The 115,343-nt window shown below is 48.8% G+C and carries 112 protein-coding genes and 1 tRNA gene (1 of these 113 only partly in view); 69 read left to right on the forward strand and 44 right to left on the reverse strand.

Going from position 1 to position 115,343, the window contains the following annotated elements; all coding sequences use genetic code 11:
• Positions 1-837 carry the 3' portion of an alpha/beta fold hydrolase gene (locus Q1A04_RS08380; protein ID WP_299703918.1) on the forward strand. The gene continues 117 nt to the left of window position 1, outside the view, so the window shows 837 of its 954 coding nt (coding positions 118-954); its start codon lies beyond the left edge, outside the window; the stop codon is at positions 835-837.
• 2 nt (positions 838-839) lie between these two features.
• Here Q1A04_RS08380 and rsmG read toward each other — a convergent pair whose 3' ends face one another.
• The 4 genes from rsmG to Q1A04_RS08400 all read right to left on the reverse strand — a co-directional run bounded on the left by rsmG (position 840) and on the right by Q1A04_RS08400 (position 3,685).
• Positions 840-1,472: a 16S rRNA (guanine(527)-N(7))-methyltransferase RsmG gene (gene rsmG / locus Q1A04_RS08385; RefSeq protein ID WP_299703921.1), complete on the reverse strand. Its 633-nt coding sequence runs from the start codon at positions 1,470-1,472 to the stop codon at positions 840-842.
• Between the two features lie 71 nt (positions 1,473-1,543).
• Positions 1,544-1,777 (reverse strand): hypothetical protein, encoded by a 234-nt coding sequence (locus Q1A04_RS08390; RefSeq protein ID WP_299703922.1) that lies wholly within the window; start codon positions 1,775-1,777, stop codon positions 1,544-1,546.
• 205 nt (positions 1,778-1,982) lie between these two features.
• Positions 1,983-2,591 (reverse strand): sigma-70 family RNA polymerase sigma factor, encoded by a 609-nt coding sequence (locus Q1A04_RS08395; RefSeq protein WP_007659731.1) that lies wholly within the window; start codon positions 2,589-2,591, stop codon positions 1,983-1,985.
• The gene (locus tag Q1A04_RS08400; protein WP_299703935.1) at positions 2,582-3,685 is read right to left on the reverse strand and encodes a glycosyltransferase; all 1,104 of its coding nucleotides are present in this window, start codon (positions 3,683-3,685) and stop codon (positions 2,582-2,584) included. Before Q1A04_RS08400 ends, Q1A04_RS08395 begins: the two co-directional genes overlap by 10 nt.
• Before the next feature lie 275 nt (positions 3,686-3,960).
• Between Q1A04_RS08400 and tgt the strand changes: the two genes are divergently transcribed.
• From tgt to Q1A04_RS08415, 3 genes are read left to right on the forward strand one after another with little or no spacing between them, the layout of a single operon-like run.
• Positions 3,961-5,091 (forward strand): tRNA guanosine(34) transglycosylase Tgt, encoded by a 1,131-nt coding sequence (gene tgt, locus Q1A04_RS08405; RefSeq protein ID WP_299703938.1) that lies wholly within the window; start codon positions 3,961-3,963, stop codon positions 5,089-5,091.
• Between the two features lie 13 nt (positions 5,092-5,104).
• Positions 5,105-6,181: an LptF/LptG family permease gene (locus Q1A04_RS08410; protein WP_299703941.1), complete on the forward strand. Its 1,077-nt coding sequence runs from the start codon at positions 5,105-5,107 to the stop codon at positions 6,179-6,181.
• Positions 6,181-7,122: a DMT family transporter gene (locus Q1A04_RS08415; RefSeq protein WP_299703944.1), complete on the forward strand. Its 942-nt coding sequence runs from the start codon at positions 6,181-6,183 to the stop codon at positions 7,120-7,122. The genes Q1A04_RS08410 and Q1A04_RS08415 overlap by 1 nt, the downstream gene beginning before the upstream one ends.
• Here Q1A04_RS08415 and ispE read toward each other — a convergent pair.
• The gene (gene ispE / locus Q1A04_RS08420) at positions 7,078-7,884 is read right to left on the reverse strand and encodes a 4-(cytidine 5'-diphospho)-2-C-methyl-D-erythritol kinase (protein WP_299703947.1); all 807 of its coding nucleotides are present in this window, start codon (positions 7,882-7,884) and stop codon (positions 7,078-7,080) included. The two genes, Q1A04_RS08415 and ispE, sit on opposite strands and share 45 nt — an antisense overlap.
• Positions 7,885-8,024: 140 nt before the next feature.
• On the reverse strand, positions 8,025-9,164 hold the full coding sequence (locus tag Q1A04_RS08425) for a PLP-dependent aspartate aminotransferase family protein (protein WP_299703949.1): 1,140 nt from the start codon (positions 9,162-9,164) through the stop codon (positions 8,025-8,027).
• A gap of 148 nt (positions 9,165-9,312) precedes the next feature.
• On the opposite strand from Q1A04_RS08425, the gene Q1A04_RS08430 reads away from it, so the two are divergent.
• The 6 genes from Q1A04_RS08430 to Q1A04_RS08455 all read left to right on the forward strand — a co-directional run bounded on the left by Q1A04_RS08430 (position 9,313) and on the right by Q1A04_RS08455 (position 14,520).
• Positions 9,313-10,371, forward strand: a complete 1,059-nt coding sequence (locus Q1A04_RS08430; RefSeq protein WP_299703952.1) for a ferredoxin--NADP reductase — start codon at positions 9,313-9,315, stop codon at positions 10,369-10,371.
• A gap of 143 nt (positions 10,372-10,514) precedes the next feature.
• Positions 10,515-11,531 carry an MAC/perforin domain-containing protein gene (locus tag Q1A04_RS08435; RefSeq protein WP_299703955.1) on the forward strand — a complete coding sequence of 339 codons (1,017 nt, stop codon included), beginning with the start codon at positions 10,515-10,517 and terminating at the stop codon, positions 11,529-11,531.
• Positions 11,532-11,635: 104 nt separating this feature from the next.
• Positions 11,636-12,283 carry a porin family protein gene (locus tag Q1A04_RS08440; protein ID WP_299703958.1) on the forward strand — a complete coding sequence of 216 codons (648 nt, stop codon included), beginning with the start codon at positions 11,636-11,638 and terminating at the stop codon, positions 12,281-12,283.
• A gap of 121 nt (positions 12,284-12,404) precedes the next feature.
• Positions 12,405-13,130, forward strand: a complete 726-nt coding sequence (locus Q1A04_RS08445) for a DUF2071 domain-containing protein (protein ID WP_299703961.1) — start codon at positions 12,405-12,407, stop codon at positions 13,128-13,130.
• Positions 13,131-13,135: 5 nt separating this feature from the next.
• Positions 13,136-13,786, forward strand: a complete 651-nt coding sequence (locus Q1A04_RS08450) for a hypothetical protein (RefSeq protein ID WP_299703963.1) — start codon at positions 13,136-13,138, stop codon at positions 13,784-13,786.
• Positions 13,787-13,998: 212 nt separating this feature from the next.
• A complete protein-coding gene (locus Q1A04_RS08455) occupies positions 13,999-14,520 on the forward strand; it encodes a hypothetical protein (RefSeq protein WP_299703966.1) in 522 nt (173 codons plus the stop codon).
• Positions 14,521-14,725: 205 nt separating this feature from the next.
• On the opposite strand, the gene Q1A04_RS08460 is transcribed toward Q1A04_RS08455, so the two are convergent.
• The 4 genes from Q1A04_RS08460 to atpD all read right to left on the reverse strand — a co-directional run bounded on the left by Q1A04_RS08460 (position 14,726) and on the right by atpD (position 17,820).
• Positions 14,726-15,274: a hypothetical protein gene (locus tag Q1A04_RS08460; RefSeq protein WP_299703968.1), complete on the reverse strand. Its 549-nt coding sequence runs from the start codon at positions 15,272-15,274 to the stop codon at positions 14,726-14,728.
• A complete protein-coding gene (locus Q1A04_RS08465) occupies positions 15,264-15,746 on the reverse strand; it encodes a sigma-70 family RNA polymerase sigma factor (protein ID WP_299703971.1) in 483 nt (160 codons plus the stop codon). Before Q1A04_RS08465 ends, Q1A04_RS08460 begins: the two co-directional genes overlap by 11 nt.
• Before the next feature lie 248 nt (positions 15,747-15,994).
• The gene (atpC, locus tag Q1A04_RS08470; RefSeq protein WP_299703973.1) at positions 15,995-16,240 is read right to left on the reverse strand and encodes an ATP synthase F1 subunit epsilon; all 246 of its coding nucleotides are present in this window, start codon (positions 16,238-16,240) and stop codon (positions 15,995-15,997) included.
• 74 nt (positions 16,241-16,314) lie between these two features.
• Complete coding sequence (gene atpD, locus Q1A04_RS08475; RefSeq protein WP_299703976.1) at positions 16,315-17,820, reverse strand: F0F1 ATP synthase subunit beta; 1,506 nt, start codon at positions 17,818-17,820, stop codon at positions 16,315-16,317.
• Positions 17,821-18,111: 291 nt separating this feature from the next.
• On the opposite strand from atpD, the gene Q1A04_RS08480 reads away from it, so the two are divergent.
• On the forward strand, positions 18,112-20,619 hold the full coding sequence (locus tag Q1A04_RS08480; protein ID WP_299703979.1) for a DPP IV N-terminal domain-containing protein: 2,508 nt from the start codon (positions 18,112-18,114) through the stop codon (positions 20,617-20,619).
• A 226-nt stretch (positions 20,620-20,845) separates the two neighbouring features.
• Here the strand turns inward: Q1A04_RS08480 and Q1A04_RS08485 are convergent, their stop codons facing one another.
• Positions 20,846-21,082 carry a hypothetical protein gene (locus tag Q1A04_RS08485; protein ID WP_299703982.1) on the reverse strand — a complete coding sequence of 79 codons (237 nt, stop codon included), beginning with the start codon at positions 21,080-21,082 and terminating at the stop codon, positions 20,846-20,848.
• A 165-nt stretch (positions 21,083-21,247) separates the two neighbouring features.
• On the opposite strand from Q1A04_RS08485, the gene Q1A04_RS08490 reads away from it, so the two are divergent.
• From Q1A04_RS08490 to Q1A04_RS08525, 8 genes are all read left to right on the forward strand, one after another.
• Entirely contained in the window at positions 21,248-21,547 is a 300-nt protein-coding gene (locus tag Q1A04_RS08490; RefSeq protein ID WP_299703985.1) for a hypothetical protein, read from the forward strand.
• Positions 21,548-21,682: 135 nt separating this feature from the next.
• Positions 21,683-21,755, forward strand: a tRNA-Gln gene (locus Q1A04_RS08495).
• 162 nt (positions 21,756-21,917) lie between these two features.
• Positions 21,918-22,847: a ribose-phosphate pyrophosphokinase gene (locus Q1A04_RS08500; RefSeq protein WP_299703988.1), complete on the forward strand. Its 930-nt coding sequence runs from the start codon at positions 21,918-21,920 to the stop codon at positions 22,845-22,847.
• A 90-nt stretch (positions 22,848-22,937) separates the two neighbouring features.
• Positions 22,938-23,300, forward strand: coding sequence for an energy transducer TonB (locus Q1A04_RS08505; RefSeq protein ID WP_299703991.1), 363 nt, complete (start codon positions 22,938-22,940; stop codon positions 23,298-23,300).
• Between the two features lie 107 nt (positions 23,301-23,407).
• Positions 23,408-23,995: a 50S ribosomal protein L25/general stress protein Ctc gene (locus Q1A04_RS08510; RefSeq protein ID WP_299703994.1), complete on the forward strand. Its 588-nt coding sequence runs from the start codon at positions 23,408-23,410 to the stop codon at positions 23,993-23,995.
• A 255-nt stretch (positions 23,996-24,250) separates the two neighbouring features.
• Positions 24,251-24,814 carry an aminoacyl-tRNA hydrolase gene (gene pth / locus Q1A04_RS08515; RefSeq protein ID WP_299706964.1) on the forward strand — a complete coding sequence of 188 codons (564 nt, stop codon included), beginning with the start codon at positions 24,251-24,253 and terminating at the stop codon, positions 24,812-24,814.
• A 127-nt stretch (positions 24,815-24,941) separates the two neighbouring features.
• Positions 24,942-25,814, forward strand: coding sequence for a hypothetical protein (locus Q1A04_RS08520; RefSeq protein ID WP_299703997.1), 873 nt, complete (start codon positions 24,942-24,944; stop codon positions 25,812-25,814).
• Between the two features lie 79 nt (positions 25,815-25,893).
• A complete protein-coding gene (locus Q1A04_RS08525) occupies positions 25,894-27,168 on the forward strand; it encodes an MFS transporter (protein ID WP_299704000.1) in 1,275 nt (424 codons plus the stop codon).
• Between the two features lie 78 nt (positions 27,169-27,246).
• Here Q1A04_RS08525 and metG read toward each other — a convergent pair whose 3' ends face one another.
• Complete coding sequence (gene metG / locus Q1A04_RS08530) at positions 27,247-29,286, reverse strand: methionine--tRNA ligase (protein ID WP_299704002.1); 2,040 nt, start codon at positions 29,284-29,286, stop codon at positions 27,247-27,249.
• Positions 29,287-29,541: 255 nt separating this feature from the next.
• On the opposite strand from metG, the gene Q1A04_RS08535 reads away from it, so the two are divergent.
• Positions 29,542-29,799, forward strand: a complete 258-nt coding sequence (locus tag Q1A04_RS08535; RefSeq protein WP_299704004.1) for a hypothetical protein — start codon at positions 29,542-29,544, stop codon at positions 29,797-29,799.
• 43 nt (positions 29,800-29,842) lie between these two features.
• Here Q1A04_RS08535 and Q1A04_RS08540 read toward each other — a convergent pair whose 3' ends face one another.
• From Q1A04_RS08540 to msrB, 3 genes are all read right to left on the reverse strand, one after another.
• Positions 29,843-30,175, reverse strand: a complete 333-nt coding sequence (locus Q1A04_RS08540; protein ID WP_299704006.1) for a hypothetical protein — start codon at positions 30,173-30,175, stop codon at positions 29,843-29,845.
• 91 nt (positions 30,176-30,266) lie between these two features.
• Entirely contained in the window at positions 30,267-30,530 is a 264-nt protein-coding gene (locus tag Q1A04_RS08545; protein WP_299704007.1) for a hypothetical protein, read from the reverse strand.
• Between the two features lie 198 nt (positions 30,531-30,728).
• Positions 30,729-31,277 carry a peptide-methionine (R)-S-oxide reductase MsrB gene (msrB, locus tag Q1A04_RS08550; RefSeq protein ID WP_299704009.1) on the reverse strand — a complete coding sequence of 183 codons (549 nt, stop codon included), beginning with the start codon at positions 31,275-31,277 and terminating at the stop codon, positions 30,729-30,731.
• A gap of 213 nt (positions 31,278-31,490) precedes the next feature.
• Between msrB and typA the strand changes: the two genes are divergently transcribed.
• The 8 genes from typA to Q1A04_RS08590 all read left to right on the forward strand — a co-directional run bounded on the left by typA (position 31,491) and on the right by Q1A04_RS08590 (position 41,518).
• A complete protein-coding gene (typA, locus tag Q1A04_RS08555) occupies positions 31,491-33,302 on the forward strand; it encodes a translational GTPase TypA (protein ID WP_299704012.1) in 1,812 nt (603 codons plus the stop codon).
• Between the two features lie 203 nt (positions 33,303-33,505).
• Positions 33,506-34,453 (forward strand): hypothetical protein, encoded by a 948-nt coding sequence (locus Q1A04_RS08560; protein WP_299704017.1) that lies wholly within the window; start codon positions 33,506-33,508, stop codon positions 34,451-34,453.
• 546 nt (positions 34,454-34,999) lie between these two features.
• Positions 35,000-35,341: a hypothetical protein gene (locus Q1A04_RS08565; protein WP_299704019.1), complete on the forward strand. Its 342-nt coding sequence runs from the start codon at positions 35,000-35,002 to the stop codon at positions 35,339-35,341.
• Positions 35,342-35,520: 179 nt separating this feature from the next.
• Entirely contained in the window at positions 35,521-37,206 is a 1,686-nt protein-coding gene (locus Q1A04_RS08570; protein ID WP_299704021.1) for a S41 family peptidase, read from the forward strand.
• 32 nt (positions 37,207-37,238) lie between these two features.
• A complete protein-coding gene (locus Q1A04_RS08575; protein WP_299704023.1) occupies positions 37,239-37,997 on the forward strand; it encodes a DUF4349 domain-containing protein in 759 nt (252 codons plus the stop codon).
• Positions 37,998-38,230: 233 nt separating this feature from the next.
• On the forward strand, positions 38,231-39,829 hold the full coding sequence (locus Q1A04_RS08580) for a hypothetical protein (protein WP_299704025.1): 1,599 nt from the start codon (positions 38,231-38,233) through the stop codon (positions 39,827-39,829).
• 61 nt (positions 39,830-39,890) lie between these two features.
• The gene (locus Q1A04_RS08585; RefSeq protein WP_299704027.1) at positions 39,891-40,481 is read left to right on the forward strand and encodes a hypothetical protein; all 591 of its coding nucleotides are present in this window, start codon (positions 39,891-39,893) and stop codon (positions 40,479-40,481) included.
• On the forward strand, positions 40,478-41,518 hold the full coding sequence (locus tag Q1A04_RS08590) for a hypothetical protein (RefSeq protein WP_299704029.1): 1,041 nt from the start codon (positions 40,478-40,480) through the stop codon (positions 41,516-41,518). Before Q1A04_RS08585 ends, Q1A04_RS08590 begins: the two co-directional genes overlap by 4 nt.
• Before the next feature lie 85 nt (positions 41,519-41,603).
• Here Q1A04_RS08590 and Q1A04_RS08595 read toward each other — a convergent pair whose 3' ends face one another.
• From Q1A04_RS08595 to Q1A04_RS08615, 5 genes are all read right to left on the reverse strand, one after another.
• Positions 41,604-41,828, reverse strand: coding sequence for a hypothetical protein (locus tag Q1A04_RS08595; protein WP_299704032.1), 225 nt, complete (start codon positions 41,826-41,828; stop codon positions 41,604-41,606).
• Positions 41,829-41,923: 95 nt separating this feature from the next.
• Positions 41,924-42,676 carry an SDR family NAD(P)-dependent oxidoreductase gene (locus Q1A04_RS08600; protein ID WP_299704035.1) on the reverse strand — a complete coding sequence of 251 codons (753 nt, stop codon included), beginning with the start codon at positions 42,674-42,676 and terminating at the stop codon, positions 41,924-41,926.
• A 4-nt stretch (positions 42,677-42,680) separates the two neighbouring features.
• Positions 42,681-43,433, reverse strand: a complete 753-nt coding sequence (locus tag Q1A04_RS08605; RefSeq protein WP_299704038.1) for a porin family protein — start codon at positions 43,431-43,433, stop codon at positions 42,681-42,683.
• The gene (gene ubiE, locus Q1A04_RS08610) at positions 43,382-44,104 is read right to left on the reverse strand and encodes a bifunctional demethylmenaquinone methyltransferase/2-methoxy-6-polyprenyl-1,4-benzoquinol methylase UbiE (RefSeq protein WP_299704040.1); all 723 of its coding nucleotides are present in this window, start codon (positions 44,102-44,104) and stop codon (positions 43,382-43,384) included. The genes Q1A04_RS08605 and ubiE overlap by 52 nt, the downstream gene beginning before the upstream one ends.
• A 136-nt stretch (positions 44,105-44,240) precedes the next feature.
• Positions 44,241-46,220, reverse strand: a complete 1,980-nt coding sequence (locus Q1A04_RS08615; protein ID WP_299704042.1) for an OmpA family protein — start codon at positions 46,218-46,220, stop codon at positions 44,241-44,243.
• A gap of 535 nt (positions 46,221-46,755) precedes the next feature.
• Between Q1A04_RS08615 and yihA the strand changes: the two genes are divergently transcribed.
• The 4 genes from yihA (at position 46,756) to Q1A04_RS08635 (ending at position 48,724) form a co-directional block, all read left to right on the forward strand.
• A complete protein-coding gene (gene yihA / locus Q1A04_RS08620; RefSeq protein ID WP_299704044.1) occupies positions 46,756-47,358 on the forward strand; it encodes a ribosome biogenesis GTP-binding protein YihA/YsxC in 603 nt (200 codons plus the stop codon).
• 72 nt (positions 47,359-47,430) lie between these two features.
• Positions 47,431-47,829, forward strand: a complete 399-nt coding sequence (locus Q1A04_RS08625; RefSeq protein ID WP_299704046.1) for an energy transducer TonB — start codon at positions 47,431-47,433, stop codon at positions 47,827-47,829.
• Between the two features lie 22 nt (positions 47,830-47,851).
• Positions 47,852-48,331 (forward strand): DUF5606 domain-containing protein, encoded by a 480-nt coding sequence (locus tag Q1A04_RS08630; protein WP_299704049.1) that lies wholly within the window; start codon positions 47,852-47,854, stop codon positions 48,329-48,331.
• Positions 48,332-48,415: 84 nt separating this feature from the next.
• A complete protein-coding gene (locus Q1A04_RS08635; protein ID WP_299704052.1) occupies positions 48,416-48,724 on the forward strand; it encodes a hypothetical protein in 309 nt (102 codons plus the stop codon).
• Here the strand turns inward: Q1A04_RS08635 and fbp are convergent.
• Positions 48,721-49,746, reverse strand: a complete 1,026-nt coding sequence (gene fbp / locus Q1A04_RS08640) for a class 1 fructose-bisphosphatase (protein ID WP_299704055.1) — start codon at positions 49,744-49,746, stop codon at positions 48,721-48,723. The two genes, Q1A04_RS08635 and fbp, sit on opposite strands and share 4 nt — an antisense overlap.
• Positions 49,747-49,838: 92 nt before the next feature.
• On the opposite strand from fbp, the gene Q1A04_RS08645 reads away from it, so the two are divergent.
• From Q1A04_RS08645 to Q1A04_RS08660, 4 genes are all read left to right on the forward strand, one after another.
• On the forward strand, positions 49,839-51,104 hold the full coding sequence (locus Q1A04_RS08645; RefSeq protein WP_299704058.1) for an aspartate kinase: 1,266 nt from the start codon (positions 49,839-49,841) through the stop codon (positions 51,102-51,104).
• 281 nt (positions 51,105-51,385) lie between these two features.
• Positions 51,386-52,159, forward strand: coding sequence for an enoyl-CoA hydratase-related protein (locus Q1A04_RS08650; protein ID WP_299704061.1), 774 nt, complete (start codon positions 51,386-51,388; stop codon positions 52,157-52,159).
• A 372-nt stretch (positions 52,160-52,531) separates the two neighbouring features.
• Positions 52,532-52,996: a Fur family transcriptional regulator gene (locus Q1A04_RS08655; RefSeq protein ID WP_299704063.1), complete on the forward strand. Its 465-nt coding sequence runs from the start codon at positions 52,532-52,534 to the stop codon at positions 52,994-52,996.
• A gap of 32 nt (positions 52,997-53,028) precedes the next feature.
• Positions 53,029-53,658, forward strand: a complete 630-nt coding sequence (locus Q1A04_RS08660) for a peroxiredoxin (RefSeq protein WP_299704066.1) — start codon at positions 53,029-53,031, stop codon at positions 53,656-53,658.
• A 66-nt stretch (positions 53,659-53,724) separates the two neighbouring features.
• Here Q1A04_RS08660 and Q1A04_RS08665 read toward each other — a convergent pair whose 3' ends face one another.
• Complete coding sequence (locus Q1A04_RS08665; RefSeq protein ID WP_299704069.1) at positions 53,725-54,345, reverse strand: HAD family hydrolase; 621 nt, start codon at positions 54,343-54,345, stop codon at positions 53,725-53,727.
• A gap of 175 nt (positions 54,346-54,520) precedes the next feature.
• Entirely contained in the window at positions 54,521-55,414 is an 894-nt protein-coding gene (locus tag Q1A04_RS08670; RefSeq protein WP_366943837.1) for a ClpXP adapter SpxH family protein, read from the reverse strand.
• A gap of 137 nt (positions 55,415-55,551) precedes the next feature.
• Between Q1A04_RS08670 and Q1A04_RS08675 the strand changes: the two genes are divergently transcribed.
• Positions 55,552-55,866: a helix-turn-helix domain-containing protein gene (locus Q1A04_RS08675; protein WP_299704073.1), complete on the forward strand. Its 315-nt coding sequence runs from the start codon at positions 55,552-55,554 to the stop codon at positions 55,864-55,866.
• A gap of 4 nt (positions 55,867-55,870) precedes the next feature.
• On the opposite strand, the gene crcB is transcribed toward Q1A04_RS08675, so the two are convergent.
• The 6 genes from crcB to Q1A04_RS08705 all read right to left on the reverse strand — a co-directional run bounded on the left by crcB (position 55,871) and on the right by Q1A04_RS08705 (position 60,061).
• Complete coding sequence (gene crcB / locus Q1A04_RS08680) at positions 55,871-56,242, reverse strand: fluoride efflux transporter CrcB (protein ID WP_299704075.1); 372 nt, start codon at positions 56,240-56,242, stop codon at positions 55,871-55,873.
• Positions 56,243-56,282: 40 nt separating this feature from the next.
• Positions 56,283-56,909 (reverse strand): class I SAM-dependent methyltransferase, encoded by a 627-nt coding sequence (locus Q1A04_RS08685; RefSeq protein ID WP_299704078.1) that lies wholly within the window; start codon positions 56,907-56,909, stop codon positions 56,283-56,285.
• Positions 56,906-57,388, reverse strand: a complete 483-nt coding sequence (locus tag Q1A04_RS08690; protein ID WP_299704081.1) for a GNAT family N-acetyltransferase — start codon at positions 57,386-57,388, stop codon at positions 56,906-56,908. Before Q1A04_RS08690 ends, Q1A04_RS08685 begins: the two co-directional genes overlap by 4 nt.
• Before the next feature lie 8 nt (positions 57,389-57,396).
• Complete coding sequence (locus Q1A04_RS08695; RefSeq protein WP_299704084.1) at positions 57,397-58,041, reverse strand: trimeric intracellular cation channel family protein; 645 nt, start codon at positions 58,039-58,041, stop codon at positions 57,397-57,399.
• A gap of 329 nt (positions 58,042-58,370) precedes the next feature.
• Positions 58,371-58,610: a hypothetical protein gene (locus Q1A04_RS08700; RefSeq protein ID WP_299704087.1), complete on the reverse strand. Its 240-nt coding sequence runs from the start codon at positions 58,608-58,610 to the stop codon at positions 58,371-58,373.
• 47 nt (positions 58,611-58,657) lie between these two features.
• On the reverse strand, positions 58,658-60,061 hold the full coding sequence (locus tag Q1A04_RS08705) for a leucine-rich repeat domain-containing protein (protein WP_299704090.1): 1,404 nt from the start codon (positions 60,059-60,061) through the stop codon (positions 58,658-58,660).
• A 329-nt stretch (positions 60,062-60,390) separates the two neighbouring features.
• Here Q1A04_RS08705 and Q1A04_RS08710 point away from each other — a divergent pair, with 329 nt between their 5' ends.
• From Q1A04_RS08710 to Q1A04_RS08720, 3 genes are all read left to right on the forward strand, one after another.
• Positions 60,391-61,629, forward strand: a complete 1,239-nt coding sequence (locus tag Q1A04_RS08710) for a glycosyltransferase N-terminal domain-containing protein (protein WP_299704093.1) — start codon at positions 60,391-60,393, stop codon at positions 61,627-61,629.
• Between the two features lie 5 nt (positions 61,630-61,634).
• Positions 61,635-62,558, forward strand: coding sequence for a ribosome small subunit-dependent GTPase A (gene rsgA / locus Q1A04_RS08715; protein ID WP_299704096.1), 924 nt, complete (start codon positions 61,635-61,637; stop codon positions 62,556-62,558).
• Between the two features lie 490 nt (positions 62,559-63,048).
• On the forward strand, positions 63,049-63,750 hold the full coding sequence (locus Q1A04_RS08720) for an SDR family oxidoreductase (protein WP_299704099.1): 702 nt from the start codon (positions 63,049-63,051) through the stop codon (positions 63,748-63,750).
• Here the strand turns inward: Q1A04_RS08720 and Q1A04_RS08725 are convergent, their stop codons facing one another.
• Positions 63,751-64,383, reverse strand: a complete 633-nt coding sequence (locus Q1A04_RS08725; RefSeq protein ID WP_299704102.1) for a fasciclin domain-containing protein — start codon at positions 64,381-64,383, stop codon at positions 63,751-63,753.
• A gap of 189 nt (positions 64,384-64,572) precedes the next feature.
• Between Q1A04_RS08725 and Q1A04_RS08730 the strand changes: the two genes are divergently transcribed.
• The 17 genes from Q1A04_RS08730 (at position 64,573) to Q1A04_RS08810 (ending at position 82,029) form a co-directional block, all read left to right on the forward strand.
• On the forward strand, positions 64,573-65,031 hold the full coding sequence (locus Q1A04_RS08730; RefSeq protein ID WP_299704105.1) for a peptidylprolyl isomerase: 459 nt from the start codon (positions 64,573-64,575) through the stop codon (positions 65,029-65,031).
• A 274-nt stretch (positions 65,032-65,305) separates the two neighbouring features.
• Positions 65,306-66,616 (forward strand): dicarboxylate/amino acid:cation symporter, encoded by a 1,311-nt coding sequence (locus tag Q1A04_RS08735; RefSeq protein ID WP_299704108.1) that lies wholly within the window; start codon positions 65,306-65,308, stop codon positions 66,614-66,616.
• Between the two features lie 209 nt (positions 66,617-66,825).
• Complete coding sequence (gene pxpB / locus Q1A04_RS08740) at positions 66,826-67,545, forward strand: 5-oxoprolinase subunit PxpB (protein ID WP_299704111.1); 720 nt, start codon at positions 66,826-66,828, stop codon at positions 67,543-67,545.
• A complete protein-coding gene (locus Q1A04_RS08745; protein ID WP_299704113.1) occupies positions 67,535-68,509 on the forward strand; it encodes a biotin-dependent carboxyltransferase family protein in 975 nt (324 codons plus the stop codon). The genes pxpB and Q1A04_RS08745 overlap by 11 nt, the downstream gene beginning before the upstream one ends.
• Positions 68,506-69,285, forward strand: coding sequence for a 5-oxoprolinase subunit PxpA (locus Q1A04_RS08750; protein ID WP_299704116.1), 780 nt, complete (start codon positions 68,506-68,508; stop codon positions 69,283-69,285). Before Q1A04_RS08745 ends, Q1A04_RS08750 begins: the two co-directional genes overlap by 4 nt.
• A complete protein-coding gene (locus Q1A04_RS08755) occupies positions 69,282-70,472 on the forward strand; it encodes an NRAMP family divalent metal transporter (protein ID WP_299704119.1) in 1,191 nt (396 codons plus the stop codon). Before Q1A04_RS08750 ends, Q1A04_RS08755 begins: the two co-directional genes overlap by 4 nt.
• 94 nt (positions 70,473-70,566) lie before the next feature.
• Positions 70,567-71,397 carry a type II CAAX endopeptidase family protein gene (locus Q1A04_RS08760; RefSeq protein ID WP_299704122.1) on the forward strand — a complete coding sequence of 277 codons (831 nt, stop codon included), beginning with the start codon at positions 70,567-70,569 and terminating at the stop codon, positions 71,395-71,397.
• A 100-nt stretch (positions 71,398-71,497) separates the two neighbouring features.
• A complete protein-coding gene (locus Q1A04_RS08765; protein ID WP_299704125.1) occupies positions 71,498-72,049 on the forward strand; it encodes a hypothetical protein in 552 nt (183 codons plus the stop codon).
• A gap of 71 nt (positions 72,050-72,120) precedes the next feature.
• The gene (locus tag Q1A04_RS08770) at positions 72,121-73,038 is read left to right on the forward strand and encodes an energy transducer TonB (protein WP_299704128.1); all 918 of its coding nucleotides are present in this window, start codon (positions 72,121-72,123) and stop codon (positions 73,036-73,038) included.
• 100 nt (positions 73,039-73,138) lie between these two features.
• Complete coding sequence (locus tag Q1A04_RS08775) at positions 73,139-73,357, forward strand: DUF4870 domain-containing protein (protein ID WP_299706967.1); 219 nt, start codon at positions 73,139-73,141, stop codon at positions 73,355-73,357.
• 83 nt (positions 73,358-73,440) lie between these two features.
• Positions 73,441-74,658: a serine hydrolase gene (locus Q1A04_RS08780; RefSeq protein ID WP_299704131.1), complete on the forward strand. Its 1,218-nt coding sequence runs from the start codon at positions 73,441-73,443 to the stop codon at positions 74,656-74,658.
• 40 nt (positions 74,659-74,698) lie between these two features.
• Complete coding sequence (locus tag Q1A04_RS08785) at positions 74,699-75,439, forward strand: class I SAM-dependent methyltransferase (protein WP_299704134.1); 741 nt, start codon at positions 74,699-74,701, stop codon at positions 75,437-75,439.
• On the forward strand, positions 75,436-75,729 hold the full coding sequence (locus Q1A04_RS08790) for a hypothetical protein (protein WP_299704137.1): 294 nt from the start codon (positions 75,436-75,438) through the stop codon (positions 75,727-75,729). The genes Q1A04_RS08785 and Q1A04_RS08790 overlap by 4 nt, the downstream gene beginning before the upstream one ends.
• 131 nt (positions 75,730-75,860) lie before the next feature.
• The gene (locus Q1A04_RS08795) at positions 75,861-76,448 is read left to right on the forward strand and encodes a TetR/AcrR family transcriptional regulator (RefSeq protein ID WP_299704139.1); all 588 of its coding nucleotides are present in this window, start codon (positions 75,861-75,863) and stop codon (positions 76,446-76,448) included.
• Positions 76,449-76,513: 65 nt separating this feature from the next.
• Entirely contained in the window at positions 76,514-77,842 is a 1,329-nt protein-coding gene (locus Q1A04_RS08800; protein ID WP_299704141.1) for a TolC family protein, read from the forward strand.
• On the forward strand, positions 77,839-78,888 hold the full coding sequence (locus tag Q1A04_RS08805; protein WP_299704144.1) for an efflux RND transporter periplasmic adaptor subunit: 1,050 nt from the start codon (positions 77,839-77,841) through the stop codon (positions 78,886-78,888). Before Q1A04_RS08800 ends, Q1A04_RS08805 begins: the two co-directional genes overlap by 4 nt.
• A gap of 12 nt (positions 78,889-78,900) precedes the next feature.
• Positions 78,901-82,029, forward strand: coding sequence for an efflux RND transporter permease subunit (locus Q1A04_RS08810; protein WP_299704147.1), 3,129 nt, complete (start codon positions 78,901-78,903; stop codon positions 82,027-82,029).
• 92 nt (positions 82,030-82,121) lie between these two features.
• Here the strand turns inward: Q1A04_RS08810 and Q1A04_RS08815 are convergent, their stop codons facing one another.
• Both Q1A04_RS08815 and Q1A04_RS08820 read right to left on the reverse strand, forming a co-directional pair.
• The gene (locus Q1A04_RS08815) at positions 82,122-83,648 is read right to left on the reverse strand and encodes a sigma 54-interacting transcriptional regulator (protein WP_299704149.1); all 1,527 of its coding nucleotides are present in this window, start codon (positions 83,646-83,648) and stop codon (positions 82,122-82,124) included.
• A gap of 136 nt (positions 83,649-83,784) precedes the next feature.
• Positions 83,785-84,885: a VWA domain-containing protein gene (locus Q1A04_RS08820; protein WP_299704152.1), complete on the reverse strand. Its 1,101-nt coding sequence runs from the start codon at positions 84,883-84,885 to the stop codon at positions 83,785-83,787.
• Between the two features lie 155 nt (positions 84,886-85,040).
• On the opposite strand from Q1A04_RS08820, the gene Q1A04_RS08825 reads away from it, so the two are divergent.
• Positions 85,041-85,322: a DUF427 domain-containing protein gene (locus Q1A04_RS08825; protein WP_299704155.1), complete on the forward strand. Its 282-nt coding sequence runs from the start codon at positions 85,041-85,043 to the stop codon at positions 85,320-85,322.
• Between the two features lie 75 nt (positions 85,323-85,397).
• Here Q1A04_RS08825 and Q1A04_RS08830 read toward each other — a convergent pair whose 3' ends face one another.
• The 4 genes from Q1A04_RS08830 to Q1A04_RS08845 all read right to left on the reverse strand — a co-directional run bounded on the left by Q1A04_RS08830 (position 85,398) and on the right by Q1A04_RS08845 (position 89,135).
• Complete coding sequence (locus tag Q1A04_RS08830; protein ID WP_299704158.1) at positions 85,398-86,375, reverse strand: acyl-ACP desaturase; 978 nt, start codon at positions 86,373-86,375, stop codon at positions 85,398-85,400.
• A gap of 249 nt (positions 86,376-86,624) precedes the next feature.
• A complete protein-coding gene (locus Q1A04_RS08835) occupies positions 86,625-87,593 on the reverse strand; it encodes a glycosyltransferase (RefSeq protein WP_299704161.1) in 969 nt (322 codons plus the stop codon).
• Positions 87,586-88,707 (reverse strand): DegT/DnrJ/EryC1/StrS aminotransferase family protein, encoded by a 1,122-nt coding sequence (locus tag Q1A04_RS08840; RefSeq protein ID WP_299704164.1) that lies wholly within the window; start codon positions 88,705-88,707, stop codon positions 87,586-87,588. Before Q1A04_RS08840 ends, Q1A04_RS08835 begins: the two co-directional genes overlap by 8 nt.
• A 14-nt stretch (positions 88,708-88,721) precedes the next feature.
• Positions 88,722-89,135 carry an FdtA/QdtA family cupin domain-containing protein gene (locus Q1A04_RS08845; protein WP_299704167.1) on the reverse strand — a complete coding sequence of 138 codons (414 nt, stop codon included), beginning with the start codon at positions 89,133-89,135 and terminating at the stop codon, positions 88,722-88,724.
• Positions 89,136-89,273: 138 nt separating this feature from the next.
• Here Q1A04_RS08845 and Q1A04_RS08850 point away from each other — a divergent pair, with 138 nt between their 5' ends.
• From Q1A04_RS08850 to corA, 3 genes are all read left to right on the forward strand, one after another.
• Positions 89,274-90,182: a hypothetical protein gene (locus tag Q1A04_RS08850; protein WP_299704171.1), complete on the forward strand. Its 909-nt coding sequence runs from the start codon at positions 89,274-89,276 to the stop codon at positions 90,180-90,182.
• 4 nt (positions 90,183-90,186) lie between these two features.
• Positions 90,187-90,798 (forward strand): YigZ family protein, encoded by a 612-nt coding sequence (locus Q1A04_RS08855; protein WP_299704174.1) that lies wholly within the window; start codon positions 90,187-90,189, stop codon positions 90,796-90,798.
• Positions 90,799-91,306: 508 nt separating this feature from the next.
• The gene (gene corA / locus Q1A04_RS08860; RefSeq protein WP_299704177.1) at positions 91,307-92,434 is read left to right on the forward strand and encodes a magnesium/cobalt transporter CorA; all 1,128 of its coding nucleotides are present in this window, start codon (positions 91,307-91,309) and stop codon (positions 92,432-92,434) included.
• 5 nt (positions 92,435-92,439) lie between these two features.
• On the opposite strand, the gene Q1A04_RS08865 is transcribed toward corA, so the two are convergent.
• On the reverse strand, positions 92,440-95,154 hold the full coding sequence (locus Q1A04_RS08865) for a hypothetical protein (RefSeq protein WP_299704180.1): 2,715 nt from the start codon (positions 95,152-95,154) through the stop codon (positions 92,440-92,442).
• A 174-nt stretch (positions 95,155-95,328) separates the two neighbouring features.
• Between Q1A04_RS08865 and Q1A04_RS08870 the strand changes: the two genes are divergently transcribed.
• Positions 95,329-96,204: a universal stress protein gene (locus Q1A04_RS08870; RefSeq protein ID WP_299704183.1), complete on the forward strand. Its 876-nt coding sequence runs from the start codon at positions 95,329-95,331 to the stop codon at positions 96,202-96,204.
• Between the two features lie 16 nt (positions 96,205-96,220).
• On the opposite strand, the gene Q1A04_RS08875 is transcribed toward Q1A04_RS08870, so the two are convergent.
• Positions 96,221-97,123: a hypothetical protein gene (locus Q1A04_RS08875; RefSeq protein WP_299704186.1), complete on the reverse strand. Its 903-nt coding sequence runs from the start codon at positions 97,121-97,123 to the stop codon at positions 96,221-96,223.
• 137 nt (positions 97,124-97,260) lie between these two features.
• Here Q1A04_RS08875 and Q1A04_RS08880 point away from each other — a divergent pair, with 137 nt between their 5' ends.
• The 3 genes from Q1A04_RS08880 (at position 97,261) to Q1A04_RS08890 (ending at position 98,917) form a co-directional block, all read left to right on the forward strand.
• Positions 97,261-97,908, forward strand: coding sequence for a hypothetical protein (locus Q1A04_RS08880; protein WP_299704189.1), 648 nt, complete (start codon positions 97,261-97,263; stop codon positions 97,906-97,908).
• A gap of 140 nt (positions 97,909-98,048) precedes the next feature.
• Positions 98,049-98,501, forward strand: a complete 453-nt coding sequence (dtd, locus tag Q1A04_RS08885; protein ID WP_299704192.1) for a D-aminoacyl-tRNA deacylase — start codon at positions 98,049-98,051, stop codon at positions 98,499-98,501.
• A gap of 89 nt (positions 98,502-98,590) precedes the next feature.
• Positions 98,591-98,917 (forward strand): nucleotide pyrophosphohydrolase, encoded by a 327-nt coding sequence (locus tag Q1A04_RS08890; protein WP_299704195.1) that lies wholly within the window; start codon positions 98,591-98,593, stop codon positions 98,915-98,917.
• 187 nt (positions 98,918-99,104) lie between these two features.
• On the opposite strand, the gene Q1A04_RS08895 is transcribed toward Q1A04_RS08890, so the two are convergent.
• Complete coding sequence (locus Q1A04_RS08895; RefSeq protein WP_299704197.1) at positions 99,105-99,833, reverse strand: 2-phosphosulfolactate phosphatase; 729 nt, start codon at positions 99,831-99,833, stop codon at positions 99,105-99,107.
• 102 nt (positions 99,834-99,935) lie between these two features.
• Positions 99,936-101,024 (reverse strand): glycine cleavage system aminomethyltransferase GcvT, encoded by a 1,089-nt coding sequence (gene gcvT, locus Q1A04_RS08900; RefSeq protein ID WP_299704199.1) that lies wholly within the window; start codon positions 101,022-101,024, stop codon positions 99,936-99,938.
• Between the two features lie 426 nt (positions 101,025-101,450).
• Between gcvT and Q1A04_RS08905 the strand changes: the two genes are divergently transcribed.
• Positions 101,451-102,923: an ATP-binding protein gene (locus Q1A04_RS08905; protein ID WP_299704202.1), complete on the forward strand. Its 1,473-nt coding sequence runs from the start codon at positions 101,451-101,453 to the stop codon at positions 102,921-102,923.
• Between the two features lie 46 nt (positions 102,924-102,969).
• Positions 102,970-103,404, forward strand: a complete 435-nt coding sequence (locus Q1A04_RS08910) for a response regulator (RefSeq protein ID WP_299704205.1) — start codon at positions 102,970-102,972, stop codon at positions 103,402-103,404.
• Between the two features lie 25 nt (positions 103,405-103,429).
• On the opposite strand, the gene Q1A04_RS08915 is transcribed toward Q1A04_RS08910, so the two are convergent.
• The 4 genes from Q1A04_RS08915 to Q1A04_RS08930 all read right to left on the reverse strand — a co-directional run bounded on the left by Q1A04_RS08915 (position 103,430) and on the right by Q1A04_RS08930 (position 109,855).
• Positions 103,430-104,029, reverse strand: coding sequence for a ribonuclease HII (locus tag Q1A04_RS08915; RefSeq protein WP_299704208.1), 600 nt, complete (start codon positions 104,027-104,029; stop codon positions 103,430-103,432).
• A gap of 25 nt (positions 104,030-104,054) precedes the next feature.
• Complete coding sequence (locus Q1A04_RS08920) at positions 104,055-105,107, reverse strand: porin family protein (protein WP_299704211.1); 1,053 nt, start codon at positions 105,105-105,107, stop codon at positions 104,055-104,057.
• 134 nt (positions 105,108-105,241) lie between these two features.
• Complete coding sequence (locus Q1A04_RS08925; protein WP_299704214.1) at positions 105,242-106,672, reverse strand: SusD/RagB family nutrient-binding outer membrane lipoprotein; 1,431 nt, start codon at positions 106,670-106,672, stop codon at positions 105,242-105,244.
• An 18-nt stretch (positions 106,673-106,690) separates the two neighbouring features.
• Positions 106,691-109,855 (reverse strand): SusC/RagA family TonB-linked outer membrane protein, encoded by a 3,165-nt coding sequence (locus tag Q1A04_RS08930; RefSeq protein ID WP_299704217.1) that lies wholly within the window; start codon positions 109,853-109,855, stop codon positions 106,691-106,693.
• A gap of 807 nt (positions 109,856-110,662) precedes the next feature.
• Between Q1A04_RS08930 and Q1A04_RS08935 the strand changes: the two genes are divergently transcribed.
• Positions 110,663-113,848 (forward strand): SusC/RagA family TonB-linked outer membrane protein, encoded by a 3,186-nt coding sequence (locus tag Q1A04_RS08935; RefSeq protein WP_299704220.1) that lies wholly within the window; start codon positions 110,663-110,665, stop codon positions 113,846-113,848.
• A 54-nt stretch (positions 113,849-113,902) separates the two neighbouring features.
• On the forward strand, positions 113,903-115,300 hold the full coding sequence (locus Q1A04_RS08940; protein ID WP_299704223.1) for a SusD/RagB family nutrient-binding outer membrane lipoprotein: 1,398 nt from the start codon (positions 113,903-113,905) through the stop codon (positions 115,298-115,300).
• Positions 115,301-115,343 lie beyond the last annotated feature (43 nt).

A 115,343-nucleotide genomic window follows, 5' to 3' on the forward strand; every position in this document is an offset into this window, starting at 1 on the left:
CTCATTACGCCCGACGACGATTTCATAGACGTGGACTGGTCACGCGTCAAATCAAAATCTCTGGCCATACTCTCGCATGGGCTGGAGGGCGACTCGCACCGGCCCTACATCATGGGTATGGTGAAAGCACTCAACGAGCGGGGTGTCGATGCGCTGGCATGGAACTACCGCAGCTGCAGCGGCGAGCCCAATAAACTCCTTCGCTCCTACCACCTAGGCGCTTCCGACGACCTTGACTTCGTCATCAGGCATGCCCTCGATGCAGGCAGTTATGAATCGGTATACCTCATCGGCTTCAGTGCCGGAGGCAACATCAGTTTAAAATACTTAGGAGAAGAGCCTGCGCAGGTGCCCTCAGAGGTGAAGCGGGCTTCTGTCTTTTCGGTACCTATTGACCTGAAGAGCTCGGCAAAGCGCATTTCGAAGATCTATACCCAGCGCTTCTTGAAAACGCTCGGTCAGAAACTGGAACAAAAAAAGGAGATGTACCCGGATTCGCTCGACCTGACCGATTATAGTTTGTTCTGGTCTTTTCCGGAGTTTGATGATAAGTATACGGCGCCTCTTCATGGTTTCGAAAATGCGGAGGACTATTACAAGCGTTCTAGTAGCAAGCAATTTTTGAAAAGCATTCAGATACCGACCTTGCTAGTCAACGCCAAGAACGACCCCTTCCTGACCAAGTCTTGTTTTCCGGTGGAGGAAGCACAACAGAACCCCTACTTCTACTTAGAAACGCCCGAAGATGGTGGCCATGTGGGCTTCACAGAAGATTTTAGAAACAACATCTACTACTCTGAGGCCAGAGCCGTTCGGTTTCTGTTACAGGGGGAGTAGGCCTACGGCATCGGCACGACTAAGACCTTCTTTGTTTCAAAAAACTCTTCTGTAAAATAATCTTTCAGGTCGTAGGTCTTCGTGATCAGGCCTGATTCGGCGATTTCTTCCTGCAGGTCGCCGCCTTTGAGATAGTAGATGCCTTTGTTGGGTATAGCTTCCTTCTTAAAGCTGTTCATCACCCACGGGTAGAAGTTGGCCAGTCGTGTGACGGCGCGACTCACCACGAAGTCAAATTTCTCGCGCACCTGTTCGGCACGGGTATGGGTAGCCGTTACATTCTGCAGGTGCAGCTCGCGGGCAATTTCCTGCACCACGTGTATCTTCTTGCCGATAGAGTCCACCAAGTGGAATTTCACCTCTGGGAACATCACCGCCAAGGGCAGACCCGGCAGTCCGCCGCCTGTACCCACATCGAGCACATGGGCATGTGCCGGAAACTGGATCACCTTGGCTATACCCAGCGAGTGCAGGATGTGGTGCACGCCCAAGTGCTCCATGTCTTTGCGTGACACCACGTTGATCTTCTCATTCCACTCCCGGTACAGCTCGGCCATACGCTCATACTTGTCCAGTTGGTCTTCGGAAAGCTCAGGGAAATAACCTGACAAAAGGATGCGGATAGAGATGGACATGGTTTCAGTTTGGGAGTTTAGGAGTTTAAGATTTAAAAAGTTGAGAAGAGATAGTACGGCTCATTCACTTTCTAACTTGTTACGAAGTATAGCAAACCTGCCAGAACAGCTACTACTACCACTACGGCGAGGGCCATGAAGAGGTCGAACAAGAGCACGAGGCCGGCGTTTCGGTACTGGCCCTCGTATTTGCGGTGAAGCTCCTGTTCGGCTTCTTTGCCCCCTTTATGACGCAGGTATAAATGCAGTCTGCCCATTCGCACCAGTATGGCTTCGCTCAGGTTTCGCATGATCTCTGTTCGCAAGGTATAGCTTCTGTTCTTCTATTGCCCAGCATAAGCCTAAGGCACCGCAAAAGTATGAAATATGTATGGAATCACCCCAAAAATAAAGCCCCTGCCGCACAAAGCGACAAGGGCTCTAAAAACGTAATCATTATCTTATGTTTGATTGATAATTGTTAATTGTTGTTTAAAATCGATTATTCTATAAACAATCAGCTACCAACTATTAAATCAAGTGCTTCTTATTCTTCACCATGTCATAGAGCAACTCGCGGGCGCGGTGCAGCTGGGCTTTTACGGTGCCGAGCGGGGCGTTCAGTTCGGTTGCGATCTCTTCGTATGACAGTTCGTTGAAGTAGCGAAGTGTTACGAGGCGCTGGTACTTCTCAGGCAGCTTGGCTACCACGTACTGCATAATTTCGATCTTCTGGTTCTTAATCGCCTCTTCCTGCGGATTCAGGTTCTTGTCTTTAAAGTCGATCGTGATCTCGTCGCCATTGTCAATCTTAATGGCCGAATCGATGCTCATCGTCTTGATGCGGTTCTTACGGATAAAGTCGATACAGTTGTTGGTCGCGATGCGGAACAGCCAAGTACTGAAAGCGTACTCCGGGTTGAACTTGTGCAGGTTGCGAAAAGCTTTGGCAAAGGCCTCTATGGTTAAGTCCTCGGCATCGTCGGCGTTGCGGACCATTTTGAGCACCACGTGGTATACCGGCTTCTTATAGATACTCATCAGCTCAGCATAAGCCTTTTCGTCGTTCTCTTCGACAGCCGCTTGTATCAGCTTGAAATCGTGCTTTGCTTTTGCGGAGAATTGTTTGTTTACTTCCATCTGATTCGTTTGTTCAATACAACAGATACTCCAAGGAGCAGGTAACTAAAAAAATAGGCAATATCGAGTAGCGGCAAAAGCGGCAAAGAAAGATCTTCGTCTAGCCTGCGCGCCACACTTAGGTACACCGGAAACACCACTAGGTAGCGTAATCCGATAAGCGCAGCCAAGATAATCAAATGGCTATTGAGAACAAGAAGAATAATAAACAGCGTGTAAAAAAGAATATTGGATGAAATAAAAGCCCCTATCCTCCCCTTGTCTGACGCATTGTATTGCCTTCCGGCGGCCATGTGCCTTCTTTTCTGCACCAGCCATTCCCCAAATTTCTTTTTAGGAATGCTGACCGTTTGCCCTTCCTTGCTGATAACAATGCTTGTCTTACTATTGTTGACGGCATCGCGAACAAAAAGGTCATCGTCGCCGCCAGTAGTCTTGATATGAGATGCAAACCCTTTGTTTCTAAAGAAACACGACTTAGTATACGATAAGTTTCGGCCTACGCCCATGTAAGCGTGTCCTTTGTTTGCATGAGACAGATACTGAATTGCGGTCAGTAAGGTTTCATATCGGATGAGATGATTGAGAAACCCGCCCAGTTTCTTGTAGGGGGAATAACCGATAACTAGCTCAGTGCCAAGCGCATAGCCACTTTGCATTTTTTCGATCCAGCGCTCGCTGCACGGGCGGCAGTCAGCGTCGGTAAACAACATGTGTTCGTACTTGGCGGCACGTATACCCAGCGCCAGCGCGTATTTCTTCGGATTTAAATACTCCGGTGTTTTTTTGATCGTTACAACCCTGAAATTCTCGAATTGCCGCTCCAGCTCATACACATAAAATTCCGTGTCGTCGTCCGACCTGTCATTGACCAAAACGACTTCAAACTCGGGATATTGCTGGTCGAGCAAAGCGGGCAGCAACTCGATCAGGTTTTCGAGCTCATTGTGAGCCGCCACGATCACCGACACCGGCCGGTGGGTGTCCGGCTCCGGGTCTTGATACCTGCTCAGAGGCAGGAAATAGAAAAAAGCGTAATAAAGCTGCACCAGCACGCAGAAAGCCAGCACTGCCAAGAGTATAAGTGTAATCAAATTTCTTTAATTGTTGATTGTTGGATTGTTAAATTGCTGTGTGGTTCAACACCTTAGATCGCACATTGTCCAACACCGCCTTTGACTATCAAAAATAGGTATAATTAAGCCATTTACGAACATCTTCATCATTTAATAATTGTTTATGTTTTGTGGGTCCGCACTTCGTATCTTTGCAGATTATTCAGACAACCATTTAGCAAAAAACAGGGGCCTTCGTGCCACAGAAGCTTTGGCGTGCTTCTTGTAGCATACCGCGCTGACAATCACAGACTATGCAGTTTTCATTAGTAGCAAAAGATATACAGTCAAAGGCCCGTGCCGGGGTGGTGCAAACAGCACACGGTGCTATCGAAACCCCGATCTTCATGCCCGTAGGTACGGCAGGAACCGTGAAAGCGGTTCACCAGCGTGAACTAAAAGACGATATTAAGGCGGAAATCATACTCGGCAACACCTACCACCTCTACCTACGTCCGGGCCTCAACATACTCGAGCAGGCCGGTGGCTTGCACAAATTCAATGGCTGGGACCGCCCGATCCTCACCGACAGTGGCGGCTATCAGGTGTTCTCGCTGGCCGGCACCCGCAAGATCAAGGAAGAGGGTGTGAAGTTTAAGTCACACATCGACGGCTCTGCGCTCGATTTTACGCCGGAGAACGTGATGGACACTCAGCGTACCATTGGTGCCGACATCATCATGGCTTTTGACGAATGCACACCTTATCCTTGCGACTATACCTACGCCAAAAACTCGATGGAGCGCACGCACCGCTGGCTGCAACGTTGCGTCGACCGCTTCGACAGCACCGAGCCCAAGTACGGCTATGACCAGACGCTCTTCCCGATTGTGCAAGGCAGCACCTACAAGGACCTGCGCGTGCAGTCCGCTGAGACCATCGCCAGCTTTGGCCGCGAAGGCAACGCCATAGGCGGCCTGTCAGTAGGAGAGCCGGCCGAGATGATGTATGAGATGACCGAGATCGTGTGCGATATACTGCCAGCCGACAAGCCCCGTTACCTGATGGGTGTGGGCACGCCGGCCAACATCCTCGAAAATATCGCCTTGGGCGTGGATATGTTCGACTGCGTGCTGCCGACCCGCAATGCCCGAAACGGCATGCTGTTTACGACGCAGGGCATCATCAATATACGCAACCAGAAGTGGGCCACCGACCACAGTCCGATCGATGCGGAACTAGGCGGCTATGTCAGCACGTTCTACAGCAAGGCTTATTTGCGCCACTTGGTCCACAGCAACGAATACTTGGGGCCACAGATCGCCAGTGTGCACAACCTGACCTTCTACCTGTGGCTGGTAAAACAAGCCAGACAGCACATCATCGCCGGCACTTTCCGCGACTGGAAAGACGTGATGGTGAAGAAACTAATGACGAGACTGTAATTAAAGCAACCCATTGAAGCTACTCGATAAATACATACTGAAGAAGTTCCTGACCGCGTATGTGTTCACGGTACTGATCATGGTGGCCGTTATTCTGGTGATTGACTTCACTGAGAAGAACGACGACTTCATCAAGCACAATGTGGCCATTTCGGAGATCATCTTCGACTACTACATCCACCTGATCCCGTTCTATGCCAACATGCTGAGCCCGATCACGGTGTTCATCGCGACGGTGTTCGTAACGGCCAAGATGGCCTCGCATACCGAGATCGTAGCTATTTTGAGTAGTGGTGTTAGCTTCAAGCGTCTTTTGGTGCCTTATCTCATTGGCTCTACGCTCATTGGGGCCTTGATCTTTGGCCTGATCGGCTGGGTAATTCCGAATGCGAACAAGAAAAGTGTTGCTTTTCAGGTGAAGTACGTGAAGAGTCCTTTTACTTATGACAGCCGCAACATTCACCTGAAAATAGCCCCTGACACCTATGTGTACATGGAGAGTTACAACATCAACTCGCACGTAGGGTATAACTTCGCTATTGAGAACATCAAAGGGACAAACATGACCCAGAAGCTCACGGCCAGCAGCGTACAGTGGAACGAAGAGAAAGAGAAGTGGCACGTAGACCGCTATACCCTGCGTACCTTCGACGGCGAAAAAGAAACCATCTACCATGGCGGGGCGCTGGATACAACCCTCAACATACTCCCCAAGGACTTTGAAAGTACCTACAAGCTGGAGCAGACCATGACCCTGCCGGAACTCAACCGCTTTATACAGGAGAAAAGAGATCGCGGCGCCGATGACATTGAAATTTACCTTGTCGAAAAATATGAGCGTTATAGCTATCCGTTTGCCATTGTCATCCTGACGGTGATCGGGGTGATTGTGAGTGCCCGCAAATCACGGGGCGGCGTAGGCATGCAAATCGCGTTGGGCTTCTTTTTAGCTTTCGTGTTCATCATTTTTGTAATTACGAGCCGCAGTCTGGCACAGGTAGGCGACCTCGAACCTCATATTGCGGCATGGGTGCCGAGCATTATTTTTACAGGTATAGGCTTTCTACTTTATCGTTATATTCCACGCTAATGCCGCGTTTAAAGGATTTTATTGAGCTCCATTTCATTGTGTTGTTATGGGGTTTCACAGCCATACTTGGCAAACTGATCACAATACCGGCAGTGGAGTTAGTTTTTCTCCGCACGCTCATCGCGGCCTTAGCGTTGGGCGCTATTATCTACCGCCGCAAAACTCCGTTCTGGCTGGGGCGCAGTAATATGTTCATCATCATGGGCGTGGGTCTGATGATCTCGGCACACTGGATTCTGTTTTTCGCCTCGGCCCGCATTTCGTCGGTTTCGCTGTGTCTGGTAGGCATGGCCACCTGCAGTCTGTGGACAGCGCTGTTGGAGCCTGCCTTCACGAGCAAGAAGTTGAAAGTCCACGAAATTCTGTTGGGGCTTATCATTCTGATGGGTCTGTACATTATTTTCCAAGCCGAAACGGAGTTTGACAATATGCTGGGCATCGGTATGGCGGTGGGTTCTGCACTGTTAGGCGCGATTTTCACAATTATCAACGCCAGACTAGCCAAAAAGCATCCTTCTACCACCATTACAGCCTATGAAATGGCAGGTGCCTGCATCGGCACGGCGCTGTTCTTCCCCATCTATGCCGATTTGTTTACGGAGACAGGTACGCTGAACTTTGCCATGAACGGCATGGATTGGGTATACCTGTTGCTATTGGCAGTAGTGTGTACGGTGTATGCCTATACCGCCTCGGTAAGGCTTATGCAGAAAATATCGGCCTATACCGTCAATTTGACGGTTAACATGGAGCCCATTTACGGCATCCTATTGGCATGGGTGATCTTCAATGAGAATGAGCAGATGACCTCCAACTTTTACATTGGGGCGGTCATCATTCTAATTAGCGTATTTATTCACCCTGTGCTGGACACTTATACCGAGCGACGCAGAAAACTAAAGCAGGCCTTTCCAGAGAAGGTAATGGCTGGAGAAGAGTAAATCGGCAGGAGCCTCCTTGAACAAACCGTATACCGCAGAGCCGGAGCCCGTCATGGAAGCATAGTCGGCGCCGGCGCTGTAGAGTTGCTCTTTGATGGCTGCCAGCTCTGGATACTTCGGTAACAGCGCCTCTTCAAAGTCATTCTTCAGCACGTCTTTCCATACCTGCACTTCCTGCTTCAGGTACATTTCTATACCACAGCTTGGCTTTTTAGGCACGATATTACCGTAGGCCTCTGCCGTTGTGATGTGGATGCCCGGGTATACTACTACACAGGTATAGCCACTCAAATCGAGCTCCACTGGCTTGAACACATCGCCTTTTTCTACCGCTATCACGGATTTGTTACGCACGAAAAAGGCGCAGTCGCTTCCCAGTTGCCGGGCGTAATCTTCTAATTGGTCCGCACTTACATTTAGCTCAAACAAAGAGTTGAGCTGCTTCAAGGCAAAGGCCGCATCTGCAGAACCGCCTCCCAGCCCCGCTCCCATCGGTATAACTTTGTGTAGGTGCATGTGCACCGGAGGCAGCTGAAAGTCCTGCTGCAGCAGCTTGTAGGCCTTCAGGCAAAGGTTGCTGTCTGGGTTGCCGGGCACGGGCAGTCCGCTCATGGTAAATGCCAATTCATCGGCTGGCAAAATCTCCAGTGCATCGCACCACTGCACCGGATAGAAACACGATTCGAGATTATGAAATCCGTCGGGCCGCTTCTCTGTAACCAGCAGGCCAATGTTTATTTTAGCGTTCGGAAAATCCAGCATAGGTATGGTAATGTAATAGCAAGGTATTTAAAACTGCGTAGCTATACTTGGTTTTTCAGCTACAGGTATAGCATTAACTTTACTTTTAACTCCTAAACACCTTAATTCTGAGACTCAAAAATCCCCCAACTTTCTAACTCCTAAACTCTTAAACTCTCCAAGGCTTGCTCCAAATCTACTAGCAGTTCCTCTGTTTCCTCTATACCTACTGACAAACGAATAAGCCCCAATGTTATGCCGAGCTTCTGCTGCTGCTCCGGGCTCAGGCTGCGGTGGGAAGTGCGTAGCGGGTGCGAGATGGAAGTGCTCACCCCTGCCAGCGAGGGAGCAAAAGGAATATTCTGCAAGGCCTGCATAAAGGCGTTCACCGTCTCCGTCTGATCATCCTTCAGTTTGAAAGAGAGCATACCGCCATACATGCCACTCCCCTGCTCTTTTGCCAACTCGTGCTGCGGATGCTGCGTCAGACCCGGATACCATACCTGTTTCACATTCGGGTGCTGTTCCAGAAACTCCGCTACCGCCATGGCATTTGTGCAGTGCTGCCGCATTCGCAGCTTTAGGGTTTTCAGGCCACGGGCCGCCAGCCAGCTTTCAAAAGGGCTCAGGTTGAGGCCGTAGGTACGCATGATCTGCTTGCTGCGCTCACTGTCTTCTGCAGTTCCCGCCACCACAACCCCGGCTGTTACGTCGCTGTGGCCGGAAAGATACTTGGTTACGCTGTGGATGACCATATCAGCGCCCAAAGCAAGTGGTTTGGTGATGACCGGTGTGGCAAAGGTATTGTCTACCACCAGCTTTATACCTACCCGCTTCGTCTCTTCTACCAGTCGCTTTAGGTCCACCACTTGCAGTAGCGGATTGCTCATGGTTTCGGCTAGCAGTAGCTTTGAGTTAGGCTGCACAAGATCCCCCAAGGTATAGAGACTGTCGCTTGGTACGTAGGTTACAGCTATACCCATACGGGTCAATTCTTGCGACAGCAAGGCCGCTGAGCCGCCGTAGATCTCCTCTGCGCACAGCAGGTGGTCGCCTGACTGGCAATAGGTCAGCACAGCAGTCAGTATAGCCGACATGCCCGAAGAGGTGGCCACAGCCCCTGCACCACCCTCCAGTTTATTTACTTCCTCGGCCAGCTCATCGGAGTTGGGGTTGCCGTAGCGGGTATACATGTACTGCTGTCCCGGTTGCTCGAAGTATAGCTCAAGGTCGTTCAGGTCTTCGAAAGTAAAAACCGAGGTCTGGTAGATCGGGGTCGTTTTGGGTGAAATCTTGGGCATGATCAGGTATAGCTCAATCGTTTTTTAAAGATAAACAGGATTTGGGAATGGACTGGCAGGTCAATTTTTATTTTTGCCTCTACTACTATCAAATCTTTAGACGGACTGCACCCCGTATACAGGGCATAAACCCAGCAGTTCTAAGAATATGACCCCAGCTGAAAAACCAAACTACCATACCCTTACCATCACACATATCAAAGAGGAAGTCCCGGGAGTTAAGATTTTCACTTTGCAACCTGAGGACAATAAACCCCTGCCCTACAAAGCGGGACAATACCTGACCTTGGTGCATCATAGTCCGCATGGCGAAGTGCGGCGGTCCTATTCCATCACCTCCTCCCCTGTGCTAATCGAGCCGCTCATGATCGGTGTGAAGCGGATTGAGAATGGCCTGTTCTCCCGCATGCTGGTAGACAACGCACGAGTAGGCGACAAACTGACAAGCGCTGGCGTTGCTGGTCTGTTTACGATACCTGAGGAGACAACATCGGTTAAACAGATTTTCTTTCTGGCGGCTGGCAGTGGCATTACTCCGATTTACTCCTTACTAAAAACTCTGCTACACGCCCATCCGGAGCTATCGGCCGTGCTGCTCTACAGCAACAGTTCCCCAAAGCGGGCCATGTTTCTCGAGCCGCTGCAGCAGCTTGCAATTGACTTCCCCGATAGGCTGCACGTTGAGTTTATCTTTAGCAACTCCGCTGACCTGAGCCGGGCGCGGCTGCACAAAGACCTGCTGCATACCTTCCTACAGACCTTATCTCGCGTGCCTTATGAACAGCAACTCTACTACTTGTGCGGCCCTGACAACTACATGCGACTCATGTCGTTCGCGCTGCGGCAGGCAGGTATACCTGAGTCTAACATCCGAAAAGAGATTTTCAACACCGATATTCGTAAGCCGGTCAAGCTGATACCGCCTGATACAGCCGCCCATCATGTCACGCTGCACTTGCAAGGAAAAACACATACCCTACTCTCCCGCTATCCGCATAATATCCTGCAAAGCGCCCGGCAGGCAGGTATAGACCTGCCCTATAGCTGCGAAACCGGCAAGTGCGGCAGTTGTATCGCCCGTGTGCTACACGGGAAAGTGTGGATGTCTTACAATGAGGTGCTTACGGAACGTGATATCGAAAGGGGCCTGACACTGACCTGTGTTGGCTTTCCTATTGGCGGAGATGTGGAGTTGGAGGTGCTGTAGTTAATTTTCTTTCTGCCATCCTACAACATATTACCAATACAACGCTTTATCAAGTCCTAAAAGACTTAACTCTTAAATTCAATTCTAATAATATATTGTAATTTTACTGTAGACCTATTCAGTAATAAAGTACCACCATTTCTATGAAACAACTACTACCATTTATTTTCTTATTCAGCATATTAGTTTCTTGTAGTAAACAGTATATAGAACCAGAAGCCACATCACGTACGGACGATACGATTACGGTTACAAACCTCAATCCCGAGTATTCTTTACCATCCTCAGCAGGAGGGGAATACAACTTGCTCGGACACGGCTATGATGTAACCGGTCCGTTTGCTGAGGCAAGTGCTGCAGGTCATCAAATAATTGATGTCTTAAAATTCAAGGAAGATAGCCCGAGTCTTGTTGACCTTGGCAGGTCCAATGTTGGTAGCGCAAGAACTTTCGCATCAGAAAATGCACAGGCTTATTCCCAGATGTTATCATCAGAAACTAAGGGGCAGAGATTGTTTAAAGGCGCTATCACGTCTTACTTCCCCAATCAGGATGCCCTTTCTGATAAATATATCTACTCAAGTTACACCTTGCTTGTGGAACGGAAGAGAGTTAAAATGATGCCTGATTTAAGATTACTACAGAAATATGTAACAGATACTTTCAAGGCGGATATTCAAAGCAAATCTCCTCAAGAGATAGTGGAAAAATATGGCACGCATATTTTAACCGATATTACTTTAGGAGCAAAACTGGTGGTATTATATCAGGCAGAGACTGAAAACAGAGACAGAGAAAAGGCAGCTAAGTTAGGCTTAACTGTAGCTATGGGTAATGTATTCAAATTTTCCACAGGCGATTTGGATAACGCCAATACCACATCTGCCACAGGCAATTTTTCACAAAAGCTCAGCTACAGGGCTTTTAACGGAGATCCGGACAAAATATCCCAAACTACATCTCCCGAATCTAAACATCCCACTGTTGATATATCCGGATGGCAGCAGAGTTTGTCAACAACTGATGATGTGCTCATAGATTTCAACTTTTCTGGAGATTCTTTATTGCCGTTGTATGATGTGATTGAGGATCCGGTAAAAAGAGAGGAAGTGAGAGCGTATGTTGAAGCTTACTTAGCAGAAAATCAGGTTGAACTATAGCGGTTCTACAAAATTACACTTTATCTATAGGAGGTGGAAGTTTAGTTATAGTACCAATAAGCGTATGTTTACGATTTTCTGTAAGTTGGACTTAATAATATAAAATGAAGATAAAGAGACCTCTAATCATTTTTCTTTTTGCTCTCATAGGTCATAGTGGATATAGCCAAGTTTCAATTGGTGCAAGGGCAGGGTTAAATTTTGCTAGAATAGTATCTGCATTAGAGGAAGCTGAGACGCGTGGGTTCAAGAGGGGATATTACGCAGGAGCCACCGCTCAAGTAGAACTTTCGGAAAGGCGGTTTGTACGTGCGGAACTTCTTTATACTCAAAAGGGGAATAGGTACGGAGCTAGCTTTCTTTCTCCTGATGGAGGAGAGTCAACTTTCCACTATGCGGCTGTTGCGTGGCATCATGGCTACCGCCCCACAGAAAAGCTCTCCTTACTTTTGGGTCCCCAAGTTGGCAAACTTATGAGCGCGAACACAAGGTTTGCTGACAAGAGTTTTGACATCACTGACTCTTACAGTAAATGGGATTTGGGACTTGACCTAGGGCTAGAGTACAGAATTACAGCTAAGTTGGGAATTGAAACAAGATACACCTATGGGTTTAGGCTCATGTCAGAAACTCAGGATAGGCGATTTGGCGGGACCTCTAGTAGTTCAGGAAGAAGGTATGATGGAGCAAACCGAGTTTTACAGATCGGACTAATATACTTTTTGAAGGAGGGAGAAGACAGAGCTAAATAGGCCTATGCTTTGAAGCAATTTTAATAAAAGCATTAGTCTAACAAGAAATACTTAGTCCAACAAAACCTAAACCACACCAAGGCGTGCTTTAGCAAAGCCGTTAATCCTCTAAATCATAATCATGAGTTTTCTGAAAGCAGAGTGGCGGAAACTAGCCATCGCGAACTACGAGGTAGACAGCTCCTTGCTAAAAGACTACCTCCCCTATGGCACTGAGCTTGACTTATGGAACGGCAAGTGTTATGTGAGCTTGGTCGGCTTTATGTTCCTGAACACCAAACTGCTGAATCTAAAAATACCGTTTCATGTGAACTTCGAAGAAGTGAATCTCCGGTTCTATGTGAAAAGGCTGGAGCATGATATCTGGAAGCGGGGTGTGGTATTTATCAAGGAGATTGTTCCTAAGCCAGCTTTGACTTTCGTTGCCAACACGGTCTATAAAGAGCACTACGAAACGTTACCTATGAAACACAGTTGGAGCGAGACCGAAAGCGAAAGGCTGGTAGAATATAGCTGGAAGAAAAAAACCAAATGGCAGACTTTCCGTGTGCGGGCGAGCAAAGAGGCAAGCTTGATACAGTCCGCTAGTGAAACTGAGTTTATAACGGAGCACTACTGGGGCTATGCGAAAGTCAGTGATGCCAAAACGAATGAATATGAAGTGACCCACCCCAGATGGGATGCCTATGACGTGGTGAGTTATGAAATTGATGTGGATTTCGGAGAGGTGTACGGACCTCAGTTTGGCTTCTTGAGTATGGAACGCCCTGTTTCTGTCATGCTGGCGGAAGGCTCTGAAATAAAGGTTGAAAACAAGAAAACGATAGTGGACGCTGTATCCGCTTAACCAAAATGGCAATTATCATTCCCGTCCTTTTCTTCATGCTCCTGCCCCTGATTTTCATCGGCGTCGGCTACTACTTTGACTATAAGCATGACAAGCGAGATTTTGTGGCTACCTTAAAAAAAATGGCTCGCGAGCTTTTAAAGCTGGCCGCTGTAACTGCCATAATTACCATAGGCGGGAAATTCATTTACCAGCTATTCCCTTTAGATCATGATTATGGCAAAAGCTACAATGCGACAAGGGCCGAAGCGAGCATACCTTTAATTGAAGCCGAATGGAAGTTAGCCGAGCACGCCGGCAACAGGTATACGCAATGGTGGATGGACTCAACCGACTCAGACAGGCGCACGCACACCCTCAAGATCATTAACTACAACTTGCTGGGACCAACGCAGGAGTTTGACTATTTTAGTAACCCAGCTGCATCATTTAGGCTAGAGTCCCAATACGATTATCAAAGCAATTCAATGAGCTATCGTATAATCAAGCCTAAAACGGGTGCCTACTTTAATTTTGCTGCAACTCAACCACATCCTGATGAAATTGTCACTTCTATCATGAAGGAAGAATTTGATAAAATCCTGAGAGACTGGCAGCTGCATCGCCAAGGTGCTGCAAAGCAAGAGATGGGTGTCGTACAACGAGGTGCTCAATGAAAAATATATTAAGTGGCCCCCCTTTACGTGTATTGACTTTCAGGTTGGTGCAAATGCGGAACTGGAGGATCTTTAAAAAATTGCAAGCAAAACGGCTCTTGTAAGTAGCAGTTCCCCTATATTGTTACATGTATTTAGGCATTAAAAGAACGCACCAATACTCAACAATACTGTACTGAAGCAAAAGTAAACGCAACCTTAAAGCTTTCCATATGAAATCACTTCTTAATTTCTTCTTCTTTATTTGTTTTAGCACGGCAACCTGCTATGCTCAAGACGGAATGCTAGATTCTTCTATGCTGCGCCTCAAAGAGTTAAAATTTTTTTCCGAAAAAGCTGCTATAGAAAAGGTCTTTGGCGCACCAAAAAAAATTACAGAGCCGAAGTACGAGTGTGGTTTTCACTCAGAGGCCGAACAAGGCCAGAAGTACTACCAATTAGTGTATGACAACATTGTATTTATCGGAAATGACAAGGAGAAATATATCATTGACTCGCTTGATTTTAGATTAGATAAAACACTTACCGTAAGGTATGGCAAATGGAATCTCAATTCCAAAACCTCAGTAGATGACTTTGTAAAAATATTCGGAGAAGCTATTCGAGAGGATTTTATAGATCAAGAGGACGGCACTACTTCTATGGCGCTGTTCTTTAAAAAGGGAGATGACGCTATGGCATTCAGCTTTGAGGGGGGTTATTTAGTTGCCATGCATTACTGGTCGCCCTGCTAGTTAATGCATCAGATTCGCTACAAAGTATAATACTTTGTAGCGAATCTGATGCTAATTTTTTTTCACGGCTACATTGTTCCTTAAAAACAAAAATCCCCTTCTGCTCTTATCAAGCGAAGGGGATTTTTTATGCTTACGTTGGCGCTGTACTACTTAGCGGTAGATGCTACAAAGATTAGCTTGTCATCATTTCCATTAAACTTACCTACTCCTCCACTATATTGATAGCCTGCTTGATACGACTAATCCAGTGCGACCAAGTTCGGGAAGAAAGGTACAGAAAGATCAGCGTTATCAATCCCATTCCTGCCAAGAAAAACACATGTTTAGCATCTAGTGAAATTGAAGAGGTGAAAAATACCCACAATGCTGTACTGAACAGTACCACCGATGTAAGTGAAAAGGCTCGCGCACGTTGCAATTGGATGAGAAAATACTGTAGAGAACTCAGCACATTTCCGGAACTCACTGGGTGCTTTAATGTGAAGTAACTATAAAGATTGCTGCTTAAATAAAAGAGTGCTCCAAGGACCAACACAATCGTAGCATATACAGGCTTCAGGTGGCCATCGAAGATATCATAGAAAACGAGAAGCATAACAGTTATAGCTACTGCTTCTATCACCAGTTTTGCTTTAATTCTTCGTAATACCGGGTGCTTATTCACATCCGTCATTTCCGTCAATTTCTCCTTAGTTACTATTTGGTCAGGAGTCTCCTGTTGCCATGCTGTTTTTAACTTATCAAGATCCATAACTGTGCTCTTTAACTAGTTGCTTAAGTTTATTTTTTATCCTGTTCAAACGGACTCCTACATTACTCTCACTTATTCCTACTATTTCACTGATCTCTTTATAAGAAAGATCTTCCAAGTAAAGCGATATCACTGCCCTTTCACCCTCGTTCAGTTGCTTTAGGGCAATAAGCAGTTGTTCGTATCCGTCATTTGAAGAGCTTTGCTCCTCAACCAAATCAGGAACAGAATCAGTGTATTTAATTGGAGTAGTCTGTTTCCGAAAAGATGCCAAGGCCGTGTTAAGCGAGATTCTATACATCCATGTAGTCACGCCAGATTCCTGCCTGAATTTTGGATAAGACTTCCATAGTTGGTAAACAATCTCCTGAAAAAGATCCTGCCTGTTTTCCAGAGAATCCCTGTACAGCTTACATATCTTGTGAATGATGCCTTGGTGCTGCTTTATCAAGTCCAGAAATTCTTCTTTCATACCGACAGTGCTTCTTTAGTCATTTGAGTTATTAGTTGCTGGCGGGATTAAAAACTTACAAATCAAGCTAAATTTATTTTTGCAAATAGTAAGACTACAAGCACAGTATATGCGCCATTTACCTGCAGATTAGGATTAAACTGTCAAATATGATTCTTACAAGTATACAGAAAGGGTATAAAAACAAAAATCCCCTTCTGCTCTTATCAAGCAGAAGGGGATTTTTTTATGCTTTAGCTAATGCTGTACTACTCGGTGGCTGATTCAGCCAGTACGATGATTTTGTTGTTCAGCACTTCTACCACACCACCATCCACAGTGTAGAACGTTTGTCCTTGCGCGGTAGTGATACGGATTCTGCCACTTTCGAGGGTGCTGATAAGGGGAGCGTGCGAGTTCAGAACCTCAAACGAACCGTTTGTGCCCGGAAACTGAGCAGCCTCTACCTCACCGGCAAAAACCTTCTTATCTGGTGTGATTATCTCTAAATACATCTGTTTCAGTTAACAGTTAACAATTATCAGTGACCAGAATTTGATAACTGATCACTGATAACTGTTTAATGAATTTATTTTGCTTCAGCCATCATCTTCTCACCTTTCGCTACGGCGTCTTCAATGGTACCAACCAAGTTGAAGGCTGCCTCAGGCAGGTGATCGTACTTACCGTCCATGATCTCGTTGAAGCCACGGATAGTGTCTTTGATGTCTACAAGCACACCAGCAAGGCCAGTGAACTGCTCGGCTACGTGGAACGGCTGAGACAGGAAACGCTGCACGCGGCGCGCTCTGTGTACAACCTGCTTATCTTCTTCAGAAAGTTCGTCCATACCAAGGATGGCGATGATGTCCTGAAGTTCTTTGTAACGCTGCAGGATCTCTTTCACACGCTGTGCTGTACCGTAGTGGTCTTCACCAAGAACGTCAGCAGAAAGAATGCGTGAAGTAGAGTCCAGTGGATCCACCGCAGGGTAGATACCAAGCTCGGCGATCTTACGGGAAAGTACTGTCGTAGCGTCCAGGTGAGCAAACGTTGTCGCCGGAGCCGGGTCAGTCAAGTCATCCGCAGGTACGTAAACGGCCTGTACAGAAGTAATGGAACCACGCTTAGTAGACGTGATACGCTCTTGCATGGCACCCATCTCCGTTGCCAGCGTTGGCTGGTAACCTACCGCTGATGGCATACGACCAAGAAGGGCCGACACCTCAGAGCCCGCCTGCGTGAAGCGGAAGATGTTGTCGATAAAGAACAGGATGTCACGACCAGCGCCAGTACCGTCACCGTCACGGAAGTTTTCCGCAATAGTAAGACCAGACAGGGCCACACGTGCACGGGCCCCAGGAGGCTCGTTCATCTGACCGAACACAAGCGTCGCCTGAGATTTCTCCAGCTCAGCCATGTCCACTTTCGTCAGATCCCATCCGCCAGCTTCCATTGAGTGCTTAAACTCTGCACCGTAACGGATAATGTCAGATTCCAAGAATTCGCGAAGCAAGTCATTTCCTTCGCGGGTACGCTCACCAACACCGGCAAACACGGAAAGACCAGAGTAGGCCTTGGCAATGTTGTTTACCAGTTCCATGATCAATACCGTTTTACCCACACCGGCACCACCGAACAGACCAATTTTACCACCTTTTACATAAGGGGCCAACAGGTCGATTACCTTGATACCAGTATAAAGGATTTCGGAAGACGTTGCCAGTTCTTCGAAACGCGGCGCAGCACGGTGAATTGGCAGACGCGTCGTAGCAACAGGCTGTGGAATACCATCAATCGCTTCGCCGATCACGTTGAACAGACGACCGTTAATGGAATCGCCAGTAGGCATCGTAATTGGGCCGCCCAAGTCGTTTACCTGTGCACCACGGGTAAGGCCTTCGGTAGAGTCCATCGCAATGGTACGTACACGGTCTTCACCCAAGTGCTGCTGTACTTCCAGCACGATGCGTTGGCCGTTTTCTTTAATTACCTCAAGTGCATCGAGGATGTTTGGTAATTTTGCGTTTTCACCCGCAAAGCTAACGTCCACAACCGGACCGATAACTTGGGTAATTCTGCCAATATTCGCCATTTGACTTTATATATTGATTAACTGTTATAACGGAGTTATTTCAAGGCGCAAAACTAAGGTATAAAAGGGACATTTCCACACAAGACCTCAAAAAGTTTTAACCTTCTCAAAATCAAAGGGTAGCGCATCTGTGTCAAAAACATGGGTTGCACGATGCAAGAGCATAATAATTTCGATGGCGCTGCTATAATATTATCCTCATGCTTTAAACTTTGGCGCCAGTTAGTAGTCTATACCTACCGAGCGGCTTATACCTGTTCACCTTAAAAATCACCCAAACCAACCTTTTTCATGAAGAAAATTTACCTTCTCGCTGTGCTGCTGCTAGCGGGCATTGGTGTGCAGGCACAACAGGCTGCACCCACCAAGGGAAATTACCAGCTGGCTTCCCGCTTCTCCCCCAAAAAGCTGGAAAAACTTATTTTCACGACCAACCTCGATCCGCACTGGCTCAAGAACTCCGACCGCTTCTGGTATGAGTACGAAACCAGCAACGGCAAGAACTGGTACATCGTGGACCCGGCTACCAAGTCTAAAAAACTGCTTTTCGACAATGCCAAAGTAGCCTCGGCTGTGACCATGATCGTGCAGGACCCCTTCGATGCGCAGCACTTGCCTATCCAAAACCTGAAGTTCGCTGAGGACGAGAAAAGCGTGCAGTTCGAGATCAAGAGCTCGATCGATCAGGTGAAGAAAGACCGGCTGGACAAGAAAGCGGCTGACTCGCTTGAGAAAAAGACGTTCTACTTCCGCTACAACCTCGCCACCGGTCAGGTGCAGGAGCTGAAGGATTTCGAAAAGCCTAAGTCCAAGCCGCGCTGGGCATCCATTTCACCGGACAAGTCTGTGGTAATATTCGCCAAGCAACACAACCTGTACTGGATGGACAAGGCCAACTACGAGAAGGCTCTGAAGAATGAGAAGGACTCCACCATTGTAGAGCACCAGCTCACCACCGACGGCGTGGAGTACTATACCTATGGCGATACTCGCGGCGAGACCAACGTGGAGCGTGAGAAGAACAAGAAGAACCGCAAGCCCGCCTTTATCATGTGGTCACCAGATTCCAAGCAATTTGCCATGATCCGCACGGACGAACGCAAAGTGAAGGACCTGTGGGTACTGCACCACACAGCGCAGGGCAGACCGGCACTGGAAACTTACAAATACCAGATGCCGGGTGAGAAAGAGGCTCCAAGAAGAGAGTTGACCATTTTCGACTTCGCCAACAAAACGCACAAAAGAATCAACACAGCAGCTTTCAAAGACCAAGAGCTATCGCTGTGGTCCGCCCCCGCCTTGCAAAAGCAGCGTGACGACGAGCACCGCCCTACCCTATGGCACGGCACCAAAGACAAGCTCTACTTTACCCGCACCAGCCGCGACCTCAAGAAGATCGATGTATGCGAGCTAGACATTGCATCAGGTAAAGTGACACCAGTAATCGAGGAGCGCTTCAACACGTATGTGGAAGTAAACCGCATCGGCCTGATTGGCGGCGGCAAGGAGATCATCCACTGGTCTGAGCGCGACGGCTGGGGCCACTTCTACCTTTATGACGGAGCCGGCAAACTGAAGAACAGAATTACATCTGGCGCCTTCCATGCCGAAGACATAGTAGGTATAGACGAGAAAAACCGCACGCTTTACTTCACAGCCAATGGCCGTGAGAATGGCGAAGACCCGTACCTGATGCACCTCTACCGCATCAATTTCGACGGCAGCGGCATGACGCTGCTCAACAAAGGCAACTTCGACAACAGCATCAGCCTGAACGACAACAACACCTTCTTCGTGAACACGGCTTCTCGCGTGAATACGGTACCGGTTTCGGCGCTGTACGACACCAAAGGCCGCAAAGTGATGGATCTAGAGAAAGCTGACCTGAATCGCCTCATGAGCACAGGTTATAAATTCCCTGAGCCCTTTATGGTAAAAGCGGACGATGGCATCACCGATATTTATGGTGTGATGTACAAGCCTTTCGATTTTGACTCTACCAAGACTTACCCGATTATCGCCTACGTATACCCGGGTCCGCAGACCGAGGCTGTAAACAAGTCTTTCGGCCGCAGCATGGACCGCATAGACCGTTTGGCGCAATTGGGCTTTGTGGTGATTACGGTGGGTAACCGCGGCGGCCACCCGGCCCGCTCTAAGTGGTACCATACCTACGGCTACGGCAACCTGCGCGACTACGGCCTCGCCGATAAGAAGGCAGCCATTGAGCAGTTGGCAGACCGCCACCGTTTCATCGACATCGACAGAGTAGGTATAACCGGGCACTCGGGTGGTGGCTTTATGTCAACGGCGGCCATGCTGGTATACCCTGATTTCTTCAAGGTAGCCGTATCGGGTGCCGGTAACCACGAGAACAACATCTATAACCGCTGGTGGAGCGAAAAGCACCACGGCGTGAAAGAAGTGGTATCTCCAAAAGGTGACACTACGTTTGTGTATGCCATTGAGAAAAACCCGGATCTGGCACGCAACCTGAAGGGGCACCTGATGTTAGCAACTGGCGACGTGGACAACAACGTGCACCCGGCCGGCACTATACGGATGGCCAATGCACTGATCAAAGCCAACAAGCGTTTCGATTTCGTGCTGCTGCCCGGCCAGCGCCACGGCTTCGGCGACATGACGGAGTATTTCTTCTGGATGATGGGCGACTATTTCACCAAGCACCTGCTCGGCGACTTCTCCCAGCCGGTTGACATCAAGGAAATCAACAGAGAGATCGAAAACGTGGGCGAGAAAAAACGGAAAGGCTTCGTAGCCGCCCCTGACGAGGAGTAACTCCTAGGCAAATCCGCTAAAACGAAAATCTCCGCTATGCAGCGTCTTTATAGACCGATGCGTAGCGGAGATTTTATTTATACCTGTTAAAAAATGTTTCTTAAATACTACAGAATCTGAGCCCAGATGGCCCGGAATAAGCGAAAGGCTAAAAATTTAAACATAATTGTAAGCGTAATCTTTTAAGGTATTCTAAATAAGACTCCCCACGTATTCGCAGAAAGCACTACAAATGTTTCAGCATCTCGATTTGCTCGTCGTCGAGCAGGATGTAACGGTTGTTAAAAGGGTTGGCGAAAAACTTCTCGGCTATGACGTATTCTCCCGTGTCCAGCTTGTGAATGTTGTAGCTGAAAAGACTGTTAGAGCGCTCGATCACCAGTTCGGTGCGACTGAGATCAAGCTGACGGCCGCAAGTGGTTGTAATCATGTCAGTGTTGACGGTCATTTTGGAAAGAATCATAGTTGGAAGATTTAGCAAAGTTCTTTACGCAGGACTTTACCATATGTGACAGCTATTGCCTAGAAAATCAGGGAAATTTATCCACATCATTTCCCACATTCCCAACATTATACCCTGCCATAGCCCCTCTGCACAGCTTACTGGCACATAAACAGAAAGATTTTTTTGCTCTCCGCGCCCGGTATGGCAGACGGTGGTCTATACATCACTTCGCTGGAGTCGGCTATACCGGAAGAACTGGACCTCGGCATCAGGACAGATAGGAATTTCAGAAAAGACGCTTTTTTATTCGCAGAGAGCCAGAGCCGCGTGACGGCTTCTGTTTCACTGGAACAGCAGGCCGCATTTGAACAAGCCATGCAAAATAAGGGCGTGAATTTCACTCAATTAGGCATGAAAACGTCCCATGATCACCACATCGACGGGTTGCTTTATTATGCCGCAACGGTAGTCAAAAAGTACTAAGACACGGCGCTGGAGCTGATTTTGCACTAAATTATTTCAAAAATTTTGCATCAAATGTTTGCAGTTTAAAATCGCCTGCCTATCTTTGCATCATCAAACGACAACGGTGCTTCGGCACGGAAGTTTAGTAGAGATTGTCCGATGGTGTAACTGGCAACACGTCTGATTTTGGTTCAGAAGAGTCCAGGTTCGAAACCTGGTCGGACAACATAAAAAAGGCAACCCACAGCAGTGCGGGTTGCCTTTTTTGCTTTTACCCCTCCCTCCTAACTAATTAAAAATCAGAAATATCAAGTAGCATATCTGCGGAATTTCGTAGCTTTGCAGGCATAATAACCTAAACCAAACCCTTCAAACACTTAGCATTATTATGCCACAGGTAAAAATTTTCGCTGGTTCCGCCTCCAAGTACTTAGCCGAAAAGATCGCAGCAGCTTACGGCACCACGCTCGGCGACTTAACCATTTCGCGCTTCAGCGATGGTGAGATAGGTGTACATTTCAACGAGTCAGTTCGTGGAGCAGAAGTGTTCATCGTGCAGTCAACGTTTCCGCCGGCAGACAACCTGATGGAGCTAATGCTGCTCGTAGACGCTGCAAAGCGCGCTTCAGCCCACAAAGTGATTGTGGTGATGCCTTACTACGGCTACGCCCGCCAAGACAGAAAAGACAAGCCACGCGTTTCTATCGGTTCTAAAGTATTGGCCAATGCCATACAGTCTGTAGGTGCCGACCGTCTGATGACCTGCGACCTGCACGCTGGCCAGATCCAAGGCTTCTTCGATATCCCGGTAGACCACCTTGATGGTTCGGCCATCTTCGTGCCCTACCTGCGCAGCCTAAACCTAGGCAACGACCTGATCTTCGCTTCTCCTGACGTTGGGGGTGTGGTAAGAACAAGAGCCTTTGCCAAGAACTTCGGAGCTGAAATGGTTGTCTGCGACAAACACCGCAAACGTGCCAATGAGATCGCCTCGATGCAGGTGATCGGTGACGTGGAAGGTATGGACGTGGTGCTGGTTGACGACATGGTAGACACAGCAGGTACCATTACCAAAGCGGCTGAGCTTTTAAAAGAAAAAGGCGCGAAGTCTGTGAGAGCCATCGCCACCCACCCTGTGCTTTCCGGTCCTGCCTACGAGCGCATCGAGAACTCTGTACTGGAAGAACTGGTTGTTTCGGACACCATTCCGCTGAAGCAGCAATGCTCTAAAATTAAGGTGCTCACTTTCTCTGAGATGTTTGCAAGAGCCATTAACAACGTGGTAACGCACGAGTCTATCAGCTCGCTGTTTATATAATTTCCCTTAAACGTACTTCAGGTGAGACGGATCTTCTTGCTTACTGTATTCCTTCTGAACTGTTTTTGGGGCTATAGCCAATCAATACAAGTGGAAGATTCGGCCAAAATTCATATTCCTAACGATTTTGATGTTGCGCCCACTTTCAAAAAAGGTGACAAGCAATTTCTTAAATTCATTAAGGAGAACGTAGCTTATCCTGAGCATGAAGGATTAGAAAATCTTACCGGACTAGTTGTCGTTCGCATGACAATTGATCTCGATGGTAGCACTTCTAATTTTGAAGTAGCAAAGTCTTTAGGAGAAAGATATGATCTTGAGGCAATTCGAGTTGCCACCCTCACTCACAAGATGTGGGTGCCAGCAAAACTGAATGGTGAAGATATAGCTTTTAGTTATCTGCTTCCTATCAGGTTCTATGCTCCAAAGGCAGGCAAAAGAAAGGCATTATAGAAGTTGATTCAGTTAGAAGCTATCTTTCACTTACTTAAAGAATAAAGTATAATAATTAAAAAAAAGGCATACCTTTGTGGCCTGAAAATTTTAACAAATTCATTTTTATGAAAACTTTAGAGATTATAGGGTTTAAAAGAGCAAATCTCGGCAAAGCGCAGATTAAAGAACTGCGTAATGAGTCTTATGTACCAGGTGTATTATATGGCGGCGCTGAGCAAGTACATTTCTATGCACCGGCTATCCTGTTCAGAGACTTGGTTTATTCTCCAGAAGTATACGAAGTAGACCTGAATATCGAAGGTACTCACTACAGAGCTATCCTTCAGGATGTACAGTTTCACCCAGTGAATGAGATGCTGCTGCACGTTGACTTCCTGCAGCTAGACGAAAATAAAGAAGTGAAGATTGAGGTTCCAGTTAAGTTTGTTGGTGTTTCTCCAGGCGTATTGGCCGGTGGTAAGCTTGTAACTAAACTGCGTAAGCTGAAAATCAAAGCACTTCCTGCTAACCTGCCAGATTACGTAGAGGTGAACATCTCTGATCTGGAGCTTGGTAAGTCTATCAAAGTAAGCAAGATTAAGAAAGGTAACTACGAGATCCTAACGAACTCACTTGCTCCAGTAGCAACTGTTACTATTCCACGTGCTCTTAAGAGCGCACAGGCTGAAGAAGCTCGCGGCGGTAAGAAATAATTACTGTTGCTTCAAAAGCATTCAAGATCCTGTCCCGCTCCGAGCGGGGCAGGATTTTTTGTTTCTGAAGGAAAATAAATTGTAGAATTACTAAATGGTTAAATTGTTGGTCGAACAGGAAAGTTCGTTTTGTGAATCAACCATTTAACAATCCAGCAATTTAACCGTCCAACCTTGAGCAATTCTACCATCCTAAAGCTAAAACAATGGCTGGGCCTTGAGCGCAAGGCAGCAGCCAGTACGGAAGACACAAGTATGAAATACCTGATCGTGGGCCTTGGCAACATTGGCTCAGAGTACGCAGAGACGCGTCACAACATTGGTTTTATGGTGCTGGACTACCTGGCACAGAAATTTGATGCGAAGTTCGATACTGGTCGCCACTCTTTCGTGACCGAGATCAAGAGTAAAGGCCGCACCTATGTGCTGGTGAAGCCTACTACTTACATGAACCTGAGCGGCAAGGCGGTGAGCCACTGGCTGAGCAGCCTAAAACTGACGCCGGACCAAATGATGGTGATCACCGATGACATTGCGCTGCCCTTTGGAAAGCTGCGCATACGTGCCAAAGGCAGCGCCGGTGGGCACAATGGCCTAAAGCACATCGAGGAGACACTGGGCCACAACAACTACCCAAGGCTACGCTTCGGAGTAGGCGACACGTTCCATAAAGGCAAGCAGGTAGACTATGTGCTCAGCAACTTTAGCGACGATGAAAAGATCGATCTGCAAACCATCATAGAGAAGGCGGCTGACTCTGTAATCGCTTTTGGCAGTATTGGGTTGGAGCGCACCATGAACCAGTTCAACACGAAGTAAGAAAAAACCATACTAGGGCGTTCTTTCTGAGTCCTGCGGTACAGCTACACCACAAGAATCAGAAAGAACGCCCTACTTATTTCCGCTTTTTCGTAGTAGGTATTGCCACAATCTGTTATACCTTACTATGGACTTGCTTTTCCTGACTTTCGGGCCAATTATTAAATATCATTACCAAGCGAACTTCAGCATGCTCTCTTTTCTGCAGCAGCGGGCCGAGGTTAATTCCATCAACATCTACACGGACTACCCGGAGTTCTATACCCGGCTTGGCGACTCGGTAAATGTGGTACCCGTATCGGAGAGCCTGCTTCGGAAATGGAAAGGGGAGCATGATTTTTTCTGGCGCGTGAAGATCAAAGTACTGGAGGATTTTATGCTGCGAGGTGGACAGCACCCAGTCGTATACCTTGACTCTGACACCTTCCTGCATCAGGACCTGATCCACTTCAAAGAGCAGTTACTACAGGGGAAGGCCTTTATGCATGAGTATGAGGGAAAGCTATCAGAACTCAAGAGCAAAACAGAGCAGACCATGTGGGGACAGCTGCAGGGCAAGACATTCGGTGGTCTGTCCATTACGCCGGACTGCCAGATGTGGAATGCCGGGGTAGTGGCCATACCTGCTCAGAAGAACTTAGAAACAGTTCGCTTGGCCCAGCGCATCTGCGACGACATGGTAGCCGCCGGCGTGACCAGACGCCTGATAGAGCAGTTCGCCCTCGCCACCGCCTTAAACCATACCTACGGACTGCAGCCCGCACGCCCATGGGTTGGGCACTATTGGTCTAACAAGGATGATTGGAATGAGGCAGTCGCGGCTTTCTTTCTGGAGTCGCTGCTCAAAACCTATACCTTGCAACAGGACTTGGCCCGCATGCAAGCTTTTGATTTCAGCCAATTCCCCATCCGCAGAAAGGTAAAGAACACCCGCATCCGGTTAATCAAACTCGTGGACAAGCTCTTCCCGATCCAACCCATCTCTTTTGTGGAGAAGTAAAGCGATTGCGTAGAATTCTTCTTACTATTGCGGAATAAAACAGCAGGCGAGCAACCGCTTTACCTGTGCCCTACATTCTATGAAACGCCTTCTTCTTTTATACCGCAACGCCTTCGGAGGACTCTCGCGTCCGGCTTGGATGATGTCGCTGGTGATGTTCATCAACCGGAGCGGCGCCATGGTAACACCCTTCTTGGCGGTATACCTGACCGAGGTGCTGGGCTACTCACTCAAAGAGGCCGGCATGATTCTGAGCATCTACGGGCTCGGCTCGGTGTGCGGTTCCTTTCTGGGCGGTTGGATGACCGACCGTGTGGGGCATTTTAAGGTGCAGTTCCTGAGCCTGACAATGGGTGGCAGCCTTTATTTCCTCTTGCTCAACCTGAGAGAGTTCGAGTACATGGCAGCCGGTGTGTTTATTTTGAGTCTTGTCAACGACACGCTGCGCCCTGCCAATGCGGCCTCTATCTCCTATTACGCCCGGCCTGAGAACGTAACAAGAGCTTTCTCGCTTAACCGGATGGCGCTCAATCTGGGCTTTTCCATCGGTCCGGCACTGGGCGGCTTTCTGGCGGCAATCTCCTATCGCTGGCTTTTTATAGCGGATGGCATTACCTGTATTTCGGCAGGCATCTTTTTCTTTTTCTATTTCAGGAACCAGCAAGGCCACCGACCGCAGCCCAAAAAGAAGAAAACGGAGCAAAATGAGGTGGCTATACCTACGGCTCAGTCCCCTTACCGCGATGTGCCGTTTCTTTTGTTTACGGTTTTGTGCTGCAGTTTTGCGGCTATCTTTTTTCAGTTCATTACCACACTCCCACTCTATTACCGGCAGGAGTACAATTTGTCGGAAACAGGTATAGGCAGCTTGCTAGCCTTTAATGGGTTTATCGTGTTCATGCTCGAGATGATCGCGGTATACCTGATAGGCGACAAGGTGCGAAAGTCAGTGCTGATTGTGGCAGGTATGCTGATGCTGGGCTTTTCGTTTATCCTGCTTAACCTGAACATGCAGGTAAGCACCCTGTATGTGGCCATGTTCTTGCTAAGTCTGTCCGAGATTCTGGCGATGCCTTTTATGGCGACTATTACCGTGGAGCGTTCCACGGAAAACAACCGGGGCGCTTACATGGGCCTCTATACCATTTCCTTTGCGGCAGCACACGTGGTGGCGCCTTATATGGGCACGACCATCGCCTCTAAGTATGGCTTTGACACACTCTGGTGGAGCGTGGGCGGACTGGCGGTTGTCACGGCGGCTGGCTTTTACTTTATCGTGCAACACATGGAGCGGGAGCGCCTGAGCAAACAGCCTGTTGTGGCTTCGGGTGAGGCAGGTGTGATGATCGGCTAAATATAAATTGAGGTATAAAACAAAAGCCCTTGCCTATTTTGATAGGCAAGGGCTTTTTATGTGTTTGGCAGGTATAGCTTAGCTTACCGTTCCCCCATTTTTCACTTCTTTGCTCGGCTGTACAAAGGCCAGCGAACCGTCGGCATTCTCGGCCATCAGGATCATACCTTGGCTCGTAATGCCTTTGATCTCACGCGGCGCCAAGTTCACCAGAATGCTTACTTGCTGTCCAATGATCTCCTCTGGATTGAAGAACTCAGCGATACCGCTCACCACCGTGCGCTGGTCTATACCTGTGTCGATCTTTAGTTTCAGGAGCTTTTTGGTTTTGGCTACTTTCTCAGCTTCTATGATCGTCCCGATTCGGATATCCATTTTGGTGAAGTCCTCAAAGGTAATATCCTCCTTGGCTGGCTCTACTACGGCATTGGCTGCTTCGTTGGCTTTTTTCGTGTCGAGGAGTTTCTGTACCTGCGCTTCTACGGCAGCGTCCTCCACTTTCTCGAACATCAGTTCTGGTGTGCCTATTACATGGCCTACTGGTAGCAAGTCAGCGGCACCGGCCTCTGCCCATGTGCCTACCGGCTTATTGAGCATACTTCCCAGTTTCTGTGCCGAAGTCGGCAGGAATGGCTCCATCAGGATGCTTAGGCTGGCCGAGATCTGCAGCGCGATGTTCATGATGGTTTTCACACGCTCCTCGTCTGTTTTAATTAGTTTCCAAGGCTCGGTGTCGGCCAAATATTTATTCCCCAGACGGGCCAGGTTCATCAATTCGCTCAGGGCATCGCGGAAACGGTAGCGCTCGATGTAGGTGGCAATTACCATCGGCATACCTTCCAGTACGCCCAGCACTTCTTTGTCATAATCTGTGAGCTCGCCACGGGCCGGCACTTCGCCGTTGTAGTACTTTTGGGTCAGCACCACAGCGCGGTTGATAAAGTTGCCCAGAATGGCCAGCAGTTCGTTGTTGTTGCGGGCCTGATAGTCTTTCCACGTGAAATCGTTGTCCTTGCTCTCCGGTGCGTTGGCGCACAAGGTATAGCGCAGCACGTCGCCTTTGCCTGGGAACTCCTCGAGGTACTCGTGCAGCCACACTGCCCAGTTGCGGGACGTAGAGATCTTGTCACCTTCCAGATTCAAAAACTCATTTGCCGGCACGTTATCAGGCAGCACGTAGTCGCCGTGTGCCTTGAGCATGCTCGGGAAAATGATGCAGTGAAACACGATGTTGTCTTTGCCGATAAAGTGCACCAGCTTCGACTCCGGATCTTTCCAGTAGGTTTCCCAGTCTGGTGTAAGGTCTTTGGTGGCCGAGATGTAGCCGATCGGGGCATCGAACCATACGTAGAGCACCTTGCCTTCTGCGCCTTCTACCGGCACCGGCACACCCCAGTCGAGGTCGCGGGTAACGGCACGCGGCTGCAGGCCTTGGTCGATCCAGCTTTTGCACTGGCCGTACACGTTCGGCTTCCAGTCGCCTTTGTGGCCTTCCACGATCCACTCGCGTAGCCATGGCTCATACTCGTTCAGCGGCAGGTACCAATGCTTGGTTTCGCGCATAACGGGCACGGCGCCGCTCAACGTACTTTTTGGGTTGATCAGGTCGGTTGCGTTGAGGGAAGTACCGCAGCTCTCACACTGGTCGCCGTAAGCGTTCTCGTTACCGCACTTCGGGCAGGTGCCCACGATATAGCGGTCAGCCAAAAATTGCTGCGCTTTCTCGTCGTAGTACTGCTGCGTGGTCTGCTCTATGAATTTCCCGTCGTTGTAAAGCTTCAGGAAAAAATCAGAAGCCGTTTCGTGGTGCGTTTTAGAAGAGGTGCGGGAGTAGATGTCGAACGACACATTAAAATCCTCGAACGACTTCTTGATCAGCTCGTGGTATTTGTCCACGGCCTGCTGTGGTGTGATGCCCTCTTTCTTGGCGCGGATCGTGATCGGCACGCCGTGTTCATCGGAGCCGCAGATGAATTTCACGTCTCTGCCCTGCGAGCGCAGGTAGCGCACGTAAATATCGGCAGGCAGGTATACGCCAGCCAAGTGCCCAATGTGCACCGGACCGTTGGCATAAGGCAAAGCCGCCGTTACTGTATATCTTTTGTAGTTTTCAGCCATAGTCTTTGTAAAAACGCAAATATACAAATACCCGTTGGATTGAGCGTCTATACTATCCCCATTCAGAAAAAATGGCGGATATAGCCTGACCAGCCCGCCGCTTTTCCGTAAACGTTAATCCGGCTATAGTTGGGCAGGTATACCAAGACGCAGCCATAAGTAACAGACCGTTTGTATGTTTTAACGAACTACCCCGTATACCTGAAAGCACAACCGCTAGTACCAGATAATAAAGAACCCAATCACCTGACTAATATGAAGAACCAAGATAATTTCCACGAAAAGAAGAGCGACAGCGGCCACTTGGGCGAGGAAAAGGATAGAAACAAAGTAAGTAAGAATCCAGCACCCAAAGGCACTGCCCCTGACCGGGAATCGGAGACCACACCACCCGACCATGAGGTATATGTTGACCTAGAGCCGGATGAACTGCATATCGGCGATGAGGAGGATGAGATTGAGGACGTGAGCGACCTCCGCAAAAAAGACCAAGACAAAAAGAAAAAGAAATAAACAAGAAGCGCTGCCCCATGGGGCAGCGCTTCTTGTTTATACCTTAGTTATTGCCAACCGGAGGCCGGGTGGGCAGCGGTCGGAATATGCGGTGGCGTGTGGTGTCGATTGGGGCATTGGGCAGCTGCTGCGGCCTTACCTCAGGCGGCACGTTGACAGGCACGTTGCGGTCAACTTCTTCGATCCTGCGTTTTCGGTTCACGTCGCTGGACTGCTCATACATCTGCCGGCGAATCGGATTATCCTCGCTATACCTTACCCGCTGGCTATGATCCGGACTGGGCGGCAGATTGCCCGCACCGCCCTCCGACAGCGAAGTACAACCGACTGTTCCCAGCAACGTCAGCGCCCCTATCCAGTTTATATACCTTTTCATCTTGGCTCCATCTTAAAATAGTAAAATACAGGCACTTGCTAAAGCACCTTATACTATGTATACGGATGAAAAAGTATAAAAGAGCGTATTCTTACTTATTCTGGTTCATGTTGTTATACCCTACTTGAGTAAGCATCAACCCGTCCGGAGCCGGCGTAACCCAAGCGAGTTTAGCCAAATGGTGTTCCGCTTCTTTCTGCACATCCTTGTACTTCGGGTAGCGTTCCTGCAAGTAGGGGTACAGCTCTTGGTAAGACAGCACATTACCTGCCTCCAAGTTGTTCTCTTTAAAAGCGCCCATAATGCACTGCGCCAGATTTTCTATGTTGTCCGCTTCGGAGTGTAGTTCGTTCATGTCTGTTTTCTCTTTAGTGTTGGATAGAAAATACGGCGATCTAAGTTTGGAAGTTAGAAAGTTTAGAAGTTAAATGTAGCGCCGTTACACTGTAACGGCGTGGTGCTACGCAGTATTACCGTTCCATTTATGAGGACAGGTCGCTATCTGCCCGAATCGCACACCAAGCAATCATCAATTAACAACTAACAATTCTACCTACTCCCCTTTCTTAAAACCCAAAGCCACGGAGTTGAGGCAATAGCGGAGACCAGTTGGCTTTGGCCCGTCGTCGAATACGTGGCCCAGATGGCCGCCGCAACGGCCGCAGACTACCTCTGTACGCACCATACCCATACTACGGTCAGCTACCTCCCGCACGTTTTTAGAGGAAATCGGCTTATAGAAACTTGGCCAGCCGGTGCCGGAGTCGAACTTGGTGTCGGAGGTGAAAACCTCATTGCCGCAGGCGGCGCAGGTATAGACGCCTTTTTCTTTGTGATCGTTGTATTTACCGCTGAAGGCGCGCTCCGTACCCTTTTTGCGAAGCACATAATACTGTGCCGGCGTGAGCTGCTTTTTCCACTCCGCCTCGGTTTTATTCACCTCATATTGTTGTTTACTTTTCTTCGAGGCGTCATTTTGAGCAGCTTCCACATTAGCTGAGGCGAGGGTGGTGCCTTCGGAATCGGTGATGGGCTGGTCCTGTTGGCCGCAGGCGGGAAGGCTCAGCAGCAACAGTAAGGTATAGACATAAATCATTTTCATACAGTTGTTTACGAAACATTAGAGCAATAAACAGGCCCTTTTTGAATATTTTATACCTGATTGAACAAAGCCAGCACACATAATGTTTGCTCCATAACCACAGCCATCGTGCTGTAACTGAAGATTTAATAATTACCTAACCTGTTTATTTCGAGCGGACTACTAAAAATGCGAAGGCTTTTTCATACCTTTGCACCTCGAAAAATCTATTCAATGCAAAATATTCGAAATATCGCGATTATCGCACACGTAGACCACGGCAAGACAACGCTCGTGGACAAGATCATCCACGCTTCAAAGCTATTCGCTGACCACCAGCACTTTGACGACCTCATTCTGGACAACAATGACCTGGAGCGCGAGCGCGGTATCACGATCGTTTCCAAGAACGTATCGGTTCGTTACAAAGACGTTAAGATCAACATCATTGACACGCCTGGTCACGCCGACTTCGGTGGCGAGGTAGAGCGTGTTCTGAAAATGGCCGACGGTGTGCTCCTTTTGGTGGATGCCTTCGAAGGTGCCATGCCACAGACACGTTTCGTACTGGGTAAAGCGATTCAGTTGGGTCTTAAGCCGATTGTAGTAGTAAACAAAGTAGACAAAGAAAACTGCCGTCCTGATGAAGTGCACGAGCAGGTGTTCGACCTGATGTTCAACCTTGAGGCAACAGAAGACCAGTTGGACTTCACGACGCTTTACGGTTCTTCTAAGCAGGGTTGGATGAGCACTGACTGGACGCAGCCAACTGATAACATCACGCCACTGCTGGATGCCATCATCGACGTGATCCCTCCTGCCCCTTACCGTGAAGGTACGCCGCAGATGCAGATCACCTCGCTTGACTACTCTTCTTTCGTGGGTCGTATCGCCATCGGTCGTGTGCACCGTGGTACGCTAAAGGAAGGTATGCCAATCAGCTTGATGAAAGCAGACGGCTCTGTTAAGAAAGGTCGTATCAAGGAGCTTCAGGTTTTTGAAGGTCTTGGTAGAAAGTCTGTACAGGAAGTAACTGCTGGCGAAATATGCGCCATCACAGGCATAGAAGGCTTCGATATTGGCGATACAATTGCTGATGCTGAGAACCCTGAGGCTTTGGCCCGTATCTCAATCGACGAGCCAACGATGAACATGCTCTTCACGATCAACAACTCTCCTTTCTTCGGTAAAGAGGGTAAGTTCGTGACGTCGCGTCACCTGCGTGACCGTCTGTACAAAGAAACTGAGAAAAACCTAGCCCTGCGCGTACAGGAAACCGACCGTGAAGATACCTTCTTGGTATTCGGTCGCGGTATCCTTCACTTGTCAGTTTTAATCGAAACGATGCGTCGTGAAGGTTACGAACTGCAGGTAGGTCAGCCACAGGTTATCTATAAAGAAATTGACGGCCAGCGCCACGAGCCAATCGAGCACTTGGTAGTGGACGTTCCAGAAGAGACTGCCGGTAAGGTAATTGAGCTGGTATCAATGCGTAAAGGCGAACTGACGATCATGGAGCCGAAAGGCGACTTGCAGCACCTGGAGTTTAACATCCCGGCGCGTGGTCTGATCGGTCTGCGTAACAACGTACTGACTGCCACTGCTGGTGAGGCTATCATGAACCACCGCTTCCTAGCATACGAGCCACACAAAGGCCCGATCCCTGGACGTAACAACGGTTCTATCATTTCGATGGAAACAGGCCCGGGTACAGCTTACTCAATCGACAAGCTGCAGGACCGTGGTGTATTCTTCGTTGATCCGGGTGTAGATGTATACATGGGTCAGGTAATTGGTGAGCACAACCGCCAGAACGATATCACGGTGAACATCCAGAAGGGCAAGAAGCTGACGAACATGCGTGCTTCCGGTTCTGACGACAACACCAAGATCGCTCCTGCGAAGAACTTCTCTCTGGAAGAAGCCATGGAATACATCCAGAAGGATGAGTACTTGGAAGTGACGCCAAAGAGCCTGCGTATGCGCAAGATCTACCTCGACGAGAACGAGCGTAACCGCATGAGCAAAAAAGAAGAAGTAGCGTAAGTTAAACGCTTATAAATTAGGAAGCCCCGGCTGGTGAAAACTGGCCGGGGCTTTTTTTATGCGCGCTTTGTAAGATATTATGCTTTAGCTATATTGAATGGGAATGTATAGGAGGATATTTAAGACTCCACACATATTGCGGACATTGGGAGTAGGTACACTTGCTAGCGGGTAATTATGTGCAATTAGAACAAAGAAAACAGATGATTAAAAAAATTAAACTAACGACATTACTTTTATCAATTTCATTGATTGGTTTTGGACAATCACCACCAAAAGAAAAGTCTGAAAATCATATTCAGATTAAAGGAACAAATATATTTATGATTCCCCCTTTTTCTTTTGAGCCTTCAAGTAATTTTAAAGGTTTCCAAAATTCGAAAGATCAAACGACTATGATTATGGTTATGGAAATTCCTGGTCCATATTCAGAAGTATCAAAAGGATTCAATTCTGAAATGCTTAAAACAAAGGGTATGGAATTGAAGTCCTTAAAAAAAGTTAAAGTTGCTGATTACGATGGATTACTAATTGAATTAGATCAATCTGCAAACGGACTTATATTTTCAAAGCAAATTCTAATTTATGGCAACAATAAATCAAGCACACTCATAAACGGCGTTTACCAAAAAGACTCATTACAACTAGGTAAAAGGATTGAAGAAAGTATTTTAACAACTTTTGTCGACTCTGAGTTGGAAAGCAACCCTAGAGAAGCATTGAACTATAAATTAGATGAAAACGCTGGCTCTTTGAAGTTTCATTCGGTTATAGGGAACGGAATGTTGTTTAATCGAGATCTAAAAACACCAACAGAAAGTGTAGATAAAGCAACTTTGATAACTGATAAATCATTTTCCAATATCGAAATAAGTAACAAGAAGCTATTTTGTATCTCAAGATTAAAAAAGTATCCTGAAGATTATTCTGTAATTACGAGTAAGGGAATCAACGAGATTGTGTTAGACGACCTAAAAGGATTTGAACTCTTTGCAAAGAATAATGATAGGGAAAGTGAAGAAATGTATCAAGTAATCTTATTTGATGATAATGGAGGGTATTACCTATTGGTTGGAACCTATTTAGCTGGAAGTAAAAATGCCATTACTGATATAAGAAAGGTTATTGAAACCTTCAAAAGAAAAAAATAACAGCACATAACAAGCTTCATAATAAAAGCTTCAGCTTTGCCTACATTATGCACGAGTAACGCGGTATGTCATTGAATTGAATTAACAGAGAATCATGAATTCCAGTACTGCCATCAAAATGATGTTACTGCTAATCACCGCTGTAACTATCTTTCATTTCAGCATTATTTTAAAGATTGTTCCTTATGAAATCACATGGGGAGGGCGGCTAAAGAATGACTCTGAAATGTATGTTTTCGAATCATTATCTATAATCATAAATCTCTTTTTAATCTTAACTCTGCTAATTAAAGGAAACTATCTTAAACAGATGTTTTCATTAAGAATTGTGAACATAATTCTGTGGATTTTCTTTGTTCTTTTTGGTTTAAATACCATTGGCAACCTATTTGCAAATACATATTTTGAAAAATTATTTGCAGTACTAACACTTGCTTCTTCCATTCTAATTTGGATCATACTTAAAGTAAAACATAACGAGCACACAAAATTGCATAAACCGCAATAAAACCGCCACTTACACCAACACGTTAATAACAATACCCCATGCCCAAATTCAAACTCAACCGCTACTGGATAAGCCTTCTACTGATCCCGCCTATCCTCACCATGGCTGCCGAATATGTCGTTAATTTAAACACGCTAGCCAATGCGGAGGAGCTTCCATTTGCTTTAGTCTTGCTTGATAAGTTATACCCTGTTTGGGGAGCGATAATATTAGGAATTATTTTAGGGCTATTCCTCTCAATTGTTCCGGCGAAGGATCTGAGGTATAGCCAAAGACTGAAACGCTCCACGGCTTTAGGCGTCATCATCCTGAACCTTGCCTTTCTTTCCTTTTATGCTTACCTGATCTCTGTTAATGGCTTTAAGGAATTAAACCTCTGATATCAAAGCCTGCGCTTTAGCCATTATCCTAACTGGGTTTCTGTTAATTGGGCTAAACTCTTATAGAAAGCGAAAGATAAAATAGCTCAGAAAAAATTAGGGGCAGGTTATGGAATTCAGCTACTTCCTGTATCTAACAAGTGCTCTAAAACTAAGATGACACACTAACCCTCCATTCCATGCTCCAAAAATTACTGGTTTCTCTCTGCATTTGCTTTGCCCCCTCCTTGATGCTGGCCCAGAAAAAACCGACCGAAACACAACGGTTGGCTACACTAGGAAAAACTTGGGGCCTTTTAAAGTACCATAACCCCAATCTAGCTAAAGGTACTCTTGACTGGGACAGTGTGCTGGTAGCGCATGTGCCTACCTTCCAACAAGCAAAAACTCGCAAGGCCTTAAACAAGGCAGTACAACAGCTGATTCTGGCAGCCGGCCCCAAAGCTGACAAACCTGCTCCCCTCCCCGACACGTCACAGCTCTTTATGAAGAACTACGACATGGCTTGGACGAAAGACCAGCAGCTGTTCGACAAAAAGACAAGACAGCAACTACAGGACGTCATTCTGTATAGGCATAACACTGACTCCACCCACTACATCCGCCCCCATCCTACTGGCTCGGTTTTCACCAACGAAAAGGCCTACCGAGAAATGCAGTATCCAGAAACTGAGTACCGCTTGCTGTCTCTGTTCAGATACTGGAATACGATTCATTATTTCTTCCCTTACAAGTATCTGACAGATAAAAGTTGGAACAACGTGCTGGAAGAGTACATTCCACAGTTTTTAACTGCAGAAGACGCAGTGCAGTACACCTTAACTACCGCCAAGCTTGTAAAGGAAATTGACGACACGCACGGCTTCTTCCAGTCACCAGTTTTTGAAGCATATCTTGGTGAGTACCGCGCACCTTTTATGTTTGCCATACTAAATGATCAACTGGTGGTGCATGGTCTGCAGGACTCGGTGATGCGGGTACACGACATCCTACCGGGAGATGTGATCACCCATGTCGGAGGCCGCGATGTGAAAGACCTAATAAAGGAACGGGAGCAGTACTCTGCTTTCTCTAACCAAACGGGTCGCAACTACAACATACTGCCCATGCACCTGCTGCGTGGCCATACAAACGAACTGGAGATCACCTTTACCAGAGGTGGCAAAGTCACCACTAAAAAAATAAAGCGCTACAAGCAGGAGTATGGCCTGATGAGTCTATCCCAACAATATACCAGCAACCCCGCAGCGAAAGAAGTGAGCCCAAGTATAGGTTATATCCTAAATGCGCGCATAAACAGCCAAGCACAGGCAGATAGCATCTATAAGGCCATGGCTAATTACAAAGCTATCATCTACGACCTGCGCCCCAACACAGACCATACACTACGCTGGCATATGGCTCATTTACTTTCTGAGCCAACTCCTTTTTTTAATGGGACCTTTGCTAAAATAAGTATTCCAGGTACTTTCAATTGGTTGGGTGGTTCGGATCATGAGACACAAACCGGTCCTGAATCAAACCCATCCCCATTTCAGGGGAGGTTATATATCCTAGTAGGGCCTTATACCTTCAGCCTAGGTGAGTTCACGGCCATGGCGCTGCAGACCGTTCCAAACGCAAAAGTAATAGGTTCCCAAACTGCTGGAGCCGACGGCGACGTAAAGCGAATCATATTACCAGGTAGCATCTCAACGATGATTTCAGGTTTGGGCATTTATTATCCGGACAGAACGCAAACCCAGCGTATAGGAATTGTACCGGATGTGGAAGTAAAACTGACTTCTGAAGACTTTCAAGTCGGAAAAGACACCGTACTTCAACATGCTATAGAACTGGCAGAAAAGGAGACAAAAGGCTTATGATCCCAATAACCCGAATACTCGTTTTCCTCCTTATGCTTGCAACCTTCGGATGCGAGTCGGGTAACCGGCCCGGTAACTTTGAGGGAGGATCTGACGAGACGGAGAAAATGTTGGTGACCCCTGCCCCGGACGGCCAAGTACAGGAAGTCCAAAGGAAGCTGATTAAAGAAGGGCGGGTCGAGTTTGAAACCGAAGACATCAGCACTACCCGGCAGACGGTGTTCCGTGCGGTGCAGCAATACAAAGGCTATATCTCCTCCGACCAAGAGTTCAAATCGCCGGGACGCACCAGCAATACCTTGGTCATCCGAGTGCCGGCCGAGCATTATGATGATCTGTTGCGCGATGCCACGGTGGGAGTCAAGAAGTTTGACTTCCGGGAGATCGACGTGAAAGACGTGACAGAGGAATTTCTGGATGTGGAAGCCCGTCTGAAAACCAAAAAGGAACTTGAGGCCAGATTTCTGGAACTGCTCAAACAAGCCAAAAACGTAAGCGAGGTTGTCGAGATTGAAAAGCAGCTAAGTACCCTGCGCTCCGATATCGAGTCGATAGAAGGACGGCTGAACTACCTGCAAAACCAAGTGGCCCTCTCCACCCTGAGCATGACGTTTTATGAGCGCACACCTGTGTACACGGAGTTTTCGCGGGAGTTTAAAGACGGCTTCCGGAATGGCTGGAACAACCTAATCTGGTTCTTTGTGTTCCTGACCAATATCTGGCCTTTTGTTTTGCTTGGACTGGCGCTGCTCATTGGAGTTAAGGTATACAGGAGTCGGCATAGAAAATAGCTGGACAAAAAAAGCCGGAACTAACCTTCAAATTACGGTATTCCTAATCTATAGTAAGTTTAAAAGTCATTTTATTACCTGCACGCTGCTAATTTGGTGGAGGGAAAAGCACGCTATACCCTAGCGTGCTTTTTTACTTTAAAGACCCCAATGGCGAACTATAGTATGCAAGCTTGTAAACATTAGCGCTGATTTACGTTAGATAGGCAAATAAAATTGATAACATACTTTGTATGAGAAGCCACTACCTACACGCATTTTTGCTCGCGTGTATCATCCTTTTTTCTTCGGGCTGTGCCCGCGAGAATTTCTTCCGAAAGACACCCGTAGTTGATGCAACGCTGCACCAACAACTCAAAAATGCCACTCCCGCCGATGTAGACAGCGTCACCGTTATGGCCGGCCGACACTACAAGCGCACCGGATTCCATAATCTCTTCTGGGGTAAGCACTACCGCGAGGTATGGGCCACCCCTGTCACTGTCAAAGTATTCGATATGAAAACCGCCAAGGGTGGACTATCTGTTGAAAAGCTGGGCGGCGGCATGCAAACTACCAGTCTCACCTTGATCGATGAAGAAGGATTTACTTACGCCCTGCGCTCCCTCGACAAAGACCCTGCTGGCATCTTGCCTAAGTTCTGGCGCAACACCTTCGTTGCCGATGTGCTCCGCGATCAAACATCAGCTATAAACCCCTACGCCGCCTTCGTACTGCCACAAATGGCCGAAGCGGCGGGTATACCGCATTCTAAGCCCGAACTGGTCTACGTACTTCCGTCCGACACCACCTTTGGCGAGTACAGCGATAAGTTTCAGGACGGGGTGTTTATGATCGAGGAGAAGTATAACGACGATCGCACCATTACCCCCATGCTCGGCAACGCCACCGATATTGCCGGCTCCAAAAAAATGCTCCGGAATCGATTCGGCGACGACGACCATTTTATAGACCAGCGTGAGTTTGCGCGTGCCCGCCTTTTTGACCTGTTTATAAACGATTGGGATCGGCACGAGGGCCAATGGGAATGGGCCGTTTACGACGACGGCAACAACAAACATTACCGACCTATACCCAAAGACCGCGATAACGCATTTTTTCTGTTTGATGACGGTATTATCACTTGGCTTTTCAGCCGTAAGTGGGCCATTCGCAAGTTTGAGTCCTTCGACCCGAAATACAAGGATGTATACGCCCTCATGATGAATGCCCGGTTTCTGGATAGCCGCGCCCTAACAGAACTCTCCGCACAGGATTATCAGGAAATAGCCGCCGAGTTACAGACTGCACTCACGGACGACGTTATTGAAAGCGCCATCCGTAACTTCCCGCCTAAGGTATACGCCAAGGTAGGCGAACGCACCATCCGTACACTCAAAAGCCGTCGCGACCTTTTGCCTCAGGCAGCGCAGGAATTTTACCTGAACTTAGCCAAAAATCCGCTTGTGATCGGAACAGATAAGGAGGAACGCTTTGAAGTGGAACGGCTGAACGACGAAGAGACATCCGTGAAAGTGATTCGCCTAGCCGACGACAAACAGGTATACCACCGGGTATTCAAGCGCAGCGAGACCAAAGAAATCACCCTGTATGGCTTGGCCGAGGATGACGAGTTCGAGGTAAGTGGCAATGTGAGCAAAGGTATACGCGTAGTGATCGTAGGTGGCAGAGGGGAAGATGAGATCAAAGACACATCACGTGTGAGAAGTCTGCGCCGCAAAACCATTGTGTATGACACGAAACGGGGCAACGAGATAGAATTTGGACCGGAGACTGTTGACAAAACTAGCAAAGATGTGAAAGTACACGCTTTCGATCGAGAAGGACATTGATACACTGATACCAAACAGAGCACCCTAACCAACAAAAACTGCCACTACCCCAACAACACCCATGCGCCCCAACTACCACCTCACCACTTTTGCCGCCTGCCTTTTGCTTGTCTTTTTAGCTACTGGCTGCATCGGCAACAAGTTTACCCACAGCTTGCAACAGGTACCCCCTCCTTCCAAGCCAGCTACCCTTACCACAGATTATAGCGACAGCACCATCACGGTCGCCGCAGGCACGCATTACGGCCGTAGCTGGTTACACACTTTCTTCTATGGCAAACACTACCGCCCTGCATGGACCACCCCCGTGGAGTTTAGGGTATTGGATCTGGGAATTGAGAAAGGGGGTCTAAAACCCACGCAACAGGGTGGCAGCCGACAGACCATGAACCTGCGGCTGGAAGACGCGGATGGTAAGGAGTATGTGCTGCGTTCCGTCGACAAAGACCCCGCTACCGCCCTACCCGAGAAATGGCAGCAAAGCTACGCCGCCAATATTATACGTGACGCTACTTCGGCCACCCACCCCTATGCCGCCTTGGTACTGCCTCCCATGGCCAAAGCCATCGGTATACACCACACGGAGCCCGAACTGGTCTATGTGCCCCATGACCCAAGGTTGGGTGAGTACCTCGAGAACTTCGGGGGATGATCGCCTTGTTGGAAATTCGCCCAGATAACGACCTCTCAGACGAGCCCAGCATGGGTGGTTCTGAAAATGTGAAAAGCACCCGCTCCATGCTTGGTGATAGATTCTTCGGTAACGAAAGCCGTATTGACGCGCGCTATTTCTTGCGTGCCCGCCTGTTTGACATGCTCATAGGCGACTGGAGCCGACACGAAGACAATTGGCGCTGGGCCCAGTATAAAAACGAAGATGTAACGGTATATCAAGCCGTGCCCCGCGACCGCGACAACGTGTTCTACAAGCTCAACGATGCCATTATTCCGTGGCTTTTTATGCGCACCGGCCTCAAAAAGCATTTCCAGACTTACAGCAACAACCTCAGCAATCTAGCCGAACTTAACAGAAGCGGACGCAACCTCGACGAAACCATACTAGCCGAACTCACCTATCAAGACTGGGTTGAAGTGGCGGACAGCGTGCGCCTTGCCCTCACAGATGAAGTGATTGAGCAGGCCTTCCGTGAAATGCCCGATCCTGTCTTCAAACTCACGGCACCATCCATTATGTCGAAACTCAAGTCGCGTCGTGATAGATTAACACCATCTGTCCGCAAATACTACAAAGAACTGGTGCGAGAGGCGCTTATAGTTGGGTCGGATAAACATGAGCGTTTCGAAATAGAGGTGCTGTCTGCGGATGAGGTAAGGGTGCGTGTGATGAAGATCAACAATGAGGGGGAAGCAAAGAGAGTGCTATCCGAGCGGGTATACCACGCCTCAGACACCAAAGAACTCCATTTGTATGGCCTCAATGGCGACGATGAGTTTATTGTGCAAGGCAATATACGGCCTCGGACAAGAATCAGGATATGGGGCGGAGCCGGTGAAGACAGCTATACCGTAAATGGACCGAAGCGCATGGCCCGGCGCATTCGCATAGAGGACACCGCCTACCGCAACATCTATGATGTGGCCGACGGTACCCGTCAGAAAACAGAACAGGACCCACAGGCTTACCAATACGACGCCGAGGGGTGGCTGCTGCGTTACTATTTAGACTAAATGAGACCTCCTCTATAAACCGTAAAAACAGCGAGAGCCGACTAAATTAGCCGACTCTCGCTGTTTTGTATCTACTGGTAAATAATTACTTATCCTTTTTCTTGCCTTGGTCATTAGCGTCTTTCGCATTCCATGCACCCTGACCTTGCTGTTGGCTGGCTGTCGCCTTCGTGCCTTTGGTACCTAAATCGGTCGCTCCTTTGTGGTTTGCCTCATTGGAATACTCATTAGGCATCGGCTGTGAGCTAGCGCCACTTTCGGGTTTCTTTTTGTTCTTATTCTCTTCTGAGTTATTTTTGTTAGTAGCCATATCTGTATTTCTTTAATCCAAACGGGTCCGCAATTCTTACGGACGTCTCCCCTTAGGTACGCGCAGCCCCAAGGGCGGGTTGTCTGGACGATAGGCTATACTTGCTTATGCAGCACGGTGGCAGAGGCTTGTGCCGTAGGCAGAATCAAGACTTCGGCTAAGTTTACATGCGCCGGTCGCGTCACCATAAAAGCGATCAGTTCGGCAATGTCTTCAGCTCGCAATGGTTGGTAGCCTTGGTACACCCCGGCAGCCCGCTCCTTGTCGCCTTTAAAACGCACCTCCGAAAACTCCGTCTCCACCAGCCCCGGATTTACTTCCGACACTCTTATACCTTCCTGTATCAGATCGATGCGCATACCTTTTGAAATGGCGTCCACTGCGAATTTAGAAGCGCAGTATACGTTACCATTAGCGTATACCTCTTTACCAGCAATGGAACCGATGTTAATGATATACCCTTTCTTACGGGCCATCATCAGCGGGAGCACGGCATGAGTCACATAGAGCAAGCCTTTCACGTTGATGTCCAGCATCGCATCCCAGTCATCCACATCGCCGTGTTGTACAGGAGCCAGACCGTGAGCATTGCCCGCATTGTTCACCAGCACTTCCACATTCTTCCACTCATCCGGCAGACTGCTGATGGCTTCGTTCACAGTCGCTCTGTCACGCACATCGAACTGCAGAGTCAGCACAGGTACTTCCGTTATCTCCTGCTGCAACTCCCGGAGGCGGTCGGTGCGGCGTCCCGTGGCGATAATGTGAAAGCCCAGATTGGCCAGCGCCATAGCCGTAGCCCGGCCTATACCTGATGTGGCGCCTGTAACAAGTGCAATGCGTGCCATATGCTTATTCGAAGTAAAGGATAAACGATACGTTGTGAGTGGTTAATCTGTCAATCAGATCGCTGTACTGGCTTGCGTAAGGCGCTTTTTGGTTAAGTAGACCGTGCGAGAACCTCACCTCAGGCGCAAACTTGAAGTACGGGTAGAAAATATCCAGTCCCACGCCGTATTCGATCGACAGGTCATTACTTTCGGTATGGATTCTGTCGCCAAACTGCGTGTCTTTGCGATTGCCAAGGTCACGGCTGGCTTTCACACCGCCTACCATATACATTCTAAAGTTACCGCGGCGCTTGGCCCTGTACTTTAACAACAGGGGCAGCTCTATAACCGTCGAACTGATCGTCGCATCCCCGAAAGTACCTAGTTGTCCCTCCTCTGCTGTGCCATCATCAAAATCGATGGTGCGGCCATAGAAACCCACACCCGGCAGGAAGCGGGCATCGAGGTATTCAAAAAGGCGAACATTGAGTACCAGCCCCGGATAGAAACCCGGTCGGCTCATGGCATTGGCGGTAATACCGCCATCCACTTGGTCGACGTAAGCCTGCGAATGCTGAATTTGGTACTTAGAAATGGGCAAGCCTAGGTAGAAACCATAGTGAATGCGCTTCTCGTCGTAGCCTGGTTTGTTTTCACCTTTAATTTTTTGGGCCTGTACCTGTGTGGTGCCTGCCAGACAAAGGAGGAATAGTACCGCAAAACCTATTTTTTGCCGGTGTAGATGGAGCTGATGCCAAATGTGAGTGAATGCCATTTTGTATTTTTAAAACCAACTTCTTCAAAGATTTTCACGAAGTCCTTGCCGTCTGGAAAAGCCTGCACCGACTCGGGCAGGTAGGTATAGGCGGCACGGTCCTTAGAAACGAATTTTCCTACCACAGGTAGTATATTCTTGAAATAAAATTGATACAGCTGCTTCATCGGGAAGCTCTGCGGCTTCGAGAATTCCAGTACCACGGCTGTACCGCCCGGCTTAAGCACCCGTTGCATTTCCGAAAGTCCCTGCTTTAGGTTCTCGAAGTTACGCACGCCAAAAGCCACCGTAATCGCGTCGAAGGTGTTGTCATCAAACGGCAGGTTCTCTGAGTCGCCGTATTTCAGTTCAATTTTGTCGGTCAGCCCTTTGCGCTGGAGTTTCTGACGCCCCACAGCCAGCATACCTTCCGAAATATCAACCCCTACGATCCTGTCTGGGTGCAGGCTCAGGGCCTCGATGGCAAAATCAGCCGTACCGGTGGCAATGTCCAGCATTTGCTTTGGCTTCTCGGCTTTCAGCAGACTTACCGCCTTTTTACGCCACACAATGTCGATGCCAGCACTCAGGAAGTGGTTCAGGAAATCATACTTGCCGGCGATGTTGTCGAACATCTGCGCGACCTGCGACTTCTTATCGTTATTCTGGTCTTTGTAGGGTACTACCGCCATGGGTTATGCTTATGTAATAAAAGAACAAAAATACTGTACCTGTAACTATTATGCACAGTATATGTTCCATTATTATAAAAAAACAGGCTGAGCGTATGCCCAGCCTGTTTTAATTTCTCCAACAAACAGCTTTAGGTTAGTTGTTCGGTGTTTCTTGGTTCTGATCTTGTCTTGGGATCACCTTAAACTCTGTTCTTCTGTTGAGCTGCATGTTAGCAGCAGAGTTGTTAGTGGCCACCGGACGACGCTCGCCGTAGCTTACAGTTACCAGTCTACGTGCAGAGATGCCCTGCTGTACCAAGTAATCGAATGCTGCGTTGGCGCGGTTATCACCAAGTGTCATGTTGTACTCGTCGCTTGCTCGAGAGTCAGTGTGACCTTCGATGCTCAGGTTAACACCTGGGTTAGCCTTCATGAAAGCGGCTACGGCATCCAGTTCACGGATAGACTCGGCACGCAGTTCGTACTTGTCAGTGTCGTAGTAGATGTTTTTCAGCTCAGCAGCAGCGATAACGTCGGCAGGAGCACCCACACGCGTAGAGTCGCCGAAGTCGATGTAGAAGTTCTGCTCAAAAGAAGTCGTATCGTTCAGCGACATTGGCATTTCGAACGCCTCAGTTGCAATCACTTCACCGTCTTTCGCAATCTCTACTTGGTAAGTACGACCAGAAAGAACATTCAATTCATAAGTACCGTCTTCCTGCTTGGTCACGTCACGGTAAGAGATTGGACGCTTGTCAGCCTGCTGGCCACTGAATACCAGTTCCAGACCAGGGATTGCCAAGCTATCGTTCTTAGCGTACACATGGCCAGTCACACGGGCAGTACGGATATAGTTGATCGTGTAGATATCCTTTTCGCCGTAACCACCGATGCGGTAAGAAGACAGGTAAGCATAGCTTCCGTCTGGGCTCAAGCGATAGTAAGTATCATCATCTGGCGTATTTACCGGGTAGCCCAAGTTCTCAGGACGGCCCCATCTTCTAGCCACGGAGTCATACTTGGCAGCGAAGATGTCGTAACCACCCATTGTGCTGTGACCACGAGAAGCGAAGTAAAGCGTTCCGTCAGTAGACAGGTATGGGCTATCGTCGTCAAACTTGGTGTTGACAGTAGTTCCCATGCTTCTTGGCTTGCCCCACTCACCATTGCGCTGGCGCTGCGACACATAGATGTCTAGGTCACCGTCTTCAGAGTAGTGGCTAGTAGAGAAGTAAAGTGTCTGGTTGTCTGGTGTCACAAAGGCATCAGATTCAAAGTCAGCAGTGTTGATGTTAGAACCAATGCTCTTGGCTTCGCCCCAGCTTCCGTCAGCCTGACGCTCAGCGTACATGATGTCACCGTTGTTTACAGAACGGTAAAGCAGCATCTTGGTGTCGTTATCAAAAAGCTGGATAGAAGCATCGTGGCCAGTGCTTTTCAGGTTGCCCGCGATAGATCGAGGCTGCTCCCATTCTTCACCGCTAACACGGCGTGTCTCATAGATGTCTTCGAAGTACTCACCGTCGCTTGCCTTAGCGCCTTGTGGGGCACCGCCGGCACTGCGTGAAGTAAAAAGCAGGTAGTTGTCGTCAGACGAAATTACAGGGCTGTGCTCCGAAAACTCTGTGTTTACTGTACCACCTAGGTTTTTCACGAAGATATCCTTCGGGTTGGCATACTCCTTCTGTGCGTTGCGGCTCTGCTGGATCAGCATGGCCACCTCTTCACGGCGGTAGTCGTCGCGTCTGCGGATGTTCGGGATGTAAGCTTGGTAGTGCTTAATGGCGTCGTCGAAACGGTAGTTGATGTGGCTGATACGGCCCATCCAGTACTCGATGTCGCGGTCTACGTTCGGCTTAACAGACTGGGCTTTGTTAATGTATTGTGCCGCCTTCTCTTTATCGAAGGTCATGTAGCTGATGCCCGCGAAGTACAGCGCATCAGCGTTGTTAGGGTCATTGGCTAACACCTGCTCGTAGTATGGCAGGGCTGCTCGGTAATTTTCACGGTCAAAAAATTTGTTTCCAGTCCGGATCAGTTTTCTGTTGCTCTGCGCGTCGGCAGTGTAAGCTCCGACACATGTCAGGGCTAGCAGCAGCGAAAACCGCGAAAATAATTTGGCTAAATTATTCATGCTGTAAAGGGTTTGTTATACTTTATGGTTTGTTTGGAAAAAACGATTTATATGCTCTTTAAAAGGAGGCTCTTTTCGGTAAACGCATACGTCAACTGTTATCGCACGTTTCTGTTTACATTAAATATATTTTTATTATTGCGTCACCCCTTCTTTCACCTTCCTTCTGCCAACAACCTTTTCCCTTACGCACAGCCGCATTAATAGATTCAGTAATTCATATTTTTATATACATACACATGAAGTCGAATCAATACCAGAAAGCAAATATATAAAAATTTACATATAAAACTATGTTGCAATCCAGAATATTTTGTAGGACTCACCGGCTTAGTACTTGCAGCAGCAGGTTTTTGCTCACCAACCGGGCAAGTCCATCGCAAAACATGTTTGGAAAATTAGTAGTAAATTTGGAGATATTGGTGTGCGCCTCTTCTAGTCAGTTTGATTTGAGATGACATACTCTTCTATTATATAATACAAGCTCTAAGCTAAGGCCGCTTTGGTTTTTCTTGGGGCATCAGCTATAAGCAGCATGAACATTAAAGAAGCTAAGTTTTTAATAAGCAATACCCGGGTAGACCTCTGCCCGGAAGCCAACAAGCCGGAGTATGCCTTCATCGGTCGCTCCAATGTGGGCAAATCCTCCCTGATCAACATGCTGACCGAGCAAAAGGGGTTGGCCAAAACTTCGCAGTCGCCGGGCAAGACGCAACTCATCAATCATTTCCTTATAAACAATGAGTGGTACCTGGTCGACTTGCCGGGATATGGTTATGCCAAGGTAAGCAAGGAGTCGCGGGAACAGTGGCGCAAGATGATCAACTACTACATGCAGAAGCGTGAAAACCTGACCTGCGTGTTTGTGCTCATCGACTCGCGCCACGAGCCCATGCAGGTAGATCTGGACTTTATAGACTATTTAGGCAAACTTGGCGTTCCTTTTGTACTGGTATTCACCAAAGCGGACAAGCAATCGGCTACTAAGACGGACTCAACCATAGCCGCCTTTGCCCGTAAGATGCAGGAAACTTGGGATGAGCTCCCCCGCATGTTCAAAACCTCGGCAGAAAAAAGAACAGGCCGTGACGAGATCCTCAACTTTATAGAAGAGGTAAACGCACAGGTACAATACTGATCTGGGTAAGGGCAAGCGATTTAGGATAGTCTCCCGGGTGGACGCACACTTTAACTTAAATTCTTTACCCTTATGAAAACTAGATTCTCATTTTTGTTTATTTTATTTGCCTTTATGACCTTTGCCGCCGCCGCTCAGACAGCCAGCGCCAAAGAGGAAAAGGAATTCTGGATACCTTCCAAGTCTATACCTGTGGCGGAGTACTATGCCGGCGGACAGGAGGCCATGTATAAGTTCATCGACAAGCAGCTGAAATACCCGGCCATGGCACGCAAAAACCGTGTGCAAGGCGAGTGCATCATCAGCTTCACGCTGAACGAGGACGGATCTACCTCAGGCTTCAAAGTCCTGAAAAATGCAGGCGCAGGCACCGGTGAGGAGGCGCTGCGCATTGCCAAAATGCTGAAATTCAAGGCACCCGGCCCCGGCTTCGGCATGATGGCCAGTGTGCCGATAAATTTTAAACTATAACCAACAGTTTTTATACCTGATTATGCCTATTGATTTAAGACAAGTTGCAGCCATTGCCGGCATGAGCGGACTTTACCGCATTGTGAAGCCTACACGCAATGGTGTGATCGTTGAAAGCCTTTCGGACAAGCCTACCCGCATGGTAGCGCAGGCCCGTCACCGTATGTCGCTTCTCGATGAGATCTCGATCTATACCAACGACGAAGAGGCAACTGTGCCACTGGCCGAGGTGATGGACCGCATTCACCAGAAATACAACGGCGAACTGCCATTTGGTGACAAGCCGTCTGATGATGAGCTGAAGAGCTTTATGTCCGATGTGCTCCCAGATTACGATGAAGACCGCGTATACGTGTCAGACATGAAGAAGCTGGCCAACTGGTACACCATCGTGAGCAAGCACTTGGAGTTCACTTCAGGCGAAGAAGCCGTTTCTGAAGAGAAAGCTGAAGAAGGCAAAGAAGAAAAAGCCGAATCAAAGGCGAAGAAAGCCAAGAAGTAATCAGACATGCCTGAATAAAAAAAGCCCTCTGGCAAAGAGGGCTTTTTTTTATCGCTTATCCCTAGTATTTAGCCTATCTAGCTTATGACTTACCCTCCTGCCCTACTCACAAGTGCCGCCCGGCAGCTGCAGCGTGTGTTCGAGGCTGACCACGAACTCGCCTCTGAGGAGGAAGAGCTTATCCACCAAGTGGCCCGCATGGTGCAGTACCTGTTGCGCCACAACCTCAACCAATTGCTACACATCCTATACCGCATCGATGTGGAGGAGCGCAAAGTAAAACAGGCTATGCTTGCGGCCTCCGAAGAAGAGGTAGCTGAAAACATAGCCCGTTTAATTGTAGAGCGTGAACTGCTAAAAGCGCAGATCCGCTTCAGGTATAGTCAAAATTAGTTCGCCTGCACGGCTTCTGCCGATTTCACCGAAGCCTTCATAAACTCCTCTACTTTATCCACCATATCAGAAGAACCGATAATAAGCGGGGAGCGCTGGTGCAGTTCAGTTGGCTCCACCTCCATGATGCGGCGTGAGCCGTCCGAGGCTTTACCTCCTGCCTGTTCAGCTATAAAGGCCAGTGAGTTACACTCGTACAAAAGACGCAGTTTGCCGTTCGGAGCCTTGGCAGTGGCCGGATAAATGTATACGCCGCCTTTGATCAGATTGCGATGAAAGTCTGATACCAGTGAACCAATGTAACGACCTGAGTAACCATTCTCTTTACAATAGCTCAGGTAGTTTTTAATGCCCTCCGGGAAGCTGTTGTAGCCACCTTCGTTGCATGAATAAATGGTGCCAGTCTTTGGCGTGGTCATATTCGGGTGTGACAGAAAGAACTCACCCAGCGATGGCTCATACGTAAAGCCATTCACACCGTGGCCAGTCGTATACACCAGCATGGTAGAGGAGCCGTACACCACATAGCCGGCAGCTACCTGATGTGTACCGTTCTGCATGCAGTCTTCCATGGTACCCTCCGTGCCCACTTCAGACAAGCGGCGGTAAATAGAGAAGATCGTCCCGATCGAAACGTTCACGTCGATATTAGAAGAACCATCGAGTGGATCGATGGCTACAATATATTTGCCCTTGTTGTTACCAGTATGAATGATTTCGTCTTCCTCCTCCGAGATGATCGTGCATACCTCGCCGCCATTACGAAGGGCGCGTATAAAGCGGATGTTGGCGATCACATCGAGTTTCTGCTGATCTTCCCCCTGCACGTTTTGCTGACCGTATGCTCCGGTCACGTCAATCAGTCCGGCACGGTTGATTTCTCGGTTTACGATTTTGGCAGCCAAGGCTATATCGCGCAGCAATTGCGATAACTCTCCAGTAGCAAAATGGAAATCTTCCTGTTTCCGCATGATAAACCTGTCAAGGGTGGTACCGACAGGAAGCGCTAGTTTGTCGTTCATTATGGTGAAGTTTAAATATATAGCTACAAAAATATGATATTTTGAAACATAACCGAAGGATACTTACATTTACGACGTAAGCATAGAATTTGATGAAAGTATTTAAGTTTGGCGGCGCCTCCGTAAAAGACGCCAGTGCATTGCGAAATCTGGCTCAAATTGTTGCCACACAGGGCGGAAAACAGGAATTACTGCTGGTCGTGTCGGCCATGGGCAAAACGACCAATGCGCTGGAGCAGGTATACGGCCTCGCCTTTACCGGGCAAGATTTTAGCACGGCTCTTGATGAGAGCCGCCAGTACCATCTGTCTATTGTAAATGAGCTTTTTCCGAAACGGGAACACCCTGTATACGAGCGCCTCGAACATCTGTTTTCGCAATTACAGCAACAGCTCCAGTCTATTCAGTCACGGCCTCATACCCAGTATGACCGCAACTACGACCAAGTGGTCAGTTTCGGAGAGTTAATATCCTCTGTTATAGTGCATTATTTTTTACGGGAGCAAGGTATAGCCAGTGCTTGGGTGGATAGCCGAAAATATATCCAGACCGATAATACTTGGCGTGAGGCCCGCGTGGACTGGGCTTGGACGGAACGGGTGATCAAACGGGATTTGCCCGACCTGCTGCAGGAACAAATCATCGTGACGCAGGGATTTCTAGGGGGTACGAACAACGGCCTTGCCACCACCCTTGGCCGCGAAGGCTCCGACTTCAGCGCCGCCATTTTCGCCTATTCCCTCGACGCCGAGGGCCTCTACATCTGGAAAGACGTAGCCGGCCTTCTCAACGCTGACCCGAAGCGCTTCGCTCATACTGTGCGCTACCGCGAACTCGACTATCAGGAAACAGTGGAAATGGCTTATTACGGCGCTTCGGTCATTCACCCGAAGACGATTAAGCCGCTGGCGAACAAGTCAATCCCGCTTTATGTGAAGTCATTTCTGGACCCAACGGCCGAAGGCACCAAGATCTGCGACTGTCGTTTCGAGAAGCTAAGTCCGGCTTATATCGTGAAGGACAACCAATGCCTCGTGTCGTTCAGTGCTAAGGATTTCACCTTTATCAGCGAGAAGAATCTGGGTACGATCTTCAATGCCCTATCAGAGTTGCGTCTCAAGATCAACCTAATGCAGAACTCAGCCATCTCGTTTTCAATCTGTACTGATTATAATGAAAAGCGTCTTAAGCAACTGATCGAAACCCTGCAGGACCAGTTCAGCATCCACTACAATACCGAGTTGCAGCTTTTCACTATCAAAAATTACGACAACGAAAGCATACAGGAGATCACTAAAGACAAGGAGGTGCTGCTGGAACAGCGTACTAGAACGACATTTCAGGTGGTGTGTAGATAACTTTCCTCAATGGGCTGTTAAGTTCTATTTTATACCATCAAGTCAATGCTAGCCATGGTGATATCTAGACTCTCCCCTTGAGGACAAGTGAGAACGGGAGTTCGAAACTTGCGAGCGTAGCTCTTAGAGGGGTGTTGTCATTTTGCAAAAGGCTTATCTTAGTAGTTATACACTCCTATAATCCCCTCAAGGGGATAGTTTCCTCTTAAGCCTAACATCTCTGCCCTTTTCCCGATTCCTCTAAAAGCCGTAACTTAGTCCGAAACTAATACGACTAAACTATGGAATTTATACTTGTTACTCCTCAAGCCCGTCCGCATGTGGCCCTTATCCAACTCAACCGACCGAAAGAGCTTAACGCCCTGAACCTGCAACTGATGGGCGAAATGCGGGACGCTCTGAAAGAGCTGGATGATAATGACGATGTGCGTGCCATCATCATTACTGGCAACGAACGTGCCTTCGCCGCCGGAGCCGACATCAAACAAATGGCTGGCAAAACAGCTATCGACATGCTCAACATTGACCAGTTCTCTACTTGGGATCAAATCCGCAAAACCAAGAAACCAATCATCGCGGCCGTTTCAGGCTTTGCGCTGGGTGGTGGCTGCGAACTGGCCATGACATGTGATATGATTGTGGCGTCGGAAACAGCTCAGTTTGGTCAACCCGAAATTAAGATCGGGGTAATGCCGGGTGCGGGCGGCACGCAACGCCTGACCAAAGCCATCGGTAAAGCCAAAGCCATGGAAATGGTGCTGACCGGTAAGTTTATGAGCGCCGACGAAGCGGAGAAGCATGGCCTGATCAACCGTGTGGTGCCAGTAGAGCTATACCTAGAAGAAGCCTTTAAACTAGCCGGTGAAGTCGCCCAAATGTCTCCGGTAGCTGCTAAACTCGCTAAAGAATCCGTGAACCGCTCTTTCGAAACTAACCTCGACGAAGGCCTGCACTTCGAGCGCAAAAACTTCTACCTCTGCTTCGCCTCCGAAGACCAGACCGAAGGTATGAATGCCTTTGTGGAGAAGCGTAAGCCGGAGTTTAAGGGAAGATAAAAAGAGTTCTGAGTCTCGAGTTCTGAATTCTGAGTTGTACCTATTCTGTCATTTCGAATGCACTGAGAAATCTAAAGTACTGCGATTCTTTATCCATATTTCTTGCCCTCGCTCTCGTTCCGCGGGCGAGGGCTAAGTAGTCTTCAGTATGAGCGCCATTAGATAGATGCCAGATTTCTCATTGCATTCGAAATGACAGTTAACGCTAACCTCTCACGTTTTCGCTTACTGACTCAGAACTCGAGACTCAGAACTCTTACCCTAGAAGTTCCCCCGTTCACGAACAACTTTTGACGCTTCACTTTTAATTCTTAACAAGAAGCCATACCTTTGCGGAACTATTCCTAGTTAAGAATCATTCTTATCTGCAGTATGCAACACCTGACCCGAGACGAAATACGACAAAGCCTGACAACGTGCGGCCTGAAGGCTACGCATCAGCGCATTGTTGTGCTCGAAGCGGTGGCAGAGTTGCATGGGTCACACCCTACAGCGGAGGATATTTTCCAGCGGCTGCGACCGGCTAACCCAACGATTTCGCTGGGTACGGTTTACAAAACGCTGGATACCTTTACCGAAACAGGTATGCTGCGGCGGGTAGTGTCAGAAGGGGGCAGTAAGCGTTACGACTCAAACACGATGACGCACAGCCACATCTACTGCAGCAAGACCAAGGAGATCGTTGATTTTGAAGATGAAGAACTAGAGCAGTTGCTGCTCAAATTCTTCAGCGAGCGAAAGCTTGAGAACTTCGAGATCAAAGGCTTTTCGGTGCAGCTGACAGGTTGCAAGGTGGAGCCCGACAAAAAGATTAGCATTACAAGAGTTTCTAAATAGATTTTTTCAAAACCCAATAAAAACAAAACAAAATGGCAGTATTAGTAGGTAAAAAAGCACCTTCTTTCAAAGCTACAGCAGTAGTAAATGGCGAGTTCGTAGAAGACTTTTCTCTTGACCAGTACATCGGCAAGAAGCACGTAGTTTTCTATTTTTACCCTATGGACTTCACTTTCGTTTGCCCTACCGAGATCATCGCGTTCCAGGACAGAATGGAAGAGTTCGAGCGTAAGAATGTTGCCGTAGTGGGTTGCTCTACCGACACGCATTTTTCTCACTTCGCATGGTTGAACACGCCACGAAACCAAGGTGGTATCGAGGGCGTTGAGTATCCGCTGGTAGCTGATGCTACGAAGACGATCGCTACGAACTTCGACGTGCTGGCTGGTCACTACGACTACAACGAAGAAGGCGAAATGACTTTCGTAGGCGACCCAGTTGCTTACCGCGGTCTGTTCCTGATCGACAAAGAAGGTGTAGTTCGTCACCAAGTTGTAAACGACATGCCACTTGGCCGTTCTATCGACGAGACACTTCGCATGGTGGATGCCCTGCAGTATTTCGAAGAGAAAGGCGAAGTTTGCCCAGCCAACTGGTCTGAAGGCAAAGAAGCCATGAGCGCTACAAAAGAAGGCGTATCGAACTACCTTGCAAAGCACTAAGCATTGAATAGCTTGAAGCATAGAAAAGCCCCGGCAGTAGCTGGGGCTTTTTGTTTTTAGGGCAAGTTAAAGCCGCACTAACTTTCCATCATCCTTCACCAGCCAAGCTCTGTCTGCTTCATCCAGAATATTCTCTTTGTTGTCGGAATAGGCTTCCACTATCCTGTAAGGCTTTCCATTGAAGTGTTTGTCGAGACGCTTAATCTTTTCCTCGTCCTTACAGGCTTTGCCTTCCACGATGTAAGTTTCACCGTCATACATGGTTTGCGTACCGAAATACAAATCTACAGGGTATAGTTCAAAAAGCGGCTTCACGTATACCTCCAACGCTCCTGTGGCACAAATCACCTGCACGCCTTCCTGCTTATACTTGTCCAGTTTGGCTTTTATTTCTTTGTTAAACTCGTTGGGGTACTCTTGCTGCCAAAACTCCCAAGCATATTGCTCTACCTGCTCGGGCGGGATGTTATTGAGATAGTTAAAGAAGTTTTCCTTGAACTCGGTCATCCGAATCTGGTGTATTTTGAGGAGCACTTTGTAGTACACCATCTGGAAGTAATAGGCTAGTTTGTGCGGCTTCTTTTTGCTGATGAACTTGAAAAATTCCTCTTTGGAGCTCTTGGTATAGAAAGTGCCGTTCAGGTCGAATACCACAACCTTTATTTCATTTTGCTCTTTATCCGCCATAGTCTTAGCTAAATTTATACCTGCCGTGGCAGGTATGGAGTTTACGGAAATCAGCCAAACAGGGCTATACCTTTTGCAGAAGCAGCGGTAGCAGCAGGATTATACCTGCCAACATAAAAGCGCAAAGCCCCTACACTTGCAGGGGCTTTGCGCTTTCACACTTCAACCAAACCGCTTACTGTTTCATCCACAATGCGCCGTTCTTAGAAGCGTACTTCCCGATCTTGCCTTCTGCGTGCAGTTCTCGTAGGTATGCATCCGCCTCAGCAGTATTCATACCTGCGATCACGGCATACTCCTTGGTTGTAAGGGTGCTGTACTTGCCAAAGAGTGAGGTATAGGCTTTATCGTACTCTTGCTTTCTCGCCTCTGGATACAGCTGGAGCAGCCCCTGTTTGTACTGTTCGTAAGGGCGGGAGCCGTATACCAGTACGCGGTTATCTTGTTCGTCAGTCACGAAGATGGTTGGGAAACCCCGTACGCCTAACTGACGAGCCAGCAAAAGATCCTCCTGAAACAGCGTGACTGCTTTTCCTTCGAAATCAGCTTTGAACTGCACTACATCCAAACCAGTTTGCTCGGCTGCAAGCGCTAGGTTTTCCCAACGGGCTATGCTCTTCTTTTCCAGAAAGACCATCTCCTTGATTCTCCTTAGAAACTTCACGGCTTTGGCCTCGCTCTGCAATTGGGCCGCTTTAAAGGCGATGGAAGGCGGATATGATGACAGCAGCGGGTCTTCCAGCCACAGGTCGCCGTCGATGGGCATTTCGTAATAGGCGCCGGCTTCTTCCCAGTGCTTGGCTACGCTGACAGGCCCGTTCACGTCGCGACCGCCATAGGTTTCCCAGCTTTGCAACAGGCCTCCCATGCGGTACTCTATTTCAAAGTAGAATCCGTATTCCAGCGCTAGTTTCTTTAGTTGTGGATCGATGCCCCAGCAAGAGGAGCAGATCGGGTCGGTAAAGTACAGCACCTTGATAGGTTTCTGGGCCGCAGCCATGTTAGTATCTTCTGAGCTTTGCTGTGTCACCGGAATTTCACAAACGCCGGACTCTATATCGCAATGCATTGGTTTTGTCTCCATGGTCTTCTAATTTTCGTTAAACTTTGTAAATGCAGGCCTGTTAGCCTTACCTATCAGTTCTGATTGAATTACCTTTACAAAGGTCGGCCTATATTTCAGGAGAGTCAATTAGTCAAGAAAACATGACTACCAACAATTTACCACAGCAGGAGCCGAGCTGTCCGGCGGAGGAAATCTTAAAGCAGTTATCAGGGAAATGGAAGCCGCAGATTTTCAGATTGGCTTTGGATGGACCGGTACGTTTTAATAGTCTGCTGCGTCAGTTGCCGGGCTCCAACAAGCAATCGGTGGCCACAGCGCTGAAAGAAATGGAGGAGGCGGATATTCTGGTGAAAACCTTGGTACAGGAAAAGCCGCTGCACATCGAGTATACCCTGTCGCAAAGAGGACTGGCGATGGTTTCGGTCTTCAGAAGCATGGAAGGCTTGCTAAGCTAGCCTGCTACAACAGCTTTGCCAAGCCTATACCTGCAAAAGTAGCCAGTAGGCCCAGCAGCACGCTTGCCAGTATGTACAGCATGGCTTGCCCATACTGCGCTGTCTGCAGCATGTGAACCGACTCCAGCGAGAAAGCGGAGAAAGTAGTAAATCCGCCCAGCACACCAGTCACCAGAAAAAGGCGCCACTCATCACCTAAGGTGCTTTTAGAGAGCAAGGCAAAGAGCAGTCCCATTAAAAAACAGCCGATCAGGTTAACGCCCAACGTCCCGAACGGGAAAGCAATAGTCGCGCGGGTTTGGATGAACAGGGTGAGCAGGTAGCGCAGTATGCCGCCTATGAAACTCCCCACTCCTATGGCTAAAAGTATTTTCATCGGGTTGAGCTTGGTTCTGAAAGCATAAAAGTAGGGCTTTCTATACCTTCTGCAAAAGAATGGTTAGGATTCGGGGTACACCTGATTTGTCGTTCTCGTCGAAAAACTCGTTCAGGTCGACCAATTGAAGGCCGTGCTGTTTGGCTGTCTGCACAAACTCGGATATGTGGTGGGTATAGCATTCGACTTCCTGCCGCCCCTCTTCGGTAGTGAAGCGGGCTTTGGTACCGGTATACTGCTTGAAAGGATGCAGTTCGCCAATGTATACATGGCCTCCGGTTTTCAGTGCATCTGCCGTCTGCTCAAAAATAAAATCCAAGTTTTGGATATGCTCCAGCACTAAACTGAAGGTAACGAGATCATAAACCTGCGTGGTAAAGTTCCACGGTTTGGTGATATCGGCTTGTTGGAAGGCTACTTTATTCGAGTTCACTTTCTTTCGGGCCCGCCCCAGCATGGCGGCAGACAGGTCTACAGCCAAGAGATGCATGGCCCTGCGCACCAGCCATTCTGTGTTTTTGCCTGTGCCGCAGCCTATCTCTAAACAAGTATCGAAAGACATGTGGGCCAGTGTGGCGCGGATGGCTACGGCTTCTAGGTCGCGGGTTCGGTTCTTGTTGGTGTCGTACTGCGCGGCCCAACTGTTATAGGCTTGTTCTACGGTCATAGGTCTTTCAGCATCCAGATGTTGCAGGCATAGTGGCCCGAGTTACCCATTGCATGCGGTATGGGCCTGAAGCCTGCTTTCTCATACATCGATACGGCTTTGGCCAGCTCAGGGAACGACTCCAAGTATAGTTGTTTGTAACCCAGCTTCCGGGCGGCCACAATACTTTGCTGCATCAGTTGGTTGCCAATCCCCTTGCCCCTAGCATCGGCGGAAAGGTAGAATTTCACCAGCTCCGCACAGCCCGCTGGCAGGCCTTCGGTTGGGTATACGCCGCAGCCGCCCAAGATGGTGCCGTTTTCTTCGGCCACAAAGTAGGCGCTGGCAGGCTGCTGAAACAGCTCGTACAAGGCGTTGGTGGTCGGGTCGGTATACACCGTGCCGGGCTTGTCTATCTTAAACTCTCGGAAAACCTGCCGGATTAAAGTAGCCAGCGGCTCGTTGTCGGAGGGCTGTATGGGGCGGATGGTGATGGGCATGCTAGGTATTATGATTTGTCGGGTTCGTCACTTTCTTCAGGTTTCACTGGACTCAGCAAGGGCAAATGGATTTTAAACTTCTCTGCCACGACGCGTACCAGTATCACGATAGAGGCGGCCATTAGTTCGGTTACGCTCGGCGGGAGGTTAAGCTGCGTACACAAAAAGTAAATGAGTCCACCCGCCACACAGGCAAGCGCATAAATATTCCGGCGCAAGAGCAGCGGCACTTCGTTTAAGAGCACATCCCGGATAAGACCACCAACGGAGCCTGTGATGGTGCCCATGACAATTGCCACCCAGAAAGGCAGCCCCGCCTCCAGACTCTTGCTGATACCCACCACCGTGAACAGCCCTAATCCAATGGCATCGAATAGAAACAAGGTGCCCGCCAGCCTGAAGATTCTGTCTTGGAACAGCAAGGCCGCCAAGAGCGCAACGCCTGTGGTCAAAAAGTAAGTGCCATCCAATATCCAGAAAGGCGTGACGCCGAGAAGCAGATCTCGGGTAGTACCCCCACCAATGGCCGTGACCAGCCCAATGATATAAGCCCCAAACCAGTCAATGTTCTTACCCGAAGCCAGCCGGATACCGCTTATGGCAAACGCAAAGGTTCCAGTTAGGTCGATGGCGGTGATGATGAGTCCTTCCAAAAATTCCTTTAGTTGATGTTGAACGCGTGAAGATAAGCAAAGCCGCTATTAGCTTATTTTTTTATTGGGGTTCTGCCTGTTGTTGAATAGAGCTAGAATATAGATAGTATCTTTTTGCTGCTTATAAAGAATGGTGGTATGGCGGTGCAGCAAAAAGCCCCTGATGTCTTTGTCGGGGTTTCCCAAAGTTCCTATTTGTGGATATTGGGTGAGTAGTTCCAGAAACTTAAATAGTCTGTAAGTAAATGTCTACGCAGTTTTTTCTCCGAATTCACTCTGTAAATAATTTTGTAGCTCGGCTAGTTGCTGGCTTGCCCGCTTGTTCCAGACTATTTGAGCCATTTAGCGTTTCTTCGTTTCATTTCCTCATGCGATACCCAAGCCGACGCATCGTTGATTTCACGCTCACTTGCTAACACCTCCTGCTTTTGCTCGTCCGTTAAGCCATCCCACAAGCTACCCGCTTTGTTATCTTTCCTGCTCGAAAGAATCATGAAGATATCCTCTAATAATTGCTCATCAGTAGTGGTATCAATCAGTTTATGCAAATCATCCTTTATAGCCGCCATATCTTAACTTTTTGAAAATATACGAAGAAATCCAGTTCGTTATGCTGTTATAGGGTTACTTCCTTTTCACTCCTTGTCTGATAACTGATATTACAGTTTGGCAGCCATTTCTTTAAATTTTCTTTATCTACTTGAGTTAGGTTGTCGTCGTCAATTCGCATTGTTTTTAACTTAGTCAACTCGGCAATCTTGGGCGAAATATACTTTATTGGGTTGTTCCAAATTTCAAGTTTCTCTAGATTTTTCAAATCAGAAATGTTGTCTGGGATACTATCTATTTCGTTGTCAAATATTAAAAACTCTTTTAAGTTTCCAAGGTGCTCTGTTTCAGAAGAGATGCTGCTAATCTTGTTAGAATATAAGTCAAGCGTTTCTAGCTTATCAAGTCTTTCGTCAATGAATGAAAAGTCAGTAAATTGATTATCATTTAAGGATAGCCAAGTTATATTAGGCAAAGTTTTCAATTGATTAGGAAATGCTGTCAATTCATTACGGGCAAGGTCAAAATGTTCTAAACTATCAAGTTGAGATAGGTCACATTTGATTTCTTTAATTCTGGTTGCTGCAAAGGAGACACTTTTAAGTCTTTTTAGTCGTGTAAGGTTACAAGGAAACTCACTAATAGGATTTACTGCCATTATTAAGTCTTCGAGCGTACCTATTTCGAAAATTTGCTCTGGAATGTCATTGAAGCCGTTTCCTGTTAATATTGCTCTATAAATGCCAAGGCTTCCAAGCCCATCAGGCAGGGAAATCAAGTCTTTACTCTGAAGCCAAAGATATTTCCCTCTACTATCTGCTACTATAGGCGAATACTCACTCTTATAAACACTTTTTTTCGTGTTTGAGGAGATTTCATTGCACAATGATGTCATCACTTCCTTCACAGCTGTGCTCTCCTCCCCTTTAACCTGGAAAAGCCAGCTCTTTACTTTGCTGTCATTTAGTATACAGTCAATTTCAAAATTGGGCTCCCAATCAATATTTCGATAATCAACTATTGAATTGTCGGTGAATGCAAAGCGAATTGTGCTCGGAATATCCTCTACTTTGGTTGATGTTATTATAATTCCATTGTCAGGTATTTCTATGGTCTTTTTCCAAAATTTTGTCTCGGGCAGCTCAGGATACCCTTCAATTCCAAAAATAATTCCTGCTTGTCCTTTAAACTCCTTTTGAAACACGATGTAATTGTGTTCTTGCCAGCTCATATAGGTCACAAAGGCCAAAACCAAATAGGCAGTGGTTAATATCGCTTGAATTGCGCTATAAACCCTTTTATTCCTTATTAATTTGAGAATTAGGTAGTCAACTAGGTATATAAGCAGGCCAATACCAATAAGGTAAATACCGACAAAGAAAAAGTGGCTAAAAGTTAGCACACCTAACAGTCCGAGAATGACTGTCAGAAGTCCTATGACTTTTAGTGGTGAGTTTACTAGTCGTTTCACTGTCAAATATTAAAATGTGCTAAAAATTGAGCGAAAATATATTCATGCTTTTGCTCCTAATGCCAATCGGCTAAAAATGGCGCCCATACATTCAACTTACCAAATATACCACATCCCACCAACCCCACAAGCATTCCCGCCTCTTTCATAAAGCAACACCTCCTTTACCACTATCCCTACAGAATACCCTATATTTGCAGCGTGAAGACAATTCCCCAACCTCACAGTGTTTACAAAACCTGTGAGTGTCTCGTGAAAGGCCTTTGCTACGAAGCACCAATACACTAACAGGTCTGGAAGACACTGTAAGGTCATAGCCAGAATTACATTTGAAATTACTCTACGACATCGGACTGAAAGCTTACCAGGCAGCTATTGCGGTGGCGGCGCCTTTTCACCAGAAGGCGAAGCTGATGCAGGAAGGGCGTGCGGGGCAGTTTGAACGGATGGAACAGCTTCAGGGCAACACGGCTCCGGTGGTGTGGTTTCATTGCGCCTCGCTGGGGGAGTTTGAGCAAGGGCGGCCTGTGATTGAGGCATTTCGGGAAGAGTTTCCAAGGTATAAGGTGGTGCTGACGTTCTTCTCCCCTTCAGGTTACGAGGTGCGAAAAAACTACGCGGGTGCCGACTACATCTTCTACCTGCCACTCGACAGCCACCACAACGCCAACCGTTTTCTGGACATCGTAAAGCCGAAGCTGGCGGTATTTGTGAAGTACGAGTTCTGGCACTACTACCTGCGGGCGATGCAGGAGCGGGCTATACCTGTACTGTCCATTTCGGCTATTTTCCGATCTGACCAAGTCTTTTTCAAACCCTACGGTGGCTTCAACCGCAGCATGCTTCAGCGCTTCACGCACATCTATACCCAAAACGAGGCTTCGCTGAAGCTCCTGCAAGGTATAGGTATACTCAAATCTAGTATCGCCGGCGACACCCGCTTCGACCGTGTGCTGCAGACGGCTGCCAGCGTAAAGGTTATACCTGTGGTGGAGGCTTTTGCGCAGGGCAAGGAGGTGTTTATGGTCGGCAGTAGCTGGCCTGCGGATATCGAGGTGCTGTTGCCGCTGATTCAGAAGCACCGACAAGGTATACAGTTCATCATCGCGCCACACGAGATTCACGAAAGCGGTATCAGTCAGCTCATGCAACAGCTCGGCGAAGGTGTGGTGCGCTTTTCGCAGGCCACAGAGGCGGACGCAGGCAGGTATAACGTGCTGGTGATTGACAACATCGGTATGCTTTCGTCACTCTACAGCTACGGCACTTATGCTTACATTGGCGGGGCTTTCGGCAAGGGGCTGCACAACACGCTGGAGGCTGCCGTGTTTGGACTGCCGCTGTTCTTCGGGCCAAAGTTCGACAAGTTTCAGGAGGCGAAAGATTTGGTACAACTGGGTTGTGCTTTCCCGATAAACAATGCGGAAGAGTTGCTGCAGGCTTTTGAGCGGGTACACACCACACCGGGACTGCGCCAAGGTATAACCGACAAAGAAAAAACTTACGTACACGAACAGGCGGGTGCCACAGCTAAAATCATGGCTGACGTGCGCCAGTTGTTGAAATAAAACGAATGAAAGGAGTTGTAGTAAAATCGACGGGGTCGTGGTATCTGGTGCGTGATGCGGAGGGCAAGCTGCACCGGGCCCGTCTGCGCGGTAAGTTCAAGCTTAAAGGCATGAAGGTGAGCAATCCGCTGGCCGTCGGCGACCGTGTGGAGTTCGACGTGGAAACTACCGGCGAGGACACGGCAGTGATTCACAAAATCGAAGACCGCGAAAACTACATCATCCGCAAATCCACCCACAAGGCAGAGCACGCCCACATCATCGCCGCTAACCTCGACCAAGCCCTGCTCATCGCCACACTGGTTTCGCCGCGTACCTCTTTCGGTTTCATCGACCGTTTTTTGGTGACGGCCGAGGCCTATGGTATACCTACCGTCATCGTCTACAACAAAACCGATCTCTACGATGAGGACATGCAGGAGTACCAACGGCAGATCGATTACCTGTATGAACGAATTGGCTATAAGGTCATGGCCGTATCAGCGCATACCAACGAAGGTATAGACGAACTCAAAAACCTGCTTCACGGCAAGACATCCCTTTTCTCAGGCCACTCGGGTGTAGGCAAATCAACGCTCATCAACCTGATCGTGCCCGACCTCGACCTGAAAACCTCCGAAATCTCGGGCTTCTCCGACAAAGGCGTGCACACCACCACCTTCGCCGAGATGTTCGAGATCGACCCCGATACTTTCATCATCGATACGCCCGGCATCAAAGAACTCGGCATCGTCGACATCCCCAAGCAGGAGCTCGGCCACTTCTTCCCCGAAATGCGCGAGCGCCTCAACCAGTGCCGCTTCAACAACTGCACCCACTTCAACGAACCCGGCTGCGCGGTGGTAGATGCCATGCGCAAAAATGAGATTGCACTGACAAGGTATGAAAGCTACCTGAGCATGCTGCAGGGGGAGGATAATCGGAAGTAAGAGTTGGGGAGTTTGGAACGATTGCCATCCCCCTACCCCTTTCAAAGGGGGATTTTTCTGTAACTACCATTCCTAAGGTATTAGCACTGTCGCTTTTTTACAAACCACACAAACCACTGGTACGCATTGCCAAGTAACTCTCAGCACCCAAAGCAGCAAGTAGCTGTGCCAAGTGCGCAGCCGACGATTTTTTGTTTGAGCGGTCAGCGAGTTCAAAATCGTCTTGATTTTTTTGCTTACTTTTTTCTTTATCGAGGGCCCCTACCCCCATCAAGGAAAAAAGTGAGTGCCCGCCGCACAGGTGAAGCTATAAGACAAAGCAAGTTGCCAAGCATAAGACCCCCAGTTACGCCAGTTACAAACTGACCTCATATCCAACCACAAGTTGCGCTAACGCTAAACCTGTGGTATGAAACGGATACATTAGGTATAGGTAAAACTTCACTAACCTCACCACGTTACAAAACACAAACCACTGTCTAACAACACTATGAAAATCGAAAACGCAAACATCCTCATTACAGGCGGCACACTCGGCATCGGCCATGCCACCGCCAAACTACTCATTGAGCACGGTGCCAACGTCGCTATTACGGGCCGCGACGAAAAGCGCACCCACAAAGCTGCACGGGAACTCGGCGCAATGCCCATCACGGCTGATGTGGCCAATCCGGAAGATGTGAAGCGCACTTTTAAAACCTTTATGAACGAGTATGGACGGCTCGATGTGCTGATTAACAATGCGGGCATCGGAGTGAGCAAGAGGCTGGAGGATGTTAGTCTGGAGGATTTTCAGCAGGTATACAGCGTGAATGTGTTTGGAGCCGCCATGATGGGAAAGCGGGCGGCGGAGATCTTTAAAAAACAAAACTACGGCAACATCATCAACATTGGCTCTTCTGCCGCCGTGAAGGGTTATGAAGGAGGCTCCGTTTACGCTTCGTCCAAGTTCGCGCTGCGGGGCATGACACAGTGCTGGCAGGCCGAACTGCGCCCTTACAATGTGCGGGTCATGCTGCTTAACCCCAGCGAGGTAACCACTGCCTTTGGCAGAGAGGAACGAACGGAGCGGGACAATCAGCCGAACAAGCTACGCGGCGATGAAATCGCTCGCGCCATAAAAGGAGCACTTGAGCTTGATGACCGGGGCTTTATAACGGAGATGGCTGTGTGGGCGACTAACCCATTCTAGCTATTCTTCCTCGATCGGCACGAGCACCTTGTTAATGGTATGAAGCACGCCATTGCGACTCATTGCGTCTGAGTCCTCTATCATGGCACCGCCAACTCTTGTCTGTCCCTCGCGCTTATATACCTTAAGCTGTTGGTCGGCAGCCGTTTTTAGGATGGCGCCATCCTGCAGGTCTTCTGTCGTTAGTTTACCGGCTATGATGTGGTTATTCAGTATCTGCTGGAGCTTTTCCTGATTTTCAGTCTTCCTCAGATCCTCGAGCGTACCGCTTGGTAGGGCGTCGAAAGCTTCATTGGAAGGCGCAAGCACGGTGTAGGGGCCCGTGCCACTCAGGTTTTTAACCATGTTAGCCGACCGCATCAGCGAGGTAAAGGTGCTCAGGTCATCATTGAGGTCGGCATTATCGATGATGGTGCGCTTCGAAACCAGTGAGGCCTCGTCGCTCCCCGGTATATCCCGGGAAGTGCTGGCCTGTGGGGCAACTGGTGCCTCTGTTTGCAGATTATCTGTGGTTTCACCTAATTCAACTGCTTCTGTATCTGTCTGACTCCTATCGTTACCGGACTGATCGCATGCAGCCGTAAGAAAGCTGAAGAGGACCATAACCGCTACTATTTTTGGTATTCGGCTCATATGTGGTAGTATGCTGGCTTCTTGTAAAAGATTTTGATGTCGCGCTATAGTACAATTACTCGTTTAAGCCGCTTCAAGTTTTCACAAATATCAAACCAACCGTCTCCCGGAGATCCATACATGGCCTCTGAATTATATTTTGCGTACTTTTGTAGCTGACAATGTTTTACCATTCAAATAAATGAAATTATGAAAACCGCAGAAATCCATACCGGCAAAGGAGTGATGAAAGTAGAGTTCTATGAGAAAGACGCTCCGAAGACGGTAGAAAATTTTATAAAGCTTGCCAAGGATGGCTTTTACGATGGCCTTACTTTCCACCGTGTTATTCCTGATTTTGTGATACAAGGCGGTTGCCCTAACTCACGCGAAGGCGCCAAAGGCGTGCCGGGCACAGGCGGACCGGGCTACAAGATCGACTGTGAGCTGACAGGCGAGAACCAGTTCCATGACCGTGGTGTGTTGAGCATGGCGCATGCCGGCCGTAACACGGGCGGCTCACAGTTCTTCATCGTGCACAGCCGCAAAAACACCGCCCACCTCGACCGCAACCATACCTGCTTCGGCAAAGTGGTGGAAGGCGTGGACGTGATCGACCAGATCCGTGCCAATGACAGGATCGAGAAGATCGTTGTGAACGAAGAATAGTCTGCCAACCAAGGTATACCAAATAGAAAGGCCGCACGCGTTGCGGCCTTTTTTGTTTTAAGCTGCCTCTATACCACCATCAAAAGATTAAATTTCCGAATTCAGATATTCCGGTCTATTCTTAAGGATTTATCCTTAATTTTACCTGACGCGGGCATACATTCTGGACTGGGTGGCAGCGCCATACCTAGTTCTTTTGCCCGGACTGCGCTAACACTGAACCTTACAAAAACTACTGGCAGGCCATTGCAATCACCCTGTCGACAACCTGTTTATGAAGAAATTAGCTCTACACTGGCAGATACTTATCGGTATGGCACTGGGCGTGGCTTGGGGTATTCTGGCCAGCAACTACGGTTTTATTGAGTTCACTGCTGACTGGATCAAGCCCTTCGGCACCATTTTCATCAACCTGCTCAAACTCATTGCCGTGCCGCTGGTGCTGGTTTCCCTGATCACGGGTGTGGCTAGTCTGAGCGATGTCAGCAAGCTGTCCCGCATCGGCTCCAAAACGATCGGCCTGTACCTCATGACCACCGTCGTCGCGGTCGTGCTGGGGCTCACCATCGTGAATGTGGTGGAGCCCGGCAAGGCCTTCTCGCCTGAAAAGCGGGAAGAGTTTAAAGCTCAGTATGCCGCCACCACCGACCAGCGCTCCTCCGCTGCAGCGGCTGTAGAGCAGCAGGGCCCTTTGCAGGCACTCGTCGACATCGTGCCTGACAACATCTTTGGGGCCATGACCAACAATGCGAGTATGCTGCAGGTTATTTTCTTCGCCTTACTCTTCGGAATCGCCCTTATTATGATCCCCGCCGAGAAGGCAGCCTCCGTCAACGCTTTTTTTGATGGGGTTAACTTAGTTATTCTCAAGATGGTGGATATCATCATGATGGCCGCTCCCTACGGTGTGTTTGCCCTGTTAGCGGGACTTGTGGTGGAATTTGCGGGCGATGATCCGTCAGCCGCCGTGGAACTGTTACTGGTGTTGGGCTATTATGGTCTGGTGGTAATTCTGGGTCTGGCTATTATGATGCTGGTGATATATCCGATACTGGTAGTCACCATCGGTAAGACAAGGTATATCGACTTTTTCAAAGGCATTTTCCCGGCGCAGATGCTAGCACTGTCAACTTCTTCAAGTGCTGCTACATTGCCGGTTACGATGGAGCGCTGCGAGGAAAGACTCGGCATTAACCGCGAGATCACCAGCTTTGTGCTGCCCTTGGGCGCCACCATCAACATGGACGGCACCAGCCTTTACCAAGCCGTGGCGGCTGTGTTTATCGCACAGGCTTTCGGTATGGACTTAGATTTGATGACGCAACTCGGCATTGTGATGACGGCCACACTCGCCTCCATTGGGTCGGCCGCCGTGCCGGGAGCCGGTGTGGTAATGCTCGTGATCGTGTTGCAGCAGGCTGGTATTCCGATTGAAGGTATAGCCCTGATTCTGGCCCCTGACCGCATTCTCGACATGCTCCGCACCACCGTGAACGTGACTGGCGATGCCACCGTGGCCATGGTCGTAGCGCGCACCGAAGGACAGCTGCACCCACCTGTGCTGGAGGATGTAGGCATCCACTAAGGTTTTCCAGCTAACAAGAAAGACAATTACAGAAACACAAGATCCTCACAGCAGGGTCTTGTTTGTTTTTATGTATGTTAGTGCCTTGCAGCGGTATACCCGTTCCGTTTTCCATGTTTAAATTTATACTGGCAGCCGCCTAACCCTACAGCGGCGCATCAGGTATTATACAGGGCATACCAACAGGCTACGATATGAAGCAAAAGGACATGCGCTTATTCCAACTGTATCCCCTCGGCGATGCAGCTGTCACGGTGCAGTTCGGCGATAGCATCGACGAAGACACCCATGCCAAGGTGCGCACTTTTAGTGCTTATCTGGAGCGCCATCCTTTTCCGGGCCTTGTGGAGCAGGTGCCCGCCTTTTCGACCGTTACCATTTACTACGACCCTTGGGTGCTGAGCGAGCAGGGACTTTACAACCCCTATACCCGTGTAACCGAGCAGTTACAAAACATGCTTAAACTGGCTAAGAAAAGTCAGAAAACCGCCAGCCCGCGTGTGGTCGAGATACCAGTCTGCTACAACGGCTCTTTTGGTCCTGATCTGGAGTATGTGGCCCGACACACGAAACTGACACCGCAGGAAGTGATCGCGAGCCACAGCCGCGGCAAATACCTTGTCTACATGATCGGGTTTGCGCCGGGCTTCCCCTACTTGGGCGGCATGAGCAAAAAATTGGCGACACCCCGCAAGCAGCACCCCAGAGCCAACATACCTGCCGGTACGGTAGGTATAGCCGGCAACCAGACCGGCATTTACCCCATCGAGACACCCGGTGGCTGGCAACTGATCGGCCGCACCCCCCTTCGACTTTTTGATCCGGACCGTGAACAACCCAGTTTGCTGCAGGCCGGTGACTTGGTGAAGTTTGTCCCGATCAGTGAAGAAGAGTTCTGGCAAAGAAAGGAGAAAGCGCATGGGGCTTGAGATACTGAAACCGGGCCTCCTGACCACCATTCAGGACACCGGCCGGCATGGCTTCCAGAAAGAAGGCATCATCGTGAGTGGTGCCATGGATACCTTTGCCCTGCGTGTGGCGAACCTGCTTGTCGGCAATGCGCCGCACGAAGCGGCACTGGAGATCACGCTTACCGGCCCGAGCATCCGCTTTACACAGGACCAACTGATAGCCCTGTCCGGCGCCGACCTCTCCCCCACCATCAATGGGGAAAGCGTAGCCATGTGGCGACCCGTGCACGTCAAAAAAGATAGCATCCTTGAATTTAAAGCCCCTAAAGCAGGCTGTCGCAGCTATCTGGCGGTGGCCGGCGGACTTGACTTGCCGCAGGTGATGGGCAGTTACGCCACCTTCCTGCGGGCATTTATAGGAGGCTTCCAAGGCCGGGCGCTGCAAGCAGGCGATTTTATACCTTGCCGCACCTGTGATGAACAAGGTATAGCGCAAAGCTTTAGCTCTTCGAACTGGACACCCGATCCGCAGCTATACCCGAACTATCAGCCTAACCCCTGCATCCGAGCCATCAAAGGGCCGGAATTCGAACTTTTCTCTGAAACGAGCAGCACTCAGATCTGGTCAGAGCGCTTTCAGGTTTCGATGCAGTCAGACCGCATGGGTTACTGTCTGCAGGGCGTTTCGCTATACCTTGAGGAGCCAACCGAACTCATATCCAGTGCGGTGACCTTTGGCACGGTGCAGGTGCCGCCGGAGGGCAAGCCGATTATCCTGATGGCGGACCACCAGACCACGGGCGGCTATCCACGCATCCTGCAGGTGATTTCCGCCGATTTGCCTATATTAGCACAGGTCGTGCCCGGCCAGACTATCTCTTTTGAGGAAGTAACGCTGGAAGAAGCCCAGCAGCTTTACATCCGGCAGGAGCAGCATCTGGTACAACTGGCACGGGCTGTACATCTAAAGAAAAATGCATGAGCACACCTTTTTCGGTAGACCTGAACTGCGACTTGGGCGAAAGCTTTGGCGCCTATCGCATGGGCAACGACGAGCAGCTTCTTCCTTATGTCACTTCGGCCAACATTGCCTGCGGCTTCCATGCCGGCGACCCCTCTGTGATGCGCAAAACCGTGCAGCTCTGCCTGCAGCACAATGTGGCCATCGGGGCGCACCCCGGACTGCCCGATCTGGTAGGCTTTGGCCGCCGCGAAATGGCTGTCACACCAGAAGAAGTTTACGACATGACAGTATACCAGATAGGGGCGCTGCAGGCCTTTGCACAGGCCGAAGGCGGCACACTGCACCACGTGAAACCGCATGGGGCTCTCTATAACATGGCGGCTACTAACATCAACTTGGCAGAGGCCATCGCCGAGGCGATCTACAAAGTAAAACCAGAGGCTATTTTGTATGGCCTAGCCGGAAGCGAACTGATGAAGGCAGGTATACGGCTGGGCTTGCAAACAGCCAACGAGGTATTTGCGGATCGCACCTATCAACAAAACGGCACCCTCACCTCCCGCAAATTACCCAATGCGCTGATAATAGACCATGAAGCGGCTGTGCAGCAAGTCATCCGGATGATAAAAGAAGGAAAAGTCAGGTCACTGCAGGGGCAGGACGTGGGCATACAGGCCGACACTGTTTGCATACATGGCGACGGACTGCATGCCTTGGAATTTGCCAGCCATATCCGGGCGGCGCTCCGAATCGAGGGTATAGCTGTTGCTGCTAAAGAAACACCCCGCGGATGAAGCAAACAAGAAATTGGAGTGTGCTCTTAGGGGCCGCTTTTCTCATGGCCACCTCCGCAGTCGGTCCCGGCTTCCTCACCCAGACCACCGTCTTCACACAATCGCTTGCCGCCAGCTTCGGCTTTGTCATTCTGGCCTCCATCATCCTCGATATTGGCGTGCAGTTGAATGTATGGCGCGTTATTGCCGTGTCGGAGAAGCGGGCGCAGGACATTGCCAATATGCTCCTACCCGGGCTGGGGCTGTTTATCGCGGTGCTCATTGTGCTCGGCGGTTTTGCCTTCAACATCGGCAACGTGGGCGGCGCCGGACTGGGTTTTAATGTGCTGTTTGGCATCTCACCGGAGCTGGGTGCTATCATCGCCGCCGCCATCGCCATCGGTATCTTCTTAGTGCGCGAAGCCAAAAAGGTGATGGACCGCTTCGCCCAGATCATGGGCCTGCTCATGATTCTGCTCATCGTATACGTGGCCATCACCTCCGCTCCGCCTGTGGGTGAGGCGGTGGTCAAGACTTTTATACCTGATCAGATCGACCTAATTGCCATTATCACGCTCGTAGGTGGCACGGTGGGCGGCTACATTACCTTTGCAGGCGGCCACCGTTTGCTTGATGCTGGTGTGAAGGGTGAGGCAGCTTTACCGGAGGTGAATACCAGCGCAGTGTCAGGTATAACTGTAGCTTCGATTATCCGCATCTTTCTTTTCTTGGCTGCTTTGGGCGTGGTGAGCAAAGGTTTGGTGCTGGACGAGAGCAACCCGCCGGCCTCTGTTTTTCAATTGGCAGCCGGAGATATCGGTTATAAGCTCTTTGGTATTGTGATGGTGTCAGCGGCTATTACATCCGTTATCGGCTCGGCCTATACCTCGGTTTCCTTTATCAAGTCCTTCCACAAAAGCATCGAACGGAATGAGAACTGGATGATCATCGGTTTTATCGTCATTTCTACCGCCATCTTCGTGACCATCGGCCGTCCGGTGCACCTGCTTATCCTTGCCGGTGCCCTCAACGGACTCATCCTACCGATCACCCTCGGCACGATCCTGTGGGCCGCTCACAAAACCAAGGTTGTTGGCAGGTATAAGCACCCGCTGTGGCTGACGGTTTTCGGGGTGCTCGTGGTTTTGGTGATGGCTTGGATGGGTGGCTATACCTTGATCAAACAGCTACCAGCTTTGTTTGGATAGGCTCAAGTGTTTACAAGAAGCTATACCCTATTTGACAAACATGTATTTATATTTTACTATATTGGAGTAAGTTTTCTCACCTTAAACTTACACAATGCATCCTACCTCCTCTTCTAAACCCGCCCTTGCCGGCATCTGGGGCTTCTTTGCTTTAAGTTTTATCTTCTCTTGGTTGGTCTGGGGCACCATCTTGGCTTTGCCGATTCCTGACGACCTGCTACTGCCTATTATCATTCTTGGTGCCTTCGGGCCTTCCTTCGCAGCAATTTACTTAGTGCATCGCTACGGCCATGCAGCGGAGAAGCGTGACTTCTGGAGCAGGGTATTCAGTTTCAAACGGATTGGCTGGTTATGGTACTTGGTTATTCTGCTTATTTTCCCGGCTATCTACTTTTTGGGCTATTTCATCTATTCCTTCTTCGGTGGCGTGCAACCACCAATAGCAGGTCTGTTCAGCGGCCTCGATACGCCATCGGCTATACTTACATTCGCACTGATCATGCTATTCGCTGGTCCTGTTTCTGAGGAATTAGGCTGGCGCGGTTACGTACTGGACCCACTGCAGGAAAAGTACGGTGCTATAAAAGGCAGCCTGATACTCGGTCTTTTCTGGATAGGCTGGCACCTGCCGCTATTCTTTATCGAAGGTACCTCGCAGCACGCCAAAGGCTTCGGTATACCTTTCTGGTCTTGGTCTTTCCAGTTGATCATGCTTTCTTTCGTCTTCACTTGGGTATACAACCACACCAACCGAAGCATACTCGGCGCCATCCTACTGCACCTCATGGCCAATATGGCTTATCCGACAAACTTGGACCCAACTGGTGAGGCGATCTTTACCGTGCTGCGGTTATTGATCGTGTTGGCGATTGTATATGCTTGGAAACGGAAGGGAGTGGTGCGGGATGAGCTGGTGATGGTGTAGGGATTGGGTTTCAGAGAATTTGGTATATTGTTACCATATATATTGCAGATAGTGGGAGTAGGCATTCCTGCTATACACTAGTTGGCGTCAATAGATAATTATGAAGAAGGTCTTACATGTGATATTATTTTCAATTCTATTCTCTTGTAATGGAGCAGAAGAAAAAGCACATGTAGAGGCACAAGAGCAATCGATAAAGCACTTTGACAATTTCATCTTCTCAATAGAACCGGGCTGGAGCACAGAGAATGGCAGGGACGTGGAAATAAATAAAGGCGGCACTGCCTATCTTCGTTTGAGAGACAACTGGATAGTTAAGGAAAACTATAAAGTAAATCTGGACCTGCAGAGCCTAAGAAAAATTGCTGCACTTATTGACTCTATGAATATTGAATCATTAGATTCTTTGTACCAAGAGTATGAAGACGGAGCCTATTATTCAATGCGCTTAACAAATAATAGCAGAGAAGTGAGGACTAAAGGCATGAACTATCCCAGCGAAGTTCAGAAAATGATTCTGGAAGTGGTCCAGATTGTAGAAGGGCAGCCATGGGTCAAAACTTCTAACAAACGCTTCGTAACAACTAAAGATGTCTTAAAGCCGCTCCCTCCAGGGCATATGGAGGCACAAGTTGACTTGAATAGCTTGTAATGAAGAATTGGTAAAACTAATAACGCCAACACAGCACATGAATTAAGCTTCGGCTACGCCTTGCTCACCTCATGTACGAGACCGTTAGTTTCAAATTTAGTTATGGAAAAGAAATGAGATTAAAAATATATTTAGCAGCGAGCGCGGTTTTTTTAATTGCAACTGCTTGTCAAGTAACAAAAGACCATGAAAGACTTGTACAACTAGCTTTTGATGACCAAAAAGACAGAAAGGAAAATAGCTCCAAGACTTCTGTCAACGATTACTCGAGGACAGAAGAAGTATACCAAATATTGTCACAAGAAGAGCTGAAAACTTCCAATGACTTTTACAATGCAGCTCTTGTTCTTCAGCATGGCGGTAAATCTGAAGATTTTAAACAGGCAAACTCACTTGCAAAGAAAGCAGTGGAGTTAAATCCAAATAACGCTGATGCTAAAGCCTTGGTTGCTATGTCACAGGACAGATACTTGGAAAGCAACAACAAACCACAGTGGTATGGTACTCAACTAATTGAGCTTGGAGATAAGGAATACCTCCACCCGATTGATACAACAATCATAACAGAACAGGATAGGAAGGATCTGTGTGTACAGAGCCTAAGTCAGTTACTTGCACACCTAAATAAGCAGCATCAAAAAAATGAAACGGATATTAGTGTCTATTTCGTTACCGATTCTTTGTATAGGACCTTTTATCCTGAAGTGAAAGCAGAAATGGTAGGCACCTTTGAGCAGTTGCTTGAACAAATTCAATACCCTAAAGCGGCGCTTGAGAATAACATAACGGGTAAAGTACTAGTCCAGTACACGATTGATGCAAACGGTAATGTTAAAGATGCTGTGGTCGTTGATGGGATTGGGTACGGATGTGACGAAGAAGCTTTGAGAGTTATCAATTTGGCAAAGTTCAAAAATTACATGAATCAGGATATAGAGAGGAGGTCAAGAGTACCATTTGAAATAAAATCGGAAACTAACAAAAACTAAAGCACATTGAACGCACCATAGCCAAGCCGATATACAAAATTTAAATCACGAAAATGTATCAATTAAATGCTCATGTTTTACCAACAGAATCTTCCAGCAAATATGGCACGGCAGAGCCGTTGTTAATTTTCACTTGACGGCTACCCTTGCCTTTATGGCGGGTGTTGCCTTGCTGCTAATTCTTTTTCAGCTTGGTTTACTGCTCATCATGCTTACATCAGCCTATGCGGTAGCCCTGATTCTGTTGAACGCCCGGCGAGTGATGAAAGGCGAAAATTATTCATATCCGCTGTCTCTGGCCATTATGTCGCCTAAGTGACGGGCAGGTGTCGCTAGCTTGCTTGCTCAAATAACCTAGCTTTGAGGCTATACAATTCGTTTAACTCTAAAGCTATGAACAGTATGTTAAAACAATTCTTATTTACACTCTCGGCCGTGCTTCTTAGCATGGCCCCCTCGCTCGGACAAGACAGGCAGATTCAGAAAATAGATGGCAACTATACCTCCTCTCAGGAGATCGATAAAGTTGTCGCGCGTTTGATGGACACAGCCGATGTGACAGGACTGGCATTAACTGTCTTCAATAACCACAACGCTGTTTACCAGAAGGCATTTGGCTACAGCAATGCAGCCAACAAAACTCCCTTAAGCACAAGCACGATTTTTTACGGAGCTTCTCTTAGCAAAGCCGTTTTCTCAGTGCTGGTGATGCAACTGGTGGAGGAAGGCGTAATACAGCTCGATACCCCGCTACAGCATTACCTCAAGAAACCCCTTCCTGATTATAAGTTTGCGAAAAGCTGGAAAGGGTATAGCGACCTAAAAGGTGACAAGCGATATGAGACCATCACAGCACGCATGTGCTTAACCCATACCACTGGCTTTCCCAACTGGCGTTTTTTAACCAGCAAAGGGCGTGACCCGGAAGGTAAGCTATACTTTCAGTTTGACCCCGGAACCCGCTATAGTTACTCTGGGGAAGGACTAAGTCTGCTTCAGTTTGTGCTGGAGCAAATAACAGGAAAAGGACTGGAAGGAATGGCGCAGGAACGGATATTCAAGCCACTGGGCATGCGCAGGACCAGCTACATTTATGTATGGCAGCCCGGCATGGAAAACCAATATGCCTATGGGCATAACAGCCAAGAGAATCCGCTTCCTAAAGACGAGGCAGATGATGCCGGTGCAGCAGGTAGCATGGGTACAACGCCAGCAGATTATTCTAAATTTCTGGAAGCGGTACTGAGCCAGCAACTGCTTCGGAATGACACCTATAACGAAATGTTTAAGCAACAGGTGGCCATCAGAAGCAAGCAACAGTTCGGACCCAATGCATTAATTGATACGGATGAAAATGCAGATATAAATTTAGGTTACGGCTTGGGATGGGGCGTATTAGACTCGCCCTATGGTACGGGAGCCTTCAAAGAAGGACATTCAGAGGGCTACCAACACTATTCTATTATTTTTCCGGATTCAGGTATAGGTGTGCTAATCCTGACTAACAGTGATAACGGTGAAAGCATATTTAAAGAGTTTCTAGAAAAGACCATAGGAGACATCTTCACGCCTTGGCAATGGGAAAATTATATCCCGTATGATTACCAAGATAGAAAGTAAAGAAGTAACCGCGTATAGTTGAGCAACGCAGTGGAAAACTATGAAAGACAATTTCTCTACTCAATCTGACAAATACGCGCAGTACAGACCGGGCTATCCGGCGGAATTCTATGAGTACTTAAACTCAATTGTTCCAGCAAAACAAGCAGCTTGGGAATGTGGAACAGGAAACGGCCAAGTTGCCTTCGAATTAGCAAAAACATTTGACAAGGTATACGCGACTGACATTAGTCAATCGCAGCTAGACAACGCCTTGCAGGCAGAGAACATAGCATACTCGGTGCAGCCCGCAGAAAGTACCAATTTTGCAGATCAACAATTTAACCTGATCATCACGGCCCAAGCCATTCACTGGTTTGACTTTGAGAGGTTTTATGCCGAAGTAAGGAGAACAGCCAAAGTAAACGCTTTGCTTTGCGTACTCGGCTATGGTAGAATAGAAATTTCAGAACCAATAGATCAGCTCATTACTTCCTTTTACAAGGATGTGATCGGAGACTATTGGGACAAAGAACGCAGGTACATCGACGAGAACTACCAGACAATTCCCTTTCCTTTTACTGAGATCCAAACGCCTCTCTTCGAGAATAAGCTACAGTGGGATCTGGACCATGTGATCGGATATTTGAATACTTGGTCGGCTGTGAAACACTTTATCAAACAAAACGGGTATAATCCGATTGACAAACTGCAAAACGAACTAGAACAGCATTGGCATAAGCATCAGACAAGAGAAGTCAGATTTCCTTTGCTATTGCGTATAGGACAAGTAAAACCATGAACCTCCCCACTTTCAAAGCCAGCCTCTCCGCTCCCGCGCCTCCTCCGGAAGCCTCGGTGTACATGCAGGCGCTGTGGCATGAGGCGAAAGGCAACTGGGACAAGGCGCATGTGCTCATCCAAGACCTGCCGGACAAAGATGCGGCTTGGATTCACGCCTACCTGCACCGCAAGGAGGGTGACTCGTGGAATGCCGACTACTGGTATAGCTGGGCAGATCGGAAAAGGCCCGACTGCACATTGCAGGAAGAGTGGGATAATATCGCCAGCACCCTCATAGAAAAAGCCTAGCCCTAACCCATGCGCTTTCCACCTATCTTCTTTTCTCTAGTATACCTCTGTATACACCCTATACCACTGAAACTTGCAAGTTTCTTTTTTTATAGCTACCTTTGTTAGTAAACATTCACTTACATAAAAATATGCTAGCAGTATCAGATAGACAACTGGAGATAATAGAGTCAGCAGGCAGGATTCTGAACGCCTCGGGTGTAAGTGGCCTGACCATAAAGAACCTTGCCAAAGAGATGCAGTTTTCAGAGAGCGCCATTTACCGGCACTTTGCCAGTAAGGAAGAAATCATTTTGGTGTTGCTGAACTACCTGTCAGAAAGTATGGATGAGCGGCTAGGACGGGCTGTGCAGGATATACATGATCCGGAAGAGAAATTTAAGGCACTCTTTAGAAACCAGTTTGAGTTTTTTCGGTTGCACCCTCATTTTGTAGTGGCTGTCTTTTCTGACGGTTTGTTAGAGGAAAGCCAATTGATAAACAATGCGATACTGAAAATTATGCAGGTGAAAATGAAGCACCTGTTGCCAGTAATGATGGAGGGACAGCAGAGAGGTGTCTTCACCAATGCCATTACTACCGAAGAGCTGATGCACATCGTGATGGGAAGTTTCCGTCTGCAGATGTTTAAATGGCGCATAGCCAATTTTGAATTTGACATAGCCCGTAGTGGCGAAAACCTGATCCAGTCCCTACTAACCCTTATTAGGGTAAAGTAAAAGATTTATAGGCGCATGATATTGACAGGCCCCAAGCCCCAAAAAGTAAAAAAATTTTAAAAATCATGTTAGTAAACGTTCACAAACATAATATATTCTTGTTACTCTTGGTAGCTGCACTAGCATTTCCGGCCAAAGCACAGGTATGGACCTTGCAACAGAGCATAGACACTGCCATGGTAAACAACAGAAATCTGCAAATAGGCAGAAATACCACTGCCATCAGCCAGTACAAGCACCAAGAGGCACGGGCCAACCTGATCCCAAAGCTCCATGCCAATGCCGACTACCGCTACTATACCAACCTCCCCTACCAGTTGATGCCAATGTCTGTTTTTGGCGGACAAGAGGGCCAGTTCAAAGAAGCGCAGTTCGGGGTGCCGCATAACATCAACGCCAATGTGCAACTCACCATGCCCCTTTACAACTCACAGGTGCAGGGCGCCATCAAAACCACAGAAATAGCTTCGGAACTGACCGCTTTGCAATACCGGAAAACCGAGGAAAGGGTATACTTGGAGGTTGCCAACCTTTACTACAATGCGCAGATCCTGAAAAACCAGCTGGCTTTTATCGACAGTAACCTCGTGAACAGCCTGCAGCTTCTCAAAAACATGCAGTTGCTCAAAGAACAGTTGCTGGCCAAAGGCAGCGACGTAAACAAAGTCGCCCTGCAGACCGAGCAGCTGGCCACACAACGCGAACTCATCAACAGCAACTACGAACAGGTGCTCAATGCTCTTAAATTCACCATGGGGCTGTCGCTTGCCACTGAACTGGACATTGACCCCTCCATCAGCTACCACACCGAAACCGCTTACACCGAGACGCTCACCACCGATGTGCAGGTGGCACAGGTACAGACCAAGTTGCATTCCAGCGAACTAACTACACTGCAGCGCTCCAAGTTGCCCAGCCTTTCGCTTTATGGCACCTATGGCACCACCGGCTTCGGCTACGATCAGTCTCCCAACAACTTCCTAAAGTTCTACCCCATCGGTTTTGCAGGCGTACAGCTCTCCCTCCCCTTGTTCAACGGCACTGTCACGCAACAGAAGATCAGCCAGAAAAAACTGGAGCTGGCCAACAGCGAACTGCAGTTGCGGGAGCAGACTGAGCAGAACAGCATGCAGGTGGAGAACGCCCGCAAACAAAGGCAGGTGGCACAGCAAACCGTCACCAACAACCTGTCGCAGATAGAGCTGGCCAAATCGGTTTACGAGCAGACCTTGCTGCAGCAAAAACACGGTGTGGCCTCCCTAACCGATGTGCTTTTGGCAGACAATACCCTGCGGGAAGCGCAGCAGAACTACTTATCGGCTATGGTCAACTACCTGAAAGCCGACCTTGAACTCAAACATTTAACCGGCAACATTTTAAATTCTAAGCCATGAAAAAGGCACTTTATATCCTCATTCCGCTCATTTTGGTAGCTGTTGTGGCGCTGCGACTCAAGGCGAACAAAGAAACCTCCCAGCAGCGGGTATACCACTACGACAAAGAGCAACCCATACCGGTACAGGTCGACACCTTGGTGCTTCAGAAGACAGCGGCGGCCTATGCGTTTACGGGCACTTTTGAGCCGAACCGCGAAACGAAACTAAGTGCCGAAGTACAGGGGAAAGTGGACGCCATACTGGTGGAAACCGGTACCCGCGTCAGAAAAGGCCAGCCCTTGGTGCAGCTGGACAACGCTCTATTGAGATACCAGCTTCAGGCTGTGAATGTGCAGATAGAGGGGCTGGAGGCTGACGTGAAGCGCTATACCGTGCTGGTGGACGCCGATGCGGTGCAGGGCGTTCAGTTGGAGAAAGCGATCCTTGGCATGAAGAGCGCCAAGGTGCAGCGCAGCACCCTGCAGGAACAGATCCGCAAGTCTACCATCACCGCTCCTTTTGATGGGATAATAACGGCAAAACTGACGGAGGTTGGCGCTTTTGCGGCCCCGGGCGTGCCTTTGCTACAACTCACCGATATCTCCCAACTCAAGTTTACGGTAACGGTACCGGAGTCTGAACTGGCGCTTTTTCAGAATGGGCAAACGTACCAGCTGCAAGCCACCGCCTACCCCGATGTGGCACTCTCCGGCAAGCCGACCATGATGGGCAGCAAGGGCAATGTAGCCAACAGCTTCCCGGTGGAGCTAACAGTGCAGAACACACCGGATCTTAAAATAAAGTCAGGGATGTTCGGCGAAGTGAAATTGCAGGCAACGCAGCCCGTAAACGGAATCGTGATACCCGCCTCGGCCATTGTTGGCTCCAGCGTGCAGCCACAGGTATACCTCATCAGAAACAACAAGGCAACACTTCAGGAGATCCGCATTTCAGAAAGGATCGGGAACAAAGCTGTGGTCAGCAGCGGGCTGCAGGAGGGTGATCTCGTCGTGACTGGCGGGTTCATCAACCTGTATGCCGGTGCCAATGTGCGTGTACAATAAAATCAGAAAGCCATGAATATTACAGAAATATCCATAAAACGGCCCTCGCTGATCATCGTGCTGTTCAGTGTGCTGGCCTTGCTAGGCTTTATCGGGTATAAAAACCTTAGCTACGAGCTGATGCCCGATTTTAACCAGCCCGTGGTTGTGATCAAGACTATGTACCCCGGCGCCGAGCCGCAGGAAGTGGAAACCTCCGTTTCCCGGCCCATAGAAGACGCTCTCTCTAACTTGGAGGGCGTGGACTACCTTGTCACCAAATCGCTGCCCAATGCCTCCATCGTCATTGCCAACCTGAAGTATGGCACCGATCTGGACAATACCATGCAGGACGCCCAGCGCTACATCGACAACATCCGCAAAGACCTGCCGCAGGACATCCTAAGCCCCGAGATGAGCAAGGTCTCGCCCAATGACCTGCCGATCATGTCGGTGAGCGCGACGAGCACGCATTCCGCCACGGAGTTTTACCAGCTCATGAAAGATGATTTTCTGCCACAGGTACAGCAAATAAAAGGGGTGGCGGAGATTACCTTGCTAGGCGGCGAAGAGCGTGAAATACAGGTGAAAGTAGATCAGGAAAAGCTGAAACTGTATAAACTCTCGCTCAATCAGGTGGTGGAGGCCATCAACCGGGCCGGTCTGGATGTGCCTGCAGGCAAAGTAGAATCCGGCACCGAGAACAACGCAGTACGGCTGGCCGGCAAGTTCCAAAGCACAGAAGCCATAGCACGCGTACAGGTGGCCATGCCGGTACCGGGCAGCCCGGTGTATGTACGGGATGTGGCCACAATCACAGACGGCATAAAAGATGCCTCCTCCGTTAACCGCTACAATGGCCAGAATGGAATCGGGCTCCTCATCAAGAAACAGGGTGACGCCAACGCGGTGGATGTATCGTGGTTGGTGCGAGAGAAGTTTACAGCCATTGAACAGCAACACGCCGCCAGCGGGGTAACCTTTACCATAGCCGACGACAGCACCGACAACACCATTGCCGCTGTTGATGCCGTGGTATTCGACCTGATTCTGGCCGTTATACTGGTGTCGCTGGTGATGTTGCTCTTCCTGCGCAGTTTCCGCAATGCCCTGATCGTGCTGGTGGCTATACCTACTTCGCTCATTACAGCTTTTGCCGTGATGTGGGTCTTGGGCTATACCCTGAACCTGATGACCTTGCTAGCCATGTCGCTGATCATCGGTATCTTGGTAGACGATGCCACCGTGGTGCTGGAGAACATACAGCGCCACTTGGACATGGGCAAAGACAAACGCACCGCCGCTATGGACGGCCGGATGGAGATCGGCTTCTCGGCCCTGTCTATCACGCTGGTGGACGTGGTCGTTTTTCTCCCGATACTTTTTCTGCAGGTGTTCGTGGCCGATATGCTCAAGCAATTCTCGGTGGTGGTCATCACCTCTACGCTTACCAGTTTGCTGGTGGGCTTTACGCTTACCCCTTGGATGGCTTCCCGTATAGGCAAGTCCGAGGACCTGCGTCCGACCAATATCTTCAATCGCTTCCTGTTGTGGTTTGAGCACCAACTGGAGCGTTTCAGTAACTGGTATGGGCGGCAACTCGAGTGGGTCCTGCAACACAAACTGATCTTTTCGGGTTTCGTGCTGGTACTGTTTGTGCTTACAGCGGTCATCATGAAACAGGGAATTATCGGCAAGGAATTGATCTCTACAGGTGACCAAGGCAAGTTCCGGATGAGTCTGGAGTTTGACAAATCCACCCCCTTGCACCAGAACAACATCACCTCCATGCAGATCGAACAATTCATACTCCAGCAACCCGAGGTGGCCACTGTTTTCAGCAATGTGGGCGGCCCGAGCACAGGTATAGGCAGTCTGGGTGTAGGCTCGGCTAACAAGACGGAGTTTACGGTGCAGCTCAAGCCGGCTTCAGAACGCGGGAAGCAACCCACCGAGGCTTTTATGCTGGAGCTTCGGGAGGCCATGCAACAACAGTTCCCGGGAATCAACTACTCTATGGCTGCCTTGGGGCTTATACCGCGTACCGCCCCTATCGAAATTACCTTGAGCGGCAGCAACACGGCACAGGTCATGCAGGCCGGAAACGATTTGAAAACCGTGATCGAGAAAATACCCGGAGCGGACAATGTGCGACTTTCGGTGGAAGAGGGAAGTCCGGAGTACCGCGTTATTCCCCGCCCGGATAAGATGCAGCGCCTCGGTCTGAACACTGCCTACGTGGGCATGCACCTGCGCACTGCCTTTACAGGCAACGACGACGCCACCCTGACCGACCGCGGCACAGAATACCCTGTGAGAATCTGGTTGGATGATTTCAGCCGGAAAAACTACACCGATGTGCAACATCTTTCCATCGTAAACCCGATGGGTATGCCTGTGCAGGTACACCAGTTTGCGGATATGGTGCAAGATAACTCGCCCTCACTCCTCGAAAGGAAAGACCGGCAACCGGCAGTTACCCTGACGGCTGATGCCTTGGGAAGACCCTCCGGCACCGTGGCTGACGATGTGTTGGCTTATGTTTCGGAGAATCCCCTGCCGGCAGGTATAAGCATGACATGGGGAAGCGACATCAAACGACAACAGGATAGCTTCGGCGCCCTTGGTTCCGTTCTCCTAATCTCATTCCTCCTGATCTACCTCATCATGGTGGCGCTCTACGACAGCTTTGTGTATCCTTTTGTGGTGTTGTTCTCTATACCGGTGGCGGCCATCGGTGCTTTCTTGGCTCTTAACCTGACACTAAGCAATTTAAGCCTGTTTGCTTTGCTCGGCCTCATTATGCTGATGGGACTGGTGGCCAAAAACGCCATCCTGATCGTGGACTTCACCAACCAGTTAAAGGCACAGGGCATGCATTACAGGGAGGCATTGGTAGTGGCAGGCAAAGGCCGTCTGCGCCCCATCCTGATGACGACCCTCTCCATGGTAATCGGTATGCTGCCCATCGCGCTTGCCACAGGCACCGCCAGTGAATGGAAAAACGGCTTGGCCTGGGTCATTATAGGGGGCTTGCTCTCTTCTCTTATCCTGACGGTATACCTTGTGCCCATGGTGTACGATGTGGTGGACACAATCAAGGAAAAAGCAAGCACTCTGGGGAAGAAAAAGGAGAAGCCTAGCCCAGCGCTAACTTCGTGAGTTAACAGTGATAGCATAATCAGAAAGCCCTATAAAATCACAAGGCAGGAGCGTTTAACTCCTGCCTTGTGCTTTATAATTGTCAGCTATACCTAAAACTGATCATCGTCCTCATCGTCTTCTTCCCCAAAACTTGGCATGGAGAACATGCCGCTAAGCAAGTCCTTGAACTGCAAGCCGGTGCTGAGGCGGTTTTTGCTGAGCTGACTGTGCTCAGCCAGTCCGTGCAAGGCAAACTCCATCAAGAAGAGCTTTTCTTTGGCTTCTGCCTTGGGTTGGTATTTCTCGATCAGGTCAGACAGTCCGGGGACTTGCTGCAGCGCTTTTTTGTAATCGTTGGAGCTGGCGTCGTTCAGGATGTCGAGTGTGTTACCGTCTCCGAACCAGTCGGTTACTTTCTTGTAGGGGTTGCCCTCCTTGCTCTTCTTGGCTTTGTCCGGATCGGGGAAGTATTTCAGGAACTGGGTCCGTATGGCTTTGCCCATGAGCACCTGCGCCACATGGCCGGCTCCCTCCTGTTCGCCTTCATACACGAGCTCCACTTTGCCCGTCACGGCAGGTATGGTGTTCAGAAAATCCGCCACCCGCACATAGGTCGACTTCTCACCGTTCATCAAAGCACGGCGCTCGGCGGCACTCAACAGGTTCTCGAAAGCCGAGATGGTAAGACGTGCCGACACACCGCTCTTTGCGTCCACATACTCACTCTCGCGTGCCTCAAAAGCCACTTGCTCTATCAGGTCGCTGATGATCTCGTTGGTGGTCACCAGTTGGTCCTGTTCTTCTTTCACATGCGCTTCCTGTCGCGTGATCTTCTTACCGATCTCGATTGACTTCGGATAATGTGTGATGATCTGAGAGTCGATACGGTCTTTGAGCGGCGTCACGATGGAGCCACGGTTGGTATAATCCTCGGGGTTGGCCGTGAACACGAACTGAATGTCCAGCGGCAGGCGCACCTTGAAGCCCCGGATCTGGATATCGCCTTCCTGCAGAATATTAAACAAGGCCACCTGTATACGGGCCTGCAAATCGGGTAATTCGTTGATCACAAAAATGCCCCGGTGCGAACGTGGGATCAACCCGAAGTGAATCACCCGCTCATCGGAGTAAGGCAGTTTCAGGGTAGCTGCTTTTATCGGGTCGGCATCCCCGATCAGATCGGCTACCGACACGTCGGGCGTGGCTAGTTTCTCGGTATATCGGTCAGAGCGGTGCATCCAACCGATGGGCGTATCGTCACCATGCTCATGCACCTGATCTTTAGCGTAGCGGGACAGCGGCTGCAGCGGATCGTCGTTCAGCTCAGAGCCTTGCACTACCGGAATATACTCGTCCAAGAGATCTACCATTAGGCGGGCGATGCGGGTCTTAGCCTGTCCACGCAAACCCAGCAGGTTAATATGGTGCATGGATAGAATGGCCCGCTGCAAGTCCGGCACCACTGTTTCCTCGTAGCCCCAGATGCCCGGGAAAATTTCCTCTTTGTTTTGCAGCTTGCGGATCAGATTGTAGCGCAACTCGTGCTTCACAGTCTGCGGTTCGTACCCGGCCGCTCGCAGCTGTCCAAGTGTTTTAATTTTCAGTAAGTTTTCTGATGGTATGTCTTTGTAATTCATTCGTTTTATTGTTGAATGCTAAATTGCTGAATGGTTGATTTACCTTGTATGTGTAAACCCACCCCTAACCCCTCCGAGAAGGGGAATTTCTTGAGTAGTAAGATCTTTAATTCCCAAACTCTTAAACTCCTAAACTCTAAAAGCTTTTCTTACGGTTGCGGCCGTAGTCGCGGAACACCAAATGGCCTAAGCCTTTGAGGCTGCTGTAATAAGCCTGCCCGTTATTTACTTTGGTAAATTCCTCTACGAATTGCTGCAGGTAGGGGTCCGATGCGATCATAAAAGTGGTGATCGGAATTTTAATGCGACGGCATTGGGCAGCCAGATTCAGCGTCTTGTTCACCACTTTGCGGTCAAGTCCGAAGCTATTTTTGTAGTAGTGCAGCCCTTCTTTCAGGCAGGTTGGTTTGCCGTCGGTGATCATAAAGATCTGCTTGTTGGGTGTTTTGCGTTTGCGCAATATGTCCATCGCCAGTTCGAGCCCGGCCACTGTGTTGGTATGGTATGGACCTACTTCTAGGTATGGTAAGTCCTTAATTTCTATCTGCCACGCATCGTTGCCGAATACGATCACATCCAGTGTGTCTTTTGGGTACTTCTGTTTCACCAATTCGGCCAAGGCCATGGCTACTTTCTTAGCTGGCGTGATGCGGTCCTCGCCATACAGGATCATGGAGTGTGAAATATCGATCATCAGCACGGTGGAAGACTGTGTCTTGTGCTCTGTCTCCGTTATCTCGAGGTCCTGTTCGGTCAATCTGAAGTCTGATATGCCATGGTTGATCTGGGCATTGCGGATGGAGTCGGTCATGGAGATCTGTTCCAGCGCATCGCCAAAGCGGTACTCGCGGCGATCAGTACTGGCCTCGTCACCTACACCTGTCTGCGGCGTGGCATGGCTACCTTTACCACCTTTCTTCAGCTTACCAAATATCTCCTCCAACGCACTCTTGCGGATATTCTGCTCGCTCTTGGCGGTGAGTTTCAGCACACCCTCCTCCTGCGGATTTTCATCGATGTAGCCGTTCTTCTTGAGATCTTCAATGAAATCGCCTATGCCGTAGTCATCGCCGGTAAGGCCATACTGTTTGTCCAGCGAACTCAGCCACGACAGTGCCTCGGCCACATCGCCCGACGTGATCATAACCAACTGCAGAAAGATCTTCAACAGCGACTCAAAGCCCTGTTTGTCGTCCTGCGGTGGCACGTATTCTCCAAATCTATACCCTAAACTCATATGCTCTCTCCTGATTTATAACCTAACAACGCAGCGCCTACTAATGTTCTTGCACATGGGTTCTTATACGTATAAGATCATACTAGCGCAGGTATGGCAACAATAAGCCTTAAGCTGTAGTACCTTATATACAGACATTAACCAAATGCAGAACTATGAAAGCAATATTCAACGATATCGTAATAGCAGAAAGTGAACGGACCGTTAAGGTGGGCGGCAAACATTATTTCCCACCGAATGAGGTGAACCACCAGTACTTAGAAGAAAGCCGGACGCATACCACACAGGAAGGAATGGGCGAAGCTTCCTTTTACCATGTAAAAGTAAACGGTGAGGTGGAGCTGGATGCCGCTTGGTATTATCCGGACCCAGATAAAAAGGCGGAAGAAGTCAGAAGATATATTGCTTTTACGGACGCCGTAGAGTTGAAAGAATAACAATAACCCATAAAAAGAACGGGGCCTGTCAGTTATCTGACAGGCCCCGTTCTTTTTATCGTTAATCGCACAGGATTAGTCAATCCAACGGAATTTGTATTCTAATTGCGGTGAACGCATACGCTCCGCTACTCTGCGCAGACGATCTGGCAAAGCCGTTAAATAGTCGCGGGCACGCTCGCCGGCATCGTTCAGACCAGTTACCGATTCCAGTTTCCATTCTTTCACGAGGTCTTTCAGGATGTCGGTATAGTCAAGTGCGGTGTATACGTTGATACGCTGGGCGGCATCAGTAAAGTGACCGAAGGTTTTGCCCATGTCCACACCCAACTCACGCATGTAGTGAGCCGGCATTACGATCTTCTTGCGCATCATGTCTTCAAACGCCAACATCATCTCATTTGGATCCGCTTCGAAAATCTTACCAACAAATGCTTTGTACGCTTTCGCGTGACGGGCTTCGTCAGAGGCTACGTAACCGCAAAGCTTGGCCAGCATGCCATCACCTTGTTTCTTGGCGATCTGGGCTACGCGGCGGTGCGACAAGTTAGTTGCTGTCTCTTGGAAAGAGGTATACACAAAAGCACGATACGGGTCGTTATCTGTCTGCAGGTCGAAACCGTCTGCGATCAGGAACTGGGTAGAGGCCTCCATTTCGCGCATGTTGATGCGGCCGGTCAAGTATAGATACTTGTTCAGCAAATCACCGTGGCGGTTTTCCTCGGCTGTCCAAGCGCGGTTCCACTTCATCCAAGGGCTATCCTCGTTGCTTGGCACATCCTTGATGGACATCAGCCAGCTTTCATAAGTAGGGAGTGCTTCCTCAGTGATCGTATCCCCTACCAGCACGGCCAACAGGTCGTAGCTCAGGTCACGGGCACGCTCCTGCAGGTTTTTGATCTCTTCAAAGAAATTCTCAAAGCGGGCGTCAGGCAGTAAATCAGCAGGCTGCCAGCTGTCTTCCACGGATTTCAGGAACTCTGCCATCTTTTCTGAGACAAAGTCTTCCATCCATTTCATGACTTCTACTCGGGAGGCGACGGATGTAATCATGGTGTTGTTTTAAGCGATTGAACGTCAAATATAGGCATTTATAATAATATACTAGTCCGCAGCTTCATAATAAGTCAAATCACAGCGGAAAAGGCAAGTCAGGCGGAACAGCGTGTTTAAACTTCAACCTATCAATTGGTTATGTATTTAAACCTGTTATACACTAAGGGCAATTAATACTTACGCATAAATCTGAAACTGTTTCAGAGAACGCGGCAATGTATAGTAAGTCCCTTAAAGAGTACAATTTTACGAATGCCTGAGCCTGTAGTAGAAGCGGCGAATGAAGCCAAGGTCCACTTTAAGTTTGTTGAGCAGGTGGATGGTTTGGTAAACAGGACCTAGACCGGCATGATGCCGCAAGAGCTCCAGAAACTGTTCTGCCTGCGGAAAGTGCCCAGTCAGATAGGCGTGCCGCGCCTCGTACTGCAAACGCTTGGTCAGGGCGGCTTTCTCCTCAGTACTCTGGACCAGTTCTACCGCCTTTTCGCATACCACTACGGTAGAAGTCACCAGTTTGTTGCCCGGCTTATACCACTGCTGCGAAAGGGAGTGCGCATGCAGCCGCCGCTTGGTCGTGATGCTCTCCAGAAAAAAGTACTTGTACCTGCGCGATGATCGTAGCCAGAAGTCGAAGTCCTCGTAGGCCAGCGCTTCGTCATAACCCTGTAGGTCCTCCAGTACTTGGCGCTTCATCATCATGGTGGGCGGACAGATAAAATAGCGCCCCAGCAGGTGGTGAAAGATATCGCCCGACGGAGCAAATGAAGTCACTTTCCCCTCCGCATTGCGCTGGCAATGGTACTTCACGTGCCGGCCCTCGTCGTCGATATACTCAGCGTCAGAGTAGACCACGCCATAGCTTTCGTCTAATTGCTGAAAAGCCCGCACCTGCTGCGCCACACGCTCCAACAACAGCACATCGTCCGTGGCAAAGTCGATAATATACTCGCCTTTGGAAGCCCGCCAAGCCATGTTAAAAGCCTTGGTGTTCCCTTGGTTGGTGCCTGTGCTGATGAAGGAAAGTTGCGGGTATCGCTGGAGATAATCCTGTATGATGACCACGCTGTTGTCGGTGCTGCAATCGTCCACGATGATGATCTCCAGATTGGGGTATGTCTGGGCTAGCACTGAATCCAACGCCTCGGCAATAAAGCGCTCGTGGTTGTAACACAGACAGATAATCGATACCAAGGGCAAGGCGGCAGGATCAGGCATGGCGCTCAAAAAATGTTTGGATGGAGACTATAACCGCCTGCTGTTCCGCCTCAGTCATGCCCGGGAACAGCGGCAGACTCAGGCTGGTGTCAGCAAGCTCTTCGGTCACCGGAAAGCTGCCTCGCTTATAGCCTAAATAGGTATAGGCCTCCTGCAAATGCACCGACACCGGATAATGTATGGCAGTCTGTATACCTTGTTCTGACAGGTATAGCTGCAGGGCATCCCGGTGCTGCGTCCGAACGTTAAAGATATGGTAAACGTGCGTGCACCCCTCCGCCGTAGTAGGCAGAATCAAGTCGCCTATACCTTGTAGGGCTTGCAGGTATATCTGCGCGAGTCGTTGCCGCTCTTTGTTCAGTTGTGTTAAGTAGCGCAGCTTCACCCGCAGCACGGCGGCCTGCAGCGTATCGAGGCGAGAGTTAATCCCCACGACTTTATTGTGGTACTTCTGCTCCTGCCCGTAGTTGCGGTACATGCGGGCAAAGGCCGCCAACTCGGGATCGGAGGTAACGAGGGCACCGCCATCGCCCAAGGCTCCCAGATTCTTGGTCGGGTAAAAGCTGGTCGCGCTCACATGCCCGAAACTCCCCACAACTTGCCCGCGATACTGAGCACCCTGTGCCTGTGCGAAGTCCTCTATTAAAATGAGATCGTGTGCTTTTGCCAGTTCCAGCAGACCATCCATTTGGCAGGCATGCCCGTAGAGGTGCACTGGTATCATGGCTTTGGTTTTCTCTGTCAGAACGACTGCGGCATTGGCGGCTGTAATATTGTAGGTATGGCGGTCGGGCTCGACCAGTACAGGTATAGCCCCAATCTGCACCACGGCATTCACGGTCGCGATAAAGGTATTGGCTGGCACGATCACCTCATCTCCCGCCCCTATATCTGCCGCTTTCAGGGCCACGACTAAGGCATCGTAGCCATTGCCCACCCCGATGGCGGCAGCGGATTGGGTAGCCGCTGCGAATTCTTCTTCAAAAGCCTTAACCTCCTCGCCCAGAATAAACTGATTGCTTTGCAGCGCTTGCACCACCACCTGCTCCACCTCGCGGTTTATACCTGCGGGGAAGTCTCTGAAGGCAAAATAAGGTATAGCTATGGGCTGCATGGGGTTCAGGTATACTACAAGGAAATGTGTGTCACTATCCGCTGGAATACGGCATAATCGCGGATATAGTCAGCTTCATCAAAATCGGTGGAGGTAAGGCAGACGGCCACGGTTCCCGGTTCAAAATGCAGATCAGTCCAGCACATGGCCGGCAGGTATAGCCCTTTGGTAGGCGCATCCAGCTCGAATGTTTCTTTGCTGCGGCCATTGTCCGTCTGCACCCGAATGCTCCCCGTCACGGCAACCAGCACCTCTTCGGTAGCTTTGTTGGCATGTTGTCCGCGCTGTACACCGCTGGGCGTGCCATAGGTCCAGAACACCCGCTTGATCTTGAAAGGGATGCGCTCGGCTTGCTGCGTGGAAGCGATGTAGCCAAAGGAATCGCTTCCGGCTTCGGCAAATTGGATGAAGTAAGGTATGGCGGACAAAGGCGAAATATTAGTGCAGCCACAAATTAAAACATTTTCGGCTAATGTCCCTATACCTTAGCCCGGGCTTGGGCTTTGCCGGCACAACTGTTAATTTTGCAAATCCGGCGGACTGGTGGTCCGCCTATACCTTCACTTATGCTATACCTTATCCTGAGCGTGCTTTCAGGCGTTTCGCTTGTATTCATTTTCAAGCTTTACCAGCACTTCAACGTCCATACCTTTCAGGCCATCGTGCTCAACTATATCACGTGCATTTTGGTGGGCCTTGCCTTTCCGGGTGGCACCGATGTGCTGCAGACAGTCGTTTTTCAAAAGCCTTGGGCGCTGTACGCTATCATACTCGGCGCCATTTTTATAGGAGCCTTTTACCTGATTGCCCTCACGACCCAAAAAGTGGGCGTGACGGCCGCTTCGGTCGCCGCCAAGATCTCGCTGGTGATACCGGTGCTTTTCAGTTTGCTGGTACTGCAGAGCAGTCTCAAGGAATACACCTTTTTGAACTACGTGGGTATGGCGCTGGCGCTCGTGGCCATCGTGCTGTCCTCTATCCGCCCCGGTGCCGATGGCGATAAGCGCACGCCGCTGCTGCTTTCGCTTGTGCTGCCTTTCGTTATTTTCCTGAGCAGCGGCTTTGCCGATTCGCTTATCAATTACGTGAACGAATACCATCTGCAGGCGAATGAGGCCAGTCAGTTCACGATGCTCACCTTCACGGCCTCGGCGGTGATCGGCATGGCGGTGCTGCTCTACATGCTCCTGCTGCGCAAAACCACTTTCCAGTTCAAAAGTGTCTGGGCAGGCATTGCCTTGGGCATCCCGAATTATTTCTCTATCTTTTTCCTGATCAAGGCGCTCTCCGCTTTCGGTAACGACGGGGCGTTTCTATACCCTGTCAACAACATCGGCATTATCATGGCCGGTGCGCTGGGAGCGCTGCTGGTGTTCCGTGAAAAGCTAAGCAAAATCAATCTGCTTGGTTTGGCCCTTGCGGTGCTAGCACTTGTCCTGATCTCATACCAAGAGATAGCCGCCAATCTGTTTTAAGTCTATGGAAGATACCTACCGTACCCTCGAAGCCCCCTCCGAAGGCCTTTACAAAGAGAAAGGCAGCAAGTTTATTGCGCTGGCCTACCCGGTTTATTCTGAAGAGGAGGTGAAAGAGATTCTGGCCGGCCTGCGCAAACAGTACTACGACGCCCGCCATCATTGCTACGCCTACAGCCTCGGGGCCGACAAAAGCCGCTACCGCGCCAACGACGATGGCGAGCCCAACCACTCCGCCGGTGACCCTATCTTGGGCCAGATCCGCTCGGCTGACCTGAGCAATGTACTGGTGGTGGTGATCCGTTATTTCGGTGGCACCAAATTGGGAGTGAGCGGTCTCATCCACGCCTACAAAACCGCCACCGCCGAAGCTCTCTCGCTAGCCACCATCATCGAAAAACACGAAACCGCCCTGCTGCAGGTGCTTTTCGCCTATCCGCAGATGAATGATGTGATGAGTCTGGTAAAGGAGTATGAGCTCGGCGTAAAGGACCAGCAGTTCGAACTCGACTGCCGTATGACGCTGGAGGTAAGAAAGAAGTTGGAGAAAGAGGTAAGTGGTAAGCTAGAGGCGATTGAGGGGGTAAAAGTTGAAGAGGTAGAGCAACCCTACTAATCTTACACACCCCTGCCCCTCTCAAGAGGGGATTTACCTCCCTAGCCCCTACCCCAAAACAGGAAGGGGATGTCTGCGGTTACAAATCCTTAGGCATAAGCTCTGTTGTAATTGATTTTCTCAGTCACCGGGTCCAACCACCCCTAACCCCTCCTTATCTAAGGCGGGGAACCTGTAGTTGCCAATCTATAGGTATAAGACTTATAGCTCATATTACAGGCACACGTTGAAAGACTAACTCGCACGCTAGCTATGAAACAAATCACATAAGCCATGTGCACCTAAACGACAGCCCACTGTTTGAGCGTTCAGCGAGTTTGGGATGTCTTGACTTTTTTGCCTACTTTTTTTGTCAAGAAAAAAAGTAGGGCCCGGCTGGCCAAGCCAAGCTATAACACAACCTAGTTTGCTATACCTGCAACAACTGTAGCTATGCTAACACTCTCAGCGTATGCAAAACTTAATTTTTACTAACTTGTACAGCTACCGCACCACTACATATCACCCTATGGCTAAAAAGAAACGACACCGCTCCCGCCACAAAATCCTTGACCGCAAACTCGGCATTAGCCCGGGCACCCTGTTTATACCTGCCGAGGCACACGCCCCGCGCTATTTCCTGATGTCTTTTAACGGACAGCTGTTCAAAGAGCAGGAACTCCCCTCTTATGCCGAACTTGTGCAGCAGGTGCAGTCGCAGCCTGAGGCGACCCACTGGATCGACATTCGCGGCTACGCGGACCTCACCATGCTCGAACTCATTAAGCAGGACTTCGATATCCACTCGCTGCAGATGGAGGACGTGATCAACGATTACCAGCGACCTAAAGTAGACGAACTGGATGACAGGCTGTTCATTATTACCCGCATGCTGCGCTGGTACGAGACGCAGCATACGCTGGAGGATGTGCAGCTTTCGGTGTTCTCGGGGCCAAACTATGTGCTCACCCTGCAAAGTGACTACGAAGATTGTTTGGAGCCATTGCGCGATCGCATTCGGGTCGGCAAAGGCATTATCCGGCAGCGACCGCCCATGTATGTAGTGTATGCCATACTCGACGTGGTGCTGGACTTTTACTTCCCGGTGATGGGCGCTATTGGGGTCTACATTGAAGAACTCGAGCAGAAAATCTTGGACAAACCATCTAAGCAAACACTTCGAGAGGTACTGGACCTTAAAAACGAGCTAATCAAACTGCGTCGTATCGCTTGGCCGGAGCGTGACAAAATGAATGAACTGCTGCGCATGGAGGAGGATATCATACCTGACAACCTGAAGGTATACTTCCGCGATGCCTATGACCACACTATACAACTCATTGACCTTATCGACAGCCACAAGGAGATGTCCACGAGTCTGGTAGAGCTATACATGTCCACGGTGAGCAACCGCATGAATGAGATCATGAAGGTACTGACTATCATCTCGAGTATCTTTATTCCACTCAGTTTTATTGCGGGTCTGTATGGTATGAACTTCTCGCGTGAAAATCCGGAAACCGGCGAAGTATTCCGCCTCAGTATGCCAGAGCTATACCTGCCCTACAGCTACCCGATCCTCATCATCCTGATGACTTCGCTGGTGCTGGTGCAGCTATACCTGTTTTACAGGAAGGGTTGGTTTAAGAGTTTCTAGCAAATCTAGTTCGGCAGTTTAAAGCTGAGTTTCTGCAGTTCGTTGCGGAACACTTTGTAGACGGTGTAGTTGTTGGCCACCTCGTTGTAGTGTATGGTCACGGCTTGGTTGCTTTCCAATGACCTGCCCCCGATCAGGCGGGCGCGGGCGTCGTAGAGGTAGGTTTTCTGAGGGCCTGTTTCCGTGATGGCGTATACCTGATTGCCTCCCCCGAAATTGAAATACTGTACAATTTTGGGCGCTGAGGTCACATAGCGTTTCTCAAACAGCTCTTTCATGTCTTGGTCGAAGGCAGCCACTTTGCCTTGGTCCTGTCGCACGATAATATAGGACCTGCCACTTGCATCCGGCACCAGATCAAACATGGCGCTCTTGCTTGGGCGAGGCAACTGCTCTCGTTTCTGTACCTGCCCCTGCAGGTTGAACTCCACCACCTCGCCATAGCGGGTCACCACTGTCACGAGCGAGCGGCGCAGGTCGGCCCCTATTTTGACTACGGGATCGGAGGTGATAGGCACCCGCAGACTGAAAGGGAAGCCCGGATAGGTTTCGCCTTTCGCGTTGAGGGCATACACATAGCCATTTTCCAGCAAGACCAGTATCACGTCGCGGCCCCCTATCCGCAGGTGCTGTGGCATGGCGGCCAGTCTATAGTCCATGCGGCGGGGCTGCCAGCCGGGTATGCCGCTGCCCCGGGTGTCGTACATGTATAGGTTGCCCAAGGCGTCGTCCACCAAAAAGCGGTAGTCGCGGTTTTTCTCGAAGTCGAACACGGCCAAGCGCTGCAGGCGCAGGGTATCGCCCACATTAAACGGGAAGTTTTCGAGGTTACGGCCTAGGTTATCGATCGCCTGTATGCGCGTATTCGTGGAGAACACATAGCGTAGTTTCTTATCACTGCCGAGCTCTACCTGTTGCAAAGGGCCGCGCACTTGGGTTTGCAGGGAATCAATCCAGCCACGGCTGCCAGTGGCGGTTATGTTATGCAGCACGAATAGGGAGTCCTGCACCACAATCTCACGGCTCCGGTCCACTGCGTTCTGGATCGGGTAAGGCGGAGAGATGAGGCGATGCGCAAATGGCAGGGTTAGTTCTTCCTCAAAGCCCTCCTGCCCGTCATCGGTGCTGCGCTCCTGCCGTCTGAACAGAAAGCTGGTATAATACTGGTTCTCCGCCCGTGCAAACTGTAGGCTAATCTGATTGAAGCGCCTGATCAAGGTGGAGTTCTGCAAGAGGTCTTCGCGGTTCTCTTCCTGCACATAGCGGTTCAGGATGTACCACGCATTCACAGTGTTCAGGTATAGGCTGAAATTCCCCTCCTGCAGCGTCTCTTCTAAAAAAGACTTCTGGGCAACAGAGCGCCCCCATACCTCGCCGGCACTTATGTCATCAATGAGGGCGCGCAGGCTGGCGACCTCGGGCGAAAAGATCAGGTAATTATCGAGTTGCAGCACATAACTCTGTTCAAAGCCACTGAACATCTCTCCGAACAGACGTGCCGGCAGTTCTTCCAAGTCCAGCAATTGCAGTGTATAATTGCCGTATTGTTCTGTGTAGAGTTTTTCCTTCTGTTCTTTGCTCACCAGCTCACCGAGCGTTTTGAGACGTCTACCCGTTTTGGTAGTACTCTCCATTCGGGCTATTACCAGTTTGTCGGGGCTGGCGTTCATGTTATAGGACTCCATGTAGGCCAGCGCTATCTCTTGGCTAAAGGAGCGGGCCAAGCTGTCGATGGCCGTGCTGTACACATCAGCCGGCGCCTTGCCATCGCGCAGGCGCGCCACTTCCCCCACCCCAAAGTGCATCAGCACTGCCGTGCGTGTGGGTAGGAGCTGCTTTATGTCGAGCGGTCGCGGCTTAGAGGGCCTCAACTGTGATTGGAAAGAGCCATCAAGGGTCTCGGGATTGGAGAAGCCGTTCAGGAAAAGCTTGTTGCGGTCGAGCTTGAGTTCTAGCATGGCGTTGCGGCAGAAACTGCTCAGATACCGCACCTGCGGCATCAGATCCTCCTGCAAAAAGAGACTCAGCAGGTCGGGCAGCGCGCGGTAGTTGACAAACACGTTGGCATACACATCGGGCTGGCCTAGGTAATTCACCTTTTTGAAGTCGGCGGCGATAGAGCGCAGACTGCCCCGGTTTATGCGCCGCACGATTTCCTCTACTAACACAGGCGAGGCGCTCAGAATGATGTTGTTGTGATGGGAGAAATAGGTAAAACTGGTGCCAAGCTGCGAATTGGTGACATCTGTGAGCAAAACGCCTTGGTATTCGCGAGCCTGCTCCACAAAAGTCGGGCTCTTAGCTATGTTTTCGGTGAGGGTGCGCAGAAAGCGGTGCTCTCCCACCGACACCACGGGTACATAGTACACAAAGGCCACATCCGTCTTGCCCAGCACATGCACCGAGGTGAGGATGTTCTTTTTGTCCAGAAAGCGGTCGAGGCGCTGTGTACCGGGAGCCACACTGTCCAGCATAGCCATGTTCTCCTGAAAGCTTTGCGCTACGGGCAGCATCGCAAAACTCTCCCAGAGCGTCGTCTCTTCTAAGTGCCTTCGGAGCTCACTGTGGCTATTTGTCTCTACCACAAAAGCCGCATTCTCGGGTACGAGCGACCAGAGGTCCACCTTCTCTCGGGAGTCCTGCCACCTGCTGAAGCCGTAGTAAGCCAAGGAGGCCAACACGACGAATGCTATGAAGTAAAAGACAATGCGTTTCGGCATGGTGAAGGTTATGAGGCTACAAATTAACCGAAAAAATTAGAAATTCACCGGCGTACTTGGCTGTTGTCCCATTTCATATCGCAAATATCCTGATTTGTTTTCCACATGCCAGCGACCTGATAGACCAAGCGACCGCGGGGCACGTATATATTTTCCAACCTATAACTGCATGCCATGTTTCGGATACTCATTCCTGTAGACTTTTCAGAGGGATCGACTAAAGCCTGTCACTACGCCCTGCAACTGGCCGCCGGCGTACCCGGCGCCAAACTCCTGTTGCTGCACTGTTTTCAAGACTACTTGGCCGATGCCGACGTGATGCCAGCCAGTGCCGCCGGCCTTAGCCCCTCGGAACAAATAGCAGAGCGTGTGCTGCACCGCAATGAGTACGAAGCACAGGAGCAGCTCGAAGCGCTCTACCAAGATCTGCAGCGGCAAGTCCGCAGTCTAGGCAACAACCTGCACATCGACCGGGCTTTCATACACGGTCTGCCTGAAGAGGAGATTTTGGAACAGATAGAGCGCTTTCACCCGGCCTTGGTCGTGATGAGCACCAAAGGCGAATCCAGCATAGGCCGCGCCGTATTCGGCACCGTTTCGACCAAAGTAATCGAGGACACCAATGTGCCGGTGCTTACTGTACCGAACCAGTACGATGGCGCCAAGCCCAGTAAAGTGCTTTATGCCACCGACTTCGGAAAGACTGACGTGGCCGACATAGATCGTATCCGGCAGCTGTTGCAGCATCTGCAGCCTATGTTCTACTGTGTGCACATCTCCGACGACCCGGAAGAGGACCGCGAAAAGCTGCTTACGCTCCAGCAAAACCTGCAACAAGGCGCCGCAGAACACAACATTCGCTATGCCCTGCTTGAAGGCAGTGACGTGGCCGAGTCCCTGCAGGATTTTGCCCGCAGCGAAGGAATAGACCTACTGGCCCTGACCACCCGCGAACGCAACACGTTAGACTCCCTTTTCAGCCCGAGTTTGGCTAAAAAGATGGTGTTGCATGCACCACTTCCGGTACTGGTGTTTCACAGCAGGGCTTAGAAAATCCCGCTATACCTTAGTCACAGTAGACACTGCTCTCTTCTGCCAGCTGTAGAAAAGCTTGGTAGTAGCACTCCAGTGCGCCATCGCTCGTGCTTAAAAACAGAAAGGGTTCTATCAGCTCGAGCTCCATCAGCACCAGTTCGCCATTCAGCTCTACCCCGTCAACGCGGGCGTATAGGCAGTCAGCAGCGAACTGCTCTACAATGCGGGTGGCGGCATCTAGCAAAGCGGCAGGCGGCTCTGGGGTATGCACGCTGCCTCCAAAGAAGTGCTGCACCCTAAAATCGCCTGACTTGGCGGTCTTGAGCACCGTATGGCTGTACTGGCCGTTAAAGAAGATAAAGGACCACTCGCCCTGTGTTTTGATCTGCTCCAAAAAAGGCTGAGCTAAGAAAGGCTCCTCCTGCAGCAAGGCGTTCAAACGGTCGGTATAATTATCCGCTTCCGCCCGCTCAATGGCCAGCGTGTTTTTGGCCGCGCCGCTTACACGAGGTTTTATGATGATTTTGTCCTGCCCGATGGCTTTAACAACAGCCGCTGCATCGAATGTGCTGCCCTGCTCCAGCCACACAGTGGGCACAATCTTAACACCTTGCGCCTGCAGGTCTTTGAAGTATATCTTATCAGCGTTCCAACGTAGGGTTTGCACAGGATTTAACACACGGCAGCCCAGTGCCTCCAGTTTGTCGAGCCACGTATAGAAAGCGGAAATTTTATCAAAGTAATCCCAAGGCGATTTGATGATGATGGCATCGAAGGCGGTCCAGTCTACCTGCTCATCGTCCCATACCTGAAAAGAAATTTGGTGTCCTTTTTCAGCCAAAAAACGGTATAGACGCTCATCTTCGCTATCGGCGTTGTTAGTATAATCGCCCAGGCTCTGGCAAGTGACTAAAGCTATTTGTTGTAATGACATAAATGTGGATATTTGCCGCAAAATTATGCTTTCTAACCCTCAGAATCTAAGAATAATTTCCTTTTAAGGAAAACTTTCAGAACGTCTGTTCTCGTATGCAAAGTATAAATTGCTTTCCCTCTTTTTAATCGAATACCATGTTATACTTTTTCAGTTTCAGCCTACGACACAGGTATAGCCTCGCTGTACGCCTGCTGGTCCTGCTGTTACTGATCAGTACGACGGCCGGTGCCTGCTCAGAATCTGCGCTGGAGGAACAGCGTGACGAACCACAGGAGCGAGAAAAGCAGCGTATCGAACCTGACACCATGCTGGCACGCCGACAGCCTGCCGGGCCTCCCAGCACCATTGACTTTCTAGGCAACCCGATCCTGTCGGATTACCGCCAAAGCAAAAAACTGGACGCCTACTTTTCGCGCATCAGCACCGACTTTACGCTGGATGCCGACCCGATTGAGAACCTGCACCGCCCCACCATAACAGACACGATCTATACCATCCGGTTTGGAGAGTCGCTGATTGAACTCTATGCCCCTTCCCAAACCGGAGAGCTACTGCTACAAGTCGCTGATATCCGCAATGCAGGTATAGCGCTTCGGAACAACATGAAGGTGGGCATGGGGCAGCCTGAGCTCATGAACAAACTCAAGAACTTCGATGTGCGCATCCTGCAAACCAATTCCGAGATAGTAGCAACTTCCACAGAAGGCGCCCCTGCTTCACTGCGCTTTTTCCTGAAAAACGGAAAAGTAAACCGGATTCTGTATGATGGGTATGTGGATTAGTGCTGCGCCAAATTAGAAATTAGAAATTCAAAATTAGAAATGGTGCGAAGTCTAACCCATTTCATTTGCCAGACAGTTATTTCTAAGAATCAAATCTTAACCATAAGCCTTACCTTTGCACCTCAACCAAAGGTATACCCATGCGCATCGTCATACAACGCGTCACTCAAGCCTCCGTCACCATTGACAGCCAAGTAAAAGGCGAAATAGGCCTTGGCCTGCTCCTACTAGCTGGTTTCACAAACGATGACACCGAAGAAGACCTGAAGTGGATAGCTAACAAAGTCGTGCAGCTTCGCATTTTCAGCGACGCCGAGGACAAAATGAACCTGAGCGTGCAGGATGTACAAGGCGACCTGCTAGTGATAAGCCAGTTTACGCTTTATGCGCTTACCAAGAAAGGCAACCGTCCATCCTACATTAACGCCGCGCCGCCGGCAACCGCTATACCTTTGTATGAGCGCTTTGTCGGCTTGCTAGAAGAGGCAATGGGCAAAAAAGTGCAAACCGGTGAGTTTGGTGCCGACATGAAAGTGGCCTTGCTCAACGATGGCCCCGTTACCATCACGATCGACTCCAAGAACAGAGAGTAAGCCGCTCAGCACTTGCCTGCTCTATCCTGATCGGATGCCTAATGTGAATCTTGTGATTAAATTTTAGAAAACCCAAAGTACCTATACCTATGACCATAGCCGAAGCGCAAACCATAGTAGATAACTGGATCAAAGAAAACGGGGTTCGCTATTTTAACGAACTGACCAACATGGCCATCCTTACCGAGGAAGTGGGCGAAGTGGCCCGTATTATGGCCCGGCAGTACGGCGAACAGTCGTTTAAGAAAAGCGACGAAGGCAAGCAGCTCTCCGACGAACTGGCCGACGTGCTCTTCGTGCTCATCTGCATCGCCAACCAAACAGGTATAGACTTAACCGAAGCCCTCCGTAAAAATCTAGAAAAGAAAACATCCCGCGATAGCGACAGGCATAAGCAGAATGAGAAACTGAAATAAGTTTAGGAGTTTGGGAGTTTAAGAAGGAAGAATTAAGAGTGATGTTTAAAACAGAACAGGGCCAGTCTTGAAAGACTGGCCCTGTTCTGTTAAGTGGTTATCGTAGATATTTGTTATTAGAAGCAAAAAACTAACCCCTCTGGTTCACAAAATTCTTTAACTTTTCTACTCCTAAATTCCCTAACTCTTAAACTCCTAATCTCTCTAACTCTTTCAAGTTTACTAACCTGTCCTTTTTCCAAACAGGCAATACATTGTAGGTGTCGTGTTGGAGGCAGAACTCAATGTCTTTGTGGATCTCTAGGTTTTCGAGGCGGCGGACATGGGAGGACTGGCGCAGAAACTTGACCATATCATCTTTAGCGGCGTGGTACAGGTATAGCGAAGCCAGTGTGGCGTCGTTCTCAAACTCAAACTCACCTTGCAGACGCTCGGCTAGTGCCCCGGCGTACAGCGTGTCTTCGAGGTTGAATTTGCCTTTCCAACCGGCACACACCACCAGCACATCCAGTTGCAGTTCGCGCAGATGCTGCGCCACAGCTTCCAGATTCAGGAATGCCCCTACGATGATCTCCTGCGCGGCTTCGGACATGCGGATGGCACGGGTGCCATTGGTGGTCGTAATGGCCACAGTACGGTCCTTTACCTGCCCGTTCATGTAAGCAAAAGGGGAGTTGCCCAAATCAAAGCCCTCGGCTTTGATGCCATTGCGCTCAGCGGCAGTCAGGCAGCCCTGCTCGGCATAGCCACGGCACTCCTCCAACTGCATCACAGGTATAATATCGGTGGCGCCATGTGCAAAGGCTGTCACCATCGTAGAGGTAGCGCGCAGAATATCCACGGCCACCACTGCCTTCCCCTCCAGTTCATACAAGTGCAACAGCTCCGGGCTGTAGCACACATCTATACTCGGCATTAGTTAATTGTTGATGGTTAAATTGTTGATGGTCAAATTGTTGATTGTTAAAATTGTCTGATAAAGTGTACAACAATTAACAACTAGCAATCAACAATCAAATTATTTTTTAACAAACGGCAGCTTTACGATCTGGCCCTTCATGTCTTTGTTGCGCACACGAACGAACACTTCCGTGCCCGGCTTGCTGTAGTCAGTCTGCACGTAGCCCATCCCGATGCCTTTGCCCAAGGATGGCGACATGGTGCCAGAGGTAACCTCACCTATCTGCTCGCCTTCAGCGTTTACGATCTCGTAGTGCGCTCTAGGTATAGCCTTCTCCAGCATCTCAAAACCAACCAGTTTTTTGCTAACGCCTGCGGCTTTCTGCTCTTTCAGGTTCTCAGAGTTAGTGAACTCTTTGTCGAATTTGGTGATCCAACCAAGACCAGCCTCCAGTGGCGAAGTGCTGTCGTTGATGTCGTTGCCGTAAAGGCAGAAGCCCATCTCAAGGCGCAGCGTATCGCGGGCACCCAAACCGATCGGCTTGATACCCTGCTCTTTGCCAGCTTCCATTATCGCGTGGAACACCTTCTCGGCATCCTCGTTTTTCACGTAGATCTCAAATCCGCCGGAACCAGTATAGCCTGTGGCAGAGAGTATAACATTAGGCACACCGGCAAACTCACCCTTCTCAAAGGTATAGTATACCATGCTGCCCAAGTCTACTGAAGTAAGCGACTGAAGCGCTTCTACCGTTTTCGGACCCTGCACAGCAAACAGCGACATCTCATCCGATATGTTCTGCAGTTCTGCACCTTTCGTGTTGTACTTATTCACCCACGCCCAGTCTTTTTCAATGTTAGAGGCGTTTACCACCAGCATGTATTCGTTTTCAGCCATACAGTAAACCAGCAGGTCGTCCACTATTCCGCCATCCTCGTTCGGGAAGCAGGAATACTGGATTTTGCCCGGCGTTAGTTTAGAAGCGTCGTTTGAAGTGATGCGCTGGATCAGGTCAAGGGCCTCAGGGCCTTTCACCATAAATTCGCCCATGTGCGACACGTCGAATATACCCACGGCATTGCGTACCGTGTTATGCTCCTCCAGATCAGACGAGTAGCGTACAGGCATGTTATACCCTGCAAAAGGCACCATTTTCGCACCCAGCGACTCGTGCACATCATTCAAAGCTATTTTCTTCAGTTCCATATCAGATTTGATTGCTAATAAAGTAGATGCCCAAAATTAAGTAAAATAAAACCGCTTCCGAAATTTTCTGCAACAACTAGCCTTACATGGCTTTATATCTTTCTCCTGATATAATACCCCGCTTAACTGTTTCCTGATTCTAATAAAGATGCAAATTCAGACCAATGCAATACATAACTTTAAGTATATAGTCACGTACACCAAGCATTCACTTTTTTAGCCAAAAGGATAATGCCATCTTATACCCAAATCCTGTCCGCACCATGGAGAAGTGCGCCCTTTTACCAATGTGTAGTCCCATCATGCACTACCCATCTCCCCTAAGCCGGTTTTTTACGTACGCCCGTTTTTGCTAACTTAGCACGATACACTTGTGTCTGACATCGCACAAAGAAGCTAAATCTGAGCCCTTACAGATAATCTTACATGAAATTATCAACCAAGCTTTTTATCGGGTTCGTCCTGATATCATTGCTTTTCACGGCTGTAGTAATAGTCAACTTCCGTCTCTCTGAAGTCGTGGTTGAGAACTCGAAATGGGTACAGCGCTCTCAAATCGTAATTCGAAACTCAGCTGCGCTACAGCGTAACATCATCGACATGGAATCCGGTTTGAGAGGTTACCTACTCAATGGCAACGAGGTTTTTCTGGCGCCTTATCACGAGGCTAAGCAGATACTCCCAAGACTTTTCGGCGACGTTAGAGACTATACCACATCCTCCGAAAGCCAGCAACAGAAGCTTGATAAAATCATAGCCGTCCAAAATCGCTGGACAGCAGAGTATGCGGAGCCTCTTATTCAAATGAAGCGGAGTGACACGCTGGAGGTTGTTTCCCGTGCTTTTGACATGAAACTTGATACATTGGTGCTGGGTGAAAAAGTACTGATGGATACCATCCGAACCGCTTTTCGTGAGTTCAATGCGTACGAATATAAGCTACGTGAAGACAGAAGTGCTCGCCTCGCCAATAGTTTGGATACTACCAAACAGCTTTCTACCGTTCTTACCATACTGTCCGTACTGCTGGGTCTGGGTTGGGCATGGTATATAGCGCGTCTTATATCGAAACGAATAGTGAAAATGGTAACGCTGGCCGACAAAATTTCGAAAGGCGATTATCAGACCCAAATAGTGGACACTTCGAATGATGAGATGAGTCAGCTCTCACACTCCCTAAACAGGATGTCGGCAACCATTAACGATACATTCTCGGAGCTCGATCGGAAGAACAAGGAACTGGATCAATTCGCCTATGTGGTTTCACATGACCTGAAAGCGCCGCTGCGTGGTATTGAGGTAGCCTCTAGGTGGGTGGAAGAAGACATGGGTCAGAATCTGCCTGATAATATAAGAGAGTACCTAGTGATGATGCGTGTGCGGGTGCACCGTATGGAGAACCTGATTAATGGTATACTAGCGCTTGCCCGTGTGGATAGGAACAGCTATGTGGAGGAGCAGGTGAATGTGAAGGATCTGCTGGAAGAGGTAACAGACATGGTGGCGCCGCCCAACGGTTTCAAAATCAACATTGGGCCCGATATGCCACACTTGTTTACTGAGCGTATACAGTTGCACCAAGTCTTTCTGAACTTGATCAGCAATGCCATTAAGTACCATCATCAGGAAGAGGGCCGTATTGATATTAACTGTCAGGAATCGGATTCATTCTATACCTTCTCTGTGACGGACGACGGACCGGGTATCGATCCGGAGTACCATGAGCGTATTTTTGTGATCTTCCAGACGCTGCAGGAGCGTGACGCAGTAGAGAGCACAGGTGTTGGGTTGGCGATCGTGAAAAAGATCGTAGAACGGCACGGTGGTAACATTTGGGTAGCCTCCACCCCTGACCAAGGGGCGACCTTTAGCTTTACTTGGCCTAAAAATCAGGTATAAGTGAAAAAATTATATTAATTTTGACTATTGAATTTAGAGGAGCTATATGACAAATAAAGAAGTTAATATCCTGTTAGTAGAAGACGACTATCTCGATATTATGAATGTGGAACGCGAACTTAAGAAAATAAACATTACCCATCCTATCCATGTGGCACGCAATGGCCGAGAGGCGCTTGACATGCTCCGAGGTAGCGGTGTGCCGAAAATATCGCCTGCTCCTAGCGTTATCTTGTTAGACATTAACATGCCCCGCATGAATGGTCTTGAGTTTCTGACCGAACTTCGCCACGAACCTGAATTCAGCCACATACCGGTGTTTATCATGACCACATCTAATGAGGAAACAGATCGCTTGGCTGCCCAGCGCCTGAATGTGGCGGGTTATATTGTAAAGCCTATGAGCTTCGAAAACTTCGAGACAAGTGCATCCTCACTTGACAGTTTTACCCTCTTCTTAGATCTAATCAAACTAAAATAGGCAGCTCAGGCTGCCATTTCTTCACCTAAAACAAAGGCAACTGTTCTGGGAGCAATCTAAAAGACTGCCGGTGATGCCGCGTAGTGCCCAGTTTCGCAATGCAGTTGCGGTGTTCCGGAGTCGGATATCCGGCATTACGTTCCCAACCGTAACCGGCATACTCTTGGGCTAACGCGCTCATTAATTCGTCGCGGTGGGTCTTGGCCAACACCGAAGCAGCCGCTATCGACAGATATTTTCCATCGCCCTTTACAATACAGGTATGCGGTGCTTTCTCGTATGCCTTAAATCTGTTTCCATCCACAATCAGGTACTCCGGTTGCGTATGCAACGCTGCAATAGCCCGGTGCATAGCCAAGTAGGTTGCCTGTAGTATGTTAATTTGGTCTATCTCCTCCGGACTGGCCTCCCCTATCGCCCAAGCTACTGCATCGCGCACAATATCAGTCCGCAACAGCACACGCTGCTTGTGGTTGAGCTGTTTGGAGTCGTTGAGCAGGGCATGGCGGTAATCCATGGGCAGCACAACCGCAGCAGCGACCACAGGCCCCGCTAAGCAGCCTCTGCCAGCCTCGTCGATACCGGCCTCTAAGGTATAGCCGCTGTAGTTTGGGAGGAGATTCATAGCCTAAAAATAGTAAAATCAGGGATCACTGGCTAAGAATAGTTATTTTCCAGATGCCGGGTTCTGTAATCTCGTACTCTAGGAAAGACTCTATAGTTCCCACGCCCAAAGAAGCTCGCACACTGTATCTGATACTGCCTTGAAACGGAACTTCGATATCCCTAAAACCAGTAAACATCGCTGTTTGAACCTCTGCTCCACTAGACCCGGCCAAAATAATATTTTGAGGTGAGCTAGCTCCGATGGAATTAAAAACAAACTGCACATCAGTCCGAGGGGATTCACCTACTTTCACAATTGAATACCTTGTTATATTCTGCTTGGTGATTACTTTATAGCCTCGCGTATTTTTCTCTGGCTCCGACGGACGCATATTCTCATTGTAGTACTCGTCCATCATGCTCCCACGTTTTTTATTCTGTAAGTTTGCAAAAGAAGCATAGCCAATTGTATAGGACACGGTTGCTTGCAACTGTATGTTCTTTTCCCAGTTCTTTCTACGGATCACTTCCCTAAAGCCCTGATTATACCTGAGTCCTAACCCTAAGCCATTGTTCATTCGATAACCTATTCCGGTAATTAATCCAACATCCACAGGTTGCACCAAGTGCTCCATAGACTTAGAAGAGTATGAATGTGACTGCTCGCCATTCTGCTCTATCAAAAAATCATTCTTTATACTGCCACTTAAGTAAAATCCAAACTGAGGCCCAACCTCCAAAAACAATCTACCCAATTGAAGTTGTGCTAAGATGGGCACATCCAAATAATGTATATCGGCACTCTGATTGAGCTGTAATGTATCACCTGAAAGAGATTTGTTACTAGAGTATTTGCGCTCGTAGTTATACCCCCTTGTTGTAAAATTCACTTCAGGTATTATAAAAAGATTTTCTCCAATCTCCTTATAGGCATAAAGTCCCAAGTGATACCCCTCATTCCATGAGTATTTATAGGTAGAAGAACCAATCCCGTTGATCTTGCTATAATTGTAGCCTCCCCTAACCCCAAACAGAGTCTGAGAATGTGCCCAAGAGATGGGGTATAGAATGAGCGTAAGTAAAATTAGTAGCCTCATATTTGGATTTAAGCACAAGTGTATTTACACTTTTGGGTTAATTTTAGTTTTTCAGCTTTTAACAATAGCCCTCTATAATAGTAAAAGGTCAGATGAAAATTTCATCTGACCTTTTATACTTAAATCAAATTAGACTAGTCTTCAGATTGGTCATCCCACCATACACCGTTGGAGTAAATCTGCACTGTCGGTACATTCTCTCCGTTCGCAGCGATTTCACTTGTTGTGTAAGCAAATCGACGTGGAGGGGCTGATATCTGATGCTCGTTGATGAATCCTGGGAATCCAGTTCTTCTCCAGTCATTGTAGGCCTCAAATGGCTGATACAACCAGAAAGCGATCCACTTCTGCAGAACGATATCCTCTACAGAAAGTGCTCCCGCTGACTGCGGCAGATCTTCATCTGTAAGATAAGTTGTGATAGCAGCGTCTGAAGCAGCAATCTGACGCTTCATAGCAGCTGAAACACCATCTTTGTAGGCAGTATAAGCAACATCAGCATTGCCTAAACGAAGGTTAGCCTCTGCCTGTATGAACTTCAACTCATCAAATGTCATCAGTGGCATAGTTGCAGTAGCATTCAGAATAGCCGCAGAAGGACGAGAATATTTCTCACCTGCTTGGTCATTCTCCTGATTACCGTTCGGGAAGCCAGTAATTACACCTGTGCTTGGAACAGGCTTCACATAGGCCTGCAGTCTAGGGTCGCTCAAAGACGTCAGCGTGCTTACAAAGGCATCACTTACTGAGTGGTGCGCTCTGTCGTTAGACTCTTGGAACCAAGGGTGCTCACCAATAGCAGTTGCCGTGTATTTCGCGAAAGTGAAGTTATCCGCTGAGCTTGCAAAGCCATTAGCAGCAGCAGCCAAAGCTGAAGTTGCAGATCCCTGAGGATCAACTTTGCTTAGTCTGTTGTAATAACGAGCTTTCAATGACCAAGCAGCTTTTGTCCACTTTTCGGCACTGCCACCATAGATAAGATCAGTTGTACCAGGGTTTGCGCCACCTCTTGCTAGGTCTGCAATAGCTTCGTCAAGTAGGTTTTGAATACCAGTATAGATCTGCTGCTGTGGATCAAACTTAGGCTTACGCAATTCGCTGCCCAGTCCTATCTCTGAAAATGGCACACGACCCCAAGTATCAGTTGCTACAGACATGGTATAGGCTTTGAGTACCTTCGCTATACCAACGTGCACAAAGTTACCCTCTTCTGTACCTTTTTCTATTATAACATTCAAATCTGGAAGAACACCTGCATAAATGTTATTCCAAACGTTGTTCACAATAGATGATGCTTCCTGATTGGAGCGTCTGTCAGCTTCTTGTAGCTGACCATGAGCACCTGCTGTGTGTCTCACATAGATAGAAGCATACCATCCCAAATCAGTACCAGTAACCGCAGTAGGCACGTTCACCGTCACTTGTGGCATTAGCAGGTTAAGGGATACATCCTCTGGAGAGTTCGGATTGGTGTCAATCTCATCCAGTACGTCATCACTGCAAGAGCTGAAGCCTATGGCCAAACCAGCTGCGAGCAGAAAGCTTAAGATTCTATTATTTTTCATTTGCTAAATCCTTTGTAATTAAAAACCAATTTTCAAACCTACACCGAAGCTTCTAGCTTGTGGCAAAGACACATACTCTAAGCCTTGGAAGTTACCAGATCCACCCACACTTGTCTCAGGGTCAAAGTTAGGATAGTCAGAGATAAGGAACAGGTTACGGCCAGTCAGTACGAGTGAGGCATTGCGAACAGGAGTTTTGGACAACAGTGAGCTTGGAAGAGAATAGCTCAGAGCAACCTCTCTCAAACGTACAAATGTAGTTGAGTACACGTTTGATTCTGTAATCGCGTCCATTCTGTTGCTCCAGAATGTCTCACCTCTTACAATTTCAATATCGTTGTCACCTTCTACTACAAGATTGCCATCAGCGTCAACATATCCTTTAGTACCTGGGTATACATAAGCAGACTCACGGTCTTCCGTCACAGCGTCCATGCCGTACAGTTTCAGAAGTCTGGTGTTACCTGCGTACATGTTACCGCCTTTTCTCCAGTCTACCTGAGCAGTCAGGTTTACACCTTTAAAAGTAAAGCCATTGGTGAAGGACATTTCGAAGTCAGGCTGTACGTTGCCAATGTTCGTTTCAGCGCCTACAAGTGGCATACCATAATAAGGGTTGTTGTTACCGTTAGCAAGTGTACGTCTGCTATCTACAACTACGTTACCATTAGCATCGCGCTGGAAAGAGGAACCAAAGATAATTGGATAAGCGGCACCAGCTTCAGCACGAATGTTTGGTGTTACGAAACCACCCAAGAAGATATTATCTACACCTTCTGCAAGTTCTAACACCTCATTCTTGTAAGAAGAGAAGTTCGTAGTCAACGTCCATTCGAAACCTTCGGTTCTAACAGGAACAACAGTAGCGATCAACTCATGGCCTCTTGTCTCCAGTTTACCAGCGTTTCTGAACTCAGAAGTAAAGCCTGCAGATGGAGCCAACGGAACTGCGAAGATCTGATCAGTGGTTGTCTGTACGTAGTAGGTATAGTCCAACGTAATACGGTTGCTCAAGAATCTTAAGTCACCACCGAATTCTACTGTTTTTGTGTTCTGTGGTCTAAGAGTTGGCGAGTTCAGCGTATTGCTCAGTGTGCGGCCATTCAAGCCGTTGAAAGGGAACGCAATACCATCTGTCAAGTAACCAGAACCTGCTCCACCTTGTACATATACGTTTTTAGTGATGTAGGCACTCTCAGGAGCCTGACCAACTTCTGCAAATGAAGCTCTCAGCTTACCGAAGTCCAGAATGTTGCTGTCAATTCCGAAAGCTTCAGTAAATACGAAACCAGCACCAATCGATGGGTAGAAGAAAGCGCGGTTGCCGCGAGCCAAGTTAGATACATAATCTTGACGGGCAGATGCGTTTAGGAATAAATAGTCTTTGTAACCCAATTCAAGATTAGAGTAGAAACCAACTGTTCTTCTGCTTGAAAGTGTTTCGTTGGTTGTCTGTACAGTTGTGTTGGCAATATTACGCAAACCACCGATACCGATGCCTTGACCAACATTGTTTACAAAGCGGGAGTTGATATCATACATTTCGCTACCAAGCAACAAGTTAACATTCAGGTCCTCGGTAATATCGCGGTTAATGTTAGCAGAGATGTTGGAGTTGATTTGGTTCTGCACGAAAGTGTAGTCGTTAATACGGCCTCCAGAAGGAGTCGCAGATCTACCACCTGTGAAACCAGATCCCAATTCATAAACTTCTTTACCATCTGTTATGAAGAAGTCATTACCTAATCTATAGCTTAATGACATCCACTCTAATGGCTTGTAAGTAAGATTCGCGCTTCCTATAAAACGGCGTGTATCCTCGTAGAACTGGTTGTTAGCCAGCGCCCAGCGCGGGTTGTCCATTGCACCACGGTAGTTGTACTGCTTGTAAGGATCATTCGGGTCAGCAAAAGGCAGTCCCCACAGGTCGAAGTTACGCGGAGCGGCGTACAGCGTGAAGAGTGGGTTAGAAAGGTTAGATCCGCCCGGCACTTTATCGATGTGTGTGTCAGAGAAGTTTGCGCTAACGCCCAAATTCACTTTTGGATTCAGTTTGAAATCACCACCTACTTTAGCGTTAAAACGCTCCATACCTGTAGTTGGGATAATACCTTCCTGATCTGTATAACCAACAGAAACAGCATAGTTTCCTAGTTCGCCGCTGTTAGCTACAGTAATGCCATTTGTCGCCGTATGACCAGTCTGGAAAAACGGCTCTACGTTGTCAAATACACGATTGCCAGACACCATGGCGCCAGTGGCATCCTGTACTTCACCTAATGAGCTGATTCTAGGACCCCAAGATAGAGAAGAGGCACGATTGTAAGCACCACCTGAACCTTGAGAGTAAGTGCTTTGCAGATCAGGAAGCACAGACACTTTATCTACTGAATAGTCTGAGCTAAATGATACTGTAGCACCTTTTTTCGCGTCGAGGCCTCTGCCTTTCTTAGTTGTGATTACAACAACACCGTTTGATGCGCGAACACCGTACAGGGCTGCAGCGGCACCACCTTTGAGCACAGAGATTGACTCGATGTCGTTCGGGTTGATGTCAAGTGCACGTGATGAAGCATCTGTACCACTTACACCTTGCGCGAAAGCAGCGTTACTCTCGATTGGCATACCATCCACTACATAAAGCGGCTGGTTGTTACCAGTAAATGAACGGTTACCGCGGATCGTAATGGTAGAAGAAGAACCCGGCATACCGCTTGACTGACGCACGATAACACCGGCCACTTTACCTTGGATGGCGTTCGTTACGTTAGGCTGGTTTACTCTGGTGATTTCCTCAGCTCCGATCTGCTGTATAGAGTAGCTAAGCGCTTTCTCTTCTTTCTCTATACCGAATGCAGTTACAACAACTTCGCCAAGCTGTCGAGTATCGACGCCCATCGAAACATTGATAACAGAGTTGGTGCCTACTGCACGCTCTACACTAGTATAACCCAAAAAGCGGAATACAAGTGTTGAACTGCCTTCTGGCACATTAATACTGTAATTGCCGTCAGCACCCGTTGCGGTACCGGCGCTGGTTCCTTTAACAAGCACTGCAACACCAGGAAGGCCTTGCCCTGTTTCCTGATCTGTCACAGTACCCGTAACCGTTCTGCTCTGTGCCACTGCTTGATTTAGCAGGGCAAATACCAGCGCAAAACTCAATAGTAGTAGTTTTTTCATTGGTCTGTTAATTGAGGTGGATAATAATAGTAAGATTGATTAAGGTTAAACAATAATAAAAAGACTGACTTATAGAATACTTTACTTATAGCGAACAAGAATTCTGAACATTACTGATTAGGCTGAGTTGCTTGATGTATTTTGTAGCTTTAGGCAAACAAAAATCAAAGATTAAAGCAACCCTATACCATATACCTTGATGGTGTTGTCGTGAAGTTTTCCGCAACTGGTACCATGAAAAAATCAACTGAAACCATATTCATTTTTAAGGTGATTTAAAGCTAGGACCCCTGTTTTGAAGCCGTAAACTAAGAATAATTTTTCTAAATATAGCAAATAGAAATATATAAAATTTATTTTCCTAATAGTCTCTTTAGCAGTCATTCTATATTAAATTCATATCAACTTCTTCCTCATTTCGCGTCCGCTAAAATGACTCTTTGCGCAGCCTCCTGCTTAACCCATTCCTACTATTACAGCTGTTCAAAGGGCATATTTACTAACTAAGAATATAAATATATAAATAATTAAACCCTATTATAATAATATTATTTTTTAGTTAAAATGCTATTAATCAAGTGCTAAATAAAATTTATCACGTATAATGTTATGAATCATAAATTGAACTTTAGCATTAAAAAATATATACATTAGTATATTTAATGTTTAAACACCTGTGCTTACTTGGCAGGTTGGCCAATTAATAAACAACTCTCCTTATACTGCCTCTCCCGTAAGTGCCCGACCTAGTGGCACTTTTGCCATATTGATTTTATACATTTTATGACACCAAAACTTTTTGGGAACATGAACAAACTACTACTAGTGAGTTTTATTCTGGTATTTGCCCTTTTTCACCAAGGCATGGCCCAGACTAGGACGGTTACGGGTACCGTGACAGATCAGGAAACAGGGCAAGGACTGCCCGGCGTCGCAGTGCTGGTACAAGGCACCAGCATCGGCACCACCACTGGAACCAACGGCGAATACACTATCAATGTGCCAGAGGCTTCTAACACACTCACCTACCGCTTTATTGGCTATGCCACCGTTACACGCAATATCGACAACCAGACCACTATCAATGTGACAATGAATGTGGATACACGGCAATTGGGCGAGGTTGTGGTAACGGCTTTCGGTATTGAAAGAGAGGAAAGGGCGCTCAGCTACTCGGTGCAGCAGGTAAGCGGTGAAGAAGTTAACCGGGCCAACCAGCCCAACGTAACGAACGCACTACAAGGCAAAGTGGCCGGTGTTATCGTGCGTCAGTCAAGCGGTATGCCGGGTTCCTCTTCTACCATCACGATCCGCGGTAACCGTTCCTTTACAGGAAACAACCAGCCGCTTTATGTGGTGGACGGTATGCCAATCGAGAGCGGCAGTTTACAGGCACCCGCCACAGGCCTGCCTGGCACAGGGGCAGTAAGTGGCGCTGATGCTTCTTCTAGGGCGCTTGACATCAACCCGAACGACATCGAGTCGATCTCCGTGCTCAAGGGCGGCGCAGCAGCGGCACTTTACGGGGTGCGGGCCGCCAACGGTGTGGTGGTGATCACTACCAAGCAAGGCAGGGGCCTAGGAGAGAAAAAGGGAGCGACAGTAACCTTCAACTCTGACTACCAAGTAGACCAGGTATCTGTTCTGCCAGACTTACAGAGCACTTACTCACAGGGTTCAGGCGGCGCCTACGATCGGGCTACATCCCTGTCATGGGGTCCGCGTTTAAGCACTCTGGGCGACGTAACAAATGCACTTGGTGAGACAGTTCCGGGCAATAGGACATTTGACAACGTAGACCCATTCTTCCAAACCGGCCATACGATCACAAATAACGTTTCTGTGGCTAACAGCGGAGAATTAGGCAACTATGCTATTTCTATGGGCTACACTGACCAGAAGGGCGTTGTTCCTACAACAGGCATGGACCGCTTCAATGCCAAAATAGGGGGCGAGTTCAGGCTACACCCAAAAGTGACGCTGGCAGCTTCTGCCAATTACTCTGATCTGCACGTTGATAAAGTGCCGGGCGGATCCAACCTCTCGAACCCTTTATTCACACTATACTCCGCCCCCAGAAATTTTGACCTGTGGGGACTGCCGTTCGCTGACCCGAACGATCCCTTCAGACAGATTAACTATCGGGGAGCGATTGACAACCCAAGATGGTCTCTCGCCAACAACGAGTTCTTTGAAGACACGAAACGTTTGATAGGCTCTGCCAACCTTAGTTATAAACCGCTGGACTGGATCACCTTAAACTATAGGTTAGGCAATGACTTTTTCATAACAGATGGTAAAGAGGTTTATGAATTGGGCTCTGGCTTTACAGGTGGTAGATCTGCGACTCCTTCTGGCGGTCAGATCATTGACTTTTCACTGAATCAGAATCAGGTCAACTCCAACCTTTCCGTTTATCTGAACAGGAATATCACAGAAGACATTACAGCAAACCTACTCATCGGTAATGAGATCTATGACATCAAAAGCCGTAACCTCACAAACGTAGGTAGCGGCATTACCAGGGGGGGCTTCAGAAACATAGCCGGTACCACGGTACAGACCACGTCAGAAACAATCAGCAGAAGAAGGGTGGCAGGCTTTTATGCAAATGCTGAATTTGGATACAAAGAATATTTGTTTCTGAACGCATCAGCCCGTCAGGACTATGTCTCTAACCTTGCCCGTGGCAACAGAGACTTTTTCTATCCTTCTATTGGCCTAGGCTTCTCCTTTACAGATGCTTTCGGCATAGACAATAACATCATTAGCTTCGGAAAGCTAAGGGCTTCATACGCAGAGGTTGGTCAGGCTCCTGACCAAGCGTTTATCACCAGAAACATATTCATTCTGGGTGGTGCAGGCTCCGGTTTCCTGAACGATGGTATTGCGTTCCCATTCAATGGCGTGAGTGGCTATAGCCTTAGCAACGTACTCCGTACCGAAGAACTGCGACCTCAAAACACGAAGACGGTAGAGTTCGGCGGTGATCTGCGCTTCTTGGACAACCGAGTCAACATAGACTATACTTATTATGTGCAGACTACCGAAGATCAGATATTCAGTGTACCACTTTCTTCAGCGACAGGCTTCCAATCCGAATTCAGGAATGCAGGTAAACTGGAGACAAAAGGTCATGAGTTGGTGGTAACCTTAGCTCCTATCAGAACTACAGACTTCCAGTGGACACTGGCAACCAACTTCTCATCTTATCGAAACCGGGTACTCGAGCTTGCTGAAGGCGTGGAGAACATTTTTCTTGGTGGCTTCGTGACGCCTAACGTAAGAGCTGAAGCCGGCGCCGCCTACCCAATCATCTTTGGTTCTTCCTTTGTGCGGGACGATGGCGGCAACGTAGTAGTGGATAGCCGGGAAACGGTTGGGGGTAACCCGAACCCTTATTATGGCATGCCGCTGATTGGCCCTGCCGCTAATATCGGCAACGTACAACCTGACTTTGAGGTATCGTTTACCAACGGCCTGACCTTTAAAGGCATTAATCTGACTGCCCAAATTGACTGGAGAAAAGGCGGCAACATGTATGGCGGTAACACCAGATTGTTGAGGCTTTACGGCATGACTGCTGATACGGAAGACAGGGAATCGGCTTATGTATACCCTGGTGTAAAGGGTTTCCGAGATGAAGATGGAAACGTAGTGGTAGAAGGCCCGAACGATATCTCTATAATAAGAGGCCAAACCTTCTGGAGCGACAGAATGGATGCCATTACTGAGCATAATGTTTTCTCAACCACCTTTGTACGTTTGAGAGAAGTGGCACTCAGCTTTAACGTTCCGGCGCCACTCCTTGAGAGAACATTTATCAGCAACGCTTCGGTAGTACTCACAGGCCGAAACCTGTTCCTAATCACCGACTACCCTAATTTCGACCCTGAGACCAGCGTGGGTGGTGCAGGTAACTTCCAAGGTATAGAGTACGTGTCTTTGCCGCAAACGCGAAGCTTTGGTGCTGGATTAAGAGTTACATTTTAATTGAAAAGGACAAATATTATGAAGACCAATAAATATTTAGGATTTCTTCTCGCAATGGCCTTTCTCTTAGGTGCCGGCTCTTGCAGCGAAGATAAATTAGACGAGATAGACACCAACCCCAATAGTCCCGAAGATGTGTCTATTAATCTCCTGCTGTCGCAGGTGACGATAAACGTGCCATTTGCAGTAGCCAACACGGACCTAGCTTGGTATTCATCCGTATTCGTGCAGCATACTACTGGCGTACACGGACAGATGCAGTCGGCGGACCGCCGTGCCGGCAACGAAGACGCCACTTTGGTAAACAACGTTTGGAATAATATCTATGCCGGGCCTCTGCCTGACCTGAACCTGATCATAGAGAAAGGTTCTGACGGGGGCTCTGAATCCGGACGTTACCATGATGTTGGCATCGCGAAAGTGCTCAAGGCCTACACAATTGCCATCGCCACTGATGCTTGGGGCCGCGTACCCTATACTGAAGCAGGACAAGGCAACACGAACCGCACGCCTGCTTACGACACGCAGCAGCAGATTTATACCGAGATCCAAACCTTGCTGGATGAGGCGATAGCCGAATTTGCAAAACAGGCTCCAAACCCTGGGGTAAGTGACCTTATCTTTCGTGGTGACATGGAACGCTGGAGAAAAACAGCGTATTCACTCAAAGCGAGATACCACAACAGGTTAAGCAGGATAGACCCTCAGGGTTCTGCAACACAAGCGCTTGCTGCTGCTGAGCAGGGTTTCCAAGGAAATGTAGACAATTTTACCTTTACCAGGTTTACCGCAACAGCCATTGGAGAAAACCCTTGGTTTCAGGAGCGGAATGATCGTAGCCATCATGCTGTGAGTGAAACGTTTGTGAACTTACTTACATCGAAAAACGATCCGCGACTTCAGGCCATGGTAGCTCCGGCCCCAAATACGGGGGCGATCACTCCCGCTCCGAACGGCACGCAGACCAACGACCAGGCAAACCAAAACTTCTCTGACGTGAACATAAGTGTACTGAACGCAACAGCGCCCTTACCCTTGATGACCTATGATGAACTTAAGTTTATAGAGGCTGAATCACACCTTCGGTTAGGGAATACAGGTGAGGCATTTACGGCCTATCAGGAGGGTATACGTGCTGCCATGCAGCGCCAGATTAATGCGCCAGAGCCTGCCATTGCTTCCTACCTGTCCAATGCTTCGCTTCCACAGAGTGGGGGTGCTTTAACACAGGAGGATATTATTGAACAAAAATGGATCGCATTCTTTTACTTTCAGTCGATTGAGGCTTATAACGATTGGAGAAGAACAGGTTTTCCTGTATTGACACACCCTATTCAGCAGGCTCCTTTGCGTTTCCCTTACCCGCTCAGTGAGTTGGACGCAAATGCTGCCAATGTACCAAATGTACAAATCTATACTGACCCGGTATGGTGGGCTGGTGGACCTGAATAATAAACTCATAGCAATAAAAAAAGGCTTCCTTAATGGGAAGCCT

Source organism: uncultured Pontibacter sp., from assembly GCF_947499215.1.
Classification (GTDB): domain Bacteria; phylum Bacteroidota; class Bacteroidia; order Cytophagales; family Hymenobacteraceae; genus Pontibacter.

Coding starts and splice junctions, on each gene's coding strand:
- rsmG (WP_299703921.1), bottom strand. CDS start 1,472: ATGTCCATCTCTATCCGCATCCTTTTGTCAGGTTATTTCCCTGAGCTT.
- Q1A04_RS08395 (WP_007659731.1), bottom strand. CDS start 2,591: ATGGAAGTAAACAAACAATTCTCCGCAAAAGCAAAGCACGATTTCAAG.
- tgt (WP_299703938.1), top strand. CDS start 3,961: ATGCAGTTTTCATTAGTAGCAAAAGATATACAGTCAAAGGCCCGTGCC.
- Q1A04_RS08415 (WP_299703944.1), top strand. CDS start 6,181: ATGCCGCGTTTAAAGGATTTTATTGAGCTCCATTTCATTGTGTTGTTA.
- ispE (WP_299703947.1), bottom strand. CDS start 7,884: ATGCTGGATTTTCCGAACGCTAAAATAAACATTGGCCTGCTGGTTACA.
- Q1A04_RS08425 (WP_299703949.1), bottom strand. CDS start 9,164: ATGCCCAAGATTTCACCCAAAACGACCCCGATCTACCAGACCTCGGTT.
- Q1A04_RS08430 (WP_299703952.1), top strand. CDS start 9,313: ATGACCCCAGCTGAAAAACCAAACTACCATACCCTTACCATCACACAT.
- Q1A04_RS08435 (WP_299703955.1), top strand. CDS start 10,515: ATGAAACAACTACTACCATTTATTTTCTTATTCAGCATATTAGTTTCT.
- Q1A04_RS08440 (WP_299703958.1), top strand. CDS start 11,636: ATGAAGATAAAGAGACCTCTAATCATTTTTCTTTTTGCTCTCATAGGT.
- Q1A04_RS08445 (WP_299703961.1), top strand. CDS start 12,405: ATGAGTTTTCTGAAAGCAGAGTGGCGGAAACTAGCCATCGCGAACTAC.
- Q1A04_RS08450 (WP_299703963.1), top strand. CDS start 13,136: ATGGCAATTATCATTCCCGTCCTTTTCTTCATGCTCCTGCCCCTGATT.
- Q1A04_RS08455 (WP_299703966.1), top strand. CDS start 13,999: ATGAAATCACTTCTTAATTTCTTCTTCTTTATTTGTTTTAGCACGGCA.
- Q1A04_RS08460 (WP_299703968.1), bottom strand. CDS start 15,274: ATGGATCTTGATAAGTTAAAAACAGCATGGCAACAGGAGACTCCTGAC.
- Q1A04_RS08465 (WP_299703971.1), bottom strand. CDS start 15,746: ATGAAAGAAGAATTTCTGGACTTGATAAAGCAGCACCAAGGCATCATT.
- atpC (WP_299703973.1), bottom strand. CDS start 16,240: ATGTATTTAGAGATAATCACACCAGATAAGAAGGTTTTTGCCGGTGAG.
- atpD (WP_299703976.1), bottom strand. CDS start 17,820: ATGGCGAATATTGGCAGAATTACCCAAGTTATCGGTCCGGTTGTGGAC.
- Q1A04_RS08480 (WP_299703979.1), top strand. CDS start 18,112: ATGAAGAAAATTTACCTTCTCGCTGTGCTGCTGCTAGCGGGCATTGGT.
- Q1A04_RS08485 (WP_299703982.1), bottom strand. CDS start 21,082: ATGATTCTTTCCAAAATGACCGTCAACACTGACATGATTACAACCACT.
- Q1A04_RS08500 (WP_299703988.1), top strand. CDS start 21,918: ATGCCACAGGTAAAAATTTTCGCTGGTTCCGCCTCCAAGTACTTAGCC.
- Q1A04_RS08510 (WP_299703994.1), top strand. CDS start 23,408: ATGAAAACTTTAGAGATTATAGGGTTTAAAAGAGCAAATCTCGGCAAA.
- pth (WP_299706964.1), top strand. CDS start 24,251: ATGAAATACCTGATCGTGGGCCTTGGCAACATTGGCTCAGAGTACGCA.
- Q1A04_RS08520 (WP_299703997.1), top strand. CDS start 24,942: ATGGACTTGCTTTTCCTGACTTTCGGGCCAATTATTAAATATCATTAC.
- Q1A04_RS08525 (WP_299704000.1), top strand. CDS start 25,894: ATGAAACGCCTTCTTCTTTTATACCGCAACGCCTTCGGAGGACTCTCG.
- metG (WP_299704002.1), bottom strand. CDS start 29,286: ATGGCTGAAAACTACAAAAGATATACAGTAACGGCGGCTTTGCCTTAT.
- Q1A04_RS08535 (WP_299704004.1), top strand. CDS start 29,542: ATGAAGAACCAAGATAATTTCCACGAAAAGAAGAGCGACAGCGGCCAC.
- Q1A04_RS08540 (WP_299704006.1), bottom strand. CDS start 30,175: ATGAAAAGGTATATAAACTGGATAGGGGCGCTGACGTTGCTGGGAACA.
- Q1A04_RS08545 (WP_299704007.1), bottom strand. CDS start 30,530: ATGAACGAACTACACTCCGAAGCGGACAACATAGAAAATCTGGCGCAG.
- msrB (WP_299704009.1), bottom strand. CDS start 31,277: ATGAAAATGATTTATGTCTATACCTTACTGTTGCTGCTGAGCCTTCCC.
- typA (WP_299704012.1), top strand. CDS start 31,491: ATGCAAAATATTCGAAATATCGCGATTATCGCACACGTAGACCACGGC.
- Q1A04_RS08560 (WP_299704017.1), top strand. CDS start 33,506: ATGATTAAAAAAATTAAACTAACGACATTACTTTTATCAATTTCATTG.
- Q1A04_RS08565 (WP_299704019.1), top strand. CDS start 35,000: ATGCCCAAATTCAAACTCAACCGCTACTGGATAAGCCTTCTACTGATC.
- Q1A04_RS08570 (WP_299704021.1), top strand. CDS start 35,521: ATGCTCCAAAAATTACTGGTTTCTCTCTGCATTTGCTTTGCCCCCTCC.
- Q1A04_RS08575 (WP_299704023.1), top strand. CDS start 37,239: ATGCTTGCAACCTTCGGATGCGAGTCGGGTAACCGGCCCGGTAACTTT.
- Q1A04_RS08580 (WP_299704025.1), top strand. CDS start 38,231: ATGAGAAGCCACTACCTACACGCATTTTTGCTCGCGTGTATCATCCTT.
- Q1A04_RS08585 (WP_299704027.1), top strand. CDS start 39,891: ATGCGCCCCAACTACCACCTCACCACTTTTGCCGCCTGCCTTTTGCTT.
- Q1A04_RS08590 (WP_299704029.1), top strand. CDS start 40,478: ATGATCGCCTTGTTGGAAATTCGCCCAGATAACGACCTCTCAGACGAG.
- Q1A04_RS08595 (WP_299704032.1), bottom strand. CDS start 41,828: ATGGCTACTAACAAAAATAACTCAGAAGAGAATAAGAACAAAAAGAAA.
- Q1A04_RS08600 (WP_299704035.1), bottom strand. CDS start 42,676: ATGGCACGCATTGCACTTGTTACAGGCGCCACATCAGGTATAGGCCGG.
- Q1A04_RS08605 (WP_299704038.1), bottom strand. CDS start 43,433: ATGGCATTCACTCACATTTGGCATCAGCTCCATCTACACCGGCAAAAA.
- ubiE (WP_299704040.1), bottom strand. CDS start 44,104: ATGGCGGTAGTACCCTACAAAGACCAGAATAACGATAAGAAGTCGCAG.
- Q1A04_RS08615 (WP_299704042.1), bottom strand. CDS start 46,220: ATGAATAATTTAGCCAAATTATTTTCGCGGTTTTCGCTGCTGCTAGCC.
- yihA (WP_299704044.1), top strand. CDS start 46,756: ATGAACATTAAAGAAGCTAAGTTTTTAATAAGCAATACCCGGGTAGAC.
- Q1A04_RS08625 (WP_299704046.1), top strand. CDS start 47,431: ATGAAAACTAGATTCTCATTTTTGTTTATTTTATTTGCCTTTATGACC.
- Q1A04_RS08630 (WP_299704049.1), top strand. CDS start 47,852: ATGCCTATTGATTTAAGACAAGTTGCAGCCATTGCCGGCATGAGCGGA.
- Q1A04_RS08635 (WP_299704052.1), top strand. CDS start 48,416: ATGACTTACCCTCCTGCCCTACTCACAAGTGCCGCCCGGCAGCTGCAG.
- fbp (WP_299704055.1), bottom strand. CDS start 49,746: ATGAACGACAAACTAGCGCTTCCTGTCGGTACCACCCTTGACAGGTTT.
- Q1A04_RS08645 (WP_299704058.1), top strand. CDS start 49,839: ATGAAAGTATTTAAGTTTGGCGGCGCCTCCGTAAAAGACGCCAGTGCA.
- Q1A04_RS08650 (WP_299704061.1), top strand. CDS start 51,386: ATGGAATTTATACTTGTTACTCCTCAAGCCCGTCCGCATGTGGCCCTT.
- Q1A04_RS08655 (WP_299704063.1), top strand. CDS start 52,532: ATGCAACACCTGACCCGAGACGAAATACGACAAAGCCTGACAACGTGC.
- Q1A04_RS08660 (WP_299704066.1), top strand. CDS start 53,029: ATGGCAGTATTAGTAGGTAAAAAAGCACCTTCTTTCAAAGCTACAGCA.
- Q1A04_RS08665 (WP_299704069.1), bottom strand. CDS start 54,345: ATGGCGGATAAAGAGCAAAATGAAATAAAGGTTGTGGTATTCGACCTG.
- Q1A04_RS08670 (WP_366943837.1), bottom strand. CDS start 55,414: ATGCATTGCGATATAGAGTCCGGCGTTTGTGAAATTCCGGTGACACAG.
- Q1A04_RS08675 (WP_299704073.1), top strand. CDS start 55,552: ATGACTACCAACAATTTACCACAGCAGGAGCCGAGCTGTCCGGCGGAG.
- crcB (WP_299704075.1), bottom strand. CDS start 56,242: ATGAAAATACTTTTAGCCATAGGAGTGGGGAGTTTCATAGGCGGCATA.
- Q1A04_RS08685 (WP_299704078.1), bottom strand. CDS start 56,909: ATGACCGTAGAACAAGCCTATAACAGTTGGGCCGCGCAGTACGACACC.
- Q1A04_RS08690 (WP_299704081.1), bottom strand. CDS start 57,388: ATGCCCATCACCATCCGCCCCATACAGCCCTCCGACAACGAGCCGCTG.
- Q1A04_RS08700 (WP_299704087.1), bottom strand. CDS start 58,610: ATGGCGGCTATAAAGGATGATTTGCATAAACTGATTGATACCACTACT.
- rsgA (WP_299704096.1), top strand. CDS start 61,635: ATGAAAGGAGTTGTAGTAAAATCGACGGGGTCGTGGTATCTGGTGCGT.
- Q1A04_RS08720 (WP_299704099.1), top strand. CDS start 63,049: ATGAAAATCGAAAACGCAAACATCCTCATTACAGGCGGCACACTCGGC.
- Q1A04_RS08725 (WP_299704102.1), bottom strand. CDS start 64,383: ATGAGCCGAATACCAAAAATAGTAGCGGTTATGGTCCTCTTCAGCTTT.
- Q1A04_RS08730 (WP_299704105.1), top strand. CDS start 64,573: ATGAAAACCGCAGAAATCCATACCGGCAAAGGAGTGATGAAAGTAGAG.
- Q1A04_RS08735 (WP_299704108.1), top strand. CDS start 65,306: ATGAAGAAATTAGCTCTACACTGGCAGATACTTATCGGTATGGCACTG.
- pxpB (WP_299704111.1), top strand. CDS start 66,826: ATGCGCTTATTCCAACTGTATCCCCTCGGCGATGCAGCTGTCACGGTG.
- Q1A04_RS08745 (WP_299704113.1), top strand. CDS start 67,535: ATGGGGCTTGAGATACTGAAACCGGGCCTCCTGACCACCATTCAGGAC.
- Q1A04_RS08750 (WP_299704116.1), top strand. CDS start 68,506: ATGAGCACACCTTTTTCGGTAGACCTGAACTGCGACTTGGGCGAAAGC.
- Q1A04_RS08755 (WP_299704119.1), top strand. CDS start 69,282: ATGAAGCAAACAAGAAATTGGAGTGTGCTCTTAGGGGCCGCTTTTCTC.
- Q1A04_RS08760 (WP_299704122.1), top strand. CDS start 70,567: ATGCATCCTACCTCCTCTTCTAAACCCGCCCTTGCCGGCATCTGGGGC.
- Q1A04_RS08765 (WP_299704125.1), top strand. CDS start 71,498: ATGAAGAAGGTCTTACATGTGATATTATTTTCAATTCTATTCTCTTGT.
- Q1A04_RS08770 (WP_299704128.1), top strand. CDS start 72,121: ATGTACGAGACCGTTAGTTTCAAATTTAGTTATGGAAAAGAAATGAGA.
- Q1A04_RS08780 (WP_299704131.1), top strand. CDS start 73,441: ATGTTAAAACAATTCTTATTTACACTCTCGGCCGTGCTTCTTAGCATG.
- Q1A04_RS08785 (WP_299704134.1), top strand. CDS start 74,699: ATGAAAGACAATTTCTCTACTCAATCTGACAAATACGCGCAGTACAGA.
- Q1A04_RS08790 (WP_299704137.1), top strand. CDS start 75,436: ATGAACCTCCCCACTTTCAAAGCCAGCCTCTCCGCTCCCGCGCCTCCT.
- Q1A04_RS08795 (WP_299704139.1), top strand. CDS start 75,861: ATGCTAGCAGTATCAGATAGACAACTGGAGATAATAGAGTCAGCAGGC.
- Q1A04_RS08800 (WP_299704141.1), top strand. CDS start 76,514: ATGTTAGTAAACGTTCACAAACATAATATATTCTTGTTACTCTTGGTA.
- Q1A04_RS08805 (WP_299704144.1), top strand. CDS start 77,839: ATGAAAAAGGCACTTTATATCCTCATTCCGCTCATTTTGGTAGCTGTT.
- Q1A04_RS08810 (WP_299704147.1), top strand. CDS start 78,901: ATGAATATTACAGAAATATCCATAAAACGGCCCTCGCTGATCATCGTG.
- Q1A04_RS08815 (WP_299704149.1), bottom strand. CDS start 83,648: ATGAATTACAAAGACATACCATCAGAAAACTTACTGAAAATTAAAACA.
- Q1A04_RS08820 (WP_299704152.1), bottom strand. CDS start 84,885: ATGAGTTTAGGGTATAGATTTGGAGAATACGTGCCACCGCAGGACGAC.
- Q1A04_RS08825 (WP_299704155.1), top strand. CDS start 85,041: ATGAAAGCAATATTCAACGATATCGTAATAGCAGAAAGTGAACGGACC.
- Q1A04_RS08830 (WP_299704158.1), bottom strand. CDS start 86,375: ATGATTACATCCGTCGCCTCCCGAGTAGAAGTCATGAAATGGATGGAA.
- Q1A04_RS08835 (WP_299704161.1), bottom strand. CDS start 87,593: ATGCCTGATCCTGCCGCCTTGCCCTTGGTATCGATTATCTGTCTGTGT.
- Q1A04_RS08840 (WP_299704164.1), bottom strand. CDS start 88,707: ATGCAGCCCATAGCTATACCTTATTTTGCCTTCAGAGACTTCCCCGCA.
- Q1A04_RS08850 (WP_299704171.1), top strand. CDS start 89,274: ATGCTATACCTTATCCTGAGCGTGCTTTCAGGCGTTTCGCTTGTATTC.
- Q1A04_RS08855 (WP_299704174.1), top strand. CDS start 90,187: ATGGAAGATACCTACCGTACCCTCGAAGCCCCCTCCGAAGGCCTTTAC.
- corA (WP_299704177.1), top strand. CDS start 91,307: ATGGCTAAAAAGAAACGACACCGCTCCCGCCACAAAATCCTTGACCGC.
- Q1A04_RS08865 (WP_299704180.1), bottom strand. CDS start 95,154: ATGCCGAAACGCATTGTCTTTTACTTCATAGCATTCGTCGTGTTGGCC.
- Q1A04_RS08870 (WP_299704183.1), top strand. CDS start 95,329: ATGTTTCGGATACTCATTCCTGTAGACTTTTCAGAGGGATCGACTAAA.
- Q1A04_RS08875 (WP_299704186.1), bottom strand. CDS start 97,123: ATGTCATTACAACAAATAGCTTTAGTCACTTGCCAGAGCCTGGGCGAT.
- Q1A04_RS08880 (WP_299704189.1), top strand. CDS start 97,261: ATGTTATACTTTTTCAGTTTCAGCCTACGACACAGGTATAGCCTCGCT.
- dtd (WP_299704192.1), top strand. CDS start 98,049: ATGCGCATCGTCATACAACGCGTCACTCAAGCCTCCGTCACCATTGAC.
- Q1A04_RS08890 (WP_299704195.1), top strand. CDS start 98,591: ATGACCATAGCCGAAGCGCAAACCATAGTAGATAACTGGATCAAAGAA.
- Q1A04_RS08895 (WP_299704197.1), bottom strand. CDS start 99,833: ATGCCGAGTATAGATGTGTGCTACAGCCCGGAGCTGTTGCACTTGTAT.
- gcvT (WP_299704199.1), bottom strand. CDS start 101,024: ATGGAACTGAAGAAAATAGCTTTGAATGATGTGCACGAGTCGCTGGGT.
- Q1A04_RS08905 (WP_299704202.1), top strand. CDS start 101,451: ATGAAATTATCAACCAAGCTTTTTATCGGGTTCGTCCTGATATCATTG.
- Q1A04_RS08910 (WP_299704205.1), top strand. CDS start 102,970: ATGACAAATAAAGAAGTTAATATCCTGTTAGTAGAAGACGACTATCTC.
- Q1A04_RS08915 (WP_299704208.1), bottom strand. CDS start 104,029: ATGAATCTCCTCCCAAACTACAGCGGCTATACCTTAGAGGCCGGTATC.
- Q1A04_RS08920 (WP_299704211.1), bottom strand. CDS start 105,107: ATGAGGCTACTAATTTTACTTACGCTCATTCTATACCCCATCTCTTGG.
- Q1A04_RS08925 (WP_299704214.1), bottom strand. CDS start 106,672: ATGAAAAATAATAGAATCTTAAGCTTTCTGCTCGCAGCTGGTTTGGCC.
- Q1A04_RS08930 (WP_299704217.1), bottom strand. CDS start 109,855: ATGAAAAAACTACTACTATTGAGTTTTGCGCTGGTATTTGCCCTGCTA.
- Q1A04_RS08935 (WP_299704220.1), top strand. CDS start 110,663: ATGAACAAACTACTACTAGTGAGTTTTATTCTGGTATTTGCCCTTTTT.
- Q1A04_RS08940 (WP_299704223.1), top strand. CDS start 113,903: ATGGCCTTTCTCTTAGGTGCCGGCTCTTGCAGCGAAGATAAATTAGAC.